The 115,343-nt window shown below is 40.5% G+C and carries 109 protein-coding genes and 1 other RNA gene (2 of these 110 cut by a window edge); 54 read left to right on the plus strand and 56 right to left on the minus strand.

Features of this window, described 5'->3' with window-relative positions; genetic code table 11:
• The 5 genes from EQG61_RS05405 to EQG61_RS05425 all read right to left on the minus strand — a co-directional run.
• Positions 1-507: the 5' portion of a TetR/AcrR family transcriptional regulator gene (locus EQG61_RS05405; RefSeq protein ID WP_129460887.1), read on the minus strand. It extends 114 nt beyond the left edge of the window; 507 of the gene's 621 nt are visible here — the first part of the coding sequence; its start codon is at positions 505-507; its stop codon lies beyond the left edge, outside the window.
• A 168-nt stretch (positions 508-675) separates the two neighbouring features.
• The gene (locus EQG61_RS05410; protein ID WP_129460888.1) at positions 676-1,260 is read right to left on the minus strand and encodes an anthranilate synthase component II; all 585 of its coding nucleotides are present in this window, start codon (positions 1,258-1,260) and stop codon (positions 676-678) included.
• A gap of 71 nt (positions 1,261-1,331) precedes the next feature.
• Entirely contained in the window at positions 1,332-1,895 is a 564-nt protein-coding gene (locus tag EQG61_RS05415; protein WP_129460889.1) for a YceI family protein, read from the minus strand.
• A gap of 23 nt (positions 1,896-1,918) precedes the next feature.
• A complete protein-coding gene (locus EQG61_RS05420; protein WP_129460890.1) occupies positions 1,919-2,551 on the minus strand; it encodes an NAD(P)H-dependent oxidoreductase in 633 nt (210 codons plus the stop codon).
• A gap of 8 nt (positions 2,552-2,559) precedes the next feature.
• Positions 2,560-3,021, minus strand: a complete 462-nt coding sequence (locus EQG61_RS05425; RefSeq protein WP_129460891.1) for a MarR family winged helix-turn-helix transcriptional regulator — start codon at positions 3,019-3,021, stop codon at positions 2,560-2,562.
• A gap of 147 nt (positions 3,022-3,168) precedes the next feature.
• Here EQG61_RS05425 and EQG61_RS05430 point away from each other — a divergent pair, with 147 nt between their 5' ends.
• Positions 3,169-3,483 carry a rhodanese-like domain-containing protein gene (locus EQG61_RS05430; protein WP_073362908.1) on the plus strand — a complete coding sequence of 105 codons (315 nt, stop codon included), beginning with the start codon at positions 3,169-3,171 and terminating at the stop codon, positions 3,481-3,483.
• On the opposite strand, the gene EQG61_RS05435 is transcribed toward EQG61_RS05430, so the two are convergent.
• From EQG61_RS05435 to EQG61_RS05445, 3 genes are all read right to left on the minus strand, one after another.
• Positions 3,470-3,922 (minus strand): hypothetical protein, encoded by a 453-nt coding sequence (locus tag EQG61_RS05435; protein ID WP_129460892.1) that lies wholly within the window; start codon positions 3,920-3,922, stop codon positions 3,470-3,472. The genes EQG61_RS05430 and EQG61_RS05435 overlap by 14 nt on opposite strands.
• A gap of 211 nt (positions 3,923-4,133) precedes the next feature.
• On the minus strand, positions 4,134-4,787 hold the full coding sequence (locus EQG61_RS05440; protein ID WP_129460893.1) for a response regulator transcription factor: 654 nt from the start codon (positions 4,785-4,787) through the stop codon (positions 4,134-4,136).
• Between the two features lie 2 nt (positions 4,788-4,789).
• Positions 4,790-6,448: a sensor histidine kinase gene (locus tag EQG61_RS05445; RefSeq protein WP_129460894.1), complete on the minus strand. Its 1,659-nt coding sequence runs from the start codon at positions 6,446-6,448 to the stop codon at positions 4,790-4,792.
• 297 nt (positions 6,449-6,745) lie between these two features.
• Between EQG61_RS05445 and EQG61_RS05450 the strand changes: the two genes are divergently transcribed.
• Complete coding sequence (locus tag EQG61_RS05450) at positions 6,746-7,123, plus strand: hypothetical protein (protein ID WP_129460895.1); 378 nt, start codon at positions 6,746-6,748, stop codon at positions 7,121-7,123.
• Positions 7,124-7,172: 49 nt separating this feature from the next.
• On the opposite strand, the gene ssrA is transcribed toward EQG61_RS05450, so the two are convergent.
• Together ssrA and EQG61_RS05460 are read right to left on the minus strand one after the other, a co-directional pair.
• Positions 7,173-7,570, minus strand: a transfer-messenger RNA (tmRNA) gene (gene ssrA / locus EQG61_RS05455).
• Positions 7,571-7,627: 57 nt separating this feature from the next.
• Positions 7,628-8,818, minus strand: coding sequence for a serine hydrolase domain-containing protein (locus tag EQG61_RS05460; RefSeq protein WP_235829028.1), 1,191 nt, complete (start codon positions 8,816-8,818; stop codon positions 7,628-7,630).
• Between the two features lie 206 nt (positions 8,819-9,024).
• On the opposite strand from EQG61_RS05460, the gene EQG61_RS05465 reads away from it, so the two are divergent.
• From EQG61_RS05465 to EQG61_RS05515, 11 genes are all read left to right on the plus strand, one after another.
• Entirely contained in the window at positions 9,025-10,227 is a 1,203-nt protein-coding gene (locus EQG61_RS05465; RefSeq protein ID WP_129460896.1) for an NAD(P)-dependent oxidoreductase, read from the plus strand.
• A 70-nt stretch (positions 10,228-10,297) separates the two neighbouring features.
• Entirely contained in the window at positions 10,298-13,033 is a 2,736-nt protein-coding gene (locus EQG61_RS05470) for a helix-turn-helix and ligand-binding sensor domain-containing protein (protein ID WP_129460897.1), read from the plus strand.
• 268 nt (positions 13,034-13,301) lie between these two features.
• The gene (locus tag EQG61_RS05475; RefSeq protein WP_129460898.1) at positions 13,302-16,286 is read left to right on the plus strand and encodes a SusC/RagA family TonB-linked outer membrane protein; all 2,985 of its coding nucleotides are present in this window, start codon (positions 13,302-13,304) and stop codon (positions 16,284-16,286) included.
• 7 nt (positions 16,287-16,293) lie between these two features.
• Positions 16,294-17,748, plus strand: coding sequence for a RagB/SusD family nutrient uptake outer membrane protein (locus tag EQG61_RS05480; protein WP_129460899.1), 1,455 nt, complete (start codon positions 16,294-16,296; stop codon positions 17,746-17,748).
• 15 nt (positions 17,749-17,763) lie between these two features.
• Positions 17,764-18,669 (plus strand): LamG domain-containing protein, encoded by a 906-nt coding sequence (locus EQG61_RS05485; protein WP_129460900.1) that lies wholly within the window; start codon positions 17,764-17,766, stop codon positions 18,667-18,669.
• Positions 18,670-18,737: 68 nt separating this feature from the next.
• On the plus strand, positions 18,738-20,108 hold the full coding sequence (locus EQG61_RS05490; protein WP_235829029.1) for a glucoamylase family protein: 1,371 nt from the start codon (positions 18,738-18,740) through the stop codon (positions 20,106-20,108).
• Positions 20,108-20,800 (plus strand): carboxylesterase family protein, encoded by a 693-nt coding sequence (locus tag EQG61_RS05495; RefSeq protein ID WP_129460902.1) that lies wholly within the window; start codon positions 20,108-20,110, stop codon positions 20,798-20,800. The genes EQG61_RS05490 and EQG61_RS05495 overlap by 1 nt, the downstream gene beginning before the upstream one ends.
• A gap of 28 nt (positions 20,801-20,828) precedes the next feature.
• Positions 20,829-23,123: a beta-glucosidase BglX gene (gene bglX, locus EQG61_RS05500; protein WP_129460903.1), complete on the plus strand. Its 2,295-nt coding sequence runs from the start codon at positions 20,829-20,831 to the stop codon at positions 23,121-23,123.
• A gap of 98 nt (positions 23,124-23,221) precedes the next feature.
• Positions 23,222-25,321: a glycoside hydrolase family 97 protein gene (locus EQG61_RS05505; protein ID WP_129460904.1), complete on the plus strand. Its 2,100-nt coding sequence runs from the start codon at positions 23,222-23,224 to the stop codon at positions 25,319-25,321.
• A 161-nt stretch (positions 25,322-25,482) separates the two neighbouring features.
• A complete protein-coding gene (locus EQG61_RS05510; protein ID WP_394345560.1) occupies positions 25,483-27,216 on the plus strand; it encodes a discoidin domain-containing protein in 1,734 nt (577 codons plus the stop codon).
• 163 nt (positions 27,217-27,379) lie between these two features.
• Positions 27,380-28,822, plus strand: a complete 1,443-nt coding sequence (locus EQG61_RS05515; protein WP_129460905.1) for an MFS transporter — start codon at positions 27,380-27,382, stop codon at positions 28,820-28,822.
• A gap of 164 nt (positions 28,823-28,986) precedes the next feature.
• Here EQG61_RS05515 and creD read toward each other — a convergent pair whose 3' ends face one another.
• Genes creD through EQG61_RS05545 form a run of 6 tightly spaced genes read right to left on the minus strand, consistent with a single transcriptional unit; the run spans position 28,987 to position 32,339 of the window.
• Positions 28,987-30,276: a cell envelope integrity protein CreD gene (gene creD, locus EQG61_RS05520; RefSeq protein ID WP_129460906.1), complete on the minus strand. Its 1,290-nt coding sequence runs from the start codon at positions 30,274-30,276 to the stop codon at positions 28,987-28,989.
• A gap of 17 nt (positions 30,277-30,293) precedes the next feature.
• Positions 30,294-30,593, minus strand: a complete 300-nt coding sequence (locus EQG61_RS05525) for a hypothetical protein (RefSeq protein ID WP_129460907.1) — start codon at positions 30,591-30,593, stop codon at positions 30,294-30,296.
• Positions 30,590-30,886, minus strand: a complete 297-nt coding sequence (locus tag EQG61_RS05530; protein WP_129460908.1) for a hypothetical protein — start codon at positions 30,884-30,886, stop codon at positions 30,590-30,592. Before EQG61_RS05530 ends, EQG61_RS05525 begins: the two co-directional genes overlap by 4 nt.
• Complete coding sequence (locus tag EQG61_RS05535) at positions 30,883-31,341, minus strand: hypothetical protein (RefSeq protein ID WP_129460909.1); 459 nt, start codon at positions 31,339-31,341, stop codon at positions 30,883-30,885. The genes EQG61_RS05530 and EQG61_RS05535 overlap by 4 nt, the downstream gene beginning before the upstream one ends.
• Positions 31,342-31,388: 47 nt before the next feature.
• Positions 31,389-31,685: a winged helix-turn-helix domain-containing protein gene (locus EQG61_RS05540; protein ID WP_129460910.1), complete on the minus strand. Its 297-nt coding sequence runs from the start codon at positions 31,683-31,685 to the stop codon at positions 31,389-31,391.
• A gap of 21 nt (positions 31,686-31,706) precedes the next feature.
• Positions 31,707-32,339 (minus strand): hypothetical protein, encoded by a 633-nt coding sequence (locus EQG61_RS05545; protein WP_129460911.1) that lies wholly within the window; start codon positions 32,337-32,339, stop codon positions 31,707-31,709.
• An 85-nt stretch (positions 32,340-32,424) separates the two neighbouring features.
• On the opposite strand from EQG61_RS05545, the gene EQG61_RS05550 reads away from it, so the two are divergent.
• Both EQG61_RS05550 and EQG61_RS05555 read left to right on the plus strand, forming a co-directional pair.
• Positions 32,425-33,795: a M28 family peptidase gene (locus tag EQG61_RS05550; RefSeq protein WP_129460912.1), complete on the plus strand. Its 1,371-nt coding sequence runs from the start codon at positions 32,425-32,427 to the stop codon at positions 33,793-33,795.
• Positions 33,795-34,142, plus strand: a complete 348-nt coding sequence (locus EQG61_RS05555) for a DUF1801 domain-containing protein (RefSeq protein WP_129460913.1) — start codon at positions 33,795-33,797, stop codon at positions 34,140-34,142. The genes EQG61_RS05550 and EQG61_RS05555 overlap by 1 nt, the downstream gene beginning before the upstream one ends.
• Positions 34,143-34,343: 201 nt before the next feature.
• Here EQG61_RS05555 and EQG61_RS05560 read toward each other — a convergent pair whose 3' ends face one another.
• From EQG61_RS05560 to EQG61_RS05575, 4 genes are all read right to left on the minus strand, one after another.
• Positions 34,344-41,285: a fibronectin type III domain-containing protein gene (locus EQG61_RS05560; protein ID WP_129460914.1), complete on the minus strand. Its 6,942-nt coding sequence runs from the start codon at positions 41,283-41,285 to the stop codon at positions 34,344-34,346.
• A gap of 78 nt (positions 41,286-41,363) precedes the next feature.
• Positions 41,364-42,263 (minus strand): hypothetical protein, encoded by a 900-nt coding sequence (locus tag EQG61_RS05565; protein ID WP_129460915.1) that lies wholly within the window; start codon positions 42,261-42,263, stop codon positions 41,364-41,366.
• Between the two features lies 1 nt (position 42,264).
• Entirely contained in the window at positions 42,265-43,083 is an 819-nt protein-coding gene (gene kdsA, locus EQG61_RS05570) for a 3-deoxy-8-phosphooctulonate synthase (protein ID WP_129460916.1), read from the minus strand.
• Positions 43,084-43,154: 71 nt separating this feature from the next.
• Positions 43,155-43,598, minus strand: a complete 444-nt coding sequence (locus EQG61_RS05575; protein ID WP_129460917.1) for a 2-dehydro-3-deoxyphosphooctonate aldolase — start codon at positions 43,596-43,598, stop codon at positions 43,155-43,157.
• A gap of 83 nt (positions 43,599-43,681) precedes the next feature.
• On the opposite strand from EQG61_RS05575, the gene EQG61_RS05580 reads away from it, so the two are divergent.
• Genes EQG61_RS05580 through EQG61_RS05590 form a run of 3 tightly spaced genes read left to right on the plus strand, consistent with a single transcriptional unit; the run spans position 43,682 to position 44,985 of the window.
• Positions 43,682-44,239: a YeeE/YedE family protein gene (locus EQG61_RS05580; RefSeq protein ID WP_129460918.1), complete on the plus strand. Its 558-nt coding sequence runs from the start codon at positions 43,682-43,684 to the stop codon at positions 44,237-44,239.
• Between the two features lie 3 nt (positions 44,240-44,242).
• A complete protein-coding gene (locus tag EQG61_RS05585) occupies positions 44,243-44,656 on the plus strand; it encodes a DUF6691 family protein (protein ID WP_129460919.1) in 414 nt (137 codons plus the stop codon).
• 59 nt (positions 44,657-44,715) lie between these two features.
• Positions 44,716-44,985, plus strand: a complete 270-nt coding sequence (locus EQG61_RS05590; protein ID WP_129460920.1) for a heavy-metal-associated domain-containing protein — start codon at positions 44,716-44,718, stop codon at positions 44,983-44,985.
• A 28-nt stretch (positions 44,986-45,013) separates the two neighbouring features.
• On the opposite strand, the gene EQG61_RS05595 is transcribed toward EQG61_RS05590, so the two are convergent.
• From EQG61_RS05595 to EQG61_RS05605, 3 genes are all read right to left on the minus strand, one after another.
• A complete protein-coding gene (locus EQG61_RS05595; RefSeq protein WP_129460921.1) occupies positions 45,014-45,289 on the minus strand; it encodes an ATP-dependent Clp protease adaptor ClpS in 276 nt (91 codons plus the stop codon).
• A 10-nt stretch (positions 45,290-45,299) separates the two neighbouring features.
• Positions 45,300-46,133, minus strand: a complete 834-nt coding sequence (gene prmA / locus EQG61_RS05600; protein ID WP_129460922.1) for a 50S ribosomal protein L11 methyltransferase — start codon at positions 46,131-46,133, stop codon at positions 45,300-45,302.
• 74 nt (positions 46,134-46,207) lie between these two features.
• Positions 46,208-46,603 (minus strand): hypothetical protein, encoded by a 396-nt coding sequence (locus EQG61_RS05605; protein ID WP_129460923.1) that lies wholly within the window; start codon positions 46,601-46,603, stop codon positions 46,208-46,210.
• Between the two features lie 155 nt (positions 46,604-46,758).
• Here EQG61_RS05605 and EQG61_RS05610 point away from each other — a divergent pair, with 155 nt between their 5' ends.
• Positions 46,759-48,909 (plus strand): TonB-dependent receptor, encoded by a 2,151-nt coding sequence (locus EQG61_RS05610; protein WP_129460924.1) that lies wholly within the window; start codon positions 46,759-46,761, stop codon positions 48,907-48,909.
• A 181-nt stretch (positions 48,910-49,090) separates the two neighbouring features.
• On the opposite strand, the gene katG is transcribed toward EQG61_RS05610, so the two are convergent.
• The gene (gene katG / locus EQG61_RS05615) at positions 49,091-51,364 is read right to left on the minus strand and encodes a catalase/peroxidase HPI (RefSeq protein ID WP_129460925.1); all 2,274 of its coding nucleotides are present in this window, start codon (positions 51,362-51,364) and stop codon (positions 49,091-49,093) included.
• A 99-nt stretch (positions 51,365-51,463) separates the two neighbouring features.
• Between katG and EQG61_RS05620 the strand changes: the two genes are divergently transcribed.
• From EQG61_RS05620 to EQG61_RS05645, 6 genes are all read left to right on the plus strand, one after another.
• Positions 51,464-52,396: a LysR substrate-binding domain-containing protein gene (locus EQG61_RS05620; protein ID WP_129460926.1), complete on the plus strand. Its 933-nt coding sequence runs from the start codon at positions 51,464-51,466 to the stop codon at positions 52,394-52,396.
• A 145-nt stretch (positions 52,397-52,541) separates the two neighbouring features.
• Positions 52,542-53,162 carry a hypothetical protein gene (locus EQG61_RS05625; protein WP_129460927.1) on the plus strand — a complete coding sequence of 207 codons (621 nt, stop codon included), beginning with the start codon at positions 52,542-52,544 and terminating at the stop codon, positions 53,160-53,162.
• Between the two features lie 27 nt (positions 53,163-53,189).
• Positions 53,190-54,527 carry a histidine kinase gene (locus EQG61_RS05630; RefSeq protein WP_129460928.1) on the plus strand — a complete coding sequence of 446 codons (1,338 nt, stop codon included), beginning with the start codon at positions 53,190-53,192 and terminating at the stop codon, positions 54,525-54,527.
• Positions 54,518-54,841: a 2TM domain-containing protein gene (locus EQG61_RS05635; protein WP_235829030.1), complete on the plus strand. Its 324-nt coding sequence runs from the start codon at positions 54,518-54,520 to the stop codon at positions 54,839-54,841. The genes EQG61_RS05630 and EQG61_RS05635 overlap by 10 nt, the downstream gene beginning before the upstream one ends.
• A 2-nt stretch (positions 54,842-54,843) precedes the next feature.
• Positions 54,844-55,143: a 2TM domain-containing protein gene (locus EQG61_RS05640; RefSeq protein WP_129460929.1), complete on the plus strand. Its 300-nt coding sequence runs from the start codon at positions 54,844-54,846 to the stop codon at positions 55,141-55,143.
• A 107-nt stretch (positions 55,144-55,250) separates the two neighbouring features.
• Positions 55,251-56,009, plus strand: coding sequence for a LytR/AlgR family response regulator transcription factor (locus tag EQG61_RS05645; protein WP_129460930.1), 759 nt, complete (start codon positions 55,251-55,253; stop codon positions 56,007-56,009).
• A 90-nt stretch (positions 56,010-56,099) separates the two neighbouring features.
• Here EQG61_RS05645 and EQG61_RS05650 read toward each other — a convergent pair whose 3' ends face one another.
• The 9 genes from EQG61_RS05650 to EQG61_RS05690 form a co-directional block, all read right to left on the minus strand.
• Entirely contained in the window at positions 56,100-57,119 is a 1,020-nt protein-coding gene (locus EQG61_RS05650) for a COX15/CtaA family protein (protein WP_129460931.1), read from the minus strand.
• A gap of 168 nt (positions 57,120-57,287) precedes the next feature.
• The gene (locus EQG61_RS05655; RefSeq protein ID WP_129460932.1) at positions 57,288-58,703 is read right to left on the minus strand and encodes a CCA tRNA nucleotidyltransferase; all 1,416 of its coding nucleotides are present in this window, start codon (positions 58,701-58,703) and stop codon (positions 57,288-57,290) included.
• A gap of 225 nt (positions 58,704-58,928) precedes the next feature.
• Positions 58,929-59,504: an L-threonylcarbamoyladenylate synthase gene (locus tag EQG61_RS05660; RefSeq protein WP_129460933.1), complete on the minus strand. Its 576-nt coding sequence runs from the start codon at positions 59,502-59,504 to the stop codon at positions 58,929-58,931.
• A gap of 3 nt (positions 59,505-59,507) precedes the next feature.
• On the minus strand, positions 59,508-60,488 hold the full coding sequence (locus tag EQG61_RS05665; protein WP_129460934.1) for a WavE lipopolysaccharide synthesis family protein: 981 nt from the start codon (positions 60,486-60,488) through the stop codon (positions 59,508-59,510).
• Positions 60,481-61,209, minus strand: coding sequence for a glycosyltransferase family 2 protein (locus EQG61_RS05670; RefSeq protein WP_206733874.1), 729 nt, complete (start codon positions 61,207-61,209; stop codon positions 60,481-60,483). The genes EQG61_RS05665 and EQG61_RS05670 overlap by 8 nt, the downstream gene beginning before the upstream one ends.
• Positions 61,206-61,538: a hypothetical protein gene (locus EQG61_RS05675; RefSeq protein WP_206733875.1), complete on the minus strand. Its 333-nt coding sequence runs from the start codon at positions 61,536-61,538 to the stop codon at positions 61,206-61,208. Before EQG61_RS05675 ends, EQG61_RS05670 begins: the two co-directional genes overlap by 4 nt.
• Positions 61,538-62,263 carry a glycosyltransferase family 2 protein gene (locus tag EQG61_RS05680; protein WP_129460935.1) on the minus strand — a complete coding sequence of 242 codons (726 nt, stop codon included), beginning with the start codon at positions 62,261-62,263 and terminating at the stop codon, positions 61,538-61,540. The genes EQG61_RS05675 and EQG61_RS05680 overlap by 1 nt, the downstream gene beginning before the upstream one ends.
• A complete protein-coding gene (locus tag EQG61_RS05685; protein WP_129460936.1) occupies positions 62,256-62,885 on the minus strand; it encodes an HAD family hydrolase in 630 nt (209 codons plus the stop codon). Before EQG61_RS05685 ends, EQG61_RS05680 begins: the two co-directional genes overlap by 8 nt.
• 65 nt (positions 62,886-62,950) lie before the next feature.
• Positions 62,951-63,580, minus strand: a complete 630-nt coding sequence (locus EQG61_RS05690; protein ID WP_129460937.1) for a PI-PLC domain-containing protein — start codon at positions 63,578-63,580, stop codon at positions 62,951-62,953.
• A gap of 103 nt (positions 63,581-63,683) precedes the next feature.
• Between EQG61_RS05690 and EQG61_RS05695 the strand changes: the two genes are divergently transcribed.
• Entirely contained in the window at positions 63,684-64,907 is a 1,224-nt protein-coding gene (locus EQG61_RS05695) for a glycosyltransferase (protein WP_129460938.1), read from the plus strand.
• On the opposite strand, the gene EQG61_RS05700 is transcribed toward EQG61_RS05695, so the two are convergent.
• The 3 genes from EQG61_RS05700 to EQG61_RS05710 are packed head-to-tail and all read right to left on the minus strand — an operon-like array spanning position 64,904 to position 67,731.
• On the minus strand, positions 64,904-65,857 hold the full coding sequence (locus tag EQG61_RS05700; protein WP_129460939.1) for a hypothetical protein: 954 nt from the start codon (positions 65,855-65,857) through the stop codon (positions 64,904-64,906). The two genes, EQG61_RS05695 and EQG61_RS05700, sit on opposite strands and share 4 nt — an antisense overlap.
• Positions 65,858-65,860: 3 nt before the next feature.
• Positions 65,861-66,958, minus strand: coding sequence for a glycosyltransferase family 4 protein (locus EQG61_RS05705; RefSeq protein ID WP_129460940.1), 1,098 nt, complete (start codon positions 66,956-66,958; stop codon positions 65,861-65,863).
• Between the two features lie 2 nt (positions 66,959-66,960).
• Positions 66,961-67,731, minus strand: coding sequence for a glycosyltransferase family 2 protein (locus tag EQG61_RS05710; RefSeq protein WP_129460941.1), 771 nt, complete (start codon positions 67,729-67,731; stop codon positions 66,961-66,963).
• A gap of 173 nt (positions 67,732-67,904) precedes the next feature.
• Between EQG61_RS05710 and EQG61_RS05715 the strand changes: the two genes are divergently transcribed.
• A complete protein-coding gene (locus EQG61_RS05715) occupies positions 67,905-68,519 on the plus strand; it encodes a polysaccharide deacetylase family protein (protein WP_129460942.1) in 615 nt (204 codons plus the stop codon).
• Between the two features lie 89 nt (positions 68,520-68,608).
• Here the strand turns inward: EQG61_RS05715 and EQG61_RS05720 are convergent, their stop codons facing one another.
• On the minus strand, positions 68,609-69,118 hold the full coding sequence (locus EQG61_RS05720; RefSeq protein WP_129460943.1) for a hypothetical protein: 510 nt from the start codon (positions 69,116-69,118) through the stop codon (positions 68,609-68,611).
• 169 nt (positions 69,119-69,287) lie between these two features.
• Positions 69,288-70,025 carry a glycosyltransferase family 2 protein gene (locus EQG61_RS05725; protein ID WP_129460944.1) on the minus strand — a complete coding sequence of 246 codons (738 nt, stop codon included), beginning with the start codon at positions 70,023-70,025 and terminating at the stop codon, positions 69,288-69,290.
• 50 nt (positions 70,026-70,075) lie between these two features.
• Between EQG61_RS05725 and EQG61_RS13920 the strand changes: the two genes are divergently transcribed.
• Together EQG61_RS13920 and EQG61_RS05735 are read left to right on the plus strand one after the other, a co-directional pair.
• Complete coding sequence (locus tag EQG61_RS13920) at positions 70,076-71,548, plus strand: glycosyltransferase (RefSeq protein WP_317127771.1); 1,473 nt, start codon at positions 70,076-70,078, stop codon at positions 71,546-71,548.
• A 7-nt stretch (positions 71,549-71,555) separates the two neighbouring features.
• Complete coding sequence (locus tag EQG61_RS05735; RefSeq protein ID WP_129460945.1) at positions 71,556-72,500, plus strand: NAD-dependent epimerase/dehydratase family protein; 945 nt, start codon at positions 71,556-71,558, stop codon at positions 72,498-72,500.
• Positions 72,501-72,666: 166 nt separating this feature from the next.
• On the opposite strand, the gene EQG61_RS05740 is transcribed toward EQG61_RS05735, so the two are convergent.
• The 4 genes from EQG61_RS05740 to EQG61_RS05755 all read right to left on the minus strand — a co-directional run bounded on the left by EQG61_RS05740 (position 72,667) and on the right by EQG61_RS05755 (position 75,664).
• Complete coding sequence (locus tag EQG61_RS05740; protein ID WP_394345561.1) at positions 72,667-73,380, minus strand: phytanoyl-CoA dioxygenase family protein; 714 nt, start codon at positions 73,378-73,380, stop codon at positions 72,667-72,669.
• A gap of 129 nt (positions 73,381-73,509) precedes the next feature.
• Positions 73,510-73,794 carry a hypothetical protein gene (locus tag EQG61_RS05745; protein ID WP_129460947.1) on the minus strand — a complete coding sequence of 95 codons (285 nt, stop codon included), beginning with the start codon at positions 73,792-73,794 and terminating at the stop codon, positions 73,510-73,512.
• A gap of 210 nt (positions 73,795-74,004) precedes the next feature.
• Complete coding sequence (locus EQG61_RS05750) at positions 74,005-74,532, minus strand: hypothetical protein (RefSeq protein WP_129460948.1); 528 nt, start codon at positions 74,530-74,532, stop codon at positions 74,005-74,007.
• 67 nt (positions 74,533-74,599) lie between these two features.
• Positions 74,600-75,664: a glycosyltransferase family 9 protein gene (locus EQG61_RS05755; protein ID WP_129460949.1), complete on the minus strand. Its 1,065-nt coding sequence runs from the start codon at positions 75,662-75,664 to the stop codon at positions 74,600-74,602.
• A 62-nt stretch (positions 75,665-75,726) separates the two neighbouring features.
• On the opposite strand from EQG61_RS05755, the gene EQG61_RS05760 reads away from it, so the two are divergent.
• From EQG61_RS05760 to EQG61_RS05770, 3 genes are all read left to right on the plus strand, one after another.
• On the plus strand, positions 75,727-76,482 hold the full coding sequence (locus tag EQG61_RS05760) for a lipopolysaccharide kinase (protein ID WP_129460950.1): 756 nt from the start codon (positions 75,727-75,729) through the stop codon (positions 76,480-76,482).
• 219 nt (positions 76,483-76,701) lie between these two features.
• Positions 76,702-77,214: a hypothetical protein gene (locus EQG61_RS05765; RefSeq protein WP_129460951.1), complete on the plus strand. Its 513-nt coding sequence runs from the start codon at positions 76,702-76,704 to the stop codon at positions 77,212-77,214.
• Between the two features lie 1,306 nt (positions 77,215-78,520).
• Positions 78,521-78,922: a hypothetical protein gene (locus tag EQG61_RS05770; protein WP_129460952.1), complete on the plus strand. Its 402-nt coding sequence runs from the start codon at positions 78,521-78,523 to the stop codon at positions 78,920-78,922.
• Between the two features lie 89 nt (positions 78,923-79,011).
• Here EQG61_RS05770 and EQG61_RS05775 read toward each other — a convergent pair whose 3' ends face one another.
• The 3 genes from EQG61_RS05775 to EQG61_RS05785 all read right to left on the minus strand — a co-directional run bounded on the left by EQG61_RS05775 (position 79,012) and on the right by EQG61_RS05785 (position 81,562).
• Positions 79,012-79,578 (minus strand): 5'-methylthioadenosine/S-adenosylhomocysteine nucleosidase family protein, encoded by a 567-nt coding sequence (locus tag EQG61_RS05775; protein ID WP_129460953.1) that lies wholly within the window; start codon positions 79,576-79,578, stop codon positions 79,012-79,014.
• Between the two features lie 241 nt (positions 79,579-79,819).
• Positions 79,820-80,635: a 2,3,4,5-tetrahydropyridine-2,6-dicarboxylate N-succinyltransferase gene (locus EQG61_RS05780; RefSeq protein WP_129460954.1), complete on the minus strand. Its 816-nt coding sequence runs from the start codon at positions 80,633-80,635 to the stop codon at positions 79,820-79,822.
• A 42-nt stretch (positions 80,636-80,677) separates the two neighbouring features.
• Complete coding sequence (locus tag EQG61_RS05785; protein WP_129460955.1) at positions 80,678-81,562, minus strand: glycosyltransferase family protein; 885 nt, start codon at positions 81,560-81,562, stop codon at positions 80,678-80,680.
• A gap of 107 nt (positions 81,563-81,669) precedes the next feature.
• On the opposite strand from EQG61_RS05785, the gene EQG61_RS05790 reads away from it, so the two are divergent.
• The 6 genes from EQG61_RS05790 (at position 81,670) to EQG61_RS05815 (ending at position 86,536) form a co-directional block, all read left to right on the plus strand.
• Positions 81,670-82,524, plus strand: a complete 855-nt coding sequence (locus EQG61_RS05790) for a copper resistance protein NlpE N-terminal domain-containing protein (RefSeq protein ID WP_129460956.1) — start codon at positions 81,670-81,672, stop codon at positions 82,522-82,524.
• Positions 82,525-82,540: 16 nt separating this feature from the next.
• Positions 82,541-82,957: a Holliday junction resolvase RuvX gene (gene ruvX / locus EQG61_RS05795; protein WP_129460957.1), complete on the plus strand. Its 417-nt coding sequence runs from the start codon at positions 82,541-82,543 to the stop codon at positions 82,955-82,957.
• A 58-nt stretch (positions 82,958-83,015) separates the two neighbouring features.
• Complete coding sequence (def, locus tag EQG61_RS05800) at positions 83,016-83,603, plus strand: peptide deformylase (protein WP_129460958.1); 588 nt, start codon at positions 83,016-83,018, stop codon at positions 83,601-83,603.
• A 44-nt stretch (positions 83,604-83,647) separates the two neighbouring features.
• Positions 83,648-84,121, plus strand: coding sequence for a DUF5606 family protein (locus EQG61_RS05805; protein ID WP_129460959.1), 474 nt, complete (start codon positions 83,648-83,650; stop codon positions 84,119-84,121).
• A gap of 82 nt (positions 84,122-84,203) precedes the next feature.
• Positions 84,204-84,977 carry a nucleoside triphosphate pyrophosphohydrolase gene (mazG, locus tag EQG61_RS05810; RefSeq protein ID WP_129460960.1) on the plus strand — a complete coding sequence of 258 codons (774 nt, stop codon included), beginning with the start codon at positions 84,204-84,206 and terminating at the stop codon, positions 84,975-84,977.
• A 122-nt stretch (positions 84,978-85,099) separates the two neighbouring features.
• Positions 85,100-86,536 (plus strand): APC family permease, encoded by a 1,437-nt coding sequence (locus EQG61_RS05815; protein WP_129460961.1) that lies wholly within the window; start codon positions 85,100-85,102, stop codon positions 86,534-86,536.
• A 236-nt stretch (positions 86,537-86,772) separates the two neighbouring features.
• Here the strand turns inward: EQG61_RS05815 and EQG61_RS05820 are convergent, their stop codons facing one another.
• A complete protein-coding gene (locus tag EQG61_RS05820) occupies positions 86,773-87,453 on the minus strand; it encodes a Crp/Fnr family transcriptional regulator (protein WP_129460962.1) in 681 nt (226 codons plus the stop codon).
• A gap of 110 nt (positions 87,454-87,563) precedes the next feature.
• Here EQG61_RS05820 and EQG61_RS05825 point away from each other — a divergent pair, with 110 nt between their 5' ends.
• The 15 genes from EQG61_RS05825 (at position 87,564) to EQG61_RS05890 (ending at position 101,135) form a co-directional block, all read left to right on the plus strand.
• Positions 87,564-89,945, plus strand: coding sequence for a heavy metal translocating P-type ATPase (locus EQG61_RS05825; protein WP_129460963.1), 2,382 nt, complete (start codon positions 87,564-87,566; stop codon positions 89,943-89,945).
• Between the two features lie 89 nt (positions 89,946-90,034).
• Positions 90,035-90,229 (plus strand): cbb3-type cytochrome oxidase assembly protein CcoS, encoded by a 195-nt coding sequence (ccoS, locus tag EQG61_RS05830; RefSeq protein ID WP_129460964.1) that lies wholly within the window; start codon positions 90,035-90,037, stop codon positions 90,227-90,229.
• A 2-nt stretch (positions 90,230-90,231) separates the two neighbouring features.
• Entirely contained in the window at positions 90,232-92,409 is a 2,178-nt protein-coding gene (ccoN, locus tag EQG61_RS05835; protein WP_129460965.1) for a cytochrome-c oxidase, cbb3-type subunit I, read from the plus strand.
• A gap of 5 nt (positions 92,410-92,414) precedes the next feature.
• Positions 92,415-92,588, plus strand: a complete 174-nt coding sequence (locus tag EQG61_RS05840; RefSeq protein WP_129460966.1) for a CcoQ/FixQ family Cbb3-type cytochrome c oxidase assembly chaperone — start codon at positions 92,415-92,417, stop codon at positions 92,586-92,588.
• 21 nt (positions 92,589-92,609) lie between these two features.
• A complete protein-coding gene (locus EQG61_RS05845) occupies positions 92,610-93,545 on the plus strand; it encodes a cbb3-type cytochrome c oxidase N-terminal domain-containing protein (RefSeq protein ID WP_129460967.1) in 936 nt (311 codons plus the stop codon).
• Positions 93,546-93,606: 61 nt separating this feature from the next.
• The gene (gene ccoG / locus EQG61_RS05850; RefSeq protein ID WP_129460968.1) at positions 93,607-95,031 is read left to right on the plus strand and encodes a cytochrome c oxidase accessory protein CcoG; all 1,425 of its coding nucleotides are present in this window, start codon (positions 93,607-93,609) and stop codon (positions 95,029-95,031) included.
• A gap of 88 nt (positions 95,032-95,119) precedes the next feature.
• The gene (locus EQG61_RS05855; RefSeq protein ID WP_129460969.1) at positions 95,120-95,566 is read left to right on the plus strand and encodes a FixH family protein; all 447 of its coding nucleotides are present in this window, start codon (positions 95,120-95,122) and stop codon (positions 95,564-95,566) included.
• A gap of 3 nt (positions 95,567-95,569) precedes the next feature.
• Positions 95,570-96,271: a sulfite exporter TauE/SafE family protein gene (locus EQG61_RS05860; protein ID WP_129460970.1), complete on the plus strand. Its 702-nt coding sequence runs from the start codon at positions 95,570-95,572 to the stop codon at positions 96,269-96,271.
• A 25-nt stretch (positions 96,272-96,296) separates the two neighbouring features.
• Positions 96,297-96,527 (plus strand): YdcH family protein, encoded by a 231-nt coding sequence (locus tag EQG61_RS05865; protein ID WP_129460971.1) that lies wholly within the window; start codon positions 96,297-96,299, stop codon positions 96,525-96,527.
• Positions 96,528-96,591: 64 nt separating this feature from the next.
• Positions 96,592-96,753: a hypothetical protein gene (locus tag EQG61_RS13750; protein WP_164974892.1), complete on the plus strand. Its 162-nt coding sequence runs from the start codon at positions 96,592-96,594 to the stop codon at positions 96,751-96,753.
• A gap of 237 nt (positions 96,754-96,990) precedes the next feature.
• Positions 96,991-98,373: an ATP-binding protein gene (locus tag EQG61_RS05870; RefSeq protein WP_129460972.1), complete on the plus strand. Its 1,383-nt coding sequence runs from the start codon at positions 96,991-96,993 to the stop codon at positions 98,371-98,373.
• Between the two features lie 176 nt (positions 98,374-98,549).
• A complete protein-coding gene (locus EQG61_RS05875; protein ID WP_129460973.1) occupies positions 98,550-99,086 on the plus strand; it encodes a hypothetical protein in 537 nt (178 codons plus the stop codon).
• Positions 99,087-99,220: 134 nt separating this feature from the next.
• A complete protein-coding gene (locus EQG61_RS05880; RefSeq protein ID WP_129460974.1) occupies positions 99,221-99,691 on the plus strand; it encodes a hypothetical protein in 471 nt (156 codons plus the stop codon).
• Between the two features lie 201 nt (positions 99,692-99,892).
• Entirely contained in the window at positions 99,893-100,414 is a 522-nt protein-coding gene (locus EQG61_RS05885) for a hypothetical protein (protein ID WP_129460975.1), read from the plus strand.
• A 133-nt stretch (positions 100,415-100,547) separates the two neighbouring features.
• Positions 100,548-101,135 (plus strand): hypothetical protein, encoded by a 588-nt coding sequence (locus tag EQG61_RS05890; RefSeq protein WP_129460976.1) that lies wholly within the window; start codon positions 100,548-100,550, stop codon positions 101,133-101,135.
• 237 nt (positions 101,136-101,372) lie between these two features.
• Here the strand turns inward: EQG61_RS05890 and hemN are convergent, their stop codons facing one another.
• The 6 genes from hemN to EQG61_RS05920 form a co-directional block, all read right to left on the minus strand.
• The gene (hemN, locus tag EQG61_RS05895; RefSeq protein WP_129460977.1) at positions 101,373-102,737 is read right to left on the minus strand and encodes an oxygen-independent coproporphyrinogen III oxidase; all 1,365 of its coding nucleotides are present in this window, start codon (positions 102,735-102,737) and stop codon (positions 101,373-101,375) included.
• A gap of 80 nt (positions 102,738-102,817) precedes the next feature.
• Positions 102,818-104,950, minus strand: coding sequence for a DUF349 domain-containing protein (locus EQG61_RS05900; RefSeq protein ID WP_129460978.1), 2,133 nt, complete (start codon positions 104,948-104,950; stop codon positions 102,818-102,820).
• A gap of 127 nt (positions 104,951-105,077) precedes the next feature.
• Positions 105,078-105,830, minus strand: coding sequence for a shikimate dehydrogenase family protein (locus EQG61_RS05905; RefSeq protein ID WP_129460979.1), 753 nt, complete (start codon positions 105,828-105,830; stop codon positions 105,078-105,080).
• Entirely contained in the window at positions 105,830-107,224 is a 1,395-nt protein-coding gene (locus tag EQG61_RS05910) for a tetratricopeptide repeat protein (protein WP_129460980.1), read from the minus strand. Before EQG61_RS05910 ends, EQG61_RS05905 begins: the two co-directional genes overlap by 1 nt.
• Before the next feature lie 97 nt (positions 107,225-107,321).
• The gene (locus tag EQG61_RS05915; protein WP_129460981.1) at positions 107,322-108,530 is read right to left on the minus strand and encodes an aspartate aminotransferase family protein; all 1,209 of its coding nucleotides are present in this window, start codon (positions 108,528-108,530) and stop codon (positions 107,322-107,324) included.
• A 12-nt stretch (positions 108,531-108,542) separates the two neighbouring features.
• Entirely contained in the window at positions 108,543-110,099 is a 1,557-nt protein-coding gene (locus EQG61_RS05920; protein WP_129461029.1) for an OstA-like protein, read from the minus strand.
• A 210-nt stretch (positions 110,100-110,309) separates the two neighbouring features.
• On the opposite strand from EQG61_RS05920, the gene EQG61_RS05925 reads away from it, so the two are divergent.
• On the plus strand, positions 110,310-112,172 hold the full coding sequence (locus EQG61_RS05925; protein WP_129460982.1) for an alpha-amylase family protein: 1,863 nt from the start codon (positions 110,310-110,312) through the stop codon (positions 112,170-112,172).
• Positions 112,173-112,205: 33 nt separating this feature from the next.
• On the opposite strand, the gene EQG61_RS05930 is transcribed toward EQG61_RS05925, so the two are convergent.
• The 4 genes from EQG61_RS05930 to EQG61_RS05945 all read right to left on the minus strand — a co-directional run.
• On the minus strand, positions 112,206-112,955 hold the full coding sequence (locus tag EQG61_RS05930; protein WP_129460983.1) for a PA3715 family protein: 750 nt from the start codon (positions 112,953-112,955) through the stop codon (positions 112,206-112,208).
• A gap of 46 nt (positions 112,956-113,001) precedes the next feature.
• Positions 113,002-114,273 (minus strand): adenylosuccinate synthase, encoded by a 1,272-nt coding sequence (locus tag EQG61_RS05935; RefSeq protein ID WP_129460984.1) that lies wholly within the window; start codon positions 114,271-114,273, stop codon positions 113,002-113,004.
• A 26-nt stretch (positions 114,274-114,299) separates the two neighbouring features.
• Positions 114,300-114,752 carry a Fur family transcriptional regulator gene (locus EQG61_RS05940; protein WP_129460985.1) on the minus strand — a complete coding sequence of 151 codons (453 nt, stop codon included), beginning with the start codon at positions 114,750-114,752 and terminating at the stop codon, positions 114,300-114,302.
• 146 nt (positions 114,753-114,898) lie between these two features.
• Positions 114,899-115,343 carry the end of a RelA/SpoT family protein gene (locus tag EQG61_RS05945; RefSeq protein ID WP_129460986.1) on the minus strand. It continues 1,772 nt past the right edge of the window, so only the last 445 of its 2,217 coding nucleotides appear in the window; its start codon lies beyond the right edge, outside the window; its stop codon occupies positions 114,899-114,901.

A 115,343-nucleotide genomic window follows, 5' to 3' on the forward strand; every position in this document is an offset into this window, starting at 1 on the left:
AAAATGACGGTTCATACTAAAATTCATCAAGGTGCCAATAACGAGCGTAGGGATGAGTCCGATATTCACAGTTGGACTAAACAATCCTTTTTGTTGACCTTCATGAATCACGTTTTCCAACATTTTAAGATTATTGATTTTGACTTCGGTAAAATGTTGCGTATCGATATCCCTTTTCTTAGTCATGATTTCAAAATGAAGGATTTGATACATGCTGCGATTGCAGTTGATGGTATCGAAATAGAGGTCGATCATTTGTTCTACTTTCTCGATTGGACTCAATTCTGTTTGGAAAAGGTTTTCCATCTTGAGTTTTAGGGCAGCGGCTCTTTTTAGAATTAAGGCTTCCAAGAGTTTTTCTTTTGAGCCAAAATAATAGGAGATCATAGCGATGTTGATATTGGCTGCTTTGGCAATATCGCGAACCGAAGTGCCGTCAAATCCTTCTTCAGCGAAGAGGGTTTCGGCGACCTTCAAAATCTCTATTTGTTTGTCGTTGAATTCCATTTTTTAATGTTCAATAATTTGACACAACAAAATTAAACAATTGTTTAAATTAAACGTTTGTTTAAAATGAATTTAACATAAAATTAATGGGACAGAGTAGTATAAGAAAAATCTATATTAGACTTTTAAAGAATTAAATACCAATTATATGAAGTGATTTTTATAAAGTTATTGTTTAAAGTAAAATTGTTGGAGCCAATTGTCGAGCAGTGTTTTTCCAAAAGGAGTTAGAATGCTTTCTGGATGGTATTGAACGCCATACAGATTGTAGTTTTGGTGGCGAATGGACATGATTTCTCCCTGTGAAGTTTGTGCAGTAATCACTAAATTATCGGGAAAATTTTCAGGGCTAATGGTCCAGGAATGGTAGCGACCTACTTCTATTGTTGAAGGTAAATTTTGGTATAAAATATCAGACGAATCGGTTATTGTAATTGGGGTAGCGATCCCGTGATACACGGTGTTGAGGTTCGCTAATTTTCCACCAAAAACTTCTCCAATGGCTTGCATCCCCAAACAGATGCCGAGGATATTTTTTGTGGCAGCATATTTCGTAAGAAGGGGGATTAGTATTCCAGCTTCACTTGGTAAACCGGGGCCGGGTGAAAGTACGATACAATCAAAATTTTCCACTTCATCGAGTTCGATTTCATCATTGCGATACACGATTACTTTCGCGCCAAGCGCTTCCAAATAATGTACAAGATTGTAGGTAAAGCTATCGTAATTGTCGAGTAATAGAATCGGTTTCATGGGGTCAAATATAACGAGAAAAAAAAAGCCTCGGACTTACCGAGGCTTTCAATAGCAATATTTCCCTTGAATTAGAATTGTAACGAAACGGTTACATCAAATTCGTCGTTGATTGTTTTGTCACCAAGGTTATCAAAGAAGCTTCCTGAACCGTATTTGATCCCGTATTTTGTACGGTCAATTTTGAAAGATGTTGTAGCAGTATTGTCTTTTACAGTGATTTCAAATTGTACTGGAGCTGTTACATCTTTGATGGTTAAATCAGCAGAAACACCAAATACACCATTTCCTTTGTCAACGATTTTTTTGAAAACCAATTTAGAGGTTGGGAATTTATCAGTTCCAAAGAAATCATCTGCTTTTAAGTGACCGTTAAGTTTTCCTTGGTATTCTCCTTGTAAATCGGTTGCTGTTAACGAAGTCATGTCCACTACAAATGAACCTCCTGTTAATTTTTTACCTTTGAAAACTAAGGTTCCCCCTTTGAAGTTTACTGTACCATTGTGTTGTCCAGTTACTTTTTTACCTACCCATTCGATTTTGCTTTTCGCTACATCGATTTTTTTGTTTTGAGCGGTAACGATTGTTGAAGCGGCTACGAATAAAGCCAACGCAATTGATTTGAAATTTTTCATTTTTTCTTGTTTTTGAATTAGTGTTATAGAGTTACAAATAAGTCGTTTTCAGCTTTACGCACTTTAGCGTAATGTTGGGTGTCATCTTCAGCATGACGGTATCCGATAGCACAAACCACAGCTGCATTTAAGTTTTTATCGTTTAAACCTAAAATTTCGTTGTATTGTTGTGGGTCAAAGCCTTCCATCGGAGTAGTGTCGATTTTTAATTCGGCAGCCGCATTCATTAAGTTACTTAACGCGATATAGGTTTGTTTTGCGGTCCATACGTTGCGAATTTCCATCGGAATGTTATTGATCGCACCTTTCATAAAATCCACATACCCTTGTACGTTTTCAAGTGTAATTCCGCGTGTTTGAGTTAAATTTTCGAAGTATGCATCGATTTGTTCGTTACCTAGATTTAATTCATTAGCAAAAACAACCAAATGCGAGGCGTCAACAATTTGTGTCTGACCCCATGAAGCCGGTTGTAATTGGGCACGTAATTCTGGATTTTCTACAAAAATAACTTTATACGGTTGTAAACCATACGAAGAAGCCGATAGGTTGATCGCTTCTTTAAGCGTGGCTAAATCAGCAGCACTTACTTTGCGTGTTGCATCATATTTTTTGGTCGCATAACGCCATTTGGCATTTTGATTAAATTGACTCATAGTGGATATTAATTATTAATGGTTCTAAATTTTTCTAGTAATTGAATTAAATTTTGTATTTCTTCCGAAGTAAGATTTTGCGTGAAAAGCTGTTCATGTTCAACAACAATGGGGTCCAATTCTTTTAACAAATCCAATCCCTTTTCCGTAATGAAAATTTCCATTTTACGACGGTTTTCGGGACAAACATTACGCGTTACCAAACCTTTTAAAAGCAATTTATCAATCAAGCGTGTAGTATTGCTGTTTTTGGTAATCATACGCTCTTGGATGACACACATGTTCGCCGGATTCCCTTTTTGTCCCCGTAAAATGCGCAAGACATTGTATTGCTCACCCGAGAGTTCAAAAGGCTTTAGCGTTTCATAAAATTTTTCAGCTACCACATTTTGGGTATACATCAAATTTAAGATGACCCGTTTGGCATCGTCTAATGAAACATTCGATTTTATAATCTCTTCAATCTTCATAATTGTAATTACAAAATTTGTAGGTACAAATGTATGATTATTTTAAATACTTGTATATACAAATGTGTGTTATTTTTTTGTTAATCTTTTAAGATGGGGTTTTGGCAAAGGAGGTAAAATGCATTATTTTTGAAAAAAAAAAAGATCATGCAACATTTGTCTCAAGAAGCGTGGGCAGCGCAATTAGCTGCAGATGAAAATGCCGTAATTTTAGACGTTCGAACTGAAGAAGAATGGGAAGACGGAATTATTCCGGGTGCTCTATTGAACGATATATATAAAGGACAAGGATTTATTTACCGTTTGGAAGAATTGGATAAATCCAAAAATTATTACGTGTACTGTAAGGCAGGTGGGCGTAGTGCCCAGGCCTGCCAAATTATGAAGCAATTGGGGTTTGAACACACCTACAACTTGGAAGGTGGTTTTATGAATTGGCAAGGCGAAGTTACTCAGCCATAACCTTGTTTTTTCGTTTTGCTTTCACTGTTTTGTGGTGAATAGAGGCATAAAATTCCTTAATGCATTTGCGGTGGAATTGTGTGGCCTTTACCTCATGTACTGCTTTGTTTTTTTCCAAAATCACCAATCGATAGGAATGGAATTTATGTACTAATGAGTAGGATGTCATAATACTTCCAATAGCTAAGGTTGACCAAAAAAGCATTGAGTCGTTGATGATGTATGAAAAATAAGCCACAGCTAAGAATAATATACCCGCAGCAAACAAAAGTAAATTTACAGAGAAAATACGCTTTTTAAACAGATTAACGGTTGAGATAGATTCTAAATCAATCGATTCTTGTTGGGTTCCATTGATTAAAATTACTTGGTTAGGAGTAATCAAACCAAATTTTTTGCTAAAATGCACTAACTGATTGTTGTTTTTTAATGTAGTCATGGCTGTCGTATTTTAAATCATTTACGAAAGCTTCTGTAGTTCAGTTTTTAGAATCGGTACTTTATTGAAATAATGTTTTTTATGATTTTTATAAATAATATTTATGACCTCTTGGAAAAGTACTTTACATGTAGGCAGCATAACTGAAATGAAGTGAAATGCCTAGCTGAATTTGCAGAACTTGTTCTTAAATAAATCGAAGTACAGCTGGCTAGTCATTTTCAGTATCGTACGAATTAAATAATTCAATCAACGCAGGTAAGTTGTCAATATTTAGTTTTTCAAAAATTCTTTTCTTGTAGGTGCTTACCGTGGTTTTTTGAAGATCTTTTAAAATGGATATTTCTAAATTTCCATACCCTTTGATCAGCAAGCGTGCAATTTCTAATTCGCGATCCGATAATTGATCCAATGGGTTAATTGGAATTTTATGCATGTAATTTTCAATGATTTTTTCTTTAATCGTAGGGCTGATGTATTTTCCATTGGCTAAAAAGTAATTCACCGCAAAACGCAACTCTTCATCATTCGCCAACTTACTTAAAAACCCATTGGCACCAGAGTTAAGGTATCTTAAAGCATAAATTTCTTCTTCAAGCGCAGAAAAAATGAGTATGCGAATATCAGGCATTATTTCCCTTATTTCATGAACAATTTTAGTGCTATTCCCATCGGGAAAATTAATATCTAAGAATAAAAAATCTATTTTTTCCAAGGTACTTATTCGTTCTAAGGTTTCACGATAACTTGCAGCGTGATAGATGATGGGTTCCTTAATTATTTCCTTAAGTAAAAGAGCAATACCTTGTCGAACGACACTGTGGTCATCAGCAATTAATACCTTTATTTTTTTTAATGCCAACATAATTATACGTGTTGAAGTTTGATTTTGAAGTAGATTTCTGTGCCTTCTTCGGGCGAACTTTTAATTAAAAAATTGCCTTCCATTTTACTGATTATCTCACGACAAATATGAATGCCTAGTCCGGTGCTAAGTTGGTTGATTTTGATTTGATGATCATCGTAAAATTGCGCATTTAATAAGGATTGAAGTAATGATTTGTGCATCCCCGAACCGTTATCACTTATAAATACCCTTAACCAAGATTCATGGCTATTGATTTCTTTTACCGATGAAACGACACGGATAGTGCCATTTTCCGTAAATCGTATCGCATTTCCTATCAGGTTAAAAAAGAGCTGGCCCATTTTTACTTGATCCGCAAGGACGTGCCTATTTTTTGGAATTCTCAAATCAGCAACTAGCGTATTCCCTTTATTTTCAGCCAAAGGAATCAAGGATTTGCACATCATGACAATTTCATGTTCAAGCAAAAATGGAACAGGTTCCAATGCGAAGACTTCCTTTTCATTGCGCAAGGCATTTAAAATTTGATTGGTTAGCACCAACAATGAATTGGCGTTGTATTGAATGGAAGAAAAGGTTTCCTTTATTTCTGGATCGTCAAGGGTCCGACTCACACTTTTGCTATACAAAACAATACTGCCCAATGGAGAGCGCACTTCATGGCTCAATAAACTGATGATTTTATTTTTAAAATTGAGATTTTCTTGAATTTGTTTTCGTGCGGCATCAATTCGTACTTGGTATTTAAAGGCCAGTATTGTATAACGGTAAAGGATTAGTGAAATAAGTATTGACAATACGATTAAACTAATGATTAAATAGTTTTGAACCGCTTCATTGCGGCGGTCTAAAGCAATAATGATGTTGTTTTTTTGGTCAATCAATCGGCTAATATCTTTTTCAAAGTCGATGAGAAAGTCCAAACTCATGGCGGTTAATACTTTTTGACTCACCTTATCTTTTAAATTAGAATCAGATGTAAAACCAGTCGCTAAGGACGCTTTAAGTTCCGCATCATAATGCTTAATTGTCTCGTTTAAAATCCGTTCCATCTGTTCTTTAATGGTACCATAACGAATGCCATTCTGCCCGCGATAACTGATGATGATTTTTAATTGTTCTTTTTGAACATTGATTTTCCCACTGAGTGCATCTCCTAAACGTGCCAATAGCCCTTTTTTCCTGACTTTATCTTTGGTGATGATGGAATCAACTTTGATGCTTTCCGTTATTTCTTTGTAGTCAAAAGGCTTTATTTCGGGTTGTTTTTTTTTGTTTTCAATTTTTTGGATAAAAGCGTTTAATTTAACTGCGGATTCGGGAGCTTTCAAGTCGGGAAATTGACGGTACAAATTATGCATTTGCGTCAGCTTATCCTTCAATGCAATTAGTGTGTTTTGATTGTTTTGAGAAGCAGCTTGATTCGGCTTTTGATGGATGTTTAATTGCTCCAAAAACGAATTGGATAGTTCAGAAAAATCATGAAGTTCGGCAATCTTTTTATATTCTTTAGAGCGTTTCGTTTCATTACTTTTTTCAATCGCCCAAAAAATGACCACCATAATTTGCAATACAATGACACAAATTAAGAGTCCGAAATGAATTGTTTTGCGTTTGGTATTGAATAATTGGGATAACGACAACCAATGTTTTTTCATTCAAGTAAGTTTGTTTAGAGTGCTTTTCAATTGTGCTGCAAAGGTATTGTCCTTGCGAACATTTTTTGTAGAACAGAGGAAGAAATTTCTGTAGAATTAGTTCGATTTCAAAATTTTGAAAGAATACAACTTTGATTTTTCAAGGATAGAATAGTGTTTAATTAAATAATGCATTAGTAATAATTCTACGTGACTTGCCTTCAAGTTCTACAGTTTTTTATTCAAAACTCTTTTAGTTTTACCTCCGAAAATTCTAGGATTTCTCCTCTGAATTAAAACTCCAAATGTACTAGATAAATGATGGGTATCATTGAGAATGATTATGTGTTTTTAAATGGGAAATCATTTCCGGTTGCACAAGTGATTGCTATGGAAATTGCGTTAGAAGTTGACTTTAGATATAATGTGCTGTTGTTCTTTTTGGGTGTTTTAGTTGGATATAGTAGTATCTATTTAGTGGATGTTGAAGTGTTATTTTACGGCGCAATCATAATGACTATAGGATTGCTCATGTTTTCTGTACTATACACCCGAATTCGAAAAGTATTGAAAGTGCACATTTTGAATGGCGGCACATTCCATTTTCGAATCAAAGAGCGAGAAGTGGAAAAAGCAAAATTGTTAATCGATAAATTTAGAAAACTCAAGTTGGTAAAGAATACTACGGTGCTTTAGTAGTTGTTTTTGTTGAAAAAAGAAGCCTGCATGAATTTGCAGGCTTTTTTTGTGGAGACGCCGAGAATCGAACTCGGGTCCAAACAAGCAATCGAATAGCTTTCTACACGTTTAGTTCTTGATTGGATTTTCGTCAAAGAGCAAGGCCAAGAACAGCCACTCTTTGCTTAGCTTAATCAGTGTCAGAAAGGATTTAAAGCATTACCTTTCCTAGGTTTACTTTTACGGTTCACCTTGACCAACCGCCATAAACCAAGGCTTTTGAGGTGAATCTAGCTTCTCGTCCTTGACGAGACTAGGCAAATCGTACTAAACTTCGGATTAAGCAGCTAAAGCGTAATTATTTTCGCCGTTTATAAGTGTGTACCTTTGGATTAGCGAGCAAAAAGTACAATGCTCGACGTGCTTACTATTTAATTCCACTCGCTGTCAAAACCAGTCGTCCCCTGGAATTTTCCCTAATAAGGAGGGCAAATGTAGGTAAAATCAATGAAATCAAAAAACTTATTCCCCATTGGAAACCGTGTCACCCAAAGCAAAGGGATAATCCCCAAATAAGGCAGAAAGGTTTTTTAGTTGATAGGTTTTTTTGGTGTATTTATTCGATAAGGCAATGATTACCGTATTTTCATGGCGCAAAGTGATATAACTCGATGTATTTCCGTGCCACCAGCCGTTGTGATAATACAATTTTTTACCGTTTTTCCACTCGCGCAATCGGATACCCAATCCGTAATTTTTCTCGCCCTTAGATTCATAACTGTAACCTTTGTACACTTGATCCAACAAGTCTTTGCTTAGAAAGTCGGGCGAATTTCGGGCCAAATCAAATTTTAATAAATCCCTTGGTGTAGAATAAATATTTTTATCACCGTACACTGCATCCAAAAAGTCAAAACCGTATTTCACGTAATTGTATTTATAAGAAGGAGTCGCTTTATCTTTGGGACTATCTTCATCAAAAACATAGGTATTGGTCATGCCTAGTGGATCAAAAATAATTTCCTTCATGGCATCGCGGTATTTTTTACCGGTCACTTTTTCGATCACCAAGGCCAACATGGCGTAATTGGTGTTGTTGTAACTAAAATGCGTGTCCGTTTTGGTTTCCAACGGGATTTTCTTGGTCATAATGACATTTAATAAATCCTGGTTGGTCAAGGTTTTTTTGCGGCCCCAAATTTTTGCATCATCACAGAAGTAATTGTATTTCTTCATGCCACTGCGGTGATTCAAAAGGGTGCGAACCGTCACTTCAGTGTAAGGAAATCCGGGAAAAAGCGTGGTTAGTTTTTGATCCAATTCCAATTTTTTCGCATCAATCAACTTTAAAATGGCTGATGCTGTCAGTACTTTTGAAACGGAAGCAATGTGAAGCGGTGTATTTTCTGAATTGAGCAGGTTATGTTCTTTGTCGGCATAGCCTTCGTAGCGCTCATAGATGATTTCCCCATTTTTGGCTACTAAAAAACAAATGTTTTCAAAGTTGTTGTTGAAGAACTTTTTAATGTATTTTTCAATTTCATTCTTCTTAGCATTCTTATACGATTCTTCCAATTTAGGTAATGAATCTTGGGGAGGAAGCATGGCGTATTCAGGGCCATTATACTCTTTTTTCTGTCCGCCCGATTTGTGGCAACCCACAAACATGAGTGCGGTAATGAGCGTTATATAGAAGTAATTATTTCGGGTCATGGGTTAGTCGTAAAAAAACAAATATAGAAAGTCAGTTCCCTATTTTTTTACCCAAAAAATTGAAAAAATAACAAAATTATTAACAGCGTATCCCAAGCATCTGACCCTGAGGTGACAACCGTGTGGTGAATTTCGACCAAAAGTTTTGAAATCGTTTTCGTTACCCGTACTTTTGGACGCATTTTAAAATAAAAGCAAGAATTATCATGATTTTTGGAGTAGTCAAAGAACGAAAAAATCCGCCCGATCGCCGTGTGGTTTTTACCCCCGAAGAATTAGTGCGTTTACAAAACGAACATCCTGAAGCCAAAGTAAAAGTGGAATCTTCCGACATTCGTGTGTTTCCAGATGAAGCGTATGCCAATTTGGGTATTGATGTCGTAACCGATATGCAGGATTGCGATGTGTTATTTGGGGTAAAAGAAATTCCGGTAGATGCTTTGATTCCCAATAAAAAGTATTTTTTCTTTTCCCATACCATAAAAAAACAACCCTACAATCGTAAGTTGTTGCAAGCGATTTTAGCCAAAAACATCGAATTGTACGATCACGAAACCATCGTGGATGCCAACAACAGACGCTTGATTGGTTTTGGTCGTTATGCCGGATTAGTTGGGGCTTACAATGGGTTCCGCGGATTTGGAATTAAATACGAATTGTTCAATTTACCGAAGGCAGAAACCTTACATTCGAAAGAAGATTTAATTGCCCGATTAAAGCGTCAGACGTTACCTAATATTAAGGTTGTATTGACGGGTCATGGTAAAGTAGGGATGGGAGCCAAGGAAATTTTGGATGGCATGAAAATGAAACAAGTTTCCCTTGAAGATTACCTCACCAAAACCTACACCCAACCGGTTTATACCCAAATCGATGTTTTGGATTATAATAAACGTATTGATGGACAAGTAAAAGATAATAAAGATTTTTACACTCATCCTGAAGCTTATACTTCCGATTTTGAACGGTTTACCAAAGTAAGTGATGTGTTTATTGCCGGACATTTTCACGGTAATGGCGCTCCGGATATTTTAACACAAGACATGTTAAAAGCTCCCGATTGTAAAATAAAAGTTGTCGCTGACATCTCCTGTGATGTGGATGGCCCGGTAGCGTGTACCGTTCGCGCAACCACCATTGCAGAACCTTTCATGGGGTATTTACCCAACGAACACAAAGAAGTACCTTATACCCATCCCGGTTCTATAATGGTGATGTCTGTGGATAATTTACCCTGTGAATTGCCCAAAGACGCTAGTGAAGGATTTGGAGAAATGTTTATGGAACATGTCATTCCAGCCTTTTTTAACGGCGATAAAGACGGCATCTTACAACGGGCGAAGATGACCGAGGGTGGAAAACTCACCCCGCGATTTGCGTATCTTCAAGATTATGTTGATGAAAAATAAAAGGAATCCCGGCCGCGTGTCGGGATTTTTTTTGTCAAAATAGTTATATTTAGACACACAAATAAGTATCATGAAACTACGTTTTTTCCTACTGGGATTCCTTTTTATTGTTGCCCCGACTTTTGGGCAACAGGTTTTACCTTTTGTGGAAAATTTTAATAAATCCGATTATCAAGGTGATAATCAGGTATGGAATGTAACGCAAGGAGAAGATCATGCGTTGTATTTTGCCAATAACCACAATTTAGTACGGTACAATGGTGTGCAATGGGATAAATTTCAATTGCCGAATAAAACAATTATCCGATCGGTTTATGCAGATGGGAAGCGAATTTATTCAGGGTCGTATAACGAATTTGGGTATTGGGAAAGAAAGCAAGGAAAAATGCACTACCATTCGTTGTCAGCTCGTAAAAAATTATTCTTAGGAAATTCAGTGAATGAAGAGATTTGGAAAATATTCAAGTTCAAAGAAGTAATTTACTTTCAATCGTTCAATCAATTGTATGCTTTAAATGGAATTAGTGTACGTAAAATTGATTTGCCAGGTCAAATTTCTTATTGTTTTCCCATCGATTCTAGAATGTATATTGCTACGGTGAATAATGGCGTCTACTCGTTTGATGGAGTTACTATGCAACCGCAAAAACAATGGTCCATTTTAGAAAATAAAATTATTCACGGAATAGAACGATTGAATAATCAATTGTATTTTTTTACCCGAAATCATGGTGTTTTTGTAGCTAATAATTCGTCTATTACACCTTGGAATCATGCATTAAATCTACAATTACAATCGGAATTAATCAACTCTGCTAAAATGATTGACTCGCATCGATTGGCTATCGGTACAGCATTCAAAGGGGTATATATTGTTGATCTACAAAACCAAACGTTTACCAATATCAACCGAAATAATGCCTTAAAGAACAATTCGATTTTATCCATTTGTTTGGATAATGAAAAAGACCTTTGGTTGGGTATGGATAATGGAATTGCGCACATAGAGATCAACTCGCCATTTCTTACCTACAATGACACTAGTGGTGTTTTGGGAACCGTATATGCCATTGCACCTTTTGAAAACGGCTATTTATTAGGGTCTAATCATGGATTGTTTCGGTATCAAAATAACGTATTACAATTAGTGAAAGGCTCTCAAGGGCAAGTTTGGCAAATTGATAAAATAGGGGCCAATTATGTTATTGGTCATAACGATGGGACGTTTACTTATTCAGCTGGAAATTTTGCCAAATTGAGTCCGGTCACGGGTGGATGGAAATTGTATAAAAGTCCGTTTGGGGATGGATATTACCAAGCCAACTATTCAGGGATTGCTCTATATGATTCGCATTTACAGTACCAAGGAAAACTCGATAAAATTCAAAAACCGATTCGAAACGTAATTCAAATAAGTCCTGATGAATTGTATGCGGTAGATAATTACAAAAGTCTTTATAAGATTTTATTAGAGCAGGGAAAAGTAAGCCAAGTGATCAATATCACGGCATTGAATAAGATAAAAAACGATTTTAATGTCCGGTTGTTTGAATTCAAAGGTTCACCCTTTTTTTACTTAAATAATCAATGGTATACGATAAATCAAGTAACCAATAAATTGGAATCCAACGCTTTATTTAATTCTAATTTTAAGGCGATAACCTCGTGCACATCCATTGATGATGATCATTTTTTGATTGGGAAAAATGGATTGTTGTTTGTCATCACATTTGAAAATAATCAATTCAAATGGCAATTGATTCCGAAGAAATATTACCAAGGAAAAAATAGTGCAGAAGATACTCAGGTAGTGAAGCAAGGGAATAAATTAATCATCAATTTAGATGACGGATTTTTTATTTATGATTATTTGGCCCATCGAAAACCCATCCAACAATATCCCATTGAAGGATATTATAACCATTCTTTAATTGATGATGCAACAACCATTCAATTTAATCAAACGGTTGATATAAACATTTTAACACCTTATTTTGGGTTTAATCGTGAAGATCTGTTTTATAAATTAAATGAGGAAGGGGAGTATAAGTCAGCCGACGGAGGCCATATCACTTTAAATAATTTGCATTCCGGAACACAGGAAATCCGAATTTATAAGCGACAAGGAGCCAACTTCCAGCAAGTGGGGTATTATTCGTTTCAAGTGGCCAAACCTTGGTATTTTTCAGTTTGGATGATTTTGGTCTATTTGATTTTAATTTCGGGTGGATTGTTCTTGTACTACCGATGGAACAAAGTGCGCTATATTGAAAAACTTCGTTTGAAAGAGGAAGAAATGCGCCACCAACAAGTCGTTTACCAATTGGAATTGGATGCAGACAATAAGTTAAAGATTCAAGAATACGAAAAGAGTATTTTGGAAATTCAAGTACAGAAAAAAGCATCGGAAGTAGCTGGAAAGTCGCTTTCCATTGCCAAACAATCTGAAATGATTGATTCAATTCTAAAGCTTTTGGAGAAAGAAAATGATTTGGATTCCTTAAAAAGTAACATCAAAAAAGTAATCAAGTTAAATTCCATCAATAAAAAAGAATGGGAAACTTTTGAGAATAACCTATACAAGAGCCATGAAGATTTTGTAAAACGATTAACGGCTCATTGTGACAAACTTACTTCCAAAGACATCAAATTGTGTATTTACCTTAAAATGAGTTTATCTTCTAAAGAAATAGCTCCTTTGATGAATATTTCTTTTCGTGGAGTAGAATTACATCGGTACCGACTACGGAAAAAATTGAACTTAGCGTCAGATACAAGTTTGTCTAGTTTTATAAATACGTTATAATTGGATTGAAAAAATGAGGGGTTAGTAAATTAATCCCTATTTTTTTATCAATTAGTCACTTCAATTTACTGCATCACAACTACATCATTTGGGTTTTTATATGAGAGGTATTTTATTTTTAATTAACATTTTAAATAATTGAAAATAAATAAATTAAAATTTATTTATCAAAAAATGATGTAGTAATGTAGTGTGCTTTATCAACACAACTATAACGTTGTAATACCTAAATTCGTTGTCAATTAACCTTAAAACAACAAAATAGAGTATGAAAAAATTAGTATTGCTTTTGTTGCTTATTTTTCCAGTGTTTATTCATGCACAAAACATTTCTGGAAAAGTAGTAGACAAAAATGGTGCTCCTCTAGTAGGAGTCAATGTGAAAGCAATCAATTCCAAGCTTTCCACCATCACCGATCAAGATGGTAGTTTCAAACTAAATCTTAAAGAAGTGGACGACTTACAGTTTTCCATGATTGGATTTGAAACGGTAATTCTTAAATCAAATGCCACATTAAACCCAGTAGTGTTAGCCGATGCAACCACGAAATTAGACGATGTGGTAATAATTGGGTACGGTACCCGTAAAAAAATTGACAATACTTCAGCAGTACTTTCATTAAAAGCAGAAGAGGTAACCCGTACCAAAGTTTTGAATGCTGTACAAGGTATTCAAGGAAAGGCTGCAGGGGTTCAAGTAATTGCTTCTGATGCACCGGGTTCACAACCTTCAGTTATTATTCGCGGTATGGGGACCGTGTTAGGAGGAAGAAATCCTTTGTATATTGTGGATGGGATGCCAACTAATGGAATAGGAAATATCAATTCCAATGATATTGTTTCCTTTGAGGTGCTTAAAGATGCTTCTGCCTTGGCGGTTTATGGTAACCGTGCGGCAAATGGGGTAATTATCATTACGACCAAAAAAGGGAAAGGAAAATTAAACGTTGAATTGGATTCTTTTGTAGGGTTCAGAACACCGCAAAGTGTGGTGAAAATGGCAGGAAGTAACAAGTATGCTTTCTATAGTAATATGGCTTTAGGCTCTACCACATTTTCGCAAGATCAACCCGTGAATACCGATTGGTTTAAAGCGATTACGCGTACAGGAAATTATACCCAAAACAACATTGCCGTTTCTGGTGGGAATGAAGAAGCTAAATATTTTTTCAGTTTAGGTCGTTACAACGAACAAGCGATTTTGAATGGGATGGATTTTAGCCGAATTACTTTCCGTACGAATAACGAATTCAAAATTTCAAAACGTATTACGCTTGCCCAAAACTTGAGTATTGCTACAAACAATAACCAACCCAAACCGTATTCGGTATTTACTACAGCCTATAAACAATCACCCATTGTACCTGTTTATTTTCCTTCAGGACAGTATGGTGTTTCTTTTGTTGGAACCAACGGATTTGCTTCAACCACGGGAAGTTCGTTCAACAATGTAGGGAATCCGGTTGCACAATTGAATTTCTTTGACGAACAACAACGCGGAATGACATTACAAGGCGGATTAAAATTGGATATTGAATTGGCCAAAGGATTGAAATTTTCATCTGTGTACAATACTGAATACAATACCTTCCGTAAATACAATTACTCGGATGATTTGAGTATTTGGTTAGCCGCAGATCCAACGCGAGTAGCTTCTGCTTACCCTTCAGGTAATTATACCAATACGTTAAACCGTGAAAATTCTCGAAATTACAGTTGGAACCTTTCCAATTACTTTACTTTCAACAAAGTTTTTGCTCAAAAACACGATGTAGAATTGGTAGCGGGTATGGAAGCATCAAGTACAGGAAGCGGTTTTGTCACTACTACTACTTTGAGAAATGTTAGTCCAAATTCCAATTACTGGTCTACTGCTGGTAATGAATTATTACAAAATGTAACCAGTTATCAAGAGATCCAATACAACGAGAGACGATTGAATTCCTATTTCGGTCGTTTGCAATACAAATACAACAACCGTTATTTGTTATCGGCTACTGTACGTCGTGACGGTTCATCCCAATTCGCTAAAGATTATCAATGGGGAACTTTTCCTTCAGTAGGTTTGGGATGGATTGCTACCAACGAAGACTTTATGAAAAACATCAAAGGATTGGATTTCTTAAAAGTTCGCGCAAGCTGGGGGAAAATAGGAAACCAAAACGTTCCATTAAATAGACAAAGTTTTGCAACGGGTAATGATTACAATTACTACATGACTCAATATTTAACAGGGATTACCATCAATTCTCAAATTGACCCTAAATTAACATGGGAGACTACACGTGAAACTTCGGGAGGATTTGACTTTGAAACTTTAAGTCACCATTTGAAAGGAACAGTTGATTTTTACAATAAAACAACAGAGAATGCAATTTTAGATATTCGTCCGCTCATTACTTCAGGTGCAAGTAATACTTCACCGGGTGCAGTGGGTGCAGTTTCTAATAAAGGGTTTGAATTGTCTTTGCGCTGGGATGGAAAAGTAAATGATAAATTGACCTATTTTGTTTCGGGGAATTTTAACCAAAATAAGAATAGGTTAGAAAGTTTGAATAGTTCAAGCATATCTTCCTTAATAGGTGGAGGATTAGGAAATGGACAGTACACTAAAGTTATTGACGGAACTTCAGTAGGTAAAGCTTTAGGTAGCTTCTTCTTATTTGATTATGCAGGTTTAGATGCCAATGGTCAAATGTTATATTACAAAGCCGATGGTTCAAAAGTAACCCAAGATGCTTTGGTAAATGCAGATCGCAAATATTTTGGTTCTGTATTGCCAAATGCTACTTATGGATTGTCGTTTGGTATGAACTATAAAAACTTTGACGTAACTGTGGATACTTATGGAACATTAGGTTCAAAAGTGTATAACGGTAAAAAAGCACAACGATTTTCAGGAGAAAATATAGAAGATTCAATTGCTTCTGATTTTTGGACTGCTCAAAATACAGGCGCTTCCAATCCCGCAGCGTTTAATCAAGTTCCAGTAGCTTCTACATACTACTTAGAGTCCGGTAATTTCTTCCGTGTAAACAATATTACTGTAGGGTATAAGTTGCCAGAATTTACAAAATACATTTCGTATGCTCGTGTGTATTTCAATGCCATCAACCCATTCATCATGAAAAAATTCTCTGGATTTAGCCCTGAGTTATTAGGTAATGGAAATCCAACAGACACTATGGGAGTGGAATTGGATGCTTATCCAACCTTAAGTTCTTTTGTGTTTGGTGTTAACCTTAAATTTTAATTAAACTATGAAAAAGTTATATATCCCATTAGTTGTTTTGTCAGGTCTATTGTATGTAGGCTGTTCAAAAGACTTTTTAGATGTTGATCAAACCGAGAGTATTTCTACTTCCGATTTGGCCTTATACAATAATGATGAAGGAGCAAAATCCTTTGTCACTTCAATTTATGCGAAATTCTTAGATTGGAACATGTCTTCTTTCTCTTGGAATGGAATGACAAGTATTGCCTCTGATGATGCCGATAAAGGGTCATCTCCAGGGGATACAGGTACTGATAAAGACTTGATGGATGCTCTAACCTACAATGCCTCAAGTTTATCGGTTGAAGAAGTGTTTTCTGCACAATATCAAGGGATCAACCGATGCAATCAGGCCTTGTATTATATTCCACAATTAAACAATGCCGATGCCGATTTACGTGCCCGATTAGTTGGTGAAGCCAAATATTTACGTGCATTCATGTACTTTAATTTGGTGCGCATGTACGGTGGCGTGCCTATCGTTGATCATGTTCCAAGTCCATCCTCTGACGCGGATCGTGCAATGCAGTTAACACGTCGTTCCAAAGCGGAAGTATACGCATTTATAGAACAAGATTTAAATGACGCTATTGCTGTTTTACCGGCAAAAAGTGCCTATGGTTCTACCGAGAAAGCAAGAGCTTCTGTCGGTGCAGCGCATGCTTTATTAGCAAAAGTATCGTTATACCAACAAAAATGGCAACAAGCTATCGATCATTGCGATGCGGTTACAGGTTATAGTTTAGCACCTACATACGCTTCACAATACCGTTTATCCGGTGAATTTGACACCGAATCTATTTTTGAAATTTCAGGGGTAGGTTCTGCTCCAGGAAAAGGGATTCAAGGTTATTCCGCTTCTCAAGGTGCCCGTGGTGCTGGAGGTTGGGGCTGGGGCTTCAATACACCTTCGCAAAGTTTAGTGAATGCTTATGAGTCGGGTGACGCTCGTAAAGATGCGACCATCATTTTCGCAGGAACCACCTTGTATGACGGACGATTTGTTCCTACAACTGTTGAAAATCCACGCTACAATTATAAAGCGTATTCTTCTAGTTTTACCGATGGATGGGAAACCGACGTGAATATTAAATACTTGCGTTATGCTGAAGTGCTTTTGATTAAAGCTGAAGCGATGAACGAATTAGGTCAAACTTCAGGCGCGATAAGTTTGGTGAATACCATTCGTAACCGTGCAGGTTTAGGTAATACACCCGCACTTTCTCAAGGTGATGTTCGAACAGCTATTTGGAAAGAACGTCGTCTCGAATTGGCTTTTGAACACGATCGTTTCTTTGATTTAGTGCGTACAGGTCAAGCACAAGCGGCTTTTGCACTTGACGGAAAAACGTTCGTAGTGGGTAAACATGAATTGTTCCCAATTCCTCAAAAATTTATTAACGAATCAGCCGGATTATCTTCACAAAATCCTGGTTATTAATCCCTTTATAGTATCATGAAAAATAGAAATGTACTTGCGCTTTTTTGTGCTACCCTGTTCACAACAGTAGCCTTAGTGAGCTGTAATAAAGAGAGTATTGATGAAGATAATGCTCCAATTCCGTATGCTCCCATTGGAGGATATGCCAGTTCCGATGAAATTTCACCCAGTAATTTATTGGTGAAATGTAGTTTTGAAGACAATATCACCGATTCTAAAAATGGAATTAGCGGTGGTAACGGTACCGATGTTACCTATCAAACGGGCGTAAAAGGGAAAGCCTATCAAGGATCTTCCTCTGCTTTTATCGCCTATGATAATGTGTCTAATGATGTGAAGAATTTAACGAGTATAACGGTATCGGGTTGGATTAAAACAAATCCCCATACCGGTGGTGCCCAATGTTTGTTTATGTTACCCAAAACAACAGATTTCTGGGGGAACATTTTTACATTGATCGAAGGAACAGGTCCGAACACGACCATGCTCGTGAAAAATCATATTCAAAAAGATGTTACACCTTCCATCCCATGGAGTGGGCAATGGATTGTGCACGATGGTTCCAATGTATTGAACAACATGTTTGGTGTATGGAAACACATGGTTTGGTCTTACAACGCTACAACATCTACTTACAGTATGTATATCGATGGACAAAAGTTGACATTACCTGAGTCTATGTCGAAACGCTACACCAATGATCCCGCATCCGGTGGTGTGCCTTATGGCAACTTAGCCAGTTCAGATGTGTCAAAATTCGTTATCGGTGGCTACCAACAACATTTAGGTTCGCCTTGGAGTGCTCCTGATGGTTGGATGCTTCACTATACGGGTCTATTGGATGAATTCCGTATTTACAATACTGCTTTAGCCGACAATGATGTACGTGCTTTGTATTTGTTAGAAAAAGATAACAGGTAATATTTTGTTTTTTTAGTAACCACCTTTTATTTCAAAGGGTGGTTACTTTTTTGATTATGAAAAAAAATATGCTAAAAGCAATCGTATTGGCACTGATGGTTTGGGCCTGTTCTTCTTCTTCAGATAGCAGTTCGTCAGGTACGCCATTAAACACTACTCCTGAGAATCCCGTGGTTTATACGGATACCGAACTCTTGGATAAAGTGCAACAAGATGCCCTAAAATATTTTTGGGAATATGCCGAAACCAATTCAAAATTGGCGCGGGAACGTTACCATACCGACAATCCATCCTTTGAATCCAATATTGTCACTACAGGTGGCTCTGGATTTGGATTGATGACGATTGTTGCAGGTGTCAATCGCGGATTTATCAATCGTACTGAAGCCGTAAACCGACTGACTACTGCCCTGAATTTTCTCGAAAATGCCGATCGCTTTCATGGTGCTTGGTCGCATTGGATCGATGGAAATACAGGTCATGTCATTCCGTTTGGAACGGTCGATAATGGCGGCGATTTGGTCGAAACGTCCTTCCTATGTCAAGGATTAATTTGTATTCGCGAATATTTTAAAAATGGGAATGCCACTGAACAAGCCCTCGCTCAAAAAGCAGATAACCTTTGGAAAGGGGTAGAATGGGATTGGTATACCAAAGGTGAAAATGCACTTTACTGGCATTGGTCACCCAATTACGGTTGGCAAATGAATATGAAAATCGAAGGTTATAACGAGTGTTTAATTACCTATGTAATGGCCGCCGCTTCACCAACGCATCCTATTTCGCCTGCAGTGTACCAACAAGGTTGGGCGCGAAATGGCGCAATTGTAAATTCAGGAGTCCAATTTGGCTTACCTGTCGTGCTTAATTATAATGGGGCTACAGGGAATGTCGGACCCCAATTCTGGTGTCAATATTCCTATTTAGGATTGGATCCACGCGGTTTGTCGGATCAATATGCCAATTATTGGACACTCACTCAAAATCATAGTAAAATAATCAATCAATACTGTATTGCCAATCCACACGGCTATACCGGATATTCGGATAAATGCTGGGGATTAACCGCTAGTTATACCCGAAATACCGATGGATCCACGGGCTATACAGCACACCAACCCAATAATGATACGGGCGTTATTACTCCTACTGCTGCACTATCCTCAATGCCCTACACACCCAACGAGTCGATGAAGTTTTTACGGTATTTATACAATGAAAAAAAATCGAGTTATGTAGGGGTGGCCGGACCCTATGATGCATTTTCACCACAATACAACTGGGTTACGCCACGGTATTTGGCTATCGACCAAGGCACTATTGCACCCATGGTTGAAAATTACCGTACGGGATTATTGTGGAATTTATTCATGCAAGCACCCGAAGTAAAAACAGGATTACAAAACCTCGGATTTTCATCAACCCAACACGGATTCTAATGAAAAAAATAAGTGTATTACTTTTAGTAGTTATCGGTTTCACCAGTTTTGCTCAAGAAACTAAAGCGTTATTTGAAGAAAAAATAACCAAAAAAGTAACCATGGGCTATGTCCTACAGTTGCCTGAAAATACGAAAGAAAAATATCCACTCATCGTTTTTTTACACGGTTCGGGTGAACGGGGAACTGACCTAGAACTAGTCAAAGCGCACAGTCCGTTTACGTATCAAAATCTGATCAAAGAACCCTTTGCCATCCTGGCGCCTCAATGTCCCGAAGGCATTTGGTGGGATACGGAAGTGGTTTACGAACTCATCAAAAAAACAATCGCTAAAAACAATATCGATCCCAGTCGCGTGTACTTAACCGGACTCAGCATGGGCGGGTGGGGGACCTGGAAATTGGCTCTTGAGCATCCCGAACTCTTTGCTGCAGTGGCTCCCGTTTGTGCGCCCGTTGATCGTATGATGCTTTTTACCGCTGAAAAATTAAAATCAAAACCCATTCGGATTTTTCATGGCGCACTCGATGATGTAGTCACTCCTGATAATTCGATTGAGATGTTTCAAAAATTAAAAGGAATTGGAGCCAATGTCGAATTGACCATTTTCTCCAACGATAATCACAACAGTTGGGATTCTACTTATTCAAATCCTGAATTTTATACCTGGTTATTCCAGCAACACCAATAAATCGGCTTCGGCTACCATAGAAACTACAATGAAACTAAGAACTACAGTACTTACTTTTTCTCTTATTGCCCTCACCGGATTTGCGCAAAAGAAAAAGACAACCACACAAACACCCAAAGAAAAATTTGTCAACGAATTGTTGGCAAAAATGACCTTGGACGAAAAAATAGGACAACTCAATTTACCGGGTTCAGATGACTTTGTGACCGGTCAAGCCAAAAACACCAATGTAGCGCAAAAAATCCGCGATGGAAAAGTCGGCGGATTATTCAATATAAAATCGCTCCAAAAAATTAAAGACGTTCAAAAAATAGCCGTTGAAAATTCACGTTTGAAAATTCCACTACTTTTCGGAATGGACGTCATTCACGGCTACGAAACCACATTCCCGATTCCCTTAGCGATGTCCTGTAGTTGGGATATGAATTTAATCGAACGCAGTGCCCGCATTGCCGCTATTGAAGCCAGTGCCGACGGTATCTGCTGGACCTTTTCTCCCATGGTTGATATTTGCCGTGATCCACGTTGGGGCCGCATTGCCGAGGGCGTAGGGGAAGATCCGTATTTAGGAAGTTTGATTTCCAAAGCCATGGTTAAAGGCTATCAAGGCAAAGATTTAACGGCAGATAATACAATCATGGCCTGTGTAAAGCACTTTGCCTTATACGGAGCACCCGAAGCCGGCCGCGATTACAATACCGTGGACATGAGTCGGATTCGCATGTACAACGATTATTTTCCTCCCTACAAAGCCGCTGTTGACGCCGGGGTTGGTTCGGTAATGGCTTCTTTCAATGAAATCGATGGGGTGCCCGCAACAGGAAACCGTTGGTTGATGACTGATGTATTGCGCAAACAATGGAAATTCAACGGATTTGTAGTTACCGATTATACGGGAATCAATGAAATGACCGACCACGGCATGGGCGACCTACAAGAATGTTCGAAGCTCGCACTAAAAGCCGGAATCGATATGGATATGGTCGGTGAAGGATTTTTAACCACATTGAAAAAATCATTAGCCGAAGGCAAAATTACTACCGCCGATATCGATGCTGCCGCCAAACGAATTTTAGAAGCCAAATACGATTTAGGTCTTTTTCAAGATCCTTATAAATACCTAAACGAAACCCGTCAAAAAACTGAAATTTATACAACAGCACATCGTGTAGAAGCCCGAAATCTCGCGGCTCAATCCATGGTGCTGTTAAAAAATGACAACCAAGTTTTACCGCTAAAAAAGTCAGGAACCATTGCTTTAATCGGACCCTTAGCCAACAATGCGGAAAACATGGCAGGAACTTGGAGTGTGGCTACCGTGCAAAAGAACTCAATTCCCGTTTTAAAAGGATTCGAAGATGCTGTGGGTTCTTCAGCTAAAATTGTGTATGCCAAAGGTTCCAATCTCGATGACGACCCTGTATTTGAAGATAATGCTACCATGTTCAGTAAATCGCTAAACCGCGATAGCCGCACTAAACAAGAAATGTTGGATGAAGCCCTAACCGTTGCCAAACAATCCGATGTTATCGTTTTAGCATTAGGGGAATCAGCTGAAATGAGCGGGGAATGCAGTAGTCGGACCAACTTGGAAATCCCTCAAGCCCAAAAAGATCTTTTAAAAGAGATGTTGCAATTAGGAAAGCCTGTTGTGCTTCTTTTGTTCAATGGACGTCCCATGGTCATTACGGAGGAAAGTGCAAAAGTTCCTGCCATCCTCGACGTTTGGTTTGGCGGTTCTGAAGCCGGACATGCCATCGCCGATGTCGTTTTTGGCGCTGTAAACCCTTCCGGAAAATTATCCACTACTTTTCCAAGAAGTGTCGGACAAATTCCGATCTTCTATGCTCATAAAAACACCGGCCGCCCACTGCACAATACGGAAGGGAAATTTGAAAAGTTCCGTTCCAACTATTTGGACGAGCGCAACGAACCCTTATACCCTTTTGGTTACGGTCTTAGTTATACCACGTTTACCTACGGTAAAGCCACCCTTTCTGCTCCAAAAATGAATGCTAAAGGAAAAATCACGGTTTCGGTTCCTGTAACCAATACGGGTAATTACGACGGAAAAGAAGTCGTGCAATTGTACATCCGCGATGTGGTAGGTTCGGTAACCCGCCCCGTTCGTGAGTTGAAAGGATTTCAAAAAATTGAATTGAAAAAAGGGGAAACGCAAACCGTCACGTTTGAAATCACCGAAAACGATTTGAAGTTTTATAACAATGCCTTAGAATTTAAGGCCGAACCCGGAAAATTTGAGGTCTACGTCGGAACGAATTCCGATACCCAAAACAAAGTTGAATTTGAGTTAATTAGATAATACCTTTCATGTTTTAAACAGAAACCCTTTAGTTGGAGTTTGGCTAAAGGGTTTTTTCTCCAAAAAGGATAACGTATCTTTAGCCAAAATTTAGTCGAATGAAAAATCTAATAACTACAGCTTTGCTCGTACTAGTAACTCTAGTTCAAGCACAAACCACAACTTCACCCAGCAAAGAAATTCAAGTGAATTTCCAACTTACCGCTCAAGGGCAACCTTCGTATACGGTGAAATACAAAAACCAAGACGTAATCTTAACTTCTACTTTGGGCATCGAATTGAAAGATATTCCCGCTTTAGAAAAAGGGTTTAGTATGATCAATTCCTCTGAAAAAGCCATGGATGAACCCTGGACACCTGTAATGGGCGAGTACGCGGTGATTCAAAATAAGTACAACCAACTCACCCTGAATCTTCAACAAAAAGAAACGGGTCGATTACTCAATATTATCTTCAAAGTATACGATGAAGGCGTGGCTTTTCGCTATGAATTTCCCAAACAACCCAATCTGAATTATTTCATCATCAAAGAAGAAAATACCCAATTCAATTTGGCAGGCAATCACAAAACCTTTTGGATTCCTGGCGACTACGATAGCCAAGAATATGTGTACAATGAAACACAATTCTCGGATATTGATGTGTCCAAATTGGATATGAATAACGGGATCGGACTCAAAACGATTCGCGATAATCACCGCATCCAGTCGCCCCTCATGATGAAATCAGCCAATGGATTGTACCTTAATATTTTTGAAGCGGCAGTGGTGAATTATCCGGTAATGCACCTGAATTCAGTACCCGCAAAATATCAATTGACTTCCCACTTAGTGCCCAATGCCATTGGGGATAAAGCGTATCTACAAACGCCAGCTGTTTCACCTTGGCGTACGATTTTTGTCAGCGACGATGCGCGTAAAATCGTAGCCTCAAAAATGATTTTCAACTTAAACGAACCTTGTAAAATCAAAGACGTTTCCTATATCAAACCCATGAAATATGTAGGTGTTTGGTGGGAAATGCACGTGGGTAAATCCACCTGGGACTTCGCCGGTTCGCAAAATGCACAAAACGCCGCCGACGGTTCACTTAAACCTTCAGGAAAACACGGCGCTACCACCGAAAACGTAAAACGCTACATCGACTTTGCTGCCAAACACGGCTTTGACGGTGTTTTGGTCGAAGGTTGGAACGTGGGCTGGGAAGACTGGTTCGGGAACTGGAAAGAAGACGTTTTCGATTTCGTGACTCCCTATCCTGACTTTAATCTAAAAGCAGTAAACGATTATGCCAAATCCAAAGGCGTGAAAATGATCATGCACCACGAAACCTCTGGTTCGGTAGCCAATTACGAACGCCACCTCGATCGTGCCTTTAATTTAATGAAAGAATACGGCTATCCTGCTGTGAAGTCGGGCTATGTGGGCCGAATCATTCCTCGTGGTGAATTCCATGACGGACAAACCATGGTAAACCACTTTAATTTTGTGGCACGCCGTGCAGCCGACTTTAATTTGATGGTTAACTCGCACGAGAGTTCGCGCCCTACAGGGTACAGTCGCACTTATCCCAACTATATCGCAGCCGAAGCCGCTCGTGGCAACGAATTCAACGGTTGGAGCAACGGAAATCCGCCCGCTCACGAAACCATTTTGCCGTTTACCCGCTTGTTGGGTGGCCCAATGGACTATACGCCAGGGATTTTCGAAATTAAAATGAGCTACTACGACAAAACCAAAACGGAACAAGTACATACCACATTAACCAAACAATTGGCGTTGTATGTAACTTTATATTCGCCGTTGCAAATGGCAGCCGACTTACCCGAAAACTACGAGCGTTACCTCGATGCATTCCAATTCATCAAAGATGTGGCGGTAGACTGGCAAGATTCCAAGTATTTGGAGGCTGAACCGGGCGATTATTTGACCGTAGCGCGCAAAGAGAAAAACGGTGAGCGTTGGTTCCTAGGCGCTATTACTGATGAAAATGCACGTTCGAGCGAAGTCAAATTGGACTTCTTAACGCCTGGCAAAAAATACAAAGCCATCATCTACCAAGATGGAAAAGGCGCCGATTGGAAAGACAATCCCAAAGCTTACGAAATCAAAACCATGACGGTAACGTCCAAGTCCAAATTAAAATTAAACCTTGCCAAAGGCGGCGGAACTGCAGTTAGTTTCGAGCCGATTCAATAAGTTTTTTTATGAGCTATTTCCTGCTATCCACTGCAAGCCGCGTTTGTTCCGGCCCTTTGAACACCACCGCCCGTGAGCTCCTCAAGTCGCTACGGCCAATGGGTCAAAGTACGGCCGTCACCGCACGCGGGCTTTCCGTTGCTATCAGGGCTATGGGGTTTGTGCTTCTAATTCTAGTAAGTGTAAACCTTCACGCTCAAAATACCACCTATTGCAATCCCATCAACGTCGATTACGGGTATTGTCCCATTCCGAATTTTGTCCAACAAGGCAAACACCGCGCTACTGCCGATCCCGTTGTAGTTACGTTTAAAGGCAAGTATTTCTTGTTTTCCACCAACCAATGGGGCTATTGGTGGAGCGACGACATGAGCGATTGGCATTTTATTTCCCGTAAATTCTTGAAACCCGATGCCAATGTGTATGACGAACTTTGTGCTCCGGCCGTGTTTGTCATGAAAGACGAAATGTATGTCATTGGGTCAACACACGGTCCCAATTTTGCCCTTTGGAAAAGTAAGAACCCCACCCAAGACGAATGGGAAATTGCGGTAGAAAACTTTAAAGTAGGCGCGTGGGATCCCGGTTTTCTCTATGATGAAGAAAAAGACAAATTGTTTTTATACTGGGGTTCGAGCAACGAATTTCCCTTACTCGGCACCGAAATCAATTTAAAAACCATGCAGTCCGATGGACATGTTAAGCCGTTACTGTCATTACATCCCGAAGACCACGGTTGGGAACGCTTTGGAGAATACAACGATAATACCTTTTTGCAACCCTTTATGGAAGGGGCGTGGGTGACCAAGTACAACGGAAAATATTATTTACAATACGGCGCTCCCGCAACCGAGTTTTCGGGCTACGCCGATGGAGTTTTTGTGAGTGACCAACCCTTGGACGGCTTTGCCTATCAAGCCCACAATCCATTTTCGTATAAACCGGGCGGATTTGCAAGAGGGGCCGGACATGGCGCTACTTTTAAAGACAATTACAACCATTGGTGGCATACATCAACAATTGCCATCGGTGTAAAAAATAATTTTGAACGCCGCACCGGAATCTGGCCTGCGGGTTTTGACAAAGACGATGTGTTGTATTGCAACACCGCCTACGGCGACTATCCCACAAAGTTACCCAACAAAGCGGGGGAGCATTTAACCAACATGTTCGCGGGTTGGATGTTGTTGAATTACAACAAACCCGTACAAGTTTCATCGACTTTAGGGAGTTACCAACCCAATTTTGCCGTGGATGAAGACATAAAAACCTATTGGTCCGCTGAAACTGGAAATAAAGGCGAGTGGTTGCAAACCGATTTAGGCGCTGTTTCTACTGTGCACGCTATCCAAATCAATTACGCCGACCAAGATGTTGAATTGATGGGAAAAGTCAACGGCATTTACCACCAATACAAACTCTGGGGTTCATTGGACGGCAAAAAATGGTTTATCATTACGGATAAAAGTAAAAATACAAAGGACGTTCCCCACGATTATATCGAATTGAAAACTCCTGTAAAAGCGCGATTTGTGAAACTTGAAAATAGCCACATGCCTACGGGTAAATTTGCCTTGAGTGGCTTGCGGGTATTTGGAAAAGGAAACGGAGATGCCCCTACAACTGTAGAAAATTTCATGGTATTGCGTGCCGATCCCAAGAAATTTGGCGAGCGTCGCAGTTCGTGGATCCGATGGAAGCAACACCAAAATGCCGACGGCTATGTAATTTACTTTGGGAAAGACCCCAATAAATTGTACGGCAGTATCATGGTCTATGGAAAAAGCGACTATTTTTTCACGGGCATGGACCGCACAGATGTGTACTACTTCCAAATCGAAGCCTTCAACGCCAACGGAATCAGTCCGCGCACACCCGTAATCAAAGTCGATTAATTGCATTATTGTTATCAACAACCGCAAACGTTGTAATTTTTTTGAAAAATTCTCAAAAATTGAGTTATGAAATCGATTTCGTTGATAACTATAACGTTGTAATGCGTCCAAAAATGAGAGAAACTGTATCTTTAGAATCGATTAACCTTAAACCAAACTAACTATGAGTACAGCGCAAACAAAAACCAATTGGGGCCAATTCATCCCATTGGCGAGTGTGTTCTTCTTTTGGGGATTTGTCGCGGCAAGTAACGACATATTAATTCCTGTTTTCAAAAAAGCCTTTACCTTGGAACAATGGCAAAGTCAGCTCGTTTCTGTAGCCTTTTACATTGCCTATACCGTTGGTTCCATTTTGTATATCCTATTATCAAAAGCCACGGGAGGCGATATTATCAACCGCATTGGCTATAAAAATTCCCTAGCCTTAGGTTTAGGAATTTCAGCCCTAGGTACTTTGTTGTTTTATCCTGCAGCGAATAACGGCGGTTCCTTTCCGTTGATGTTATCTGCATTATTTATTGTAGCACTGGGTTTTTCATTGCAACAAACCGTAGCCAATCCGTTAGCTATCGCTTTGGGTCCGATAAACACCGGATCGCAACGATTAACCATGGCGGGAGGAATCAATAATTTAGGGACAACCATCGGACCCTTAATCGTGAGTTTTGCGATTTTTGGTGCTGCTTCTTCTGAAAGTACTGAAATGAGTATTGAAAGTGTGAAAATCCCGTATTTGGTTTTGGGAGTGGCCTTTTTAGCCGTAGCTATTTTACTAAAAATGTCTTCTTTACCCGATAAGCCTGCAGCCGTTGTAGAAGATGAAGTCACTGCGGGAACAGTTGTGCGTCAATCGGCGTTGAACTACCCTCAATTGGTGTTGGGAATGATCGGAATTTTTGTTTATGTAGGTGTCGAAGTTTCTACAGCAAGTAATTTACCGGCATATATGGAAAAAGATTTGGGTTTTGCGACCAAAGATATCGCACCGTTCATTTCTTTATATTGGGCGAGTTTGATGATTGGTCGTTGGACTGGGGCGGTTGAAGCCTTTACGGAAGATATGAACTTGCGTCAAATTTTACGTTTTATCGCACCGTATTTAGCTTTCGGAGTTTTCTTGGGTGTGAATAAATTTATGAATCACGATTTAACGCCGTTCTATGTTTATGCGGCTGTGATTTTTGTACTCATCTTAGCAGATATCGCGAGTAAAGGGAATCCGGCGCGAATGTTATTGATTTTCTCATTCTTGGGAATTGCAGCTCTCGGACTCGGGATGGCGACCAAAGGAATGGTTTCGGTCTATGCATTTACCTCAGTTGGTTTATTCTGTAGTACGTTGTGGCCTTGTATTTTTACTTTAGCCATTAGCGGTTTAGGAAAGCATACTTCACAAGGTAGTAGTTATTTAATCATGATGATTATGGGGGGCGGACTCGTAAGTTTGCTACAAGGTTACTTAGCCGATGTTACCAGTATTCATGCCAGTTACATAGTAGGCGTTGCTTGTTTTGCCTACTTGGCTTTCTATGCGTGGAAAGTGAGTGGTATTTTAAAATCGCAAGGTATTAGTTTTGACCAAAAAGTAAGTGGCGGTCATTAATTAACATCTATCTCAATAAAAACAAAACTCCGAAGCACTTACACTTCGGAGTTTTTTTTGAAATTGGCACCCGACACTTAGCCCTGATGGGAGCAAGCTACCCCGCCGGACGCAGGGAGGCGTGTAGCGCGGACAGCAGGAAGGCAGGTGATAAGGACACCCAACTATCTGCTCCAATCAATCTTACGCGAGAAATACATCACCGCGGCTAGGATGGCGAATAACCCGATGCTGCCCACCAGCAATGCGTAATCTTCAAGCTGAATGATTACAAAAAGGAACGCGTAAATTAGGGATAACGCACCACCGATGAGCATCGGGAATTTTCGGTTTTTGAGGATGGAAAGGGAATACGTGGTGATCATGGCGACGATGGCTGTTCCGGCAATCGCATAGGCGACGGTGAAACTGCTGTGTTCGGTAATCGAAATTAGTAAGGTGTAAAAGAGCACCAACGCAATTCCGATCATGGTATACTGAAAAATATGGATGTTGATTTTGCTAATGCTTTGGATCAAAAAGAACACTAAAAAGGTGAGTCCGATGACCAAGAAACCATATTTTGACGCTCGTTCGTTTTGTTGGTATTCATCAACAGGCGTGATTAAATCGACTTGGTAGGCATATTTACTGAGGTCGGGCAACGCCCCAAAATGCTGTTGGTTAAACGGACGGTTGAAATGCAAGATGTTCCATTGAGCGGAAAAGCCATTTTTGTCGATTTGCTGCGTTCCAGGGAGAAAGTTTCCGGTAAAGCTGGGCGAATTCCAATCGCCAGTCATTGTGGCTTTTGTGGTTTTGCCTACAGGCACAAAACGAATGGCGTGGCTCCCGTTGTAACTCAAATGCATTTTGAAACGCTGACCTGACAAGGCCGTGATGGGGAAACGGGCACTTTCTAAAGTGGCTATGGTATCGCTAGGTTTGTCACTAGTAACGGGTTCGAACGTCAAATTTTGCCCGTTCACGTGGATTTTAACTTCGCTATTGATGCTACTCAAGTTGGTGGTGCGTAAGACGACTTGGGTTTCGTTCCAACGAATATTTTCGGCCGGAATGGAGAGTCCGTTGAAATTTGGATTTGAAAATTGGCCGTCAAAAGTAATACCCGCGGTAAACACATTGGCTTTGTAGATACTGCGTTTGAGTTCGCGCGCCATTTTCACATCGGTTGTTGTATTCAATTGGTCTGGGAAAAAATAGGCCGTCTCAAGGCTTTTGGTGGCATTGTCGTAGTAGGGAACTTTCAGTACGGGGCCGTAACAAAAGACTTCGCCACCCCATTTGGCGGTGGTTTCATCGACGACTTCTTTTTGGCGCTGACTGCGTTCGGTGATTAAATTTTGGACAAAAACTAACGGGATGAGTAGAATGAGGGTGAGAAATCCCACCATCATGATTTTGGCGGTGTTGGACTGCATGAATGTTTGCATTTCTTGATCTTGATGTTCCATAATTGTAAGTGTTATAATTAATTAAAAAGAATCTTGAGGTACACGATTGTGATGGGAATGTTGGCCAGCACAATCAATATTTTGACGAGGTAATAGTCGCGATGGTTGTGTTGGATGCACAAGTGATAAACGAGATTGGCGAGTACAATCAAGTTGACGAATGTGGCCGTTAGTACAAATAGAAATCCTCCAACGAGAAGATTTAAATTGGGTTTTATTATTTCTATAACTAGTAATACGGTCCCGATTCCAAACGAAGCGAGGGCGATACGCGTGGAGGTAATTCCGGTAGCGCTTTGGTATTGTTGACGGGTCATAAAAGTATTTTTTGATGATACAAATAGATGAAGAGGTACAGCAAAGCGATGGGGAAATTCACCCAAAGAATGAGTCCCTCTCGTACAATGGTTTTGCGTTGCATTGGATGCTTTAAAAAGGAGAAAAACAAAAGAAGGAGGCAAATACCGTGAATCAATCCACAGATAAGCGTGTATAGAATACATATTGGAATAAAGATGTCTTCTCCTGTGATTAGGGCACCATAGAAAAGGAGCGTACCAACCGTGAAGGTGACTAAAGCGATACGTTGGTAGGTGGATAATTTTTTCATGGTTTGATATTTAACGTTTGTTGTAAATGCGCGATGGGTTGGGGAAGGAGTTGCAGAAAATCCAGATCATAAAACCGGTGCGCCCGTTTTCCTTTGCAATAGGTTTGGTAAAAGGTTTTCAATTTAAATGGATAAAAAACCAAACCTGTACCGATGACAAGAAAGAGAAACGGACTCCGTTTTCCATTTCCTAACAGGTAAAATTGCATGTTGATTTCATCCAAAACGGTGATTCCGGTGTGGGTCAAGACATGAAACACATCGTGTTCTTCCAAGGTGGCTTGGATGTCAAAATTATGTTGGCATAAAAAGCATCCCAGGTGAAATCCGAGGCTATCTTCGGGCAAACGCAAATAATCTTGTAGGGTCACGGGCCACGCTTCTTTTTTCTTAAATACCCATTGGTAAGGTATTTTCACCGTGCGGTACATCCATTCTATAAATAAATCTTTCATAATATAAAGTACTTTGAAATTCAAAGTAATTAGATAAAAAAATAGGTTTATGATTTTTGAATCAATTTTTCGAGCGCGTCAATATGGTTTTTGAAAGCGGTTTTTCCCGCAGTTGTCGCCAAATAGCGGGTGTTGGGTTTTTTTCCAATGAATTGTTTTTCCACTTGGATGTAAGCCTCCGATTCAAGCGCTTTGATGTGTGAGGCCAAATTCCCGTCCGTTACTCCCAACAATTCTTTCAGCGTATTAAAATCCACGCTGTCATTGACCATCAACACCGACATGATTCCAAGTCGGATGCGATGATCAAAAGCTTTGTTGATATTTTCTAATAGTGATTTCACAAGAGTGGGTTAAAAGTACAATTAATTTCGGTCGTATTTGACATACATCATGGCGCCGTAAACGATATGGCAAACGCCAAAGCCCAAGGCCCAAAACAACAAATCCGAATCTTTAAAGAACGCAGCCATCAGTCCTAAAATAATTTGGGTAATCCCCAAATACCGCACATCGCGAAAGGTGTATTTGGAAGCATTCACACAACCCATACCGTAAAACAACAGCATCATGGGGGCAATCAATTCATAATATCCTTTGCTGAGTAAAATCAGTACCAAAATACCGCCCGTAGTCAGTGGAATACTGAAATTTACAATTAATCGGCGGGACGAACTATTCCATAGTGTTTCACCTAGTTTTTTGGCTTTAGCCGCACTCAGAACAATTCCGGTTACGATAGAGGCAAATACAATAAGTGCTGCCAATCCCACCAACTGTATCGTCAAGTCATCAATAGGGAAAGGGGTTTGCATACGGTAATTCGTATAATCTTGCACGTCGTATGTTGTTAGTAGGTAATCGGCATACCAAGCACCTCCTAATGCATACAATCCAGCTAAGATTCCCGATAAGCCACTTAGCGATAACGTCTGTGACGATTTAGACATCATTTCTTTGATGTCTTTTAAGTCCTTTAAATAATCATTCGTTTCCATAAAAGTACTTTGAGATACAAAGTAAAGTAATATTTAATTTTTGAGCAAACTTTTTTTCGATTATTTTTGAGAAAAATTCACTCCCATGAAATACGGACTTTCCCTTGCACTTTTATTGGCAATACAATCTTTAACGGCACAGACCGATGCAGAAATGTTGGATCGCATCCACAAAACCGCATTGACTCAAGGCCATTGTTACCAATGGTTGGATGATTTGTCAAATAAAGTAGGCGCCCGACTCTCAGGTTCTGAAGGGGCGGCCAAAGGAGTGAAGTATACGCAAGAGCAACTGAACCAGTTGGGACTTGATAAAGTCTATCTACAAGAAGTCATGGTCCCCAAATGGGAGCGTGGGGAGAAGGAAGTTGCCTATTTGAACCTGGGTAAAAAACGCTTGGATCTTTCGATTTGTGCGTTAGGAATGTCAGTAGCTACGCCCAAGAACGGACTCGAAGCGCAAGTGATCGAAGTCAAATCTTTAGACGAATTGAAAGCCTTAGGAGCAGACAAAGTGAAAGGTAAAATTATCTTTTTCAATCGCCCCATGGACCCTGAACAAATTGAAACCTTTCGAGCCTATGGCGGTTGTGTAGACCAACGTTCCTCGGGTGCCCGTGAAGCAGGAAAGTTAGGCGCAGTGGGCGTGATTGTTCGTTCGATGAATCTTCGCCTTGACGATTTACCACATACGGGAATGACCAATTATGGGGACACTCCTGAAAACCAACGCATTCCGGCTGCTGCTGTGAGTACGCTCGATGCCAATGCGCTGAGTGATGCGTTAAAAACCAATCCCAACGCCACCTTGTTTTTTCGTCAAACCTGTGTAAATAAGGGCGAGGTACTTTCCTATAATGTGATTGGCGAAATTACGGGGACTGAATTTCCCAACCAAATCATGGTTGTCGGCGGTCATTTGGATTCATGGGATTTAGGAGACGGCTCCCACGATGACGGTGCCGGTTGTGTGCAAAGTATGGAAGTATTGGAACTCTTTAAAAAAATTGGCTACAAACCCAAACATACCATTCGCGCGGTATTATTTATGAACGAGGAAAATGGGGTAAAGGGCGGACTCCAATACGAGGCCGAAGTGCAACGCAAAGGGGAGCAGCATGTTTTTGCTTTGGAAAGCGATGCGGGCGGATTTGCACCGCGCGGGTTTTCCTTTGAAATTGATGACGCCAATTTTGGTCAAGTGGGATTGTGGAAACCGTTATTCGAACCCTATTTGATTCACTTGTTCCGAAAAGGGCATTCCGGTGTGGATATCGGTCCGTTGAAATCGCCAAAGATTGTGAAGGCCGGACTCCAACCGGATTCGCAACGGTACTTCGATCACCACCATGCGGCCAACGATACCTTTGATGCTGTTAACAAACGCGAATTGGAGTTAGGCGCCGCTGCCATGACTTCCTTAATTTATTTATTCGATAAATACGGAATCTTATAGTGCATCCAGCCTTAGTTTACACCCTCAACCAACCCGAGCCGTTCCAATCCATCATGATGCATTGTATGGCAACTATTGAAGCGTGTATTCCCGAAATCGAACTCCGATTTAGCTACAAAATACCGTTTTATTATTACCGCGGAAAACCTTTTTGTTATTTAGCTCCCAACCATAAAGGCCAATTTATGGACCTCGGTTTGACCAAAGGTTATCAACTCACTTTGCATCAAGATACCTTGAATGGGGACAATCGCAATACGGTGAAATCCTTACGCTATTACCAGTTAGAAACCATCGATCAAGCAATACTTGTGGCTGTTCTTGAAGAAGCCGTTTCCTTGTATTAAAATTTGGGCGTGCCCCTTTTGCGCTCAAAACGAATTAAAAAAATCATGTTCTCTTTAGCGCAACGGGTCGGGCTATCCGTTGCAAGTCCGTTACCTCGTAGCCTCGGTATCCGGGCTTTTCACTTCTATCCCTCACGCAAGATAAGTGCAAAAAAAAGGAGGTTCAGTAAAGAACCTCCTTTTGTTTATAGAATTTCGTGATTATTTAATTTCACGGTTGATGTAAACCCAACCTGATTTGTCACTTACGCCATCACGCTCGATTACGTAGTAATACGTTCCATCAGGAAGTTCGTTATCATCATTCGATTGTCCATACCATTGGTCGGTATAATTTCCTTTTGAATACACTTTAGTACCGTAACGGTTGTAAATGCTCAATTGACGAACATTCATTCCGGTTAAGTCAAAATTGTCATTCAAACCATCTCCATTTGGAGAAATACCTTTAGGAATCGAACACGTTACATCATTCGCTGTAAAGCTTTGTGTATCGGTACAGAATCCAGTTCCATTTGGAATAGTAACCGTTACATTGTAAACACCCGCTCCAGAAACATTCAAGGTAGCGCCTGTTCCAACAGTGGCACCTGAACTATTCGTCCATAAGTAAGAAGCGTTTGTACTTGTAAAGTTAGAAGGAATAACTTCCAATACATATACCGATCCTACACAACCTCCATCAATTGTAAATGCTGGAGAAGGAGTGATGGTAATATCAAAACTTTCTTGATCCGTACAGTTAGGTGTAGTACCACTTTGTGCGTAAACATACAAGGTAGTAGTTGCGGTAATCACAGCTCCGGCATTCAATTGTGTTCCAGTACCATTTTGACCTGTATAGTAATTACCAACAGTTAAGGCAGGTAATGTATAGCTATTACAAGCTTCAACATCTAAAATTGGTAAAACATCAGGAGTTGGATGAACCGTAATACTGATAGTAGTACCTACCGCACATTGTCCAGCATCTGGAGTAAACGTTGAAGTAAACGTACCTGCAGTTGCTGTGGTAAAGGTGGCTGGAGACCAAGTACCCGTAACTCCATTGGTAGAAGTTGTCGGAATGGTCACTGCAGTGCTTCCTTGACAAACAGCAGCTAAAGCATTAAATGTTGGTGTAGTAGGTGCATTGATAGTTACACTAATTGAAGTAGCAACAGCACATTGTCCCGCATCCGGTGTAAAGTTGATGGTTTGTGTTCCAACCGTTGTCGTGTCAACCGTTCCTGACCAAGTACCTGTAATACCATTGTTGGAAGTAGTTGGTAAAGTAGGAGCAGTGCCATTTTGACAAATTGGAGCAATAGCGGTGAATGTAGGTGTAATATTCGGTGCGAAAATGGTAATATCCATCGTAGCTGTATTTGCACACTGCCCTGCATTTGGTGTAAACGTGTAGGTAGTTGTTCCAACCGTTGTCGTACTAATTACACTTGGAGACCAAGTACCTGATATGCCTTCACCAGAAGTTGTTGGTAAAGCAGGAGCCGATAGATCTTGACAAATTGGAGCAATTTGTGTGAAGGTAGGCGTACCTGTTGGAGCTGTTATTGCTACTGTTAAAGTAACAGCTACCGCACAGTTTCCTGAACTTGGTGTAAATACATAATCAAAGTTACCGATGGTTGATGTATCAATAGTTGCAGGATTCCATGTTCCAGAAACTCCATTAGTTGAAGTGGTTGGAAGCGCAGGTGCTGTCTGACCTTGACATACCGTGATAGGATCAAATGTAGGTGTTAGTGGCGTTGTAATTAAAATACTTACCGTTAATGGATTTCCACATTCTCCTGAATTAGGTGTAAATACATAATCGGTCGAACCTAAAATACTAGTGTCAATTACACTTGGTGACCATGTACCGTCTATGTTATTATCGGAAGTAGTCGGTAATACAGGTGCAGTAGCATTTTGACAAATACTATTGATAACAGGGAATATTGGATCCACCGGTTGAGTGATAGTTACTGTAAAGCTACGTTCACTTGTACAGTCTGGGGTAGTACCCGAGCTAGCATAGATATAAATTGTCTGTGATGTACTAATAATATCATTTGCATTTAATTGCGTTCCCGTTCCACCAGGACCTGTAAAGTAGTTTCCAACAGTCAAAGCAGGTAAGGTGTAATCACCACATTGTACTACATTGGCCATAAATGGAATTACCGGTGTCGCATTAATAGTAACAGTTGTAGTAGCAGCAAATGCGGCACAACCACCGATTGCTGGAATTGAGTAAGAAACAGTATATACGCCAGGTAAACTAGCGCCAGGAATAATGGTTCCTGTGATAGTGTTGATATTCAAGCCTGCAGGAGAAGCACTGTAAGTTCCACCTGTTGTACCTGTTACTGTTGCCGTTTGAGGTGTAAAGTCATTATTACAATATGCAGGTTGGCTATAAGCAATTGTCGCATTAGCAGGTGCAGTAATAATTACTGTGCGTGATGTAGTGATAAATGGAATGGTGTTACAAGTACCACCAATAGTAGTAGCCGTTGTAGCTGTAACTACATAAGCGCCTGGTGCACTTGCTGATAAGTCAATTGTACCCGTTAATGAATCAATCACTAATCCGGCCGGTGTAGCAGTATAGGTTCCTGCCGTAGCACCTGCAGCTAAAATAGGAGTTGGATCTACTCCATCTTGACAATAATACGTTGAATCATATTCAAACACATTATATGGGAAACAAGCTGTAGTACCACCGGTTGTATTGGTTTGAGTAAAAGTTACTGTACCCGCTTGATTCGAGAAGTTGGTAATCATAATTACATACACTTCACACAATTGAGCATTAGGAATACACATAATCTCTTGCGGAGCTGCAGAATAACTACAAGCGTGCAGAGTACCATTACATCCTTGTGCCGGAGTTAATGCTGGGATTTGACCCGCCATTGGGTTAGCTGGAACCCCAATACAAGCTGTATTCAAATCGGTAAATGGTCCCCAAGCCACATAGTCAACGTCACGTGGAGTTCCATTGTTGTCCACTTGAGAAATCAAATAGCTTAAAGGCCCCGCTTGATTTACTTGTAAGAAGAAGAAAGCTGGGTTCGGAGATGTAAATAAACATCCAATTTGACCTAAACTTGGTACGTTAGTTGAATTTGCATAAGTAACGGTTTGACCTGTACAAAAAGCAGGAGCCTCTGCACAGGGTAATGTACCGATACACAAATTAAAATTCACATATTGTGTAGCAGCAGATGCTGAGTAAATACGAATATAATAGGTAGTACCTGGAATTAAGTTGTCAGCAGAGTTACAGTTAACTTGAGTAAAGTTTCCACAAGCTGTTCCTGTAAAAATGGCATAATCTAAATCAGCGTTACCAGTAACATTGTTAAAAGATACAATGTGAGTTGGTGCTGTAGCGGTAAATGTATACCATACGTCATCATTGGCAACACCCGGAGGACAGTTAACTACAGGATTAGATTGTGTTGCACCAATTAAAGTACCTGGAGTAGTTTGCACACAGTTTAAGTTTTGATTAACAACTGCAAAAGTTGCATTACTACATTCGTCGTTCACAGGTAAAGTTCCAAAAGTATAAGGTTGTGACCATGTACTTGTTTCACCCAACGCGTTACAAATTGAACGTACATAGAAAGTGTAAGCTGTTCCAGCAGGTAAATTAGTTAAGGTGTAAGGCATTTGAGTTGTTAGAATACCAATACTAGATCCACTAGGAGGTAAGCCTCCAAGAGGTACAATGAAAATTTCCCATTGTGTCGCAGTACCTTGTTCTGTCCAATACAATTGAGCAGATGTTTGTGTTACTTGTTGAACATTTAATGCCACAGGTTTTGGACAAGGAGGAGCAGGCTCACATGTTACATTAGCAATCCATCCGGGATTGTTCACAGTTCCGTCACTTCTGAAGCGGAAAGTTAAACATCCACCCACAGTAGAAGCAGTGAATGGACCGGGTAAGTTAGCTCCTGTCAAGTTACCCCAGTAGGAACCAGCCAAACCACCTGGAACATTTCCTGGTCCATTTGTACTTGCAATTTGAGGAGCATTGATTGAATTTCCATCAAATACATACAAACCGTCCCAGTTAGTTTCAGTATTGAATTCTGTGAAAGTAACTGTTACAACTTCATTAGGTGAGTTCGGACAAATAGTTACTGTATAATCGGTACTGTTTGCATAGTTTGCATTTGGACCTGCAGGGTCAGTAAACACGCCACCACAAGCTGGAGGTGCTATTTGAGTGGTAGCACTTCTTGGACCAATCCACCAACCTGTTGATCCGTCAGGACAAACGGATTGTACATAAAAATCATAACAAGTATTAGGTAATAATGTAGTAAATGTATAGGATGTAGTATTTGAAGTAAAGAAGCCAGTTGTAGTAGCTGTTGGCACAGGTGAACCACAAGGTAAAGCAATTACATTCCACGAAGTAGGTGTGGTCGAAGCTGAAGTCCATGCAAATACTGCTGTATTATGTGTTACTCCTGTTACGGTTAAAGCCGAAGGGCTAGGACAAGCAGGTGGTGCTTGACAAACAACATTAGCCGTCCATCCAGCAGCATTAATGATTACATCACTAATAAACTGGAAAGTCAAACATCCGCCTGGAGCAGAAGAGGTAAATGAAGGTAAATTTGCTCCAGTCAATGTTCCCCAATAGGATCCGGCCAAACCACCAGGAACGTTACCTGGACCGTTTGCACTAGGAATTTGAGGAGCAGAAGTAGATGTACCGTCAAAAACATACATACCATCCCAGTTGGCTTCTGTCGCAAAACTTGTAAAAGTTACCGTTACAACATTGGTTGGAACATCCGGACAGATTGTAACCGTTTGGTTGGTATTGTTGTTATAATTACCTGTTAATCCTCCTTCATCAACATAAATACCACCACATACTGGAGGTGCAACTTGTGTTGTGATGGATACTGGTCCGGTCCATGTGCTCACATCAGGTGAAGTACAGATGGCACGAACATAGACATCATAACAAGTCAGCCCATTTAAGCCTTGAAAGGTATGAGTATTGGTAGAAACAATGGTACCAACAGTTGTTGCCGTTGGCGCTGTATTTCCACAAGGTTGTGCAATGATTTCCCATTGGTTTTCCGTACCACCAGCTGTCCATGTAAAGGTAGCTGATGTTCCTAAAACAACCGTTGGTGTTAAAGAAAATGGCGCTGGACATGGCGGAGGAGCCGCACACGTTACATTGGCTACCCATCCTGCTGCCGTGGTGGTTGCATTACTACGGAAACGGAATGTCAAACATCCATCAGGGCTTGAAGAAGTGAACGAACCTGGATTCGTAGTTCCCCAATAAGCACCTGCTAAACCACCAGGAACTGCTCCTGCGCCATTGGCACTGGCAATCTGTGGTGCTGAAGTTGAGTTTCCGTTGAAAATATATAAACCATCGTTTGTCGCTTCTACATTGAAACTAGTGAACGTTACAGTTACCACATCTCCAACTGTTTGTGGACAAATGGTTACTGTTTGGTCAGCATTGTTGGCATAGTTTGCTGCTGCACCACCACCGTCAGTATACGTTCCACCACATACTGGAGGAGGAACTAAGGTGTTGAATACATACGGACCTGCCCAAGCACTGAAGGTTCCGTTACCACAATCGGCACGAACCCAGTATTGATAAGCGGTATCTGGATTTAATCCTGTAACTGCTGTACCTGTGTTAGTACCCACAGTTGTTCCTGATCCTGATGGGATGGCCGAACCTGAAGTCTGCACTACATACTCCCATGATGATGCATTGCCTGGGTTACCCCAAGAAAGTGTAGCTCCGTTTAATCCAATATTGGTTGCGGTTAACGCATCGGGTTGCGCACAGTTCAATTGTTGAATAATTAAACTATACGAATAACTCTGCGTTGCTGCAGAGGATGATAATACAATAATATAGGTCTGACCCGCTGTTACATTCAAACTCGGAATGTTACGTACACCAGAAGTAGCATCTGCCACACCGGCCACACAGTTCACACCCACATTTGCACACCCTTGGTAAACAAAGATACCCGAGTTGGTTGCGCCTGGTGTCATTGTGATGCTGATAGCACCTGTTGTAGTAGGTGTATACGAATAATATACTTCATTACCAATCATATAATTGGTTGTCGAACCACACGATCCCCCTTGATTGGTGTCGTTGGTGTCGGCATAGGTAGCCGTATTGTCATTGGTACTGTACGGTAAGGTCGGTATCGCAATGGCCGAGTTACACGTTAACCCTGGGGTTGCCGTAGTGAAGTTAAACGGCCCAACCCATGCACTGTTACTTTGCGAACACAAAGCACGAACATAATATACATAAGGTGTAGCAGGTGTTAACCCTTGTGCCGAATAAGAATTTGTAGTTACAATTATTCCCAAACCGGTTGGAATACCAGTAGCCGGTACCACTTCCACTTCGTATTGAGGTGCCGTACCGTTCCACCCTAAAAGTGCAGAAGTCTGTGTAATACTTGTTGCTGATAAATTGGTTGGAACCAAACAACGTTCTACTAAACTCACCGAATCAATTAACCAACGGTCTCCACCTAAAGCAGTAGTAGGCTGCGTGAAACGCATCATGAAGGCAATGTATACTTGCTGACCCGCATACGCTGATAAGTCTACCACTTTTTCTTCATACACATTAAAGGTAGTCGAAAGCGTTGCTTCAGTGTATGTTTGAGCTGTTACAGTATAACTCGCAATATTGGTTTGTGTCCCTGCAGTAGCTGTAGGGTTAACCAAAACAAAATATTCTGTACCCTGCGGACCGGTTAAGGTTGAACGGGTCCAAAAGTGTAATTCACCGTTGGTAGGTACTGTAACTTTTGGTGTAGCCAAGTAATCCTCGGAAGTGTTTCCTTGACCAATGTTTTCATTATTCATGAACGCCGAATTGGTACCGGCATAAACATTGGCAGCAGATGTGGTAATTGTCCAACGACGGGCGGTACCCACACCGTTGTCAAAAACTGCCCACTGGTTACCTGTGGCTCCTGTTCCTAAAGTCCATGGTGAAGGATTCGTCGCTACGTCCGGATTGGTCGTATTCTCAAAACCTTCAACCCCAGGAGTAGGAAACTGGGAGTATCCTGTTAAATGCATGAAAGCAAACAGGATCAATAAAGTAATTTTTTTCATAAAAATTAATAATTGATGGGTTTGTTTGTATTTATGTTGTTAGCTATCAAAAATATAAAAAAATACTAATTTAGGCTGTTAAATTCTAAAAATTCCTCCTAAAGCAATAATTCGCTGTAAGAAAAAGAAATGTTGACTGGCTTTATCTGTTGAACTGTGAGTTGTTCTAATGTCTTGCATATCAATATATCCCCCTTTTAATTCAGTTTGAATAAAGAAGTGTTTGAAGAAGGTAAAATTTAATCCCACTTTAGCCGAAACACCATAACCTGCAATATGAAAATCGTCATGTCTTGGCTTACCTAATACGCGCGCATTCGTTTTGGGATATAAAACCCCCAATCCAATCCCTTCTGTAATGTTGATTTGGAATTTATCTGTATTAGGCAAATGAAATAATTCGGATAAATCATCAACTCTACAAAATTCTGTATTCACATAATTGAGTCCGTCGGTATGTTCAAATGTGAGAAAAGGTGGCGGTGTCGTATCATCAAACCCAGTAAAATTGGTTCCAAAATTAACCGGTGCATTTTGGTAAATGCCATTGTACATCGAACCGACTTCATTAGCTGGTAAATTGATATAACCGTTAACAATAGCGGTTTGGTCTTGGGTCATGACATATTTCATATGGTCCAGACCAACCGAAATATTGTAATGATCAGAAATGAAATAACCCATTCTAAAATTGGTTTGCGGAATGGTCATATTCCCTGGGTTGATATAATCACAATGCCATCCTTTGGGTTTGTCATGGGCCGTTGCATCGTGAACGGTAAAATTATAATTGGCTCCTTCGAAATGGATGTCCGATTTTGAATACGATTCCCGATTCCCTCCCCAAAAAATATAAAATTTTCCTTTATTGTGTTTGGTGTAGCGTTCAGGCTGTACTTGGTCTTGATTTTGAGCAATGCTTGTAAAAGAACTTAAGGCAATATATGAGGTGATTATACCTCGTACTAAAAATTTCATTTTAAAATTGATTAATCGTTTTTCGAATCAGTGTAAGTTTTTGCATTAGACCTTCAAAATAATCCAAATGCAACATGTTGGCACCATCACTTTTGGCATTGGCCGGGTCAAAATGGGTTTCGATAAAAATGCCGTCGACACCTACTGCAATACCTGCTTTAGCTATCGTTTCAATCATATCCGGTCGGCCACCCGTTACACCCGACATTTGATTGGGTTGTTGTAAGGAGTGCGTTACATCCAAAACAGTAGTCGCAAATTGTTTCATGGTAGGGATACCGCGAAAATCTACAATTAAGTCTTGGTATCCAAACATGCTTCCTCTATCGGTAACCATCACATTTTCATTGTGGCAATCCAATACTTTTTGTGTGGCGTGCTTCATGCTTTCCGGACTCATGAATTGTCCTTTTTTGAGATTCACGGTTTTTCCTGTCTCAGCAGCGGCAACCACTAAATCGGTTTGACGCACTAAAAAAGCCGGAATTTGTAAAACATCCACATATTCCGCCGCTTTGATAGCATCTTCATTGGTATGAATGTCCGTTACTGTGGGAACATGAAAAGTTTCAGAAACTTTACGTAATATTTTTAAAGCTTTTTCATCACCGATTCCAGTGAAACTGTCAATTCGTGAACGGTTAGCTTTTTTAAACGAACCCTTAAATACAAATGGGATTTGGTATTGGTCTGAAATTTTTGAAAGATGTTCGGCAATTCGCATCGCCATTTCTTCTCCTTCAATGGCACAAGGCCCAGCCAAAATAAAGAAGTTACCGCTATCGGTATGTTTGATTTGCGGTAGATTATTTAAATTCATGAAATTATTTTTTGATGTACAAATATATGAAATAAAAAACCTTCTTCGGTGGGGAAGAAGGTGAGTATCAGTTAATCTTTTTTTATAGTTAATCCAATTGGACAAACAATTTTACTTCGTTCGAATAAATTGACATAAAAGGTGAGCGTTTGATTGCCAAAAGTAACTTCGTATATTTCTAGTGTTCCTGCCCCTGTACTACTTTTTATGCTCGGAAAGGGACAACAGGTATCTATTTTTTTCCACTGAATTTCTTCTCCATTCGGTCCTGCCAAAGCTTTGAAAAAATAATCCACATTTCTCGGATTGTTGCGTTCATTGTCAAAACCTAAATTGATGGGATAATCCATAGTATACCCGTATTTAGGTTCTGCTGTATATTCTGTCATTTCGAAATGACCATTTTTGGTCTGTAACTTTCGTGCCGTATTGTCAATATTTCGGATGACAAGTTGGGCACCACCACAACTAATCGAAAGCGCAATTAATAAAGCGAAGGCAAGTTTTTTTTTCATGTCGATTAAATATTAGCCAAATTTCTCAAATTCTATGCAATAATCAAACCACGATTTTTATTTTTGTCTCAAATGTGGAAATTATGGATGTAATTATGGGTACGTGGCATTGGTCCATCTCCGGATTTTTAATCGGGATGGTCATGCTACTATTAATTTATTTTGGAAAAGGATTTGGAATGTCTTCCAATCTTCGCAGTCTTTGCTCCATGACAGGGGTAGGAAAAAAAATTGCATTCTTTGATTGGGATTGGAAAAGTCAGCGCTGGAATTTAGTGGTTGTTTTGGGTGCCATGATGGGCGGATTTGTCGCTAAAAACTATTTATCTAATGATACCATTGTTCAAATTAACCCTGTAACCATTGAGAAATTAGAAAAGTTACATATCGAAGCTCCTCAGGCAAAATTATTGCCTGATGCTATGTTTGGGAATACGGTTTTTACCGAACCCAAGATGCTACTTGTACTTATACTTGGCGGATTTTTAATCGGTTTCGGTTCCCGCTATGCTGGAGGATGTACTTCCGGTCATGCCATCACTGGGTTGAGCGCCTTTCAAGGTCAATCCCTCAAAGCGGTAATTGGTTTTTTTGTGGGCGGACTTTTAATGGCGCATTTTATTTTACCCTTACTTTTCTAAATTATGAGATATATAAAATTCTTACTCGTCGGGTTTGTTTTTGGTATTGTGCTCACTAAAGCCGAAGCTGTTTCTTGGTACCGTATCTATGAAATGTTCCAATTTGATTCCTTTCACATGTATGGAATCATTGGTGTTGCCGTAATGACAGGAGTTATTGGCGTTCAAATTATAAAAAGAAAGCAACTGAAAGACATCAATGGCGCAACCATTATTATTCCTGATAAAGAAAAAGGAACCTTTCGTTATTGGATTGGCGGCTTGATTTTCGGACTCGGTTGGGCCATGGTAGGCGCTTGTCCGGGGCCCATTTTTATCTTATTAGGAACTGGATTTATGTCGGTCGGATTGGTTTTGATCGGTGCTTTACTCGGAACCTTTATTTATGGTTGTATTAAAGATTATTTACCCCATTAAGTGACAAAAGTCACAAAACGTTGCATGCCGTCGTTGTAATTTTGTCAAAAATTTATACGATGAAAACGACGGTATATATTCAAAACTTAAAATGTGGCGGCTGTGCTAGAACTATAACCAAAAAATTATCCGAACTCGAGGATATTGGCGAAGTGCACGTAGATGTAGAAGAAAGTGCAGTTTCCTTTGACTATTTAGATGAAATGGCGCTACAACATGCCCAAGAAGTATTAAAGTTTAACGGTTATCCCGTTATTGGCGATCAAAATACAATTGGCGATAAAGCTAAATCCTTAGTGAGTTGCGCTATTGGCAAAATGCATTTGTAAAAAAAGTCCCAATTTGTTTGGGACTTTTTTATTGTATTTCGGCGCTCAATCCAGCATCCAGCAAAGCGGTACACAACGGCTTAAGGTCTTCAAAAGAACCCGATTTTACGCCACATTGACCTTTGTAATGCACTAAAATTGCACATTGTTCAGCCTGTATAGGCGTATGATCGCATACCCGAATCAAGGTGTCAATTACGTGATCAAAGGTATTCACATCATCATTGAATAAAATAATCTCATTCTCAAAATCCAATGCTTCGGCAAGTTCTACCGATTCTTTTACTTTTTCAATGGTACTCATATTCATTTTTTTATTTACTATAACGCAATGATGCCCAATTATTGCGGTCCAATTTCGATTCAAATTTCAATCCTTTTTCTGTACAAGCTGCATCCAAATACGGAATGTCATCGATGTAAAATCCACTCAATAACAACGTGCCACCCGGACGCAAACAATCTACATAAGTTTGCATATCATTGAGTAAAATGTTACGGTTAATATTCGCTATAATTAAATCGTAGGAACGACCAGGTAAAAGTCCGGCATCACCTTCTTCAACTATAATGTGCTGGCAACCGTTTCGTTCAGCATTTTCTATCGAGTTCAAATAACACCAATTGTCAATATCGATAGCATCAATAGGTTGTGCACCTTTCATTTCGGCTAAAATCGCCAACAAAGCGGTTCCACATCCCATGTCTAAGGTTTTCATACCCTTTACATTCATCGCCAACAAATGCTGGATCATCATGTGCGTCGTTTCATGATGCCCTGTACCAAAACTCATTTTGGGTTCGATCACTATATCATACTGCGCACCCGTTTTTTCATGAAAAGGTGCACGTACATGACAAACACCATCCACGTCAATAGGGTCAAAATTTTTCTCCCATTCCTCGTTCCAATTCACTTGATCAATTTCCTCAATGGTATACTTGATAGTAAATTCTTCCGATTGTAAAATGTAAACCTCTTGAAGCGATCCTTCTTCATATAAGTCTTTCTGTATATATGCAGAAACACCATTATCGTTTTCAACAAAACTTTCAAAAGGCAATTCTGCTAGTTCAGCAATCAAGATTTCTGTAGCAGGCTCCTTTGGTTCCACGGTAAAATGAAACCCGAGATAAACATTTGACATAAAAATTATTTTTGCAAAAGTACGGCAGGAAATTGGATTAAAAAAAGAACCCGACACATGGTCGGGTTAAATTTTTATTTTGTTGGATGTTCACATTCTTTTTCAATCTTGTGGAACACATCGTGTACATTCTGGAAAGTTCGAAGGATTTCTACATCCGGAGCTTTATTGGTAATCAACTCGCTTAATTTTTTAGTCAATTTTTTCAAAACCGCTACATTCTCAACCACTACAGGCGTTTTTAAGTCGGCAGGCATTGTAGCTACATCCAAAGCTTCTGCTTTTTGAACTAAATAATCGTGTGAATTTTTAATCGCAGTAAAATTACCATTTTCTGCAGGGTGAAAGGTTTTCGATAATAATTCATGGTACTCATGCAACTGAGTCCATTTAGAAGTAACCGACTGAGCGGAAATGGTTTGTACAGCTAAAAAAGCAACTGCAGCAATAATAAATTTTACGAATTTCATAACTTTACTTTTAGACGATTAACGTTTTCTACCCCAAATATAAAAAAGTATTTTGATTAACCTTCAACAATTCATCCCGTTTTTTCTACAGTTCGGTCATTCCTTTTTTTTTATCCCCCAAAAAACAAACAACTTTGCTCCAGAAAATGAAACACATGAAAACCTTAACCACCTTCTTATTTTTAATCCTTACTACAATCGGATTTGCCCAAACAACGCTTACGGGAACCGTCACCGATGCAAAAAATAAACCGTTAGTGGGTGCCAACGTTTATATTGACGGTACTTATGACGGCGCCATTACCGATGCCAACGGTAAATTTTCATTTGAAACAACCGTAAAAGGAACCAAAAATTTGGTCATCACAATGTTAACCTATGATACTGTTACGCTTACAATTACTCTCGAACAATACACGCCCCAAACAATAAAATTACGGGAGAGTGTGAACACATTGGATACTGTAGTTATTACTGCAGGAACCTATGATGCGGGAGAACGGGCGCGTGTCTCCGTACTTAAACCTTTGGATATTGTAACTACCGCAGGTTCCAACGGAAATATTGTTGCCGCTTTGCAAACTTTACCCGGAACACAAACCGTAGCGGAAGATGGCCGACTCTTTGTCCGTGGGGGAGAAGCCGACGAAACCCAAACTTATATTGACGGTATTCGGGTGGCACAACCCTATGGCGCCACCACGCAAAATGTCCCCACTCGCGGTCGTTTTTCACCGTTTTTATTCAGTGGGATGTCTTTTTCAACAGGCGGTTATTCTGCTGAATACGGGGAAGCCTTATCGAGTGTGTTGCTATTAAATTCAAAAGAAGAAGAAGTGAAAGAACGCACCGATATTTCGTTCATGACCGTGGGTCTTGGATTGGCCAATACGCAAGTTTGGGGTAAAAATTCGCTCACCTTTAACACTGCCTATCTTAATCTTGAACCTTATCAAAAATTGGTGCCTCAAAATGTGCAATGGAATAAGCCCTTTCAATCATTTTCTGGAGAATCAGTATTTCGTCATAAGTTTGAAGCTGGTATGTTTAAGCTCTATGCAGCCTTCGATCATTCCAATTTTGACCTTACGCAAGAAACCATCAATGCACCTTATAAAACGCGAGTTGATTTAACCAACAATAATTTTTATCTAAACTCTTCCTACAAAGGAAATTTTGGTGACGGTTGGCTAATCACAACTGGAATGGGTTACGGTCATGGACAAAATCAAATTCATTTGGATTCGGGTAATGCGTTTAACCAAGAAAATGCGGTACACTTGAAATTGAAATTGCGCAAATCTTTCTCCGATCGCGTGAAAGTAAGTTTTGGTGGGGATCAGTTTGTGACCGACTTTAACGAAGACTTTTCCAATACTTCGATCCAATCTAAAAGTGGCTATGCAACCCGTATTTCGGCCCTTTACACTGAAGCCGATATCATTTTTACCAAACAATTTGCTGCCAAAGTGGGTGCCCGCTATTCTTACAATAGTTTGTTAGCAGAATCCAATGTAACGCCGCGTGTTTCTTTAGCTTACAAAACCGCCAAAAACCATCAATTCTCCTTGGCGTATGGAACATTTACTCAAGCGCCTAATGCCAACTATTTGAAATACGAAAGTCAATTGGATAGCGAACGGGCCGCTCATTATATTTTGAATTATTTGTTCAATCGGGACCGTCAAACCTTTCGTGTCGAAGTTTATGACAAGGAATATTCAAGTTTGATCAAATACGATACGCCTGCTGCCCAATTCAACAGTCAGTTTAACAATGCCGGAACCGGCTATGCTCGCGGTTTGGATATCTTTTGGCGTGATGGAAAGTCAGTTAAAAATCTAGAATATTGGATTTCCTATTCCTACATTGATAGTCAACGCGATTACCGCAATTTCTCGGCAACGGTGACCCCAAATTTTATTGCCAAACATAGTTTGTCAGTGGTTGGGAAATACTGGATCAACGATTGGAAATCGCAGTTGAGTGTGACCCATAGCTTTACGACGGGCCGTCCATTCAACAATCCCAACGAGACGGCTTTTATGAATGGAAAAACGAAACCGTACAACAATTTAAGTCTGAGTTGGGCTTATTTGATCTCTTCGCAAAAAATCCTATATTTTTCGATGACCAACCTTTTGGGAACGCAAAATGTGTTTGGGTACGAATATGCCAATTCACCCGATGCCAACGGAGTGTATAATCGAAGAACCATCCAACCCACCGCTGATCGTTTTTTCTTTATCGGCTTCTTTTGGACCATTAGTGACAACAAAAAAGAGAGTCAGTTGAATAATTTATAGGCAGCACAAGTCGATTTTTTCACTCAATTATAACCCGCTCTTCACTGAATCTCCAATAGAAATCGGGGGATGCTTCCGAGTCTTCGGGACGATCGGGGCTGAAAATCATAAGTTGTTTTCAAATCAAAAAAGGGGATGTTCTATAACGAAACATCCCCTTTGCTACTTTAGAGTGCAGCAATTATTTTTTGTATTGTATATCAAAACGGTCCAAGTTCATCACTTTGTTCCAAGCGGCCACAAAGTCTTTCACCATTTTTTCTTTGGCATCACTACTCGCATACACTTCTGCCAATGCACGCAATTCCGAGTGGGAACCAAAAATTAAATCGGCACGAGTCGCTGTCCATTTTACCGCATCGGTTTTGCGATCGCGACCTTCAAATACTTCTTTGTCGGCATCTTTGGCTTTCCAAAGGGTATTCATGTCCAATAAATTCACAAAGAAATCATTTGTCAAAGCACCCGTTTTTGTAGTGAAAACACCTGTGTTTGTGCCGTTGTAGTTGGCACCAATCGCACGCATTCCTCCCACTAATACCGTCATTTCAGGTGCAGTTAAGGTTAATAATTGCGCTTTATCAACCAATAATTCTTCAGTGGTAAATGTATATTGTGTTTTCTTGTAATTGCGAAATCCATCCGCCATCGGTTCCAAAACTGCAAATGAATTCACATCGGTTTGTTCTTGCGTGGCATCCATACGACCCGGAGTAAAGGGAACGTTTACGGGGTATCCCGCCGCTTTGGCCGCTTTTTCAACACCTACATTTCCAGCCAAAACTATCAAATCGGCCATAGAGATTTTTTTCGCACCCGAAGTAGCTTGAAACTTCTTCTGAATGCCTTCCAAAGTCTCCAATACTTTATTCAACTGTTGTGGATTATTGCATTCCCAATTGCGTTGCGGTAACAAACGAATACGTGCGCCATTGGCTCCACCACGTTTGTCGGAACCGCGGAATGTCGATGCCGAAGCCCAAGCAGTACTCACTAATTCTTGAGTAGATAATCCTGAATTAGCAATGGCTGTTTTCAAATTGGAGATGTCTTTTGCATCTACCAAGGGGTGATTTACTACCGGAATAGGATCTTGCCAAATCAAATCTTCTTTTGGAACTTCTGGTCCAAAATGACGGGTTTTCGGTCCCATATCACGATGGGTTAATTTATACCAAGCACGTGCAAAGGCATCTTCAAATGCTTTCGGATTGTCTAAGAAATTGCGAGATATTTTTTCATAAACGGGATCAAAGCGCAACGACAAGTCAGTAGTCAACATCGTCGCTTTGTGTTTTTTGCTGGCATCAAAAGCATCGGGAACAATATTTGCTCCATTTTTAGCCACCCATTGGTTCGCACCAGCCGGACTCTTCGTTAATTCCCATTCGTTACCAAAGAGCAACATGAAATAATCATGTCCCCATTTGGCGGGAGTTGTGGTCCAGGTTACTTCCAATCCCGAAGTGATGGCGTCGGCACCTTTTCCGCTTTTGTAGCTGCTGCTCCAACCCAAGCCTTGTTGTTCAATACTCGCTGCTTCGGGTTCTGGACCTACATGACTTGCCGGACCTGCACCGTGGGTTTTTCCGAATGTATGACCGCCCGCAATCAAAGCCACCGTTTCTTCATCATTCATTCCCATACGGCCAAAAGTCTCACGGATATCTTTTGCAGCTAAAACTGGATCGGGATTGCCATTCGGTCCTTCTGGATTTACATAAATTAATCCCATTTGAACCGCCGCCAGCGGATTTTCTAGTTTTCCATCTTGGTACCGTTTGCTGTTGTCGAGCCATTTGGACTCCGAACCCCAATACACATTCGATTCCGGTTCCCAAACATCAGCACGGCCTCCCGAAAATCCAAACGTTTTAAATCCCATAGATTCTAAGGCGACATTACCCGTTAAAATCATTAAATCCGCCCATGAAATTTTGTTGCCGTATTTCTGTTTGATTGGCCACAACAAACGTCGGGCTTTGTCTAAGTTGGCATTGTCGGGCCAACTGTTTTGTGGGGCAAAGCGTTGTTGACCCGAACTCGATCCGCCACGACCGTCACCGGTACGGTACGTTCCCGCACTGTGCCAGGCCATTCGGATAAATAGTGGTCCGTAATTGCCAAAGTCAGCAGGCCACCAGTCTTGGGATTGGGTTAAAACCGCTTGAATGTCTTTTTTTAACGCCAAATAATCCAAGGATTGAAATGCCTTGATGTAATCAAAATTCGGATCCATCGGGTTGGTCAAATTGGAATTCTGACGTAAGACGGATAAGTTCAACTGACTCGGCCACCAATCACTATTTTTAGTAGTAGTTGCCTTAATATCAGTTTTGGCCGCATCCATTGTACCGTTGTGGAACGGACATTGTGACAAATCTTTTTTTGCCGAATCTTGGGCAAATCCGCTACTTGAAAAGGCAGCAAATAAGAGTATGGGTATTTTTTTCATTGTAAATAGGTTTGTGTTAGTATATGTTTGAGATGTAAAATTATGATGTATATTTGATTGATAAAAACGATATTTTCAAACCTAATATTGATAAAATCGATGAATATACGTCAGTTTGAGTATATACTAGCGGTCGCAGAAATTCGCCATTTTGAATTGGCCGCCGAAAAATGTTTTGCAACCCAATCGACGTTGAGTACGATGGTCTCCAAATTTGAAGAAGAATTGGGTATTACCATTTTCAACCGCAAAAAGAAACCGGTTGAAATCACGGCAGAGGGCGAAGTGATTATTGAACAACTCAAAGCTATTCAATCCCAAATTGGAGTATTGAATGAATTGGCCAAAGAATTTAAAGGAGAAGTTAACGGTAATTTGACCATCTCAGTGATTCCCACAGTGGCCCCTTCATTATTACCGCTGTTTTTGCAATCGTTTGCTGAAAAATTTCCCCAATTACAAATTGAGATACGGGAGCAAACCACCGCTGAAATTACCCGATTACTCAAATCCCGTGAATTGGATATAGGCATTTTATCTGTACCCATCAATGATCCCGATTTGATTGAAATTCCGTTGTACAACGAACCCTTTCAATTGTTGGATTATCGGGAAAAATATACCAATTCGTTGAGCGTTGAAGCACTGGATCCCGCTGATATTTGGTTGATGGAAGAAGGCCATTGTATGCGCACCCAAATTTTGAAGTTCTGTGATTTGGATAAAAACTATTGCAATACTCACCTCAATTTTAATTTCAAAGCGGGTTCCATTGATAGTTTGTTGCGATTTGTTCGTGCCAATCAAGCCACGACGCTTGTTCCGTATTTGGCCGCATTATCCTTGTCGGAATCCGATCAAGCGTATTTGCGAAATTTTCAAAATCCAGTACCGGTTCGTTCCATCGGATTGGTGGTACACCGGCATTTTGTAAAACGACGGGTTTTGTATTTTTTGGAACAAGAAATCAATAAGCAGGTTCATCCCTTGTTGCCTGTAATTACACAGACTAAAGCACTAAATCCATTATAAAAAGTATAAATTTACAATTCGTCCCCATTTTTCGACAATTCAGTATCTTTCAATTTTTATGTTGGTACTTTCTACCGAATTTTGATTCAGAATTAAAAACAAAAAGAAAACAATTACGAATCAAAAACCTTAAAAAATAGAAATCATGAAAACAATCATCACCGCATTCACTTTCTTTTTAGCACAACTCATCACAGCACAAGCGCCATTTGAACAAGGAATGGGAAAAGCCATGCAACTTTGGGGCGAGAACAAACCTACCGAAGCTGCTGCTTTATTAGAACGTATTGCTGCTGCCGAAAAAAACAGTTGGTTACCCAATTACTACATCGCTTTAATCAACACGACGGAAGCATTCAACCCGAAAAATCGCGAGAATGTAAATGCCTTATTGACCAAAGCACAAGCCGTTTTGGATATTGAAACTGCAAAAACTCCAGACAATGTAGAGTTAATCGTAATGCAAGCACTAATTCATACCGCTTGGATTGCTTATGACCCGATGACCAACGGTATGCGACTTTCAGCAACGGTGATCGGACTCTATAACAAAGCCATTGCTTTGAATCCTAAAAATCCGCGTGCCGTTTTTGGTAAAGCCGAATTTGAAATTGGTGGCGCACAATGGACGGGTGCCGATGTGAAAGCCTTGTGTAAAGACGTAGAGCGCGCTACCGTTTTGTTTGCCGCTGAAAAACCGGCCATGCCTTTTGCGCCTTCTTGGGGTGCCGATCGTGCCCAAGAACAATTGGCAAAGTGTAAATAATCTAACCGAATACAGAAACAGTACGCCATGAAACTGCTTAAAGAATTCCCGCGCGCCCTTTGGATTTCCCTTACCATATTTTTGGTGTTGCTAGGTATCAATCTTTTGTTGGGTGCTAAAATGGACTTTTGGAACGATATCCGTCCGATGTTCCTCTACACCATGACTTACGGCTTAACGCTGTACTATGCCAATGCAGTGGTGTTTATGGGCTTGGATAAAATGTTTGCCAATAATCGATTCACCCCAAAACGCTTGGTGTTCGGATTTCTGGCTTCGTTCACCATCACCATCGGAGTATTGTTTCTCCTTCACTTAGGGCAAGAAGTGTTCATCGAAGGTAAACCTTTGGAACTCTTCTTAGCCAAAGAATCGCCCGCCAATTATCTGGTTTCAATCATCATCACGCTCATCGTTTCCTTGGCTATCCACGCGTTTTATTTCTATAAAGCCTTGAGTGAACGAAAAATCAAAGAACAACAATTCATTGCAGGAGCTGCCAATGCCCGCTTTGAAAGTTTGAAAAACCAAATCGATCCGCACTTTCTTTTCAATAGTTTGAACGTATTGAGTTCGCTCATCGAAGAAAATCCGGATACCGCTCAAAAGTTCACTACTTCCTTATCCAAAATCTACCGTTATGTTTTGGAACAAAAAGACAAAGAAGTGGTAACCGTTCATGAAGAATTGGCCTTCGCCAAAACCTATATGAACTTACTCAAAATGCGGTTTGAAAACAGTATTACATTCACTTTGCCCGAACTAACAACAGTTCCCGAAGAAGCCAAAGTGGTGCCGTTATCGCTACAATTGTTGCTTGAAAATTGCATCAAACACAATGTAGTGAGCGAACAAAAGCCGTTACATATTTCAATTACCTTGGAAAACGATTATTTAGTCGTGTCAAATAATTTGCAGAAAAAGGAAACTTTGGACGATCGGCAAGGGGTCGGACTCCAGAATATATTCAGTCGGTACGAGTTATTGACCGACCGAAAAGTTCGCATCGACAGTTCGGCCACCACTTTTTCGGTTCATTTGCCGGTATTGACCAAAACGATTGAAACTGTGACTTTGGTTGAGGAGTTCAATGAAAAGTCGGCTTACCTCAGAGCCCGAGAAAAAGTGAAAAAAGTAAAGGATTTTTACGCCAATTTGATTTCCTACTGTACCGTGATTCCGTTACTCGTGATCATCAATTTATGGACGGGCGGTTACCAATGGTTTTGGTTTCCGATGATGGGATGGGGGTTCGGACTTACCATGCATGCCCTTGGAACTTTTGGGTATGGTCAAAAATGGGAAGAGCGTAAAATACAAGAATTCATGCAAAAAAATAAACACAACTCCAGTAAATGGAATTAAAAATAGTACCTATGGAAACACCAATGGATCAAGAAAATTACAAACGAGCCAAAGAACAAGTGAAAGAAATACGCGGATTTTATTCCCACCTGATGGTATTTATCTTAGTCAATCTCTTTTTCTTGTACATCAACTTAAAACATTCACCCGAACATTTATGGTTCTTTTGGCCCACAGTGGGTTGGGGAATAGGCGTGTTCTTCCACGGTATTCGGGTTTTTAATCACCATCCCTTTTTTGGGAAAGGTTGGGAAGAACGTAAAATTCGACAGTTTATGGAAGAAGAACAACGCAGACGCAAAAAATACGAATAGTTATGACACCAGAAGATCAATTTGCCTACGAAGCAGCGCAAGAACGCGTGAAGAAAATTAAAGGATTGTATACCCATGCCTTCGTGTATGTGGTAGTCAATGCACTCATCATTTTTTCCATTGCTCGGGAATTGCCCGACAACGAAACCCTTTTTCAACCTGGTGTTTTCAGTACGGCTTTCTTTTGGGGCATCGGACTCCTTGGTCACGCTTTATCAGTGATTATTCCTGAATTTATTTTGGGAAAAGACTGGGAAGAACGCAAAATCCAACAGTATATGGAGGATGAGAAGAAGAAGTGATTTTAGAAGAAAGAAGAAAGAAGAAAGATGCAAGAAGCAAGAAGCAAGAAAATTGAGTTTAAAATCGGTTACAACGTTAAATTTTAAACCTGAAACCTGAAACCTCTATGACCCTACTCATCATTGAAGACGAAAAACCAGCCGCGCGCTTACTCCAACGCAAAGTGGAGAAACTTGGGTATGCAGTAACCCATTTATTGCACTCTGTGGAAGAATCCATTGCTTGGTTTCAAAACAATCCGCATCCCGATTTGATTTTTTTGGATATCCAATTATCCGACGGTTTATCCTTTGAAATCTTTGAAGCTATCGAAATTAAGAGTGCCATCATTTTCACAACCGCTTATGACGAGTATGCGCTCAAGGCTTTTAAATTAAATAGCATTGATTATTTGCTTAAACCGATTGATGAAGACGAATTGGAGTCGGCTATTGCCAAGTTTAAAGCACGAACGGCCACCGTATCGCCTTCCGCGGCATTGGATTTTGAAACCATTCGCAAGTTATTGGTGAATCCGTTGGATCGAACCTTCAAGAAGCGCTTCACCATTAAAGTAGGTCAACAACTGAAAATGATTGCGGTAGAAGAAATTGAATGCATCTACAGCGAAAACAAAGGAACCTATATTCATACGTTGGACAATCGGGATTATCTTTTGGACCAAACGGTCGAACAAGTCGAAAGTGAGCTCGATCCCAAAGCCTTTTTCCGTGTTTCCCGCAAATTCATTATTCCGCTGGCAGCGATTCGCGAAATTCAGTTGCACAGCAATTCCCGTCTCAAAGTGCTTTTACCTACTTATAAGGCAGACGAAGTCATTGTAGCCCGCGAACGGGTAGGGGAGTTTAAAGAGTGGCTAGGATAAAAGTTGTTGTTTTAAATTTGATTATTCTAAATTATAAATTGAATGGTATACTAAATAAATTTAAAACTCAAAATTTATAATTTATAATATTTATTTACTCACCCGATGCACCACAAACGTAATGGCTGCCAATAAAAAGAAAGCCACCGCTTGATGCGTCACACCGAGCCATAAGGGCACATTGTAAAGTAAGGTGAAAATCCCTAATCCGACTTGTATAAAAACCACAACTAGTAATGCGTTCAAACCGCGTTGTTGGGTGGTTGACAACGAATATTTTTTACTGCGGAAATAAAGTGTGAGGTTTAAGGCCACTACGATGTAGGCCAACATACGGTGCATAAACTGAACGCCACTTTTGCCTTCGGTAAAACGCAACAACCAATTGGGTTTTTCTAACGCAATACTTTCATGGAAAAACTGTCCGTCGCTCATCATTGGCCAATGGTTGTGCACATGGCCCGCATCCAAGCCAGCCACAAAACCACCCCAGATAATTTGTACAACCACTACAATCCAGGTCAGGCGCGCTAACTTTTTCAAAGGTGCAATTACCTCTTGGCGACCTGCATAAATCAAATCCAACGCCACCCAAAATGTATACGCAAACGTCAAAAAGGCAAAGGTCAAATGGATGGATAAACGAAAATGACTCACATCGGGTTGGTTGAAATCTACCAAGCCGCTTTTCACCATAAACCATCCCAAGAAGCCTTGAAATGCTCCCATTCCTAGAAGGGTCAAACATTTTAAGACGGTGTCTTGCGTCAGTCTCTTTTTAATTAAAAAATAAAAGAAGGGAATCAAGAAAACAAACCCTAATATCCGTGCGATAAAACGGTGAAACCACTCCCAGAAATAGATGAATTTATAATCGGAAAGCGTGAAGTGACTGTTGATTTTTTGGTACTCGGGGAACTTCTTATATTCGTCAAAGGCTGCTTGCCATGCCGCTTCACTCATGGGGGGAAAGGTGTCAGTAACCAAATGCCAATCCGTCATCGATAAACCCGATCCGGTCAAGCGAGTGATACCACCCACAACGACCATGACAAATACCATTACACATCCCGTTAACAACCAATAAATAACGCCTTTGTCGGTTTTCATAGTGCCAAAATTTTAAGCCCCACAAAGGTACATTACAGGAGCGAATTCGAACAATTAAACAGGGGTTAATTTTTTGTTTTTTTCCAACAAATGGAAGAAGAAAGTATTCAAGACTTCTATTTAAAATAGCACGATACTCAGCGGCTCAGCGGCTCAGCAGCTCAGCAGCTACACCAAACCCATTCCTTTCGCCTTGGCCAACACAAAGTCATAGGCCGCTTGGTATTCATTCGGAATTTCACCTTCCAAAATCGCTTCTTTCACCGCGTCTTTCAATATCCCCACTTCCCGCGAAGGCTTTAGCTTAAAAACCTCCATAATCTCTTCTCCCGAAATGGGTGGTTGGAAATTGCGCACCTGATCACGTACTTCAACTTCTACGATTTTTTGGCGCACCAACTCAAAGTTCTTGTGGTACTTTTCAAATTTCTTTGGATTCTTCGTCGTAATATCGGCTTCGCAAAGGGTCATCAAACTTTCCACATCTTCACCAGCATCAAAAATCAAACGGCGCACCGCACTATCGGTCACAATATCTTGGGCCAATACAATCGGGCGCGAACTCATCATCACCATTTTCTGCACAAATTTCATCTTCTGATTCAGCGGCATGTGCAAACGCGCAAAGAGTTTCTTCACCATTTTGCCGCCTAAAAATTCGTGCCCATGAAACGTCCATCCTTGTTTTTTGTGAAAACGCTTGGTCGGCGCTTTTCCAATATCATGCAACAATGCCGCCCAACGCAACCATAAGTCGTCACTGTTCGGACAGATATTATCTACCACTTCTAAGGTGTGGTAAAAATTGTTTTTATGGGTATGACCTTCCACTTCCTCTACATTGTTCAAGGCGGTCAGTTCGGGAAGAATTCGTTCCAATAAGCCCGTTTGATGCAAGAGTAAAAATCCGGTCGAAGGCTTGGATGTCGCCAATATTTTATGCAATTCATCCACAATGCGCTCACCCGAAATGATGTCAATACGGTAGGCATTACGCGTTATGGATTCCAACGATTCGGGTACTATCGTAAATTGTAATTGGGTCGCAAAACGAATCGCTCGCAACATGCGCAACGGATCATCAGAATAGGTAATGTCGGGATCCAATGGCGTACGTATCAACTTCGCTTCCAAGTCGGCCACCCCGTTAAACGGATCGACCAATGCGCCAAAATTGTCCGCATTCAAAGAAAACGCCAAGGCATTGATGGTAAAGTCGCGACGGTTTTGATCGTCTTGAAGTGAACCGGAGGCCACAAGGGGGTTCCGACTCTCTTCTGTGTAACTCTCTTTTCGGGCGCCAACAAATTCGATATCCATGTCTTTGTAACGCAACATCGCCGTGCCGTAGTTCTTGAAAACTTGCACTTTAGGCTGGTGGGGAAGGAGGCTGCTGACTTTCAATGCCAACTCAATTCCCGAACCTACAGCGACAATGTCAATATCTTTTTTGTGGTTGCGCTCCAACAAAATATCCCGCACAAAGCCGCCAATCACATAGCACTCAAGCTGTAATTCTTGAGCCGCTTGTGTCACCACTTTAAATATCTTTTGATCTAAAACGTCAGCGTATTGGGTTTTCAACGGAATATTTTTTTTTGCAAAAGTACAAATTCACTTTGGTTATTTGGGCACCCGGGCGCGTCATCCGCTGTATCTTTTATTCCGCTAATGCTTCATAAAAGGATGCCTCCCGAGACTTTGGGGCTACTGCTGGTGCAATCGGTGCAGCAATCAAGATTTTCGAAAATTCAAATCTTCAAATCTTCAATTTTTCAAATTTTAAAATCTTCAAATTTTCAAATTATCTTATTTCCGGATCACCGTCACTTGCGCATCCTGCGTCAATTTGATGATGGTCGATGGTTTTCCATTTACCTTATCGTGATGCAATTGCACCACATAATCCACACCGTTAATAATGGCGGGACTGATTTCTTTAAACGATTGTGGTGTGGGTTCACCCGAAATATTCGCTGAAGTCGATACCAACGGTCGCTTCATGCGTTCCATCAACTTAAAACAAAAGGGTTCTTTCACCAAACGCATACCGAGCGTATTGTCACTGGCAATAATATTTTGGGCTACATTTTTGGGTTGGTCCAAAATCAATGTGGTTGGTTTTTCTGAAAGATCCAAGATTTGCCAAGCCACTTCGGGAATGGAATGAAAAACCGAATGCAACATGCGGTCGCCATTCATCAACACAATCATGCTCTTGGTTTCTTCGCGTTGCTTTAATGCATAAATCTTTTTCACGGCTTCTTCATTGGTCGCATCACAGCCAATGCCCCAAACGGTATCTGTGGGATATAAAATAATGCCGCCTTTCGCAATGACTTCGTAGGCGTTGTGTACTTCTGTTGCAATTAACTTCGGATCCATAACTTAAGCACGCTTCATGCGCTGTAAACGTTTCTTTCTTCGTCTAAAATTTTTTAAAACATACCGGAACGAATTCCATTTCACCTGCAGTGCCATCCAAAAGTCATTGCTGTTTTTTTGCACACAATAGGCATCGTACAAGGCTTCCCATTGGATAAAACTGTACAAGGTAGGATTATCCAATTCAATGTCCATTTTTTCGGGTAAGCGCAATCCCAATTGGTCCAATTCCAAGAATACAAAATTGTCAATCAACGTTTTTTCGGAAAGGGCAATTTTTGAAAATGGCAATTCGGTATAATAGTCCAACTGCAAGTCAATCCCTTTTTTGGCCGTACAAGCATACCAAATGTACTGCTCACAGGCATAGCGCATTTTATAGGCTTCGTAAGGATAGGCTTCGTTGTAAATAATATGATTTTCAGGAAAACGACGGGTCGTCTCAGGTTCGGGTTGCAACGGAATATCCCACAGCAACTGCATATCCGTAGTCAATCCCACTTGAAAAATATCACTCACATGATAAAGAATCGGCACGCGTCGCGGGTCTTTGGTAAACGCCACTGAAGTCAGCACACGTTCTTCAAAAACCTTGTAATCATTGTAGGCCGTGTATTTGCCCAAATAATCCATAAAACCTCCATGAATCAAACGGCAATCACTGCGCAGTTTCATCGTGTATTTTCGCGTGGCTTTCAATACGCCATTGCGCGTCGATACAATTTGTCGGTTGTTGTTATTGTATTTGGAGGTGTTGCTATCGTAATAGGAAGTGCCACCCGGATCTTCATTTTCCAACAAAACATCAAAGTCCAAATGCGAAACTTCACTTCCTTTCCAGGTAGATAAAATGATTTCGGCTCCCGGTAAAAAAGCACGGGCACTTTCAAGACAACGTTTTGTCAGTTGTAAACTCGCTTCATCAGTGGGTTTCCCGTGAACCGGACCCTGAACGACAACCGAAAAATCCGAGGAATTAGGCATGTTTTTCCAAATAGAGGGTCAAATCTTCGGGCGTACCTAAACCGTGCATGGCTTCAAAATCAATGTTGTAGATTTTGATTTTTTGTCCTTCAGCGATACAATAATTGTACACAGGACAAGTGTAAAATTCATTATTCACACGGTCGTTGTTGGCAATCATATCAATCGCACCATCCACAAAAAAATGCCCTTTGGTAAAGAAATAAATGCCCACGGTAGCAAATTCTGAAATGGCTTTTTTCTCTTTTACTTCGGTCACATTGCCGTTGTCATCGATTTTGGCAAACGACCACTTCGGATTGCGTTCGGCATCGACAAATGTCAAAATACTGCCGTCTGCTTTTTGATCCAAACAATCGTTGATATACGCTTCAATCGACATATCCACCAATTGATCCGAGTTGGCAATCAATAACGGATAATCGTTGTTGATGTATTTTCGAGCGAACAAAACTGTACATGCAGTTCCTTCGGTCAATTGATCCAATTCAATGAATTTGGCATTGTAATTTTTTTCCAATTCGGCCACCAACTCTCGTTCTTGTTCCAAATGCTCTTTTCGGGCAATCAAAATATAATTGGCATTCGGATAATATAAATTCTCCATCACACGCGCAATCATGGGTTTGCCATTAACATCGATAAAGGGTTTGGGTTTTTCGTAACCGGCTTGGGCAAAACGACTGCCTTGGCCAGCCATGGGGATAACGATATTGATCATAAGGTATCTACGTATTTATCATTGGAAGCGCCAGGTACTTTCACCACGACGGTGGTAGTGTCAGTTAACGCTCTAAAATCAGTGGAAGTATTGGGTTCAATTTTTATAATGGCACCTGGACCGTATTGCACACCGCTCATTTCCACTTCTCCCGAAATAATTACGGTAAATTCAGTGGCAATTTTATGGTGATGGGCTGCTTCGTATTCGCCAGCGGTATAGGATTTCACGCCCACTTCAACATCATTGGTTTTGTATAGGGAAGGTTCGAAGTTGCCAATGAACCAGCCTTTGAACATGTCCGCTAAATCGTGTTTTTCGATCGCCATTATTTTTGTGCTTTTAGGTATTCTTGTAAATTTTGTGGGGCGTAAAACGAATGGTAATCCGTTTTGCTAATGCCAAAATCCACTACTTTTTGATTCTTTAAAATGTATTCGTTAATTACCGATGAGGTAAAAAAGTTGCCGTTGATTTGCACATCATCCAAGATGCATTGGAACGCATTGGTAAAGAAATCTTGGGCTTTGGCAAAAAAGTAAAAACCGGCAATAGCAGCATTACTAATCGGGTTTTTCTCTGCCGTTTGCACCACTTCACCGTTTTCAATGCGGGCATACGACCAGCGGGGATGAACGGATGGGAAAGTCACTATCCCCACATCGGCTTTGCGCTCGTCGAAAGAAGAAAGAATCGCTTGAAAATTATGGTTGATGATTTGGTCGCCGTTCAATACTAAAATGCGATCTTCATCCGATAACGAATCAATCGTCATTAAAATACTGCACAAGGCACCTTTGGTATCGCTTTTCAATTTGACAATTTCGCTGTTGGGTGCCAACAAACGAATGGTGTTGTCCAAGTGAAATTTACGTACATCTTCATCTTTTAAAATGAAAACCGCTTGAAATGGTTCGGTAATCGATTGAAATTGCTCGATCACCACTTGAATCATGGGTTTGCCATCAATTTCGACCAAGGGTTTGGGATACGAGAATCCGGCATTGGTATACAATTCAGAACTACCGGCTAAAGGAATGATGATTTTAAGCATGTTCGATTTCGTTTATACGGTTCATAATAGCGGTAAATTGAACATCATCCACCGTTTCTACTTTAAATAAATGCGCTCCCGAAGCGAGGGCCGCTTTGATTCCGTTTTCATTGTCTTCCACAATCAAACATTCTTCCGGTTGTAAGCCCAAGCGTTGAATCGCTTTTTGGTAAATCTCCGGATCGGGTTTGCCGTGCGTAACGTCTTGATTGGAAATAAAGAAATCCAAATATTGCGTCAAGTTGGCTTTTTGCATCATGATTTCGATGGTATTGCGCACCGAATTTGAACAGACTGCAATGTGGTAGCCTTCTTCTTTTAATTTCGATAAAGTATACTGGTGATTAAACGACGGTTTGCATTTGGCATACACCATTTCCATCGTATACACTTGTTTTAAGTCGTTGATAAAACCATGGAGTTTGCGGGGGAATCCGCCTTCCAGACTCAACATTTCCAATTTCTTTTTGGTGGGTAGTCCGTCAAACGTGACCAAATGATCGTAGCGACTAATTTCGGTTCCAAATAAGCGCAAGGCTTTGTTTAAGGCTTCATAATGCCAATCTTTTGCATCGATGAGTACGCCGTCCATATCAAACAATACGGCTTTGATTTTGGCCATGGGTTTCGGTTTTAAGCTTGCACAAAAATAGTATAAATGCGCTAAAAATATGGTTTATAATGGGTTTATATTTCAAAAAATGCCGAAGCGTCTTCGGGGATATCTGTGCACAAAATCACATTCGGATTGTGGTGTAAACCCGCAGCTTTCAACATCGTCCACAAGGGTTGGTGGTCTCTGCGGTGTAAATCACAGGAGACAATCGCCACTTTTTTACCGTCTTGAATGAATTGCTCGATATCGCCCGTCGTATACCAAACCGAAAGAAAGGCATCCAACCAAATGCCGTGGCAATCGGCGTATTTGCTTACGGTTTCCTCGTATTCGCTGCGACGGGAATAGTAAATAAAACCTTGACGATCATAGTGCAATAAATCGGGAACCGACATGTCAAAGACAAAATAATTGGTGATGTTGTGGGCTTTTAGCAAGTCCATCAACGGCGCTTGAAGTCCGTCCGCTTTGATATTAAGCGCTAACGTTCCCGTGCAATGGTGTTGGTTATAGATGTCAAAAAAAGTAGCCGCCAGCATACAATTAGCATCAGCCATATCGTGTGAAATCACCAATTGCCCCTCGTAATCCCGAAAGTCGGTTTCTGTTCCGTAATTTTTGGAAAAGGAGCGCACAAACGCAGCTTCGGTATTTTTTTCTTGTGGATCAATCCAATATCCACGGTGGCTGATGATTTCCATGTTTTTCAAATTTCTACAAAGATAAAAATGATAAATTAGCCCACAAGGTTAGCCGAAGTCTTGTCGAAAAAAAGTACTTTTGGCCCATAATTGCTATCGAACAATGTTTCAATCACTCAAAATTTATTTCAAAAACCAACAATTAAAAGGAAAACTCAAGCAGTCGCAAACCGCATTTTCAGTGGTTTTACCTGATGTGCAAAAAGGGGCTTCCGTGTTGATTGTTGATGATAAATTACCGGAATACGACAAAGATTCGGGTTCGAGACGCTTGAATTTAATCATTGATATTCTCTTAGAACAAGGCATTCAAGTCTATTTGATGGCCGATAAAAAAGAATACAAATACGATACAAGTTATTGCGCTTACTACCAAAATAAAGGCGTTCAAGTCTATTTTCCTAGTATAGATGCCGAAGGCAATTTGGTGACTCGGGAAGGATTTCTAGAACGTATTGTGCCGCAGGTTTCGGCTGTTTGGTTGCACCGTCCGTTGGTATTTGCGAAGTACATTGACCTGGTTCGTTCACTGAATCCCAATGCCAAAGCCTTGTACGATATGGTGGATTTCCACTATTTACGTATGAAACGGGAAGCCGAATTGAAGTCCAATGATTCTAAATTATTGGCAGAAGCCGAACGTTTTTTGAAAATTGAACAAGCCAATTGCGAAGCTGCAGATACTATTATTGTGATTTCTTCTTTGGACAAACAAAATCTAATGCCGTATTACGCCCAAACCCAAAAAATGACGGTAGTGGGTAATATCCATGATTTTATTACGGATACCCGCGGACAATTGTCGTTTTCCGACCGCAACGATTTATTGTTTGTGGGAAGTTTTGAGCATGTGCCCAATATTGATGCCGTACAGTATTTGCGCAAGCACATTATGCCCTTGGTATGGGAGCGTTTGCCTGAGGTAAAAGTCACCGTAATCGGGAGCAATCCCAAACCGGAAGTATTGGCCTTACACGAAAAACGATTCGAAATTCTGGGCTATGTCAACGATTTGTCAGAGGCGTTTTGTACCCACCGATTATTCATTGCGCCGTTGCGTTATGGCGCCGGTATCAAAGGGAAAATAGGGCAGAGTCTTGAGTTCGGACTCCCACTTGTCACAACACCCATTGGAGCAGAAGGTTTTGATTTTGGTAAAGTAGCTGACGCGATGATTGCGGATAGTCCGTCGGAGTTTGCTGAAAAAATCATTACAGCCTATACCAATTCAACGCTATGGGAAGCCATTCGCGAGCAATCCGAAACTACGTTACAACCGTTCTCGCGTAAGGTTTTAACTGACAATATCGTTAAGGCGGTACGTTAGAGTTCGAACACCGTATCCACCCAATTAGAAACTGTATAGTGGTGGTACATTTCTTCCGTTAAGGGTTCGAACGGCCGTTCCATAAAAGTTTTTATATCTGAAATAGTAGATTCGTTGAGCACCAAAATATTGTTGGGATTATAAAACGGATAGCGCGTCACCGAAGCATTCGAAGTGATTATTTTCCGTTGGTATGCCATGGCTTCAAAAATTCGGAAACTCAATCCGTTTTGTTCCGTGCGGATCAAATCCAAAAACGCTTTCGATTGGAACATCCTGTTTTCGATCGCCTCTAAAAATAAATTGTTTTTGGAGTAGACAATCCCCGCATCCAATTCGGCCGGTTCTCTTTTGCCCACACAAATAAAATCCGTCTGAATTCCCTTTTCACGGCAATAAGCCGACACTTGATTCCATAGCGATAAGCGTTCATCAATAGAAGCAATCATAAAGATGTCTGTGGGTAGTTCGTTAGCCGGAACCAACGGTTTTTTGTCAATATAAATGTAATTGCTAATGAATCGAAACCCGTATTTGTCGGCATCGTCTAGATCAAATGTATAAATCGTGTCGTACAAGCCTTTCAACAGGTGGTCGACCGGAAAACGGTTGGTGCTATCGTACAAATAGGCAATGTATTTTTGGGTAAAGCTTTTTATTTTTTCATGGGTTTTCCGACTGATGCGATCGGGGCGGATGACCAAAATTTGATCTTGGGGACCGAAAGATTCCAAACGGGAAAGCACATATTCTTCCATTTTTACCCGTTTGACATTTACCCCAAAAAAGACTTTGGAGAAGAAGTTTTTGATTTTTTCAAAACCCGATTTGTAGCGGTAACGAAATTTAGAAATGTCGATATGTTGGGCTTCAATCCCTTTTTGATGCAACGTATCGATAATGTTTTTGTCAAAATCGAAATAGTCAAAACTGATGAGCGTTACTTTCATAGCCTAGGATTTTAATACCGCTTCCAACTCCTTGAACATCGCCTCCGCAATCACTTGACGGGTGAAGTTTTTCAGTAAATGCTGGTAACCGTTTTGCACCAATTGTTCTTGCAAGGCCTTATCTTGAAGTAAACGAATGGTCTTTTCAGCAAAGTCGGATGCATTTTCTTTTTCACACAACAATCCCGTTTCGTTTTCCACCACCACTTCTGGAATTCCACCGGCGCGGGTTGCTACGATAGGCACATGGCTGGCATAGGCTTCCAATAGCACACCGCCCGTGGGTTCGAGCTTCGACGTAAACAGAAACAAATCAAACTCTGGAAACAATTCCGGAATGTCCGTCCGGAAGCCCAAAAAGGCAAAGTAATCGGTTAAATTTTTCTCCCCAACCAAGGCTTTGATATCGGCTTCCAATTCGCCTTTTCCTGCCAAAACAAACTTGACATTGGGGACTTCTTTTACAATCTGTTCCGCGGCATTGACCAAGGTTACATGATCTTTAAATCCGACAAAAGCCGCGATGTTGCCAATGATGATGGTGTCGTCTGCAAGTCCGAGTTCCCGACGTAAATTTCCGTTGGGTTGGGTACGATGAAATTCGTTTAGGTCGGTCGCGCTGCCCACAATGGACAACCGACTTTTATCTTTTATAGCTGGATTCAAGACATCGATTACGGCTTGGGAAACGCACACGATTTTCTTCAATCCTTTGTAATTGTATTTCCATTTGCGGAAGAAATTGGTATCCACTTTTTTAATCAACGTACGGAAGAAGACCATGGGCGTTTTCCAACCGTACAACAGTGAAGAGAGCACACAAAGCGTGTGGGCCGTACTGTTGTGAATTAAAATCAGGTCGATTTTTTCTTCTTTGATGATTTGGTGAATTTTTTTCATCCACTTTCGATCGTATTCCGAATGAAAGGGCAGGGTGTGGACATTGTACTGGCGTTCTACCGCTATTTCGTGCAAACGCGTATCGGGTGTGCAGAGCAAGACTTGGTGTTCGACCTTAGCGGCAAACTCTTCATAATAATAAACGATTTGCTGTTCGTGACCGCGCCAAACATTCGAAGCGGTAATTTGTAATAAACGCATAACTAGTCGATTTTACGGTACATCATCCACAATTGCAGGTAACGTTTGAATACGGAAAAGGAGTGGACATACGCCAAGATAAATCCTTCTTTTCCGTCGAAAATGCCCAAGCGGAACAAGTACTGCCATAGAAAACGATATAGGGGCCGAATGAAAAAGTGGTAGGCATTCGGACGCTTTTTCTTTTGGTACAAATTCAGCGCTTGCAATTTGCTGTATAAGTTGAGTTTGTCGTTATAATTATCAAAACTCTTGTAACTGTAATGGTTCAATCGGTTTTTTAAGATGCCAACTTTCCCGTCGCTTTTCACTTCTTCATGGACTAAATTTCCATTGTAGGTTCCGTGGTTTTTGTTGAAAAGACGAATAGCTTTGTCGTTTTGCCAACCCCCGAAACGAATGCGTTTTCCCATAAAATGGAAGGTACGCTTGACGAAGAAGGCATTTTTTTCGCCCGGATTTTGAACGGTGGCCCGAATCTCTTGTTCGAGTTCTGGCGTGATGATTTCGTCCAAATCGAAAAAAACAATCCAATCGTGAGTTGCTTGTTCGATGGCAAAATTGCGTTGTTCCGAAAAGTTGGTAAAGGGACGATTGATCACTTTGACTCCCATGGATTGGGCGATGGCTACGGTTTGATCCGTACTTTCAGAATCCACAAAAATGATTTCATCTGCGAAATACAAACTTTCCACATACCGTTTTACATTCGCTTCCTCATTAAAAGAGATTGCCAGGGCGGTTATTTTGGGCGAATGGGTAGTTTCGGACATGAATGCTTAATCTATGTGCGACAAATATACTATTTTTACTGAATTACAATTTTCAAAATTTACGAATGGTGGCCCGACTTCCCATTTTAATGTACCATAATGTTACCCCTGATTTAGCCCAATCCAAAGGCTTAACCATTGCCGCTGAGCGGTTTGAGTCGTAATTAAATTATTTGAAGTCAGCAGGTTATGAAACTGTATTTTTGTCTCAATTGGCTCAAACGACTTCATTAAAGGGAAAAAAAGTACTTATTACTTTTGATGATGTCACGGTAAACCAATTAGAATTTGCCGTTCCTCTTTTAGAAAAATACGGCATGAAAGCCCAGTTTTTTGTCCCTTTTGCCTATTTGGGGAAATCCGATGCGTGGAATTATGGCGGCGAAGATCGGGGCGAACCCATCATGACGGCAGAGCAATTGCGCCAACTGAATCCGAAAGTCATCGAACTTGCTCACCATTCGTATGAACACCAGCATTTTGCCAAGATGGATGAGGCGGCAATTGCATCCGACTTCAACGCTGCTTTTGAAGTGATTGAAAAAGAAAACCTGAAGGTGTTCCCCGCGATTGCTTATCCTTACGGTAATTATCCCAAAAAGAATCCCGAAAAACAACGTTTCTTCGCGCAAATCGCCGCTCTAGGCATGCAATACGGCCTACGAATTGGAAATAAAGTGAGTCGGTTTCCCTTCACCCAACCTTTCGAAATCAAACGCATTGACATTAAAGGCGAAGATACCTTGTGGAAGTTTAAGTGGAAATTACGGTTTGGGAAGGTTTTTTAGTTGGCAGTCGCAGTCGCAGTCACAGTCGCAGTTTTCAGTAATCAGTACTCAGTAGCTCTGCTCTCAGCCTCTCAGAAGCTCAAAAAAATTTACTTCATTTTGGGCAGTTGGGTATACGAAGGGATGAGTTTTTTAAATTCTTCGTTTGTAATTGTATGAAGTTTTTTGGGGAAATCTTTCGTTTTGATTTCTTGTAATCCCGTACCACACAAACTCCCGTTTGACTTTTTACTTTCTTGGTAGATTTTATCCAGAGCTTTTTTATTTCGGTTTTTTAATTGTTGGGTTGGTAAGGAATCAATTCGCGCAAACGTTTCTTGACTTTTGAAATAATGCGTTAGACTCAAGACGGCATTTCGAAAACTATCCACGTTTTTTTTATAATTATCTTCCTCCATCAGCAAAGTAATTTCAGAATCCACACTTTTGTAGAGTAGGGATTTCGTGAAATTTTTCTCTTTATTGGAGTAATAAATCACTTTTGTGAAAGAATTACCAGGATTTTGATTTTTTGATTTGGAAAAAAAGTAACTGTTTTCCTCGGAAAATGGAGTTACAAAAAAAGTAGAATCTTGAACTAATGAATCCAGCTTGCGCAATCCAAGTTGATTTCGAACAGTATTTGTTTGTTTTATTGCTGATTCGAACGAGTCTTTGCACCCTACGCAAACCCAGAGTAATAGGAAAAGAGAAAAGGTTTTTCTTTTTTTATTCATCAATGTGATTACACTGAAACACATTCAAAATGTAAAATTTATAATATAAAATTTATTTCATTTCCCGTTCAAGCAACAGCAACTTCACATACCGTGAAAAAACCCCATATGCATTCACGCTGGCCAAAGCAAGGCCGGGGATGCCGTCTAAGAAGCCTTTTTTAAGAATATACGAAGAGAAAAAGCGGTACAAGGGTTTGAACAACAAATGCCAAATCGTGGCTTTTTTTCCTTTGTCTCTGGACATGCCCGCTTGAAACCACGCATAGGAATTCTTTTTGCTGAGGGCATGGAACAAACCTTTGTAGGTATAATGAATCATGAAGTGTTGCAACTGCCCAATAGTGCCGTTGACTTGGAGTTTTTCATGAACATCGCCGGTGAAATGTACACCGTCATTTTTCACCAAACGGGTCACGCGGTCGACTTTATGGTATAAAAAGCGATTCATGAAATAATGCGGGAAGTTGATTTTATAGCCCGCATGTTTCGGATTTTCTAGAGTGGCGAGAATTTCCAATTTCAGTTTAGGAGTCACCCGTTCATCCGCATCGACGAATAGAATCCAATCGCCTGTTGCCAAAGCAATCGCGGCGTTTTTTTGGTTGGAAAAATTATCAAATTTACGTTGCAAAACGGTACATCCCAACGATTGGGCGAGTTCGAATGTCCCATCCGTGCTAAACGAATCAATCACAATGATTTGTTGGGCAAAAGCCACTGATCGAACAGCGTCTTCCAAATAGTGAATTTCATTATAAGCGGGGATGATAACAGTTAGCGTTTGCATTCTTTCGGATTAGAAAACAAATTTAATAAAATTAGGTTACCTTTGCACCCATGCAAAAGAATGTTACGGTAGTCTTAACGAATGGCGTCGGCACACGCCCAATTTCCTCCACACTTTGGGGTTATGCGGCCCAAAATTACCGCAATTTTGAAGTTGTTGTATTGCAAGAAAATCCATTCACATTGCCGGATTTGCCTTTGTTTTTTTCTACAAAAGCATTGGCTTCTGCTGATTTACAAGATTATTTGCAATCATCCACTACCGATTATGTGGTTTTTGCCGATGCCTATGCGATTCCGCGTGTTGATTTTATTGAGAACCACATCAAGAATCGGGAAGAAGGCTTTTACCTCACGGGTTCGCTCTTTTACATCCAACAAACGGTTTGGGAACAGTTGGAATCCACCGCTATTGAATCGGGGAACTGTTTTGAAAAGCCCTTTTTGGAACAACACGGTATCAATACAGGCATCTCGGTATTTCGTCCGTTGGAGTCGGGGAGTTGGGCCGGTATTTTAGACCAAACCTTGCCCGAATTACCGTTTAATTTTTGCAATAGTTCGCTGTGGAAATCGGATTTTTTGCAATTGGCTACTCAAGGTCAGTGGGATTACCGTTTTCCCCGTGACCGATTTTATACTAACTTAGGGACGTTGAAAAACAAGTCCGTTAAAAATAGCACCTTACTCATGGCACCTGAAAATGATAACAAATTGAAAATTTCAGTCGTGGTTAGTACCTACAACGCTGAAGAATGGTTGGAAAAAGTGCTTATTGGCTACCAATACCAAACCTATCCACATTTTGAATTGATTATCGCAGACGACGGTTCTCGCCCTTCCACCAAGGAATTGATTGATCGCTATGCCGCGAATTATCCCGTTCCCGTGCGTCATTTGTGGCATGAAGACCAAGGCTACCGCCGTCAGGAAATTTTGAATGTGGCCATTATGGAGGCGGCTTACGAGTACATTATCATGACAGATGGCGATTGCATACCCCGTAAAGATTTTGTAGAAATCCATGCGAATGAAGCCGAACGCGGTCGATTTTTATCCGGCGGTTATTGCAAACTACCCATGAAAACCAGCAAGCACATTTCGGAACAAGATATAATTAACCAAGATTGCTTTAAAGTGAGTTGGTTGAAATCCATTGACAAACTCGGTTTTTCCAATACGTTGAAGTTGGGAGCCAACCCGCTTTTAGCCAAATTATTAGACTTTATTTCGCCCACCACACCGTCGTTCAACAACTGTAATTCCTCGGGCTACCGTGAAGATATGATTGCCATTAACGGGTATGACGAACGCATGAAATACGGCGGACCCGATCGTGAGTTTGGGGAGCGCCTTGAAAATTTTGGTGTGAAAGGAAAACAAATTCGCCACAAAGCCGTAGTATTGCATTTGGATCATCCACGGGGTTACAAAACGCCAGAATCTTTAGCCGCCAACTTGGCGATTCGCAAGGAAGTGCGGGACAAGAAAATCAAGTGGACGCCGTTTGGAATAAAAAAATAAACACAGTATGCGCATTTTAGTCACCGGAGCCGCCGGATTTATTGCTTCCCATTTATGTGAACAGCTGCACGCTTTAGGGCATGAAGTGTTCGGAGTCGATAACTTCAACGATTACTACAGTCCGGAACTGAAAGCACTGAATGCAGCCGACTTGCAAGCCAAAGGCATTACTATTTTTAAGGCCGATTTGAATGGTGATTTGTCGGCGGTTTTTGCGCAACCTTACGACTATGTCTATCATCTAGCAGCACAGCCGGGTATTTCGGCAGACACGACTTTAGACGAATACATTATCAATAATATCAAAGCAACGCAAAACCTCTTGGATGCGGTGCTCACTTATTCTCCCTCACTCAAATCCTTTGTCAATATAGCCACTTCATCGGTCTACGGATTGGAGGCTACAGTGGATGAAACTGTCCCACCACAGCCCGTATCTTTTTATGGAGTGACCAAATTGGCGGGGGAGCAATTGGTGCTCGGACTCCAACGTACGGGGAAGTTGAATGCTTGTTCGATCCGTTTGTACTCCGTTTACGGTCCGCGCGAACGGCCTGAGAAATTGTATACCAAATTGATTGAGAACCTGATTAACGATCAACCGTTTCCGCTGTTTGAAGGCAGTTTACGCCACGAGCGCAGTTTTACCTATGTTGGGGATATTGTAGCAGGTTTGGCCGCGATTATCGGTCGGGAAGCCTTGGTCAATGGAGAAATCATCAACTTAGGTACCGATGAGGTCAACACCACAGAAGAAGGCATCAAAGCGGTTGAAGCCATTCTCGGTAAAACTTTAATTGTAGACCACCGTCCTGCCCGCAAAGGCGACCAACAACGTACCGCTGCTGTCATTGACAAAGCCCAACGCTTATTGGATTATACACCCAAGACTTCCTTACGCCAAGGTTTAGAAGCGCAAGTGGCGTGGTATAAAGAGAAGTTTGGGGGGTAAACATCGCAACTTTTTTATTTTTCAATTGAACAGTTTTCAGGACGATTTAAGGCGAACTGTTTCATTTTTTGTCTTGGTATTCGCTGGGTTATTTTGAAATTTTCTTTTTCAAAAACAGTATTGTTATTTTTTACAGTTCATTGAATACAAGGTAGATTTTAATTGATTAGTTTATTCGTTCTGCCCAATTTAATTCTTTGGGTAATTCTTGATTTGAAAATTCAATATGAATGACGCGTCGCTTTTTTTGGTTTGTTGTTCTACTCGAACTGTGTAACAGTAAAGGTTTCATGACCATTATACCCCCTTTTTTTACCGGACAAATAGTTTCTGATTCTTGCAACCAGTCAATTGTTTCAGGACGGTATATTTTCTTTGCATGTGATTTAGGAATAACTTTTAAAGCGCCATTATTTTCATCGGTGTCGTCAAGATGTATACGAATGGTAAAAATGTTTTCTAATAGAGCTATTGGCGGTTGAACAGCATATTGGTTTTGCTTCACTGTCCAAGGTCCAAAGTCGTCTAATTCCACTTTTTTATCTACTGAAATAGTCAAGTCTTGGTGGTAGGAAACGTACCAATTTGAAGTTTCAGGTTTATCAAAATAAATGCTCTTAACCACGAAATAATCCTCACCAAAGAGTTGTCGTACAACATTCTTTAAATTCGCATTAAAAACCAAAGGTTCAATTGCGGGGATTTCTTTTAAAAATTGCCGAATAGCAAATATGTCGGCTGATTTTCGGAAAGTCGCTTTGTTGCTATCCGCTTGTTCGATAGTTTGTATTAATCGATCTATTTCCGCATCAGAATAGATCGAGTCAACGGTTGTAAACCCATTTGCTGTTAGGTCGTTTTTATGTTTATCGGAGAACATCATTTCTTACTAAGTTAAACGTTTTTTGCTTCGCACCGTTCGCTTCGCACGGTTCGTGTAAAACAAACGCCAAACTAGCACTTGCTAGCCATAGCGGCTAGCGGCTGTTATATGCCGCTTTTCTCATTTTTAAAGTGGTGTCGGTTTAGGTCGCCCGTGTTCTCTATATTTTTTTACCGCTTCATTCCAGTGCCAAACCATTCCGTTGTCCGCTGGTGCAACTCGTCTATTACCTTTAACTTGTCCATCGAAGTGTCCGTTGTCATCAAATTCAAAAGGTTGTGAAGCACTAAGTATGTCGGACAAGTCGAACTCACCACCTGCTAATTCATAATGTCCTTCTAAGAAATACCACATGACCCAAAAAGCTTCTTCTTCGGTTAATGCGTCTTTAGAAAATTCATTTCCGCTCATAGTTCCTTTTTTAATTCAATTATGTCATCAATTTCAATCATTTGTTCGATTGTTTCGGTGTCTTCTTAAAGCGGCATATAACGTTTTGCAGCTTAGCGAAGTGGCGGATTATCAGCACTAAAGTTAAAAAAAACCTAAACTTTGATAAAGCACAAAAGTTTCTAAAAAAGCACTGAAACCGCCATTTTGCCAAACTGCTGTTATGCGCTGTTATTGTATAAGGTTAGATATTCCGTCTGAAATTTCTTTTTCAATTATATCGTTTCTTAAACCATCTTTAAAAAAATATTGATTAATTGATTCAGGAGAATAAAGTTTTACCACACTATTATTGCTATTGTTTAATAATATAAGATCTGTCCAAGATGCTCCAGGTTTAATGAATAATCCAAAATAAGTTATTATATCTCCTATATTAAAATTTTCAAACATTGAGTTTTTTATAAAATAGATATTGGTTTTTGATTCATGATGATTTGGCTTCATAAAGCTATCATACTCAAAAGTTCTTAATGTGATAGTTAATTCTAAATATGGTTCTATTCTGTCTATTTCACTCTCTTCTACATCACCGAACCTTACAATATTACCTGATTTGTCAAAATAACTTTTGTGTTCATTGATTTTATAGTCAATAATTCTTCCTTTAATAATTCTAAGAGGAATTTTATTATTACCAATTTCCATAAAGCTGGGTTCTACTTTTTTTGATGTTTTGAAAATGTCAAATATTCCCATTTTTTATACGGTTGGATTTATAATAACGCATAACAAGCTTATAATTAGAAATTTAAATTATTCAAATCTACCCCACATACCGCGCCAAAAACGCCTGTAAACGCGCTAGATACAAGTCCGGATGGAGTTCGCGGTACATTGCACTCGGGTCGGCTTCAATTTTTTTGCGTTCTTCATAGGTGAAGGCCGTGTACAATTCGGGTTTCTCTTCCCGCAAATGCACCGAAGTATGTTGAATGCCGTCTTCAAAACTGGCCCAATGTTCTTTGTTGACATAAGGCGAAAAGATCGTAAACGTGGGTTTGTCCAGCGCTTTGGCGATATGCACCGTGCCGCCTTCGTTGGCCACCAATACGTCACACTGCGCCATGAGTTTGATAAAGTCGCGTATCGAAGGCGCATAGATATCCAAAATGATGCGGTCTTTATGGTGGCATAACTCGTAAATTTTCATCGCCTCTGCCTTTTGATGGGGCGAATAATTGAAGAGCAAGTACACATCAAACTGGGAGGCAATAAAATCACAGACTTGTGCGACATAGTCGTAGGGCATTGACTTTTGCGGCGTACTGCCCAACACGCCCATCACAATCACTTTTTTATCCTTGTATTTGCCCAGCCAATCTTCTTGTTTTTCGGCCTCGGAAAGAAACAATTTGGGCGCATAATCAATCGGCGTGAAGTCGCCCGCATATTCAATCAAATGCACTCGATCTTCGATGGCTTTGCCACAGAACTTGTCCGAAGATTGCAGCGCTTCGGTAGGGTGGGTGTAGTAGTTCCAGTTCCCGAATTTCTTACGTGATTTATGGCCAATCGTCATTTTGGCCCCCGAAAACTTACAGATCAACCGACTCTGGGTTTTGGAATAGGGGTCAAAGATGATGTCGTATTTTTGCTGTCGCACCCAACGGATAAACTGGATGAGGTTGGGTACTTTTTTAAGCTCTTTTTCTTGTATCGGAATGATTTTATCGATATTCGGATTCTGTTCCAAAACGCCCGTGGTAAAGTCGTAAGCCATAAAATGCACTTCGCTATCGGGGTACTTGCGTTTGAAGTTGTTGGCGATCACTGAAGCGATCAAGACATCGCCAATTCGTTTGTTTTGGATGATAAGAATTTTTTGCATAGGATAAAATCTTGGTGCAAAGTACAATTTTTTTATACATTTACCCAACTTAAAACTTGCCTGTGCCAACGATATTGCATCCCGATTACGCCCACCAACAAACTGCTTTGGAAGACTTGGCGGCTCACTTTGAGCAATCGGGTACGTTAATTGTAAAAGGTGCGCGCAATTCTATTAAAACCAACAGGTTAGACGACGAAACGGTGAGTATTAAATTTTTTAAAACACCTGGTTTTGTCAAATCCATCATCTATTCGTGGTTCCGTCAGAGTAAGGCAAAACGCTCCTATGATTATGCGTTGTATTTGCAACAGCACGGCATCTTAACTCCGTTTCCTATCGGCTACATCGAAGAACGAAAGGCTTTGGGGTTGTTGGGCGACAGCTATTATTTCTGCCGACATATTGACTACGACTTTACGATTCGCGAACTCATTCACGATCCCTTGTTTCCCAATCGGGTGGCGATTTTGGAGCAGTTTACGGCGTTTACTTTTGCCATGCATGAAGCGCAAGTGAACTTTCTCGATCATTCCCCAGGCAATACGTTGATTAAAGATTTGGGTAACGGGCGTTACGACTTCTACTTGATTGACTTGAATCGGATGCGGTTCGAACCCCTGAGTATGCACCAACGCATGGACAATTTCAAGAAAATGTGGTTGTCCAAATCCATGCTGAAAACGGTGGCACAAACCTATGCCCAACTCAGCGGCATTCCCGAGAGCGAACTCTGGCCGGTGTTATGGAAAACATCCCAAGATTTCAAGCGCAAGATCAATAAGAAAAAGTGGTTGAAGCGGAAGCTGAAAAAGTAGTTTTCAGTCGCAGTCGCAGTGGGCAGTACGTAGTGATCAGTGGGCACTGATCAGTTTACAGTCGCAGAGAGCAGTACGTATGAGGTGGAAAAGTGGAATAGGTGTAAAAGTGTATTGCGTGCCGTGATGGTAACCCGTATTTCTTTCTTCTTTCTTCTCAGAGTAGCTTAAAATTAAATATCTTTGATACGTTATCACATTTTAAAAGCCACAAAAATTATGAAGTTAGCTTTAGTATCACAAGAACGCCTAATTGGAATTTTTTACTTAGCATTCAGTCTATTTTTCTTAGCGATACAAGTAAATGCTACAATTCAACTATCGAATCACTATGTTTCTATGGGTTTTTATAAAGTGAATTCAGCTACTGAAGTTCGTATTTATATTCATGAATTGTTAAAATGTTTGGTTAACCTCGGAATTTGTGTGGGTAGTTTAGGTTTGCTTTTCAAAAAGCGTTGGGGGTGGCAATTACTTGTTGGGGCTGTAATTTATATGTGTTTAAAAAGTGGATTCCATTTTGTGAAAACGGTATTTTTAGGAACGAATCCCTTTCAATTCATTCAATTATTTGCGGCCATATTGTTATTCATTCATTTATTGTTGTTGTATCGACTTATGCAAACGGATTTTCAAGAGCGCTATGCATTATCAAAACAACATCAGCTTGCAACTGTAATTGTGATTGTATTCATCTATCTTTTTCCGCTTGGAATAGAATGGATGCTATAGCAGTGGGCAGAGGATAGACTTTGGTCTTTAGCCATTAGAAGGCGTTCAATCAAAACTTTCTTTTCAATCCGTCAATTTCTCAGTAGCTCAGAATCTCAGTCTCTCAGAAGCTAAAAAATATAAAAGTTGAACAATGGAAAGGTCTAAGAGTGTATTGCACACCTTGATGTTGCAGCTATTTCTTTTCTCTTGCTTCTTTCCTCTTTTTTCTTTCTTCTTTCTTCTTTCTTCTCAACAGTTTCTTTCCTCCGTAGTTCCTTCGGGGTTAACAAAAGAGACTCCCATGGCTAACGTTAGTTTCCTTTTTGTTTCGTGCGGAATGTGTTCGAAATCACTCCGAAGTGTGACCGAGAATAGGGCCTTTTTCACGGACTCACCACGGACTCACCACGGACGCACTACGGACACACCCAAAAGTAAATAGGAGGTAACTTAAAGAATGACACACTTTTCCCATGGAGTAAAGATTACCTTAGCATTATGTGTGGAAGGGGTAATGACGAAGTAAGCAACCTCTTGAATATAAGTTTGTTTTGACCCAAAAATTAGTTGTCTTTAAGTTGCAATACCCAGTTGTATATCCCGATAGCAATCGGGACCCGACTAAGAGTAAGACAAAAAATAAATATGAGGTTGGCAAATGGGTAATTACTAATTGCTGAAAGCTAACGGCTAATTCCTATCTTTACGAAACACTGGAAAAGTGGTACTAAGTTGGGCGAATTTTTGCAGCGGTGTAAAAGTGGAACGGGACTTAAAGTTAGGAGACGTTGCGCAGCAGGATACAATTTTTAATTATTAAGACATGAAAATCTATTTTAAATATTTTTTAGCTTTCATTCCGTTTATTTTATTCATTTGCTACTCAATGAATGCTGAACATGAAGGAATTAACTTAAATCGTTCATTAATTGGGGGTGTTATTTTTTTATTGTGTTCAAAGTTTGCAGTTTTTTTAAATAATACAGATTCTAAAAAAGATAAAAAATAAAATTATTTTATATGGGCTCCTCAGCTGTTCAAAGTCTCATTACTTTGAGCAATACCAAATAATATACATTAGGATTAGCTAATTGCCGAAAGCTAACGGCTAATTCCTATCTTTATGAAACACTGTAAAAGCAGCTCAAAGTTGGGCAATATATTGAAGTAAAGTAAAAGTTGATCGGGACTCAAAGTCAGGAGACTTTGCGCAGCAGGTGAAGTAATTGACCTTTTTAAAATTCGTTGCTAGAAGATTGTTTTATTGTTACGAGAATATTCAGCAGATTTTTACTTAATTTTGAGTTATTCATAAAAATGGACGATGCGGATACATGCACTACTACTACTTTTGATTATAGTAATGACTTCTATAAGAAGCTTGACTAAAACAGAATCATTGTTAGGTGCATGGCGGTTAAGTTCTATTGATAAGAAAGATAATCGATATTGTATTTATGAAAAAGTAAAACAGTTGGATGATAATAGTTTTGGACTCCAGTTTTTACCGAAAGGAAAATTAAGAGTTTGTCAAAGCAAGTCTTGGTGCCCTGTGGGTGAAACGACAATTAATTTTGAAACCGTTGAGGGTAGTTGGTCAATGTTAAATGATTCGGTGGTTCAAATGCAATATCCTCATTTTGACTCACAAGTTAAAGATTCAAGAATTGTCAAATGGGATGATTCAAATTATTTGGTACTCAAAAGACTAAGAAGGTTTCCGTGATGGTAACCCGTATTTCTTTTCTCTTGCCTCTTTCTACTTTTCTCCCGCAGCCTCTCAGTAGCTCAGGAGTTCAGCCTCTCAGCAGCTTCTTAAACCAACACCAGCCTCCCATACGCCTCAGCGGCTTTATGCACTTGTTCGGTCCAGTCGGTGGCGGCATTGTCGTCGGCGCCGTCAGAGATGTATTTGAGGCATAAAAACGGAATCTTTTCTTGTTGGGCGATGTAGGCAAGGGCATAGGCCTCCATGTCGACAACGGTATACAACGATTCGGCATGCTCCATTTCAAAACTATCTCCTGTACCACACACTGCATGCGGGAGTCCGGCAAAAGGTTCGCCATACTCCAAAACCACAGGCACCCCCGCCAACGGCGTTTCATATAAGGCAAACCCGAGTCCGCGCACATCCATGTCTCTTTGTACAAATTGGGTACAATGCACCACCGTTCCTTTTGGGAAATGGGTACTGCCCACGGTTCCCAAATTGATAATGAGCTTCGGTCGTTGGGTCGCCAAGGCTTTGGTCAGCGCATACGCCGCTTGCACCTTACCGATTCCCGTAAACAAAACGTTCTGACCCTCAAAGACATCCGCCGCTTCAGATTCTAACGCAAAACAAAAAAGGATTTCCTGGGGGGAGAGGGAGCGAATCATTGTGGTTATTGTAAATTTTGAATTTTAAATGTTAAATGGTCCCTTAAAATAGCAAATTTCCTTTTTAAACGGTATTAACCTGAAACATTAAACTTGAAACTTGAAACTTTTATATAGCTGCTGAGATTCTGAGCTGCTAAGCTTCTGAGAAATTCCTAACATGTGTTTTTAAGAATCCAACCCGATCTATAAATTTCTTTTTTAAACGGTTCTAACCTGAAACATTAAACATTAAACGTTATTACACCGCTACATCATACTCGCGCAACGCATCATTCAACGACGTTTTTAAGTCGGTTGAAGGTTTGCGCTTGCCGATGATTAAAGCACAAGGGACTTGGTAACTTCCCGCACCGAATTCTTTGGTATAGCTGCCGGGAATAACTACCGAGCGCGCTGGAACTACACCTTTGTATTCTACAGGTTCGGTTCCCGTAACGTCAATAATTTTTGTAGAAGCGGTCAAACAAACATTGGCACCCAAAACAGCTTCTTTTTCTACACGTACGCCTTCAACTACGATGCAACGCGAACCGATAAAGGCACCGTCTTCGATGATAACAGGAGCGGCTTGCAAGGGTTCTAATACACCACCGATACCCACGCCACCACTCAAGTGAACGTCTTTACCGATTTGTGCACAACTCCCTACAGTCGCCCACGTATCGACCATCGTACCTTCATCCACGTAGGCACCGATGTTGACATAACTCGGCATTAAAATCACACCTTTTGAAATATAAGCTCCGTGACGGGCTACGGCATGCGGTACCACACGAATTCCTTTTTCAGCATAACCACGTTTCAACGGCATTTTGTCGTGGTATTCAAATATACCCACTTCAAAGGTTTCCATCTTTTGAATCGGGAAGTACAACACTACGGCTTTTTTCACCCATTCGTTCACTTGCCAACCGCCATCAACGGGTTGCGCTACACGTAAGGTACCAGCATCCACTAAGTTGATTACTTCGCGAATGGCGTTTTGCGTTGCTTCTTCTTTTAATAATTCGCGGTTTTCCCACGCGTTTTCTATGGTTTGTTGTAATGCTGTCATGTCTATAAAATTGAATCGCAAAGATAACGGTTTGTTTGTTTTTTAAGGAAGGAAGACCGGATTTTTCCAACGGTATCCGTACCGAATTTTTTGGTAGGTCCGACCCCAAAACCCTTTTAGTTTGTACTGTCGTTTGCCGACCGACAATTCCCACGGATCCCAGGAATGCAGATGCTGCAAACGGGCTTCCCAAGTAGGATAATGTTTTAAAAAATCGCGAATTACCGGACGAAACTCCTTGAAGTACCAGTAATGGTGCAAATACGATTTCGTTTCATGTAGTCCGCTGGATTGCAAAGCTTCGGTTACGGCAATTTGTTCCATACTAAACAACGGATAGGCCGCATAAAGCACGTCCATCAACGCCTCAGCCTTTTGCAATTGGGGTAATTGCCGGTTGGTGAGTCCGATGCAACCCGAATTCCACACTTCAAATTGGGTATCCAAATGCACGATTTCGCCATTAGGTAATCGAAACTGCTGTTGGTTGCGCAGTAGTTTTTTCATTTTACGGGCAATGCCGCCTTTGTTGGCGTGGAGCGGCCCCTCATTGGCATCCATAAAAACGCTGCCTTGAGCAATGGAAGCAAACAAGGGGGAAAGCGATTGCCGCACAATAACATCGGTGTCGAGGTACAGAAAATTTCCTGTATGGGTTTCCAGCATTTGTTGGAGTACCTTAATCTTGACACGGTAGGGATAATTTTGCGGACCTTTCCACCAATGAATTTGGTCGGGAGTGAGTTCGTGAAACACCACCGAATGCGGCAACTGCGCTTTCATCTCCGAAACGACATCGGTAAAAATATGGATATTGAAATCGGGTTCGGGATGCTGCAGGTAAAGCGAAAGCAGCGACCACACAACTTCGTTGCGATAGTCACTACCGCCAAAAGCGACATAAATCAGGTGATTTTGGTGCGTCATGTCACAAAGATAGGATTTCGATCCCGGAAAACAATTGTTAAATTTTTAGTCTTTCGTTAAGGAATATTTTAGAGAGTTCCGTGTATTTTTGGAACAAAATCAACCGTATGAAAACCACCCTTGTTTCAATTGTCTTGTCTGGATTACTGCTTGTTTCTTGTGGTCATAAAGAAGAACATCCTGCTGCTGAAGCGGCGAAAAATACTCCAGATGTCTCCCATTCACCCAAACGAACGTTGGATTACCAAGGCTATTACAAAGGCGTTTTGCCCTGTGCCGATTGCGAAGGCATTGAAACCGAACTGGCGTTGAACGATACGGTGCACTATGTGTTGACCACCCGGTATTTAGGTAAGTCAGATGCGCCTTTTGTCACGAAAGGAACTTATGTATGGAATGCAGACGAATCGCACATTCGCCTTAACAATAATGGCGACGGACCCAATGAATATGTGGTTTCTGAAAATCAGCTGACCCAGTTGGATGTTGAGGGAAAACCCATTACGGGGCAATTGGCGACGCGTTATATTTTACAAAAAATGAAAGTCGATCAAGCCACGGGTGAAAAGTTGGTGCAATCCACTTCCCACGTGATTGCATCGGAAGCCCCCGTAAAAGCAGTTACTTATAGCTTGGCGGGTACCACTTGGGTATTGGAATCTTTACAAGGCAAAGCAATTGGGAAAACCGCCAAGCCATATACTTTACAACTCAATTCAAAAGACGGTCGTTTCAGTGCCTATGTGGGTTGCAACCGAATTGGGGGCAATTATGTTATGCCCTCAGCGACGGGATTGGCTTTTGTGAATGTAATGGCGACCAAAATGGCGTGTCCGAATAGGAATTTGGAGCAGCAATTTCTTGAACTGTTAGAAACCGTGGATGCCTATGAAATTAAGCAAAACAAGCTGTTGGTAGTCAATAAAACAAAAACTACTGTAGCGGTCTTTTACGGACAATAATTCGTACTTTTGGCCCATGCCACGACTTTTAGCTATCGATTACGGAATAAAACGCACGGGAATTGCCGTGACGGACGAACTGCAAATTATCGCTTCAGGATTAACCACAGTGGATTCGAAAGAATTGCTCGTGTTTCTCAAGAATTATTTTGCAAAAGAACAGGTAGCAAAAGTGTTGGTGGGCGAACCCAAGCAAATGAATGGGCAACCTTCAGAGAGTGCTCCTTTGGTGGATGCTTTTGTGGCCGCCTTTCAGCAGCAGTTTCCTGAAATTCCTGTTGAGCGGGTTGACGAACGCTTTACGTCCAAAATGGCCTTTCAAACCATGATTGATAGCGGATTAAAAAAGAAACAACGGCAGAACAAACGCTTGATTGACGAGATCGCCGCTACGATATTGTTGCAGGATTACCTTTCCCGCAAAATGATATAAATCCTTCCAAAAAGGAGAAAAAAGTGCTACTTTTGCCCCGTAAATAAAAAACAAACGCATGATTTTACCCATTGTAGGTTACGGCGATCCGGTATTGCGCAAAGTAGGTGAGGACATCACCCCGGAGTATCCCCAGTTAAAGGAATTGATTGACAACATGTACGATACCATGTACAATGCGTACGGAGTCGGATTGGCGGCGCCACAAATTGGCTTGGCGATTCGCTTGTTTGTGATTGATACCGAACCGTTTTCGGATGGTGATGACATCAGCGCGGAGGAAAAGGCGCAATTGAAAGTGTTCAAGAAAACCTTTATCAATGCGAAGATTTTGAAAGAAGAGGGTGAAGAATGGGGTTTTAACGAAGGCTGTTTGAGTATCCCGGATGTGCGTGAAGACGTGTACCGTAACGAACGCGTTACCATTGAATATTGCGACGAAAACTTTGTGAAGCATACGGAAGTGTACGACGGATTGATTGCCCGTGTGATTCAGCACGAGTACGATCATATCGAAGGGATTTTGTTTACAGACAAGATTTCTACCTTAAAACGTACCCTCATCAAGAAAAAGCTACAGAACATCATGGATGGCAAAGCCCGTCCGGATTATCGTATGAGATTTTATAACAAAAAAGGTCGTTAATTCGAACAAATAAATATATTTGCGACCGAAAAATACAATTCCAAATGAAAATTGACAGAATATTAGCCATTTCGGGAAAACCCGGATTGTTTGAATTGAAAATGCAAACCCGTACAGGCTTTGTAGCAGAATCCTTGTTAGATGGTAAAAAAATTACGGTAGGATTGCGCAGTAACGTAAGTTTATTGTCGGAAATCTCCATGTACACCTACACTGAGGAAAAACCGTTGGTCGAAGTAATGCGTGCTATCGCTGTAAAAGAAAACGAAGGTCCTGCATTATCCCACAAAGAAGACAATGCAAAATTGGTGGCGTATTTTGAAGAGGTTTTACCGGATTACGATCAAGACCGTGTGTATGCTTCAGACATCAAAAAAGTATTGAATTGGTACAATATTTTGCAAGCAAAAGGCATGGTTTCTAAAGAAGAGCCAACTGTTGAAAACGCAGAAGAAATCAAAGAACAAGTGGTAGAAGAGGTGAAAGCCAAAAAGAAAACCACTAAGAAAAGCGAATAAAAATTCACTAAACTAACCAAATATCTGGAGTCCCGATCGTATTTACGGTCGGGATTTCTTATTTTTACCCAAAACGATTACGATGAATACCCGCGAAGCACAACTGCAAGCCTTCAACCGATTGCTCGATATTATGGACGATTTACGGGAAAAATGCCCGTGGGATAAAAAGCAAACGCTGCAATCCCTGCGGCATTTGACTATTGAAGAGACCTACGAACTCGGTGATGCCATTTTAGATAACAACCTCGAAGAAGTAAAGAAAGAGTTGGGCGACCTACTCTTGCATATAGTTTTTTATGCGAAAATTGGCAGCGAAACCCAATCGTTTGATATAGCGGATGTGGCTAACGAAATCTGTGACAAGCTCATCCACCGTCATCCGCATATTTACGGCGATGTGGAAGTAGCCGATGAAGAGGAAGTCAAACGCAACTGGGAAAAGTTGAAGTTGAAAGAAGGCAAGAAATCCGTCTTGGAAGGTGTGCCCAAAGGATTGCCTGCGATGGTAAAAGCGAGCAGGGTACAGGACAAAGCCAAAGGTGTAGGCTTCGATTGGGAACAACCCGAACAAGTTTGGGAGAAAGTCCAAGAGGAATTGCAAGAATTGCAAGAGGAAGTCGCAACAGGCGACCAGGACCGTATCGAATCGGAGTTTGGGGACGTACTCTTCTCCATGATTAATTACGCCCGCTTTTTAAATGTAAATCCCGAAGACGCCTTGGAGCGCACGAATAAAAAATTCATTCACCGTTTTCAATACCTCGAGTCCAAAGTCAACGCCATGGGAAAATCCCTTGCCGATATGACCTTAGCGGAAATGGATGTGTATTGGAATGAGGCGAAGAAGATTTGATGATTTGATGATTTGAAAATTTGAAAATTTGAAAATTTGAAGATTTGATAATGTAGTTAAAGCTCGATTTTACTGCTAAAATCTAAAATCTAAACTCTAAATTCTAAATTCTAAACTCTATAATGGAAAAACACGAATTAAAACGTTCTCTCGGACTCATTGACGCGACCAGTTTGGTGGCGGGATCGATGATTGGTTCGGGTATCTTTTTGGTAACTTCAGCCATGGCCCGGGATGTGGGTTCGGCAGCTTGGATATTGGTGTTGTGGTTCATCACCGGACTCCTCACAATGTCGGCAGCGTTGAGTTATGGCGAGTTGGCCGGAATGATGCCGAATGCCGGTGGGCAGTTTGTGTATATCCAACGAGCGTATGGTAAATTGGTGTCGTTTCTCTACGGATGGACGGTTTTTACGGTCATTCAAACGGGCGTGATTGCGGCGGTTGCCGTGGCGTTTGCCAATTACACGGCGGTTTTCTTTCCTGTGTTGGAACAAAAGATTTTTACCTATGAAAGTTTTGTGTTTACCAATAAACAAATCTTAGCGATACTCAGTATTTTTTTACTGACCTATATCAATACCCGCGGCGTGCAAAACGGGAAAATCATTCAGTTGGTGTTTACCTCGGCCAAGTTGATTGCTTTGTTTGCGCTCATCATTTTGGGCTTGTACGTCGGATTGCAGTCGGATGTGCTGTCACAAAACTTCGCCAACCTTTGGGAAGCCAAGAAAACGGTGAATCATGAGGGGACGTTGGAAATCTCATTCCTAAGTGGCGTGGCGTTATTGGGTGTCATGGGGGCAACCATTATCAATCCATTGTTTTCGAGCGATGCATGGAATAATGTGACCTTTATTGCGGGGGAAATCAAAGACCCGAAACGCAACATTCCTCGCAGTTTGTTTTTAGGAACTTTAATCGTGACCATCATTTATTTGTTGGCGAATGTGGCGTACTTGTCACTATTACCGCTCAACGGTTCGCCCGACGGTGCAACGGTTATGGAGCGCGGTATCATGTTTGCGTCCGAAGATCGGGTAGGTGCGGCAGCAGCCAGTGTGATTATGGGAAATGTGGGGGTGTTGGTCATGGCCGGATTAATTATGGTGTCGACGTTTGGATGCAACAGCGGACTCATCTTGAGTGGCGGACGTTTATTTTATGCGATGGCTCAAGACGGTTTGTTCTTTAAAAAGGCGGGCGAACTCAACGATAAAGAAGTGCCCGCACGCGCTTTGTGGGTACAAGGCATTTGGGCGTCGTTGTTGTGTGTCACTGGGAAATACGGTGATTTATTGACCTATGCGACTTTTGCGTCGTTGTTGTTTTATATGCTCACGATTGGCGGACTCTTTATTTTACGCAAACGCGAACCCGATGCGGAACGTCCGTATAAGGCTTTGGGTTATCCTTTTATTCCGTTGTTGTATATTTTGATTACGGCTTCGATTTGTACCGCTCTATTGATCTACGACACCCGCAACACGGGATTGGGCTTGGGTATTGTGGCTTTGGGCGTTCCGGTGTATTATTTGTTTTTGAAAAAAAAGTCGTAAGTCAAAGAGTCGTAAGTCGTAAGTCGAAAAGTCGTAAGTTATAAGTCGAAAAGTCATAAGTCGTAAGTCGGCAGTTATAATTCATAACTCAAAACTTATATTCAAAAGTTGAAATTTGAACTTATGATTATTCATGAACTTCATTTAAAATTTATAATTCAAAATTATTAATAACCATAAACCCCGCATTGCTGCAGGGTTTAGGTCGTTAATTCACATTATATACGCACGCCCGATTACTCGGCCATTCGTTTTAATTTCTGCCTTTCTTTCAAGGCTATTTTCTTTCCTATCAATTCGATATATCCGCTTTTGTTGAGCTCAGAGAGCAGGCGGATGCAACTTTCGGTAGCGGTTCCAATCATACCGGCGAGTTCTTCGCGGGAGAGTTGGATGTGCAACGTGCCGTCTTCGTTTTTACCGAAATTATCTTCCAAATATAATAAAGTTTCTGCTAATCTTTCCTTTACTGTTTTTTGTGCCATGTTTACCATGTGATCGTCGGCTTCGCGAAGGTCGCCACAAATCGTGCGCATCATATTCATCGAAAAATTGTTGTTCTTGTTGAAGAAACTCATGATTTCCGACTTGGGAATGAAGCATACTTGCATGTCTTCAAGGGCCACTGCACTTAAGTTGGTCGGTTCTTCACTAATCAACGAACGCTGTCCCAATAGCTCGCCAGGCTTGACCAGCTTGACGATTTGGTCTTTGCCATTCGAACTTAATTTCGACAATTTACACACGCCGTCTTTCACACAAAAGACCCCATTAATACTTTCGCCTTCCTCAAAAATAGGTTCGCCCTTTTTGATGGTATAGGAGGTTTTGCATTCGGCCATGTGGAGCAGTTCGTCCTTAGTTAGTGCCTTCAGGGAACTAAATTCCCGTACAATACACTGTTCACATTTGCTCATGGAAGTAAGATTTTTGTTACACCAAAGTTAGGTAATTATTCGCATGACAAATATCATATTTTAAAAAAAGTAGGTGTGTGACCTTTGTTACAGGTAAAATGAGCAAAATTATGGACACATCAACATGTTTCCATTGTGGTACGGAAGTAAGTCGGCAAGACGTCATCCGCTTTGATGAAAAAGATTTTTGTTGCACGGGATGTAAAACCGTGTACGAGATTTTCAGTCAGAACGATTTGACGTGTTATTACGACTTTCAAAGTGCCCCCGGAGCAACGCCTTCGGACATCAATGGAAAATACGACTTTTTAACCGACGACAAGATCGTCACAAAATTATTGGAATTTGAAGAAGCTTCCACACATATTGTTTCACTGTACATACCGCATATTCACTGTAGCTCGTGTATTTGGATTTTGGAAAATCTACACAAGTTGCAACCGGGTATTGGCAGCTCGCAAGTAAACTTCCCCGCGAAAACCGTTCGCATCACCTTTAATCCCGATCAGATTTCCCTCAAAACCATCGTGGAATTGTTGAGTTCGATAGGGTATGAACCATACATTAGTCTAGAAAATTACGAAGGCGACAAACACAAAATCGACCGTTCGCTCATTTACAAGATTGGAGTAGCGTTCTTTTCCTTTGGGAACATCATGTTATTATCTTTTCCCGAATACTTTGAAGTCGAAGAATTTTGGATCAATCAATACCGCGGATTCTTCCGTTGGTTGATTTTCTTTTTGTCACTACCGCCCTTGGTGTATTCCGCCAGTGGGTATTATGTGTCGGCATGGAAAAGCATTCGGGCCAAAATGTTGAATATCGAAATTCCGATTGCCCTAGGTATCATCATCATGTTTGTACGTTCAACCGTCGACATTGTGATGGACTACGGACAGGGATTCTTCGACAGCATGTGCGGGTTGATATTCTTTATGTTGTTGGGGAAATTATTCCAGCAAAAAACCTACAACTTCCTATCGTTTGAGCGGGATTATAAATCCTATTTCCCGATTGCGATTACCAAAATCTTACCGAATGGGGAAGAAGAACCGGTGCAAGTATACGACATTGTAAAAGGCGATCGCTTATTGATTCGCAACCAAGAACTCATTCCTGTTGACGGCATATTAATTTCGGAAAAAGCTTCGATCGACTACAGTTTTGTGACCGGAGAAGCCGTAGCCATTGAGAAAAAGTCGGGCGACAAAATCTACGCTGGTGGAAAACAAATCGGGAAAGTAATCGAAATGGAAGTCTTGTTTTCAGTTTCCCAAAGTTATTTGACGCAACTGTGGAGCAATGATGTGTTCCAAAAGAAACTGGAGTCCCAACACAAAAACATCACCGACCGCATTAGCCATTATTTTACACCGGCATTGCTGCTGTTGGCATTTGTCTCTTTTGCCTTTTGGATTTTCATCAATGTCGATACCGCCTTTAATGTCTTTACAGCGATTCTAATTGTGGCCTGTCCATGTGCGTTGGCGTTAACCGCTCCTTTTACGTTAGGAAATGTGTTGCGCATTATGGGGAATCGCAAATTGTATTTGAAAAATGCTTTGGTGATCGAACAAATGGCCAAAGTAGATACGATTGTTTTTGATAAAACGGGTACGATTACCACCAATAAAAAAACGGCCATTACGTATGAAGGCAACGAACTCAATAGCGAGGAATTGTATTTGTTGAAAAATACACTTCGGGGTTCGAACCACCCTTTAAGTCGCCGCTTGTACGATTATTTGCCACCCCAAAAAAAAGCGACCGTCACTCATTTTGAGGAAATCACGGGGAAAGGTGTTTTTGCCACGGTGGAAGGTCATGACATAAAATTAGGTTCGTCCCAATTTTTAAAACACCTCAGTGAAAACACGCACAAGAAAACCAAAGTTCACGTAGAGATTGACGGCGTGTACAAGGGCAGTTATGTGTTCAATAATCAGTACCGCGAAGGCTTGGAGCAGTTGTTTGACCAACTCAGCACACAGTACCAATTGGTTGTTTTGTCGGGGGATAATGATGGGGAGCGCAAGATATTAGAAAAAATGTTGCCCACAGGAACCACATTGGTCTTCAATCAAAAACCAGAGGAGAAATTGGCCTACATCGAGACACTCCAAAACCAAGGTAAAAATGTGATGATGGTAGGCGATGGTTTGAACGATGCAGGAGCCTTGGCGCAGAGTAATATTGGGATTTCGATTTCAGAGAATGTGAATGTGTTTTCGCCCGCCTGTGATGGGATATTGGATGCGACCCAGTTTTCAAAAATTGCCTTTTTCATGCAGTATTCCCGCAACGCGATGAAAACGATCTACATGAGTTTTGGCGTGTCGTTGTTGTACAATGTGGTCGGACTCAGTTTTGCCGTTACGGGTAATCTTTTACCAATTGTTGCGGCGATTATTATGCCGTTGAGTACGATTACCATTGTGAGTTTCGTGACGCTCATGAGCAATTGGTATGCACGTCGGAACTACCGTTAGTACACGGATTTTAAGATTTTTTTAGGGAATGATAAATGTCATGTTTTATCCCGTAGTGTGGGGGTAACTTTGTTTCAAATTAATAGGGTATGAGCGTAATCTATTTTTTAATCAGCATCAGTATCGTTGTGGCTGTTTTCTTCCTGGTAGCCTTTATCAAGGCCGTAAAATCAGGTCAGTATGACGATGACTATACTCCGTCAGTACGCATGTTATTTGACGATGAGTTAATCAAAAAAACAAAAAACAACAATCAAATTAGTATAACCGAAGAAAAACAATAATTATGGAAATGCAACAATTTCATTACGACAACAAAGTTGTTCGAAATTTCATCTACGCCAGTATCGTTTTCGGGGTTGTAGGGATGTTAGTCGGCTTGCTTCTGGCTTTCATGTTCTTGTTCCCCAACGTGACGAGTGGAATTTCGTTCTTAAGTTTTGGTAGACTTCGCCCTTTGCATACCAATGCGGTGATTTTTGCCTTCGTGGGTAACGCCATGTTTGCCGGAGTATATTACTCCATGCAACGTTTGCTAAAAGCCCGCATGTTCAGTGATTTATTGAGTAAAATCCACTTTTGGGGATGGCAATTAATCATCGTAGCAGCGGCAATTACGTTACCTTTAGGATACACCACATCAAAAGAATATGCCGAATTAGAATGGCCTATTGATATTGCGATTGCTTTGATTTGGGTGGTATTTGGGATCAACATGATTGGTACCATTATCAAACGTAGAGAGCGTCACATTTATGTAGCCATTTGGTTTTACATTGCGACCTTCGTTACGGTTGCGGTATTGCATATTTTCAACAGTTTAGAATTACCTGTAGCAGGATTAAAATCCTATTCTGTATATGCTGGGGTTCAAGATGCCTTGGTACAATGGTGGTACGGACACAATGCAGTAGCCTTCTTCTTAACGACTCCGTTCTTGGGGATGATGTACTACTTCGTACCGAAAGCTGCCAATCGTCCAGTGTATTCCTACCGTTTATCTATCATCCACTTCTGGTCATTGATTTTCATCTATATCTGGGCTGGACCTCACCACTTGTTGTACTCTGCCTTACCGGACTGGGCACAAAATCTTGGTGTAGTATTCTCAGTGATGTTAATTGCACCATCTTGGGGAGGTATGATCAACGGTTTATTAACGCTTCGTGGCGTTTGGGATAAAGTACGTACGGATTCTGTATTGAAATTCTTCGTTGTAGCGATTACCGGTTATGGTATGGCCACCTTCGAAGGTCCGATGCTTTCCTTGAAAAACGTAAATGCCATTGCCCACTTTACCGATTGGATTATTGCCCACGTACACGTTGGAGCTTTAGCATGGAACGGTTTCTTATCGTTTGGTATGTTCTATTGGTTGGTTCCTCGTTTGACCAAAACCAAATTATACTCTGAAAAATTAGCCAACTTCCACTTTTGGATTGGTACCTTAGGGATTGTGTTCTACGCCTTACCGATGTACGTTTCTGGATTTACCCAAGCGTCATTATGGAAACAATTCAAACCCGATGGAAGTGCGTTACAATACGGTAACTTCTTAGAAACCGTTACCCAAATTATTCCGATGTACTGGATTCGTGCCATCGGTGGTACCTTATACTTAGTTGGGGTATTGGTATTGGTTTACAACATCATCATGACCGTACGTCAAGGTGCGGCTGTAGAAGATGATTTCGCGGAAGCACCTGCTTTAGCCCCAATCAGTGAAAACCGTTTGAAAGGTGAAACATGGCATGCTTGGTTAGAGCGTAAACCGGTGAAATTTGCTTTGTACACTACATTGGCTATTCTAGTAGGTGGTGTGGTACAAATCTTACCGACGATTTTTGTGAAATCGAATATTCCTACAATCGCCGCTGTGAAACCGTATACACCACTTGAATTACAAGGTCGTGATATTTACATCCGCGAAGGTTGTGTGAGCTGTCACTCGCAATTAATTCGTCCGTTCCGTTCAGAAGTAGAACGTTATGGAGATTACTCCAAATCTGGGGAATATGTATACGATCACCCATTCTTATGGGGTTCTAAACGTACAGGTCCCGACTTACACCGTGAAGGGGTAACCGGAAAACCATTTAACGGTGGACGTCCTGATGTATGGCATTTCAACCACATGTATGACCCACAAAGTATTTCTGCAGGTTCGTTGATGCCACGTTACCAATGGTTAATCCACGACAAATTGGATAACTCGTTGTTACAGAAAAAAATGCAAGCGATGGTGACCTTGGGTGTACCCTATACTCCTGAAGAAATTGCAAATGCACCACAAACCTTGGAGGCACAAGCGAAAAAGATTGAAGCGAGTTTGATGAAAGACAGCGACATTCAAAAATCGTTTGGTACTGAAACGGCCAATCCGTTGAAAGACCGTGAGATCATCGCGTTGATCGCTTACTTACAACGTCTAGGAACCGATACTGCTGCAAAACCTAAACAATAAGTATCATGTTGAAGTTTGTAAAACATAATTTGGAAACCATTGCTGGGGTTGAAATATACCCCATCATTTCCTTGACCATCTTCTTTGCCGCCTTTGTGTTGTTTACCGTTTGGGCAATGACCTACAGCAAAGAGACCTTGAAGGAAATCAGTGATCTCCCTTTAAACGACGAAGAATAATTAACCGTAAAACAAGTAACAATGAAAAAATTATTTCCATCATATGTTCGTGTCCCTGTAATCTTCGCCTTTGTGTTGGTTGCATTAGAATACTTTATCGATTCTGGGGATAAACCGGCATTCGTGAAATACCCAATGGTAGCGTTGTTTTTAGGAGTGTTTCTGTTCCTATTGGTCGCTATCGAAATTGTGGTAAGCGCTGTGGATAAAGTGACCTATCACTTATTAACAGACGAACAAAAACAAAAATTAGAAGAAGCCCAATCGGTTTCATTCACAGAAAGTAAGTTCTACCAAACCTGGATGAGCAAATTGACCCGCTCTAAAGCCATCGAGCAAGAAGCCGATGTAATGCTTGACCATGATTATGACGGCATCCGTGAGTTGGATAACGTATTGCCACCATGGTGGGTGAACTTGTTCTATTTGACCATCATCTTTGGGGTGATTTACTTGGTACGCTTCCACATGTTTGGCGGCGACAACCAAGAACAAGAGTTCAAACATGAGGTTGAATTGGCAGAAGCTGAATTATTAAACAGCAAATCCGCTTCACCAAAAGAAGTGATTACGGCTGATCAAGTGACTTTACTTACCGATAAAGAAAGTTTGGCCAAAGGACAAGAAATCTTCAAAAACGTTTGTGTGGCCTGTCACGGTCCACAAGGAGGTGGAGTTGTAGGTCCGAATCTTACCGACGAGTTCTGGTTGAACGGTGGCGGTATTAAAAATGTATTTAAAGTCATCCACGACGGTAGTCCACGTAACCCAACGATGGCCGCATGGGGTAAAACCTTAGATTCTAAAGATGTTCAAAAAGTAGCCAGTTATGTACTTAGTTTACAAGGTACCAAACCTGCCGGTGGTAAACCTGCCGAAGGAGATAAATGGACAGAAGAAGCTGCTCCCACAGCCGATGCTGCAAAACCTGCCGACTCTACAGCAACTGCAAAATAACAGTTAACGGGTCCCGATACCCTCGGGACCCTATTACTAAACCCAAAAAAATAAAAAAACCATGGCCAGTCAGTTACATGACGACAGTTTCCGCGATACGATAGCCACTATCGATCAAAAAGGAAAACGTGCCTTCATTTTCCCCAAAAAACCTTCGGGACCGATGTACGACCGAAGAAAAATTGTTAGTTATTTCTTGTTGGTGTTTCTCTTCGGAGCGCCGTTTGTGAAAATCAACGGCCACCAATTTTTGCTCTTTAACGTTCTTGAACGTCGCTTTAATATCTTCGGATTTCCATTTTGGCCCCAAGATTTCCACCTCTTTGTAATCTCCATGATTATTGGAGTCGTAGGGTTGGCACTCTTTACCGTAGCCTTCGGACGTATTTTCTGCGGGTGGTTTTGTCCGCAAACCATTTTTATGGAAATGGTGTTTCGCCGCATCGAATACTGGATTGAAGGCGACCGCAACCAACAAATTCGTCTCGAAAAACAAGAATGGGACGCCGAGAAAATTCGCAAACGCGTCACCAAATGGATTGTATTTTATGTGATTTCTTTTGTAATTGCCAACGTATTCTTAGCCTATTTAAAAGGCAGTGATACAGTGATCGAATTTGTAAAAGAAGGACCAACGCACAATACCTCTACGCTCATTGCCGTATTGATTTTTTCTGCAGTATTCTACTTTATCTATGCCTGGTTCCGCGAGCAAGTGTGTATCATCGCTTGTCCTTACGGTCGTTTACAAGGCGTGTTGTTGGACAACAAAACCATCAACGTTTCTTATGACCATGTGCGCGGCGAAGGCGAAAACGGTCGTGCCAAAATTACCAAAGGCGAAGACCGCGTTGCCGCTGGAAAAGGCGATTGTATCGATTGCAAAGCCTGTATTCATGTGTGCCCAACCGGAATTGATATCCGTAACGGGGTGCAATTGGAATGTGTGAACTGTACGGCATGTATCGACGAGTGCGATACCATCATGGACAAAGTGGGATTCCCCAAAGGCTTGATTCGCTATGCGAGTGAAGACGAAATTGTCAAAAAAGAAAAGTTCAAATTCACCAACCGCATGAAAGGCTATTCGGCCGTGTTGTTGATTTTGACCGGCATCTTTGTAGGCATGTTGTTCTTACGCAGTCAGGTGGAAGCCACGATATTAAAAGTCCCTGGACAAATGTTCTTGAAAGAAGGCAACCGCATTGTGAATGTGTACAATTTCAAAGTCGTTAACAAAACCAACGAAGCGTTTCAACACGTGACATTTAAATTGGTCGATGCCGAAGGCGGTGAAATTAAATTAGTAGGCGCCAATGCCATTACGGTCCCCGGCGATAGTCTAGGCGAAGGAACGCTTTTCATCAAATTGCCCGAATCCTTACTCAACGATGAGAAAAAGGTCTTGCATATTGAAGTGTACGACGGTAACCGTAGAATTGAATCGACCACGACGAATTTCAACGGACCGAGGAGGTTTAATTAGTAGGCAGTCGCAGTTGCAGTAAACAGTGTTCAGTATACAGTCACTAGTCACTAATCACTAGTCACTAATCACTAAAAAAAAAAACACCATGAAAATAAATTGGGGAACAGGGATTGTAATCGCATTTGCACTGTTCATGAGCTTTATACTCTTCTTTGTGTTTCGGGTACAATCCAACTCGAAATACGACAACGAATTGGTCGTTGAAAAATATTATTTAAAAGAACAAACCTTTGAACGGGATTTGGAACAACAAAACAATGCCTTGAATCTGAAAGAGAAAGTGCAGTTTACCCAAACCCGTGAAGGCGTAACGATAACTTTTCCGAAGTCGTTTGACTTTGCGAAAATAAACGGTAAAGTGTCCCTTTACAGACCGTCTAGTCAGCAGCTTGATTTCGAAATTCCGATTTCGTTATCCAGTCCACATTTGCTCATACCTAAAAGCTCTCTGGCAGACGGTCGCTGGGACATTATCATCAACTGGAATTGCGACGGCGTAGGCTATATTTCAAAAGAAACCATCATCTATTAAACCATGTTGTACACGGCATTACTTCTCGGAATCATCAGCAGTCTGCATTGCGTAGGCATGTGCGGTCCGATTGCGATGATGCTCCCTGTAGACCGAACCAATCCAAGTCGTAAAGCGTTGCAAATCCTGGTCTATCACTTGGGTCGGTTAACGGCCTACGGATTGCTAGGTTTGGTGTTCGGACTCCTAGGTCGGGGATTTTACCTTGCCGGAATGCAGCAACACTTGTCCATTACGGTGGGCGTGTTGATGATTGTGGTGGCGGTAGTTCCCGAAAAAGTCTTGGCCCGGTACAACTTTTCCAAACCCGTGTATAAAGTCATTGCCGCGATCAAAAGTCACTTGGGACAGCAGTTCAAAAGAAAGTCGGTCGATGCCTTGTTCACAATCGGACTCCTCAACGGGTTCTTACCCTGTGGAATGGTGTATGCCGCCTTGTTTGGCGCGCTGGCCATGCCCAATTTGATGAGCAGTATGAGCTATATGTTCTTGTACGGTTTAGGAACCGTGCCGTTGCTAAGTGCGGTGGTCTATGCGAGTCAGTGGATCAGTATGCCGGTGCGACAACGCATTCAAAAATTAATTCCCGTGGTGGCCGTGTGTATCGGACTCCTCTTTATCGTTCGGGGGTTGGGATTGGGAATCCCGTATGTATCACCTTCGACCATGAATCTGTATGTACAGGCGCAAGCCAATTGTCATTAATTAAGTAACCAAAAAACAAACGAATATGGAACGTCACGATTTATTACACGAGTTTCCTGAATTGACTGATAAAATTCACGAATTAAAAACACAAGATGCGCATTTCAAAAAACTCTTTGACAGCTACCACGAGTTGGAGCACCAAATCCACCGCATCAATACCGAAGAAGAAGTGGTTATTGATGAGTATGCGCATGAGTTGAAAGCAAAATTACTGCACTTGAAAGACGAGATTTATACCCGTCTCCAAGAGTAATTTTTTTGGGTTTAGAAGAAAAGCACGCTGGGAGGCGTGCTTTTTTAATTATGAATTATTGGTTATGAATTATGAGTTGGAAGTCGTAAGTCAGAAAGTCGTAAGTCGTAAGTCGGGAAGTCGTAAGTCGGGAAGTCGTAAGTCGGGAAGTCGTAAGTTGGGAAGTCGTAAGTCGAAGAGTCATCAGTCATCAGACGTGAGCTGTAAACCAATTTATAATTTATAATTTACTATTTAAAATTTCATATCAAGTTACTATACGTAAAATACCTTCCCAAAATAGGAAAAACCCTAGTGGGAATTGTAGAATAATTTTTATTTTGCGGGGGATTTGTGAGGAGGATGATTCTTAGGGGAACTAATATAGAAATAAAAAAGAACCTATATTACATCTACAACTTTTACAGTAAGCAGAGTAGAATGTTAAAAAATGATTTAATATATTTATGAAAATTATTACAATATGAAATTACCGTCAAGATACGAAGATTTAGATGAAGCATACAAAGGAAGACTTATTCCTAACAAGGATTTAATAAGATCAATAAAAAGTGCATATAGTTCAATTTTAATTTCTGGTGGAATTAAATTTTTACCTATCTTCGGTCAAAGTGGTTCAGGGAAAAGTAGTGGTACAATTGAGTTAAGTACTCACCTTCCTAACACTCATACTTTTTTGTTAACTCCATTAGAAATTGAGTCTAAGGATGATTTACTTAGCAGAATAAAGAATGAACATAAAAATCGACCTGAAAAAATTTTAGTTCCTATTGTTGATCAATTTGAAGAAAACGTTTCAGGAAAAGAGAGTATTCCTAGTCAGTTTATTGAATTTATAAGTCTATTTGATAGAAACGAATTAAAATCTATTCCAACAATTTTTATTTGGCTTACAACAAGTATTGAATTTCAAAAAGCTTTAGCTGATGCCACTTCTAGAAATTCAAGAATTTTGATTTCAAAAAATTTTGAAATTACAGGACCAGAAAAATCTCAGTGGACGGAAATTATCAAAGATACTTTTACTATACACAATAGTGGAAAATCTCTAGCAGATTTCGGTATTATTGATAGTGATATTGAAACTGTTGTCTTTAATTCAGACACTATTGGAGAATCTATACAAAATGTAGGAAATAAATTAGCAGAACATTTAGTTGACTTACAAGACTTTTCAGAATATCAAATAATATTATTGTGGCCAGTTGCAGACTCAATAAGGAATCAAAGAGTAATGCAATTCACACTTCCAAGAGATGGATATAAGCTTAATTGGGATGCGTTTTATAGAGAACTTACGACAGATGAGAAAAAACAGTTACCATTAGCAGTCTATAATAGAACTAGATTGTACTTTGATTTCAGAATTGTTCCTGTAAGAGTTGCAGATTTACATCGGTTGTGTGTAAACTTGAATGATGACCAAATAAAATTGGGGAGAACATATTTAAAACGATTTGAACAAACTCATCTTTTTCATATTATTAATAACACTTGGAATGAATACGATTATGCACCTGTAAGAGAAAGAGAATCTAAGAGAGGTGATGAAGGAAAGGAATGGTACAAAACGGTAACTACTTCTCCTGTTTTATTAGGAAAACGTATTGCAAGAATTTTAACTGAATTAGGTTTAAAAGCTAGCTTTGAAAAAGAGCAAAAATCTGAATTTAGTACTGTTAAGGCAGATGTTTTTGTAGAACGTACTAATTCTGAAAAGAAAAAAGTTATAATTGAAATGAAAGTTTATTCGTCAGAAAATACTTTCCCATCATCAATAAAAGATCAAATAAAAGTTACTTTGAAACGTCATGCAATATTTGCGGGATTTATGCCAAAAAATTAGCTCCTACCAATAGCTGTATCCACTATCACTTGTATGGACTAAGTTGTCGATTTGTTTACACAAAATACTTTTTATTTTGACAAAATAGAGTATGTAATGTTGAATCAGATGGCTAATTAAACTCTTCTAGATCGATGTAATAGCCAAAAGAACATATTAATATTAATTATAAATTTATGAAGTTAAGAGTTTTATTTACAGGATTATTTTTGACAATACTTATTGCAGGATGTAATCAAAAAGAAAAGTCAGTTGATAATATCAATAATTATTCGGATAGCTTGGAAAGACAGATAAAAGCAGAAAAAATGACTGATAGTTTGATTAAGTCAAATGTGAAATCAAAATATACAAAAACAGATTCGACGATAAAATTTCCAGTAATAATTGTATCCTCCAAACTTGTTAAAAAAGAATATTCAAATAGACGTGATATAAAATTAGTTTATAAAAATGTATCTGGAAAAAGAGTAGAAGCTATCAGGTTTGAATGGTATGGTGAAAATGCTTTCGGAGAACCTGCTGAAATGGGTGATAGTTTTTTAGTTGGTTCAGGAAGAGGTGAAACAGATGAAGCTCTTAATCCCGGAAAGATAGGTTCTGGAACTTGGGAAATAAACTCATCTAATGCCAAAAAAATAATCAACGCTAGAGCAAGAGAAGTGGTTTTTTCAGATGGATCCAAATGGTTATTAGATGAACATACAAAATAATACAATCGCTTTGATTTTAAATTGCAAAAAAGCAGTTTTTGATGCTGGAAAATAGTTTTTTATAATTTATTCTAATTTTCAATGTTTGACTAATTTTATTTGGAATAGAATTTCACTTGAAATAAAATACTTGAATGACTATATTTTTATATCAAATAGGAATTTTCATATTGATATTATTTGCCTCATTTTTTGGTAAAAATGTTAGAAATACTTATGTGGTATTGGCCTCAATATTTACATTCTTACTAGTTTTTACGTCTTGGCTTTTAATATTACAATTCATTACAATTTTTATCTCTTATTTTATTTCAAATGAAATATTTTTTGTTACTGATAAGGTAATAGAAACAAAAACAGATAATATAAATGAAAATGGTGTTCATAAAATTATAAATAGTACAATAAGAGCTACAAAAAAAACTAAAAGAGGTTTTGAAATTGGTTGCGGATTTATACTTATGATTTTTTCTTTATTTTTTTGTATTTCTGCAATTATAAAATTGATTTTTTGGAAAAGTGAATTGGGAAATACTGTAACTATAATTTTAATTTTAATTTTTCTTTTGTCTGGCTTTGTTGGTTGGGGGTTGACTAGAAAATAAACTTGCAATACTTCGCAACCCAGCTCCGCAACAGTCTCCCGACTTTGCGGTTTAAGCTTCCACTTGGCTGACAAGTGCAAAGTTGGCATTTTGTTTTCACGACACGCGCAAAGCGAATGGTGCGTAGCAAAAAAGGTTTATTTTTGTTGGATACTAATCGTTTCGTTTCGTTCTTCATAGTCGGCTATTGACAAATCGTTAATGGCAATTTTTTCAATACACATGGTTTCAAAATTTAAATTTAAGGGAATTTTTATAACATTATATATCAATGCATCAATTGGATTTTTAATTTGGATGGTATTTAAAAAATCAAAAATTAGTCCTTTGGATCATGAATTTTGGGTTGATAAAAGTCGAATGTTAATTGGAATTTTATTCCTTTTCTTGGAATTCATAACCTTGTATTTTTTAGTAAAAGTTAAACGAATTGTAATTGAAAAGGATAAAATAATTTTTACGTCAGTATTCTTTCCATTTTTAAAAAAAGAAAGGCTTTTTTCATATTATGATTATTCCAAATTTGTTGAAGAATATACTAAACAGGGAAGTTATGAAGCTTTATGGCTTATTAAAAATGGAAAACTAGCAGACGATATTTCTAGCTTTTATTACTCAAATTATACAAAACTAAAATTTGAAATTAAGATAAAGAATAAAGGAAAATTAAACATTGGTAGTTTTGCACAATTATTTTGTCGACTGGGATTGAGAAGAATATAACCCAGTTCCGCAAAGTGTTTTTAGTAGCACACGGCTCCGCAACAATCTCCGGACTTTGCTGCCCGAACGAATGGATTTTCATTTCGAATAACTTGAAACCTGAAACTTGAAACCTGAAACCCTCATTCTTCCCATGAAACCCGTATTCTCCCTCTGTTGTTTGATTCTTCTTTTCGCCTGTTCCCAAAAAGAAGCCCAACCCAAACCAATTGCGACACCTACCACCACGGAAACCGATATTTATTTCGCGATAAATTTGGTGTTTGAAACCTTACAAGAAGCCGAAGCCTTAGAAGGCAATCAAACACCGTATCTTGCTGACCGATTGGTTTTGCCTTCCTATTGTGAGGAAAATTCACATTTGAAGAAAAAGATAGACGCTTATTTCCCTGGCGATTCGGTCTTCCTTACTGCCCAATGTAAGCAGTGGCGTAATTTGAAATTGGACCCCCAACAAATTCAATACAAAAAGTTACTTTCAGCCGATGAATTAGCCAAAATGAGGGATGCCAAAGCCACTGACCGACAAGCCCACTTTTTGGACAACTACCAAAAGAAATACGGTAAGCTGCTTTTCTATCAGGTGAGTATTCCGGTTTTCGCCCACGACAAGAAAACATTTTACATTGATGTGAATACAATTGGGAGTGGCCAATCGTTCTTGTTTACCCAAAAAAAGGGAAAATGGTCGGGTAGGGTGGTTTCCAACTGGATTTCGTAGTCCCAGAAATAGGTATTTTGTTTTTTTTTTCCAGAAAACCCAGTATCATGCTGGGTGTTACTAAGCCGCTAAGCTCCTGAGCAAACGTTGCGTGAAGAATGGGATGGGATTTCTCCTTGCGTCGAAATGACAAGATCGTGTTTAAAGCTACTGAGATTCTGAGACGCTAAGCCCCTGAGCAAACGTAAACTTCAATTTTCCCCGAATAACCTGAAACCTGAAACTTGAAACTTCACCTCACACTGTCATTGAGAACAACTGCGTCTGTGGCGCAGTGCGTTGCAAATGCAGGTCAAATGCCATACAAATGTTGCGCACATAAGGTTTACCTTTTTCGGTGATTTGGAGTCCGTTGAGGTGGAACTCCAACAAGCCATCGTGTTCCATTTCTTGCAAATGGGCAATGACTTCGGGAATTTCATTAAAATACAAGGCGTCGTCTTCCCATTGCGTTTGGAAAGTACACATTAAATTTAAGATATGGCGACGGATCACTAAGTCTTCTTCCGTCAAGAGATGACCGCGAAGTATAGGAATTTCATTTTGTTCCAAACGGTCGTAGTAGTCTTCTAAATTCTTTTCATTTTGGGCAAAACTGTACCAACTGTCCCCAATCGAGGAAACGCCCAAGCCAATCATGACTTTGGTTTTGGTTACCGTATAGCCCATAAAATTGCGGTGGAGTGTTCCGTTTTGAAACGCCTCATACATGGAGTCGGAGGACAGTGCGAAATGGTCCATCCCAATTTCGTGGTAATGGTGGGTAGCGAGACGTTTTTTACCTTCTTCATACAATTGGCGTTTCACGTCGTCTTGTGGCAAATCCTCGTCTTTAAATCCGCGTTGGCCGTTGCCTTTGATCCAAGGCACGTGCGCATAGCTATAAAATGCCAAGCGGTCGGGGAGGAGCGACTTGGTTTTGTCGATCGTGTCCATCACATCTTCCAGGGTTTGGAACGGGAGTCCGAACACCAAATCATGGCCAATCGAAGTGTACCCAATTTCGCGCGCCCAAAAGGTTACTTTGGCTACATTATGAAAGGGTTGGATGCGGTGAATAGCGGTTTGAACGGTAGTTGAATAATCTTGTACGCCAAAACTCACCCGACGAAAGCCCAAATCATACAGCGTTTGTAAATGCTCGCGTGTGGTATTGTTGGGATGTCCCTCAAAACTAAATTCGTGATCACGGGCCACATTCGCTTCTTTCAAGATTCCGGTAATCAACCGACGGAGGTTGTCTGGAGAAAAGAAGGTAGGTGTACCGCCACCCAAGTGGATTTCGCGGATATTTGGTTTTTTAGGTAATAATTCGCAGTATAAATTCCATTCCTTCAACACCGCAGTAATATAGGGATGTTCGACCTCATGCCGTTTGGTAATCCGTTTGTTGCAACCGCAGAAGGTACATAAACTTTCACAAAAAGGGAGGTGAATATAGAGGCTGATGCCCTCCGAACTATTCGTTTCCTTGAAGGCTTGGATCAAGGTTTTTTCCCATGCAGGTAGCGTGAAATCCGTTTCATTCCAGTAGGGAACGGTGGGATAACTCGTGTACCGTGGACCGGGTACATTGTATTTCTGGATGAGTGAAGGAGTCATGGGTTTATGCAATTTTGTACCAAAGGTAGGCGCAAACCATTCCTTATAAAATGATAATTGTCATGCATAAAAAAAGTCCGCTATTCTGCGGACTCTTTATTTTGCTTGATTAAAGCATTGATATGTTTCAATTTGTCTTTCCAGGTGAGCAATTCCTCTTTGTGTCGTTCGATGCTTTTCTTCACCTCATTTACAATCGGGTTGTTTTTGCTGTTTTGGAAGAACTGAATGTTGTTTTCCAATTGGAAGATTTCATGTTGTACTTCGTCAATTTTGCGCATGATGAATAATTTTTCGTTATCCAACTTACGGCTGTCATCCCCAGCGAAAGCATCCAATTTGCTCGTGAAACGATTCATTTCACCTTCTTTTTTGCTGGCGCTTAATTTTTCGAATAAGGCATCCAAAATCTTGTTGAATTTCCCTTCGATATGACGACGGTTGAACGGTACTTTCCCCAGTCCTTTCCACGCTTCAATATGCACTTTGATCGCATCTAAGTCGGTTTTGTGGTCACCTACCAACTCGAAACTACGCAATTGTTCCAAATAGGCTTTCTTCTTGTTGAAGGCTTCCATTTCTACCGCATTTTCTTCTTTTTTGCTGTCTTTTAAACGCTCAAAGTACGAATTACAAGCTTCTTTGAATTCTTTCCACAATGCATCCGAGAATTTACGTGGCACATGACCAATGGTTTTCCATTCGTCTTGAATTTGTTTCATCACGGCCGTTGTGCCTTCAAAATCTTCCGAGTCTTTTAAGGCTTTGGCTTTTTCAACCAAGGCTTGCTTACGACTTAAATTATCGCTTTGATCACGTTTGATTTCTTTATAGAACGAATTTTTAAGCGAATTAAAATTGCGAACTGCATTTTTAAAAGCAGCCCAAGTCGCTTCATTCACTTCGGCAGGTACCTTGCCAGTGGCAAAGAACGCATTGCGTAAGGCTTCTACTTTGGCAATTTGATTCACCCACAATTGGTGCGCGTCTACTTTTTCCGTAGCCAACTGCTCCAATTGGGCGATGATTTCTTGTTTTTTCTGTAAGTTTTCCGTTTCACGGTGACGGAAGCTTTCGGCAAGCGATTCGCGTTTGTCGTGCATTTTTTTGGTCAACTCACTAAATTTCTCCCACAATTCCTCACGAACGTCTTTGGAAACGGGTCCGATATCCTCTTTCCAAATGCGGTGTAAATCTTGCAATTCACGGAAAGCTTTATTGATGTCGGCTTCGTCTAACAATTCTTCAACACGTGCAATGATGCGTTGTTTCTGTTCGAGATTGTGTTTGAATTCCAAATCACGGGCTTCACGGTCCAAGTGCAACACATCGTAGAAGTTTTCTAGATGGAAGTGGTAGTTGTTCCACACGTGATTGTATTTATCTTTTGGTATCGGTCCCGCATTTTTCCAGCGTTCGCGAATATCGTTCAATTGTTTTAAGGCTTGCGCAATGTTGCCTGTCGAGTTTGCGACAACATTTTTCAATTCCTCTACTAACGCCTCGCGTTTTTCAAGGTTGGATTTAAGCGCATTTTGAAGTGATTTGAAATGGTTGTTTTTCAAATCACGGTATTTAGTATATAAAGAATCGAATCGTTTTTTTAACGGGAAATCGTAATGGAAATCTTCTGTAGTATCGGGGTTTTCCGCATGGAATTCGTCGCGTTTCTCATCGATGAAATGGTGGAATTTCAACATAAACGATTTGCGCAATTCTTCCACATGTTCGCGAACCGACATCACATGGTCAACATTGACCAATTCTTCCAAGGCGTTCACCAATTGCTCCATCGACAAGGTGTCGTAATCCTGCATCGGAATGTCGTGACGGCCTTTCAAGGTTTCGTCTTCGCTTTCCTCTGCATTGACATCAGCGATGGCATTCACAGCAGCTTCTTGTTCGGTAATTGCCGCAGCAGGTATATCGGCTTCTTCACCCGAAAGCACTTCCGTTTCCACCGGAGTTTCTTCGGCTAAGGGCGCTTCGACTTCGGTATCGGGTACCGGACTTTCAGCTACCGCTTCTTCAACTGTTTCGGCAACAACTTCTTCAACAGTCTCTTCAACTGTTTCAGCAACCGTTTCTTCTACCGTTTCGGCAACACTTTCCTCCTGAACTACAGGTGTTTCTGTAGCAGCGGTTTCTTGATTTTCCATTCCATCTGATCCGTTTTGCTCCGGAATCAGGTTATCATTCAATTCTTCTGACATTCGATTAAGTTGTGGGGTTATACACTTATTTAGGGCGAAAGATAGTAAAGAAGTGCCAAAATACAAAGAAAATCAGCGGTTTCTGACGTTATTATTCGTTTAAAAAAAGAATGATTGTGAGGAGTGCCTAGGAACGGTTCCAAATTTTCCAAGCTTTTTCGGCTTGAAAAACCAACATGGGATAGCCGTTTTCAATCAAAGCACCTTGGGCTTCAGCCTGTTGGAGGAAAAGTGTTTTTTCGGGATTATAAATCAAATCAAAAGCGATATGGCGGGAAGTAAAATAGGTATAGGGAATGGGCGGACATTGGTCTATGTTGGGAAAAGTCCCCAGGGGAGTGCAATTAATGATGATGGAGTAGGTGTCGAAAATCGTTTCGTTCAAATGTTCGTACCGAATCGCATTGGGGTAATCATTTCGAGAAACGAAGGCATACAAAATTCCCATTTTTTCGAGGGCAAAGGCCACCGCTTTGGCAGCGCCACCCGTACCTAGAATTAGGGCTTTTTTATGGTGGGGAAGGAGAAGCGGCGTCAAGGCTTTTTTGAACCCAAACCAATCCGAATTATAGCCTTTAATTTTTCCATTTTTTTTGAATCGAATGACGTTGACAGCGCCAATCTTTTTAGCATTTTCCGAAAGTTCGTCCAAATACGTAAGTATCGCTTCTTTATAGGGAATGGTCACATTCAATCCCTTGATATCGGGATGATTGGCTCTTACTTCAGGGAAATCGGAAATCGATGGGAGATCAAAATTCTCATAGGTATATTCTTGATAATGTTCTGCACTGAATTTCTTGCCAAAATACGTTCGGGAAAAAGAATAGTCGATGTTGCGGCCTATTAATCCGTAGCGTTTTTTGGGGGAATCGGACATTATTTTTGGAATTTTGCGATGTAATGTTGTACCGTTGGACGTTCCCAAATCGAGGGGAATAATTCTTCAATGAGTGTATGGTGTGCGTAATTTTGACGCAAGCCATTCGCTAAATGGTACAATCCTTTTTCATCCAAATGTTGCATAAAATACAAGCCAGCCAAGCGGTATTCAATTTCGAATTCTTCGGGATAATATTCAGAGGCTTGCAATAAAGTAAGCACCGCATTATCGTATTCGCCCAAATAATTCAAAATGTCTACCCAAAACAACCAAGTGTCCAATTCGAAATCTCCGAATTCTACCGCTTTACGATACCCGTACTCGGCTTCTTCGTAAAAATTCATGGCTTTGTTAATGGTGGCATAGCGCTTCCAATAGCCGCGGTTTTGATCGTCAATCGCCAAGGCTTTATTCACGTAGAACAAGGCTTTTTGGAAGTTTTTTTCTCGAATATAAAAATCGGTGATGGCAATCCAACCTTTGTCTAAAAGCGGATCTTCGTGCACCGTTTGGTTGAAAAATTTCATCGCTTCGGCGCGATTGCCTAATTTTTCATGGCATTTTCCGATACGCAATAGGGCGTAGGAGGTAGGATCATCAAGGTTGATGGTTTGTTCGTAACATTCAATCGCTTCTTCATAGCGCATCAATCGTTCCAAGGCCTTACCTTTTTCCATATAAGCTCCCACAAACGTATCATCGATGTAGGTGGCGTATTCAAAAGCACGAACGGCATTTTCGTAATCTTTCAATCCGTAATACAAACGACCAGATTGGTGCCAAGCGATTTCACTGTAAGGATTACGATCGATATACGTTTTTAGGTACTCAACCGCTTCTTTATTTTGGTCTAAAAACTCAAAACAATACACCACATTATATAAAGCCGATTGATCCATGATGTCTTCTTCTAAACATTTGATGAAGCTTTCTTTAGCCGCTTCCAAATTGTCCATAAAAAGGTATTCCATGCCCATTAAGTTATAGACATCGGCATAATCATCGGTAAATTCTAAGGCTTGTTGTAAGCATTCCACCGCTTTTTCGTGGTTGTCGCGTTTGGAATAAATACTGGCGCGCTGAATGAAGATTTCTTCGTTGTGCGGTTCAATCGCATAGAGCTCGTTTAACAACCGCTCAGCAGCATCTAGTTTGTCTTCGTAGACCAACATTTCGACTTGAACCAATTTAAGCCCTGTCGATTTCGGATGTTGTTCTAATCCTAATTTCAGTGCTTTCTTGGCTAAGTTGGTTTTCCCCATGTCGAGGTAGTGCAAAATGATCTCCTCAAACTCTTCCGAATCGAAGAAGAATACTTTGTTCGTTTTCAGCATCGACTCAAAACGGTTGAGCGATAAGTTGTAGTCGTCTTCTTCGTGATCCAGATACATAGCAATTGGGGTTAACGTTATGCATACTAAAGGTACACAACCCTTTTCGGAAAACGTAAATTTTAACGAATTGTTTTAAACAATTTAATTAACAGGTTTAGCGGTTAACTGCTTTATCCTCAGCTAAAATCTCATCCAATACAGCCAACAGGATGGCACAACCTTCCCGAATTTCGTCTTCAGAAACCGTAAGTGGTGGTGTAATTCGGATGGCTTTTCCTTCAAATAATAACCAAAAAAGAATGAGTCCGCGGTCTTGGGCTTTCAAAATCGCGCGGTTGGTTATTTCCGGATCGGCCGTCATCGCAGCCAACATGAGTCCGCGGCCCCGAACTTCCTCAATCAGTGGATGAACCAATAAAGAACGGAACAAAGCTTCTTTTTCCAATGATTGTCGGGCATAATCTTGGTCCAACACTTCTTGTAAGGTGGCCAAACTCGCCGCCGCAATCACCGGATGACCGCCAAACGTAGTAATATGTCCCAATTTGGGATCGTGACTCAACAAGTCCATGTATTTTTCGTTGGCTATGAAGCCGCCTACAGGCATACCGCCTGCCATTCCTTTGCCAATAATCACTACGTCGGGCACCACATTGTAATTTTCGTAGCCAAAAAGTTTACCTGTGCGTCCAAATCCGGGTTGGATTTCGTCAACTATCATCAGAGCGCCTACTTCTTCACAGCGTTGTTTGACTTTAGTCAAGAATCCGTTCTGAGGTTCGATAAAACCCGCGCCACCTTGGATACTCTCCAAAATAATCCCCGCTGTTTTGGTCGTGATTTTTTCTAAATCGGCTTCGTTATTAAAGGTGATAAAATCCACATCGGGAACGAGGGGACGGAAGATTTGCTTGCGTTCTTCAAAGCCCATAACACTCATCGAACCCATCGTATTGCCATGATAGGCATTGTGGCAGGAAATCAATTGTGAGCGACCCGTAACGCGGCGCACCAACTTCAACGCGCCTTCTGTGGCTTCGGTACCTGAATTGACCAAATAGACTTTATTCAGGGACGGATGCATGTGTTGTACCAATAACTTACAGTACTCCGTAGCGGGATGTTGGGCATATTCCCCATACACCATGACGTGGGAATATTTATGGAGTTGGTCAATAATTGCTTGATTCACGCGTGGATGTTGGTGTCCCAACGAACAGGCTGAAACGCCCGCTACAAAATCCAAGTATTTTTTATTTTGGGTATCGTAAATATAACTTCCCTTGGCATGAGAAACTTCCATTGCTAGGGGATAGGGCGAAGTTTGCGCCTGGTATTTAAAAAAGTCCGCTTTACTACTCATGGTAACTCGGTATTATTTTTTGGGTTTGGGGGTATTCTTTTTGCCGTAATTCAAGGTTTCCTTCCGAATGGGCATCGGCAGGTTGGGTTTGGCGTTGTCTTTGGCGGTTGCTGCCTGGATTTTTGCCTCGTCTTCGTTTTCTTCAGGCGGGAAAATATCTTCTTTGGACTTTATTTTTTCGTCAATGCGCCACACAAAACCTCTCAGTTTTCGGGCGTTTTCTGGGAAATCTTCTTCGGGGTAAATGGTGCCGCTGACTTTGTCAAAAAAAGTAATCGTTTCAATTTTTCCTTCGTTCATGAGCATGTTGATCCGACTGCACACATTCTTATTGATTCCGATTAACTCGTTTTCGTCGTTGCGCATGAAGTACACCACTTCGTTGTTTTTCACCACATCGACTTCATACAATTTGTTGTCCCGAAATTTCCCGTACAAATTGATGCCCTTGACCTGATTAAATCCGGCGTCGAGCGTATCTTTCGAAATGATAAAAGCATTGTTGAGTACTTTGAGCGAGTCGAGCTTTTCGGTATTATTATTTCCTATCAAATGCATGACATCGCCCGTCAGCTGTTTTTCGTTATTCCATAAAATTGGTTTCCCAATTAATTTCGTCAGGGCATTTTTTTGATCCGAATGAATGGAATCGCATTTTCCACTCATGTCGGTTTTGAAGAAACGAACATTTTTTTGCCCGCGAATGATGCGTTCCCCTGCTTTACCCGTCATGTAAATTTTCTTCGCATGCACAAACATGGAGTCTTTTTCAACTTGATAGCGCACACTAGCCCGTTTGGTGATGTAAACCGAATCTTGTTTTTTATACACTTCGGCATAATGACCGCGAACAATCGCTTTGTTGATGGAATCGGTGATTTTGACATTGCGGGTACCCGAAGAAAATTCTTTGGTACGGTCAAAATACAAACTGTCTCCTTCAATCAAGCGGTCTTTGTATTTGATGTAGGATTTTTTTAGAAAATGACCCACATTCTTTTTGGTGTTGTAAAAACCATTTTCGGTATAAATAAAATTGTCCTTACCGGTGATGGTAGAAGGTCCAAACAAATAGGAATGCCCCGAATTGGTGTAATAATCCAAATGGTTGGATTTGATGGTGTATTGTGGATTTTTGAGTTCGACCTCCGTCAAAAAGCGGTATTTCTTTTCTTTGACATAATAAGTCCCCGAATTACTTTTTAACGTATTCTCCCGATTCGTGATTACGCCTTTCGTTTTATAAAAAGCTTCTTGTTGCACGCGGTCAAAATGGATCGTGTCGGTCACCAAGCTCGATTCAGGGGAACGCATGACGACATCTCCGGTAGCATAGGCTTTTTTGACATTTCCGTTGTATTCGGCATATTTACTATTCAAATACAAAGTGTCACCTTGTACCATTTGTACTTCGCCAAAGGCTTTGATGTAATTTTCTTTTTGAAAAAAATAGGCTTTATTACAGGTCAGGACCACACCTTCGTGGCGCACCCGAACATTACCCGTTAATAAAACGGCATCCGGAATTTCGAATTGGTTGATGTCTTGAAAGTCGGCATTCTCCACCATAATTCTACCCGGTTGGCGTTGGGCAAAAGCGGGTGAAATCAAACTGATTAGACTAATAAGGAGAAAACAAAAGTGTTTCAAGGAAATTAAATTTTGAGGCAAATTTATGAAAATCAGCACAAGGTATTTCGGTATTAAGTTTTTTTTATCAGGTTCAGTATTCGAATTCTAATTTCTATATTTGCTCTTGGTCATTAAAACACCAAAGTCATGAAAAAAATACTGCTCTTTGCGGCCTTGGGGATTGCGCTTCAAGCCACTGCCCAAGCAAAGAAATCCGACGTACAATTCAAAAAGAAAACAACCAACGTGGAACATAAAAAAGTCGTTTATCAAGTTTTTACACGCCTTTTCGGCAATACCAATACTACCAACAAACCGTGGGGAACCAAAGAAGAAAACGGGGTTGGGAAGTTTAATGATTTTACCGATAAAGCCTTGCAAGAAATTAAAGATTTAGGCGTGACCCACATTTGGTTTACGGGTGTGCCGCACCATGCGTTGGTAGCTGATTATACTAAATATGGCATTTCAAATGACGATCCGGATGTCGTGAAAGGTCGCGCGGGTTCGCCCTATGCCGTTAAAGATTATTACAATGTGAATCCTGATTTGGCGGTTAATCCAGCCAATCGTTTAGCGGAATTTCAAGCCTTGATTGATCGGGCGCACAAACACGGATTGAAGGTAATTATTGACATTGTGCCCAATCATATTGCGCGTAAATATGTAAGTACCTCCAAACCCGATTATGTAAAAGATTTTGGAACAGACGACGATGTGACGCAAGAATACAACCGCAACAACAATTTCTATTACATTCCGGGGCAAGCTTTTGAAGTGCCCACCTCACCCGATTATAAACCCTTAAATGGGGAAGCCCATCCGATGATCGATGGAAAGTTTGATGAAAATCCGGCCAAATGGACCGGTAACGGTTCGCGATTGGCCAAACCCGATATCAACGATTGGTACGAAACGGTCAAAGTGAACTACGGTATTCGTCCCGACGGCACCAAGGATTTTGCCGAATTGCCTGAGGGTTTCGAAAAGAAATCCTATGCCGAGCATTATGATTTTTGGAAAACTCAAGATGTACCCAATTCATGGTGGAAGTTCCGTGAAATCGCCGAATATTGGTTGGCGAAAGGTGTTGACGGTTTCCGTTATGATATGGCGGAAATGGTGCCGTATGAATTTTGGAGCTTTATGAATTCGGCCATAAAAATGAAAAATCCGAAAGCCTTTTTATTGGCAGAAGTATATAATCCCAACGAATACCGCAATTATATCCACAAAGGAAAAATGGATTATTTATATGATAAAGTAGAAACCTACGATCATTTAAAAGCGGTGATTCAAGGGCGCACCACGACAGATGGTTTAACCGACATTCGCCAACGCAATAAAGATATCGAGCACCACATGTTACATTTCTTGGACAACCACGACGAACAGCGTTTGGCAAGTCCTGAGTTTGCCGGTTCGGGTGAACGGGGCAAACCCTTGATGGTGGTTTCAACTACCTTGAGTACGGCGCCAACAATGGTGTATTTTGGACAGGAAGTGGGCGAACCTGGGAATGAGGATGCCGGATTTGGAAAGCGTTCCCGCACCAGTATTTTTGATTACATCGGTGTACCCAACCACCAACGTTGGATGAACCAAGGCAAGTTTGATGGAGGGCAATTGACCGAAAAAGAAAAGGCACTTCGTGATTTCTACAAACGCTTATTGAATTTTAGTATCAAGAGTTCGGCCCTAATGGGGAACTATTTGGATTTGCATGCGGTCAATGCACAAACGACAGGATACGACGGTCAGCAATACGCTTTTGCCCGTTGGTCCGATACAGAAAAATTGATTGTAGTTTCCAATTTTGATTCAGAACATGCCCACCAATACAAATTGAAAATCTCCAATGAATTGATCAACCTTTGGCATTTAAAAGACGGTTCTTATCCCGTGAAAGATGTGTTGTTTGGGAAAACGTTTACGCTACAAGTGAAACAAGGTCTAGGATTCATCGACCTGCAGTTGGCCGGTAGTGAATCGTTTATTTTAAAATTATAAAAAAGAAAACCCGCTCGTTTAAAGCGGGTTTTTTTATTTTTTTGCCGACTTTTTGGTATCCAATTTTTGATATTTTCCTTCTGTAAAAATCCAAATTTCTTTTTGATAAGGTGATCTTAATTCTTCCTCGATGCATGGATCTTCTTCATTTTTGGGTTGACGTGAAGTGCGAATTATCGTTTGTGATTTTACTATTAAATCCGCATATCCATTGTTTTGCGTAGGCGCCATAAGTAGTAAACGTTTGATTTCTTTTCCATCGTATTTACACTGCATATCCCAATCACCTTGGCTTTCGCTGGTTTGTAGTTGGGGCAAAATACAAGTCGGTTGGTTATTTTTTAAAATAAATAAGGCGATATAACTTTCGCCATACGGACTCACCCGCGAACTGCTACTGTAACTCCATCGCACCCCAAAAGCACGCGTTTTGGAATTCAATTGATAGGGAGCAAAATCCAATTGGAACGTACTTAATTCAATTGCATCAGAAGTAAAAGTGTTGGGGAAAACATATTGCCCTACAATTTTTTTTGTAGTTGTATCAACAGTATAAACGGTGACTTTACAATCAAAGCCATCTTCTTCATAAGGAGTGCTAAATTTTGCCACCACAGCCACAGCACGATTAGGTAGATCCTTTACAATTTTCATGTCAAAGGAATAAAACGTTGTGTCGGTATATTGAATCTTATGTTTTAAATCCCGTTCTAATGTTTCTAAATCTTGTGCTTGAGCCATTAGGCCCATGAAGAAGATGAATGTGCTTATATATTTTATCATGAAATAAAAGTAATAAAAAACCCGCTCGTTTAAAGCGGGTTTTTTATTATCTCAAAATCGTTTGTTTTCGATCGGGTCCGACAGAAATAACCTTAATCGGCACTTCCACTTCTTGCTCGATAAAAGCGATGTAGTCTTTTAATTCTTGCGGTAAACTGTCATAGGTAGTTAAGCCCGTTAAATCGGCGTTCCAACCCTTAAATTCTGTATATACCGGCGTCACATTTTCCTCTTCAATATTGTACGGTAAATGGTGAATGGTTTTCCCTTTGTATTGGTAGGCCGTACACACTTTCAAAGTTTCAAAGCCCGAAAGTACGTCCCCTTTCATCATCATCAATTGCGTCACACCATTGATTTGAATGGCGTATTTTAAAGCGACTAAGTCCAACCAACCACAACGGCGTTGGCGGCCCGTTACCGAACCAAATTCGTTGCCCACTTTGGCCATGGTAGCACCCACTTCGTCAAACAATTCAGTAGGGAAAGGTCCGCTACCTACACGCGTTGTATAGGCTTTGAAAATTCCGAAAACGTCTTTGATTTTATTGGGGGCAATGCCCAATCCTGTACAAGCTCCCGCAGCTGTGGTATTTGATGACGTCACAAAAGGATAGGTTCCAAAGTCGACATCAAGCAGCGAACCTTGTGCGCCTTCACATAAAATGGATTTTCCGGCTTTTTGTGCTTGCGCCAAATATTCTTCACTGTCAATAAAGGTCAATTTTTTCAATTCTTCGATGGAGGCAAAAAACTCAGCTTCCATTTCGGCCAAATTGTATTGGATGGAAACGTCGTAAAATTTGATCATCTCCTCGTGTTTGTTGGCTAAATTTCGGTAACGTTCCTGGAAGTCGGCCAACTCGATATCACCTACACGAATTCCGTTGCGTCCCGTTTTGTCCATATAGGTCGGACCGATTCCTTTGAGGGTTGAACCGATTTTAGCTTTTCCTTTGGCGGTTTCCGAAGCGGCATCCAACAAACGGTGAGTCGGTAAAATAAGATGCGCTTTACGCGAAATGAACAGCTTAGCAGTCACATCCATATTGAATTGTGCCAAACCTTCAATTTCTTTTTGGAACACCACCGGGTCAATTACGACGCCATTTCCGATGATGTTGATGGAATTAGCATGAAAAATTCCGGAAGGGATGGTACGTAAAACGTGTTTGATACCATCAAATTCTAGAGTATGTCCCGCATTGGGTCCGCCCTGAAAACGGGCAATAATGTCATACTTTGAGGTGAGTACGTCGACAATTTTTCCTTTGCCTTCGTCGCCCCATTGTAATCCTAACAGTAAGTCTACAGTCATTGTTGTGTTGTTTGTGTTGTGTAGTATTATGATTTTTTACTGGCGTAGAAATAGAGGGAATGGTTGTGAATTTCAATTCCGAAAATTTCTTCCATGGTTTTTTTAATGGTTTGGATGCGCGGATCACAAAACTCAATCACTTCACCCGTATCGGTCATGATGATGTGATCGTGTTGTTTGTCGAAATAGGATTTTTCGTAGTGCGCCTGATTTTGACCAAATTGGTGTTTGCGCACCAATCCGCAGTCGAGTAGGAGTTCGATGGTATTGTATAACGTCGCCCGACTCACCCGATAGTTTTTGTTTTTCATTTTGATGTACAAATTTTCGATATCAAAATGTTCTTCACTATCGTAAATCTCCTGAAGAATCGCATAGCGTTCAGGGGTTTTACGGTGTCCGTTCGATTCAAGATAGGCCGTAAAAACGTTTTTCACGGTCTCTTGATTTTTAGCGTTATCCGTAGCGATTTGTGTCATAGGCTACAAAGATACTTTTTTGTTTAAAGGAGGCAAAACTTGTGGTTGTTTTTTTAATGGGGCAATGTGTCAATGAGGTGAATTGAAAATGGATTTCAAATAAACTGTTAAACCCCATCCACATTTAAATTTAGAATTTAGAATGATTAACTATAGACTCGCGTGACTTTTTCAATGCCGTCAATTTTCTTGATGCTTTCGATCATGCGTTTTAGGATTTGGTTGTTTTGCACAACTACTGTGACCTGACCGTTGAAAATTCCTGCTTCACCACTCAGGGAAATGCTTTGGATATTCACATGCATTTGATTGGAGATGACTTTCGTGAGTTCGTTGGTCAATCCTAAAGTGTCCATTCCTGTGATGTTCAAGATCACTTTGAACTCTTGTTTGGTCGAGTCGATCCAGCGCGCTTGCATGATGCGGTAGGCATAATTGGATTGTAAGCTTATGGCATTTGGACAATCTTTTTTGTGGACTTTAATTCCTTCATTAATAGTCACAAAGCCAAATACATCATCACCCGGAATGGGATTACAACACGACGCCAATTTATAATCCAAGCGGTCTTGTTCTTTTCCAAATACCAAA

The sequence above is a fragment of the Flavobacterium stagni genome (assembly GCF_004122105.1).
Lineage (GTDB): Bacteria > Bacteroidota > Bacteroidia > Flavobacteriales > Flavobacteriaceae > Flavobacterium > Flavobacterium stagni.

Excerpts from the sequence above, each read along its gene's own strand:
- EQG61_RS05410 (WP_129460888.1), bottom strand. The coding sequence starts at position 1,260 with ATGAAACCGATTCTATTACTCGACAATTACGATAGCTTTACCTACAAT.
- EQG61_RS05415 (WP_129460889.1), bottom strand. The coding sequence starts at position 1,895 with ATGAAAAATTTCAAATCAATTGCGTTGGCTTTATTCGTAGCCGCTTCA.
- EQG61_RS05420 (WP_129460890.1), bottom strand. The coding sequence starts at position 2,551 with ATGAGTCAATTTAATCAAAATGCCAAATGGCGTTATGCGACCAAAAAA.
- EQG61_RS05425 (WP_129460891.1), bottom strand. The coding sequence starts at position 3,021 with ATGAAGATTGAAGAGATTATAAAATCGAATGTTTCATTAGACGATGCC.
- EQG61_RS05430 (WP_073362908.1), top strand. The coding sequence starts at position 3,169 with ATGCAACATTTGTCTCAAGAAGCGTGGGCAGCGCAATTAGCTGCAGAT.
- EQG61_RS05435 (WP_129460892.1), bottom strand. The coding sequence starts at position 3,922 with ATGACTACATTAAAAAACAACAATCAGTTAGTGCATTTTAGCAAAAAA.
- EQG61_RS05440 (WP_129460893.1), bottom strand. The coding sequence starts at position 4,787 with ATGTTGGCATTAAAAAAAATAAAGGTATTAATTGCTGATGACCACAGT.
- EQG61_RS05445 (WP_129460894.1), bottom strand. The coding sequence starts at position 6,448 with ATGAAAAAACATTGGTTGTCGTTATCCCAATTATTCAATACCAAACGC.
- EQG61_RS05450 (WP_129460895.1), top strand. The coding sequence starts at position 6,746 with ATGATGGGTATCATTGAGAATGATTATGTGTTTTTAAATGGGAAATCA.
- EQG61_RS05460 (WP_235829028.1), bottom strand. The coding sequence starts at position 8,818 with ATGACCCGAAATAATTACTTCTATATAACGCTCATTACCGCACTCATG.
- EQG61_RS05465 (WP_129460896.1), top strand. The coding sequence starts at position 9,025 with ATGATTTTTGGAGTAGTCAAAGAACGAAAAAATCCGCCCGATCGCCGT.
- EQG61_RS05470 (WP_129460897.1), top strand. The coding sequence starts at position 10,298 with ATGAAACTACGTTTTTTCCTACTGGGATTCCTTTTTATTGTTGCCCCG.
- EQG61_RS05475 (WP_129460898.1), top strand. The coding sequence starts at position 13,302 with ATGAAAAAATTAGTATTGCTTTTGTTGCTTATTTTTCCAGTGTTTATT.
- EQG61_RS05480 (WP_129460899.1), top strand. The coding sequence starts at position 16,294 with ATGAAAAAGTTATATATCCCATTAGTTGTTTTGTCAGGTCTATTGTAT.
- EQG61_RS05485 (WP_129460900.1), top strand. The coding sequence starts at position 17,764 with ATGAAAAATAGAAATGTACTTGCGCTTTTTTGTGCTACCCTGTTCACA.
- EQG61_RS05490 (WP_235829029.1), top strand. The coding sequence starts at position 18,738 with ATGCTAAAAGCAATCGTATTGGCACTGATGGTTTGGGCCTGTTCTTCT.
- EQG61_RS05495 (WP_129460902.1), top strand. The coding sequence starts at position 20,108 with ATGAAAAAAATAAGTGTATTACTTTTAGTAGTTATCGGTTTCACCAGT.
- bglX (WP_129460903.1), top strand. The coding sequence starts at position 20,829 with ATGAAACTAAGAACTACAGTACTTACTTTTTCTCTTATTGCCCTCACC.
- EQG61_RS05505 (WP_129460904.1), top strand. The coding sequence starts at position 23,222 with ATGAAAAATCTAATAACTACAGCTTTGCTCGTACTAGTAACTCTAGTT.
- EQG61_RS05515 (WP_129460905.1), top strand. The coding sequence starts at position 27,380 with ATGAGTACAGCGCAAACAAAAACCAATTGGGGCCAATTCATCCCATTG.
- creD (WP_129460906.1), bottom strand. The coding sequence starts at position 30,276 with ATGGAACATCAAGATCAAGAAATGCAAACATTCATGCAGTCCAACACC.
- EQG61_RS05525 (WP_129460907.1), bottom strand. The coding sequence starts at position 30,593 with ATGACCCGTCAACAATACCAAAGCGCTACCGGAATTACCTCCACGCGT.
- EQG61_RS05530 (WP_129460908.1), bottom strand. The coding sequence starts at position 30,886 with ATGAAAAAATTATCCACCTACCAACGTATCGCTTTAGTCACCTTCACG.
- EQG61_RS05535 (WP_129460909.1), bottom strand. The coding sequence starts at position 31,341 with ATGAAAGATTTATTTATAGAATGGATGTACCGCACGGTGAAAATACCT.
- EQG61_RS05545 (WP_129460911.1), bottom strand. The coding sequence starts at position 32,339 with ATGGAAACGAATGATTATTTAAAGGACTTAAAAGACATCAAAGAAATG.
- EQG61_RS05550 (WP_129460912.1), top strand. The coding sequence starts at position 32,425 with ATGAAATACGGACTTTCCCTTGCACTTTTATTGGCAATACAATCTTTA.
- EQG61_RS05560 (WP_129460914.1), bottom strand. The coding sequence starts at position 41,285 with ATGAAAAAAATTACTTTATTGATCCTGTTTGCTTTCATGCATTTAACA.
- EQG61_RS05565 (WP_129460915.1), bottom strand. The coding sequence starts at position 42,263 with ATGAAATTTTTAGTACGAGGTATAATCACCTCATATATTGCCTTAAGT.
- kdsA (WP_129460916.1), bottom strand. The coding sequence starts at position 43,083 with ATGAATTTAAATAATCTACCGCAAATCAAACATACCGATAGCGGTAAC.
- EQG61_RS05575 (WP_129460917.1), bottom strand. The coding sequence starts at position 43,598 with ATGAAAAAAAAACTTGCCTTCGCTTTATTAATTGCGCTTTCGATTAGT.
- EQG61_RS05580 (WP_129460918.1), top strand. The coding sequence starts at position 43,682 with ATGGATGTAATTATGGGTACGTGGCATTGGTCCATCTCCGGATTTTTA.
- EQG61_RS05585 (WP_129460919.1), top strand. The coding sequence starts at position 44,243 with ATGAGATATATAAAATTCTTACTCGTCGGGTTTGTTTTTGGTATTGTG.
- EQG61_RS05590 (WP_129460920.1), top strand. The coding sequence starts at position 44,716 with ATGAAAACGACGGTATATATTCAAAACTTAAAATGTGGCGGCTGTGCT.
- EQG61_RS05595 (WP_129460921.1), bottom strand. The coding sequence starts at position 45,289 with ATGAGTACCATTGAAAAAGTAAAAGAATCGGTAGAACTTGCCGAAGCA.
- prmA (WP_129460922.1), bottom strand. The coding sequence starts at position 46,133 with ATGTCAAATGTTTATCTCGGGTTTCATTTTACCGTGGAACCAAAGGAG.
- EQG61_RS05605 (WP_129460923.1), bottom strand. The coding sequence starts at position 46,603 with ATGAAATTCGTAAAATTTATTATTGCTGCAGTTGCTTTTTTAGCTGTA.
- EQG61_RS05610 (WP_129460924.1), top strand. The coding sequence starts at position 46,759 with ATGAAAACCTTAACCACCTTCTTATTTTTAATCCTTACTACAATCGGA.
- katG (WP_129460925.1), bottom strand. The coding sequence starts at position 51,364 with ATGAAAAAAATACCCATACTCTTATTTGCTGCCTTTTCAAGTAGCGGA.
- EQG61_RS05620 (WP_129460926.1), top strand. The coding sequence starts at position 51,464 with ATGAATATACGTCAGTTTGAGTATATACTAGCGGTCGCAGAAATTCGC.
- EQG61_RS05625 (WP_129460927.1), top strand. The coding sequence starts at position 52,542 with ATGAAAACAATCATCACCGCATTCACTTTCTTTTTAGCACAACTCATC.
- EQG61_RS05630 (WP_129460928.1), top strand. The coding sequence starts at position 53,190 with ATGAAACTGCTTAAAGAATTCCCGCGCGCCCTTTGGATTTCCCTTACC.
- EQG61_RS05635 (WP_235829030.1), top strand. The coding sequence starts at position 54,518 with ATGGAATTAAAAATAGTACCTATGGAAACACCAATGGATCAAGAAAAT.
- EQG61_RS05640 (WP_129460929.1), top strand. The coding sequence starts at position 54,844 with ATGACACCAGAAGATCAATTTGCCTACGAAGCAGCGCAAGAACGCGTG.
- EQG61_RS05645 (WP_129460930.1), top strand. The coding sequence starts at position 55,251 with ATGACCCTACTCATCATTGAAGACGAAAAACCAGCCGCGCGCTTACTC.
- EQG61_RS05650 (WP_129460931.1), bottom strand. The coding sequence starts at position 57,119 with ATGAAAACCGACAAAGGCGTTATTTATTGGTTGTTAACGGGATGTGTA.
- EQG61_RS05660 (WP_129460933.1), bottom strand. The coding sequence starts at position 59,504 with ATGGATCCGAAGTTAATTGCAACAGAAGTACACAACGCCTACGAAGTC.
- EQG61_RS05665 (WP_129460934.1), bottom strand. The coding sequence starts at position 60,488 with ATGCCTAATTCCTCGGATTTTTCGGTTGTCGTTCAGGGTCCGGTTCAC.
- EQG61_RS05670 (WP_206733874.1), bottom strand. The coding sequence starts at position 61,209 with ATGATCAATATCGTTATCCCCATGGCTGGCCAAGGCAGTCGTTTTGCC.
- EQG61_RS05675 (WP_206733875.1), bottom strand. The coding sequence starts at position 61,538 with ATGGCGATCGAAAAACACGATTTAGCGGACATGTTCAAAGGCTGGTTC.
- EQG61_RS05680 (WP_129460935.1), bottom strand. The coding sequence starts at position 62,263 with ATGCTTAAAATCATCATTCCTTTAGCCGGTAGTTCTGAATTGTATACC.
- EQG61_RS05685 (WP_129460936.1), bottom strand. The coding sequence starts at position 62,885 with ATGGCCAAAATCAAAGCCGTATTGTTTGATATGGACGGCGTACTCATC.
- EQG61_RS05690 (WP_129460937.1), bottom strand. The coding sequence starts at position 63,580 with ATGGAAATCATCAGCCACCGTGGATATTGGATTGATCCACAAGAAAAA.
- EQG61_RS05695 (WP_129460938.1), top strand. The coding sequence starts at position 63,684 with ATGTTTCAATCACTCAAAATTTATTTCAAAAACCAACAATTAAAAGGA.
- EQG61_RS05700 (WP_129460939.1), bottom strand. The coding sequence starts at position 65,857 with ATGAAAGTAACGCTCATCAGTTTTGACTATTTCGATTTTGACAAAAAC.
- EQG61_RS05705 (WP_129460940.1), bottom strand. The coding sequence starts at position 66,958 with ATGCGTTTATTACAAATTACCGCTTCGAATGTTTGGCGCGGTCACGAA.
- EQG61_RS05710 (WP_129460941.1), bottom strand. The coding sequence starts at position 67,731 with ATGTCCGAAACTACCCATTCGCCCAAAATAACCGCCCTGGCAATCTCT.
- EQG61_RS05725 (WP_129460944.1), bottom strand. The coding sequence starts at position 70,025 with ATGCAAACGCTAACTGTTATCATCCCCGCTTATAATGAAATTCACTAT.
- EQG61_RS13920 (WP_317127771.1), top strand. The coding sequence starts at position 70,076 with ATGCAAAAGAATGTTACGGTAGTCTTAACGAATGGCGTCGGCACACGC.
- EQG61_RS05735 (WP_129460945.1), top strand. The coding sequence starts at position 71,556 with ATGCGCATTTTAGTCACCGGAGCCGCCGGATTTATTGCTTCCCATTTA.
- EQG61_RS05740 (WP_394345561.1), bottom strand. The coding sequence starts at position 73,380 with ATGTTCTCCGATAAACATAAAAACGACCTAACAGCAAATGGGTTTACA.
- EQG61_RS05745 (WP_129460947.1), bottom strand. The coding sequence starts at position 73,794 with ATGAGCGGAAATGAATTTTCTAAAGACGCATTAACCGAAGAAGAAGCT.
- EQG61_RS05750 (WP_129460948.1), bottom strand. The coding sequence starts at position 74,532 with ATGGGAATATTTGACATTTTCAAAACATCAAAAAAAGTAGAACCCAGC.
- EQG61_RS05755 (WP_129460949.1), bottom strand. The coding sequence starts at position 75,664 with ATGCAAAAAATTCTTATCATCCAAAACAAACGAATTGGCGATGTCTTG.
- EQG61_RS05765 (WP_129460951.1), top strand. The coding sequence starts at position 76,702 with ATGAAGTTAGCTTTAGTATCACAAGAACGCCTAATTGGAATTTTTTAC.
- EQG61_RS05770 (WP_129460952.1), top strand. The coding sequence starts at position 78,521 with ATGCGGATACATGCACTACTACTACTTTTGATTATAGTAATGACTTCT.
- EQG61_RS05775 (WP_129460953.1), bottom strand. The coding sequence starts at position 79,578 with ATGATTCGCTCCCTCTCCCCCCAGGAAATCCTTTTTTGTTTTGCGTTA.
- EQG61_RS05780 (WP_129460954.1), bottom strand. The coding sequence starts at position 80,635 with ATGACAGCATTACAACAAACCATAGAAAACGCGTGGGAAAACCGCGAA.
- EQG61_RS05785 (WP_129460955.1), bottom strand. The coding sequence starts at position 81,562 with ATGACGCACCAAAATCACCTGATTTATGTCGCTTTTGGCGGTAGTGAC.
- EQG61_RS05790 (WP_129460956.1), top strand. The coding sequence starts at position 81,670 with ATGAAAACCACCCTTGTTTCAATTGTCTTGTCTGGATTACTGCTTGTT.
- ruvX (WP_129460957.1), top strand. The coding sequence starts at position 82,541 with ATGCCACGACTTTTAGCTATCGATTACGGAATAAAACGCACGGGAATT.
- def (WP_129460958.1), top strand. The coding sequence starts at position 83,016 with ATGATTTTACCCATTGTAGGTTACGGCGATCCGGTATTGCGCAAAGTA.
- EQG61_RS05805 (WP_129460959.1), top strand. The coding sequence starts at position 83,648 with ATGAAAATTGACAGAATATTAGCCATTTCGGGAAAACCCGGATTGTTT.
- mazG (WP_129460960.1), top strand. The coding sequence starts at position 84,204 with ATGAATACCCGCGAAGCACAACTGCAAGCCTTCAACCGATTGCTCGAT.
- EQG61_RS05815 (WP_129460961.1), top strand. The coding sequence starts at position 85,100 with ATGGAAAAACACGAATTAAAACGTTCTCTCGGACTCATTGACGCGACC.
- EQG61_RS05820 (WP_129460962.1), bottom strand. The coding sequence starts at position 87,453 with ATGAGCAAATGTGAACAGTGTATTGTACGGGAATTTAGTTCCCTGAAG.
- EQG61_RS05825 (WP_129460963.1), top strand. The coding sequence starts at position 87,564 with ATGGACACATCAACATGTTTCCATTGTGGTACGGAAGTAAGTCGGCAA.
- ccoS (WP_129460964.1), top strand. The coding sequence starts at position 90,035 with ATGAGCGTAATCTATTTTTTAATCAGCATCAGTATCGTTGTGGCTGTT.
- ccoN (WP_129460965.1), top strand. The coding sequence starts at position 90,232 with ATGGAAATGCAACAATTTCATTACGACAACAAAGTTGTTCGAAATTTC.
- EQG61_RS05840 (WP_129460966.1), top strand. The coding sequence starts at position 92,415 with ATGTTGAAGTTTGTAAAACATAATTTGGAAACCATTGCTGGGGTTGAA.
- EQG61_RS05845 (WP_129460967.1), top strand. The coding sequence starts at position 92,610 with ATGAAAAAATTATTTCCATCATATGTTCGTGTCCCTGTAATCTTCGCC.
- ccoG (WP_129460968.1), top strand. The coding sequence starts at position 93,607 with ATGGCCAGTCAGTTACATGACGACAGTTTCCGCGATACGATAGCCACT.
- EQG61_RS05855 (WP_129460969.1), top strand. The coding sequence starts at position 95,120 with ATGAAAATAAATTGGGGAACAGGGATTGTAATCGCATTTGCACTGTTC.
- EQG61_RS05860 (WP_129460970.1), top strand. The coding sequence starts at position 95,570 with ATGTTGTACACGGCATTACTTCTCGGAATCATCAGCAGTCTGCATTGC.
- EQG61_RS05865 (WP_129460971.1), top strand. The coding sequence starts at position 96,297 with ATGGAACGTCACGATTTATTACACGAGTTTCCTGAATTGACTGATAAA.
- EQG61_RS13750 (WP_164974892.1), top strand. The coding sequence starts at position 96,592 with ATGAATTATGAGTTGGAAGTCGTAAGTCAGAAAGTCGTAAGTCGTAAG.
- EQG61_RS05870 (WP_129460972.1), top strand. The coding sequence starts at position 96,991 with ATGAAATTACCGTCAAGATACGAAGATTTAGATGAAGCATACAAAGGA.
- EQG61_RS05875 (WP_129460973.1), top strand. The coding sequence starts at position 98,550 with ATGAAGTTAAGAGTTTTATTTACAGGATTATTTTTGACAATACTTATT.
- EQG61_RS05880 (WP_129460974.1), top strand. The coding sequence starts at position 99,221 with ATGACTATATTTTTATATCAAATAGGAATTTTCATATTGATATTATTT.
- EQG61_RS05885 (WP_129460975.1), top strand. The coding sequence starts at position 99,893 with ATGGCAATTTTTTCAATACACATGGTTTCAAAATTTAAATTTAAGGGA.
- EQG61_RS05890 (WP_129460976.1), top strand. The coding sequence starts at position 100,548 with ATGAAACCCGTATTCTCCCTCTGTTGTTTGATTCTTCTTTTCGCCTGT.
- hemN (WP_129460977.1), bottom strand. The coding sequence starts at position 102,737 with ATGACTCCTTCACTCATCCAGAAATACAATGTACCCGGTCCACGGTAC.
- EQG61_RS05900 (WP_129460978.1), bottom strand. The coding sequence starts at position 104,950 with ATGTCAGAAGAATTGAATGATAACCTGATTCCGGAGCAAAACGGATCA.
- EQG61_RS05905 (WP_129460979.1), bottom strand. The coding sequence starts at position 105,830 with ATGTCCGATTCCCCCAAAAAACGCTACGGATTAATAGGCCGCAACATC.
- EQG61_RS05910 (WP_129460980.1), bottom strand. The coding sequence starts at position 107,224 with ATGTATCTGGATCACGAAGAAGACGACTACAACTTATCGCTCAACCGT.
- EQG61_RS05915 (WP_129460981.1), bottom strand. The coding sequence starts at position 108,530 with ATGAGTAGTAAAGCGGACTTTTTTAAATACCAGGCGCAAACTTCGCCC.
- EQG61_RS05920 (WP_129461029.1), bottom strand. The coding sequence starts at position 110,099 with ATGGTGGAGAATGCCGACTTTCAAGACATCAACCAATTCGAAATTCCG.
- EQG61_RS05925 (WP_129460982.1), top strand. The coding sequence starts at position 110,310 with ATGAAAAAAATACTGCTCTTTGCGGCCTTGGGGATTGCGCTTCAAGCC.
- EQG61_RS05930 (WP_129460983.1), bottom strand. The coding sequence starts at position 112,955 with ATGATAAAATATATAAGCACATTCATCTTCTTCATGGGCCTAATGGCT.
- EQG61_RS05935 (WP_129460984.1), bottom strand. The coding sequence starts at position 114,273 with ATGACTGTAGACTTACTGTTAGGATTACAATGGGGCGACGAAGGCAAA.
- EQG61_RS05940 (WP_129460985.1), bottom strand. The coding sequence starts at position 114,752 with ATGACACAAATCGCTACGGATAACGCTAAAAATCAAGAGACCGTGAAA.